The sequence below is a fragment of the Candidatus Paceibacterota bacterium genome (assembly GCA_035652395.1).
Lineage (GTDB): Bacteria > Patescibacteriota > Minisyncoccia > Phycocordibacterales > CAJBRS01 > JADGRH01.
Map to the genome: position 1 here is coordinate 1 of DASRDX010000012.1, position 112,665 is coordinate 112,665.

Sequence of the window (112,665 nt, forward strand, 5' to 3'; positions counted from 1 at the left end):
AGCAGAGTTTCCAAACCCCACCACAATTGGATTGAGGCTGTTGACGTTAGTGGAGAAGTTGTTCTGGATGTTTGTAACATTGTTTTGGATATTAGTGATCTGTCCTTGGAGATTCTGGACATCCGCCTGTGAGGGTGAACCCTGAAGGGTGATGTTGCCTCCTCCACCAGAGTAGCTGATGTAGTTGTTGATGACTGGGGTGGATGAGGAGTATGGAAGGGAGTAGATTTCAGCTTGGAGAGTGTTGTTTAGAACAGAGAGTCTTCGATTTAATTCTTCTTCAGTTACTCCTTGGATGATGGTTTGGTTGAGGGTGATGGGATGGTTTGTCGGAGGAGGACTAACAGAAACAGTGTTAGTGGTAATTTCAGTGACAGTGTTATTTTTTGGCGCAGGAGGAGGAGTAATAATTTGGACTTTCGCTGCTGGAGCCTCTTCTTTATTAAAAAGATTTAAAAATGATTTAAAAAAGCTGGCGATTGAATCTAATACATTCGCTCCAAGTGAGGAGTAGCTCTTGCCTACCTCGTTTGGCAAACTGGCATAGACTCCAGCCACCTCTTTGATTGGTTCAGTGAAAGCGGAGTTAGTATTTAGAGCAAGACGACCGTTTTTAAGGTCTAGAGAATTATTCGCTTCTCTCTTTAGTGGGATGGGGATGGTTTCTTCTTTGGCCAGAGCTTTAGTGGAGTCAAAGAAAGAGCGGAGTATTAGAAAAGTGGCTAGAGCGAGAAGAGTGGTTTTAGTGAAAAGATGCTTCATTTAATCCCCTGAAGGTGGTTAAGGTTATTCTAACAAAAGATTAAGAGGAAAGGAAAGGGTGGGTAGAGTGTGGGAGATGCAAAAAGGAGGGGCAGCTTCGCGGCCCATCCTTTTTGCATAAAGCCTAAGCAGAAAGAGTGATGTATAATCTAAAATAATGGAAAAATATCTGCTTTTCGAGGTAGTTGGAGACCCTAGCAAGGATTTGGCGGGGACGGCCGTGGTGTCAAATCTTGCCCTAAAATATCCGGATCGAAAAATTATCGTTACCACTCTCTTCCCCGAAGTTTGGTTGCATCATCCGAGTGTATTCCGGGTATATAAATTAGGTAATACTCAATATTTTTTTGACGATTACATCGAAAAAAAGGACACTTTAATTTTCCGGCTTGATCCATTTTTAACCGAAAACTTTATTTATCGCCGAAAACATATTATTGAGATCTGGTCAGACCTCTGCAATGTTCCTTACGAAATTAAAATCCCTCAAATTTACTTCACTGCTCGCGAACGGGAGGCTACAGAAAAAATGACTAAGCGACCAAAGCCTTTATTTTTCTTTGAAACTAGAGCCTTGCTTAATACTCCACCTTTTGATATTTGGAAAGCTGTACCAAAAATTAATTCCCTTCCCTTCTCGACCATCATGGCAGTGGTGACTGCGATGCAAAAAGAAGGGTTTCATCCGATACACATTAAGCGTCTAGATGAGCCGGAGCTAAGCGGTATTGAGTGGATTAATCTCCCAATTCGTCAACTACTTTGCGCCGTAAAGCTTGGTGCGGAAAATCTTTTCCTTAATTCCTTTATGATGCAGGCCGCCGCCGCAGATATGGCGGCGGCTACTATAATTTCTGATCCGGCCGACTGGCGAGTCTGGGGTTATGAAAATTTAGACCATCTCTCTACTTCCTCGTCTGCCGATATTATTCAAAATCTTATCCCGTGAAAACACTCTCAGAAAAACCGAAAATTATTTTTAATATCGCTGGCGGCTTTGGTAAGAATATTGCCGCTTCAGCGGTAGTGCGACTGCTTTCGGAAAAATATCCCCATCATTCCATGATCGTCACTTCTCCATACAAAGATGCCTGGGCTAATAACCCATACGTTGAGAAGGTGGTGGATTTGGAAAAAACTCCGGAGTTTTTTGAAACCTATCTAAAATCCGGTGAGAATATCCTTTTCCTGCAAGATCCTTATAACACTGAAGATTTTGTATACAAAAGAAAACACTTGATCGAAATTTGGTGTGATATCTGCGGCATAAAATATGATGGCAGTATGCCTCAACTTTTCTTTACGGAAAAAGAACGTGAAAAAGTAAAAGCGGCATTGCCTCAAGACAAGCCACTCTTTATTATTCAAACTAGCGGAGGCTATATAAACCAGTCTTATCCTATTTCGTGGGCTAGAGATTTGCCTCTCGGTACGGCACAGGAGATCGTCAACCGGATGAGAAATGAAGGCTACGAGGTTATTCATATTCGGCGCGAAAATCAATATGGTTTGGAGGGAGCAATTCGACCGCCACTTGATAGTCTGCGAGAATTTCTGTGTGCTCTCCAATTCACAGATAGGCGTCTTTTGATTGACTCTGCCCCCGAGCATGCGGCCGCCGCTTTAGCTCTTTCTTCTACTGTAGTTTGGATCGTCAACTCGCCGAACGTTTTTGGTTATAAAATGCATCACAATATTTTGCCGCAGATCGAAGAAAAATTCCGCCACAATCCCGACGCTTATCTGGATAGATACAATATCTGGGGTACTCTGCACGAGCATCCCTATGATACGGATCAGATTTTTAATGTGGAAGAGATTATAAAAACTCTTTTAGAATAGTCAGTATTTGGATAAATCTTGATAGATGTTTTTCATCTTCTCGGCCGCCGATTTCCAAGAATAGCGGCGGCATATTTCAAGGCCTTTTTCGATTCGGATTCTTTTATCTTCAGCCGGTAGTGAGAGAAGGTTGAGTAGAGCTCGTTCAATTGATCCTTTAGTGGTGCCGCAATTAATAGCGATTTCCTCAGAGAGGAAATCGCTCATCCCATCCACAAAAGAAGAAAGTAAAATTGATTTTGAAGCGAGAGCTTCCAGCGCCACTATTCCAAATGGCTCATGAATGGAGGGCATGATAACTGCATCGGCCGCGCACATGGCATTAATCTTGTCTTGCCCGTAAAGTGGCCCTATGTAATGAACGTTTGATTCGTTTTTAACTTTCTCTAGCATGCGCTGAAAGACTTGGGCTTCGCCTCCATTATCCGCTCCGATAAATATAAGATCAATACCATCTGGAATTCTGGCTTCGCATAGCGCCATTACCCCCTTCATCAAAGCTAGCCGACCAATATATATGAGTTTGATTCTGCCGGTTCCCGGAAGTTTAAAAGGAGCAAGCGACTGCCACTCAGAAAGTTCAATACCATTCGGAACTACTTCTGACTTCTGCTCAAAGTTTTCCGCACCTTTAAATCTGTTTCTGTATCCTTCAGATACGTGAATAATCTTTTTGGCTTTGCGAAGTCCGTAGAGTTCAATTTCGCAGTGAGTTTTGTGGAGCCAGGCGCCGTCAACCGTTTGAGAATTATGAGAATATGTGATGCCAGATTTTTCTAAGAGGTTAATGGAAAGATTCATTGTTACCACAAGTGGCACTTTGAAGAAATCGGCAGTATAAGCACCGGCAAGATAGGTGGACCAATCGTAAGCATGGACAATATCGGGTTTTGGCTTTTCTATTCCAGCAGCGAAATAAGCAATTTGGCCGGCAATGGTTGTGATAGAGCCATGTTGAATAGCCGGCATGGGGTTATAAACGCTGGTGTAGTTCGGCCAGCCGTTATCCTCCGGCTGGCCGATAATATCAAAATCAAAATCTTTCTCCAGATTTTCCATCATGTGCTTCAGTTGCACCCCAAGACCACCAACTGGATTTTTAATCTTGTCTGGAACGATGATTTGAATACGCTTTTTCATTTTTCTTTTTTTCTATTGAAGAATCGTTAATAACTTCATCATAAACCGATTTCATCTTTCTAGCTGCATTCTCCCAGCTATATTCACGACAGATTTCTAATCCTTTCTCAATTCGTCGATTTTTTTCAACTTCACTCATTTCTACCAATTTCTTTAAACCTTTTTCAATTGATTCTTTAGTGGTGCCGCAATTAATAGCCACATGATCAGTCAGAAAATCGCTCATGCCGTCCACAAACGATGACAGAAGAATGGATCTAGATGCCAGGGCCTCCAGAGCCACAATACCAAAAGGTTCGTGGCGTGACGGCATGATTACTGCATCGGCAGAGCCCAGAGCATCAATTTTTTCTTGATCAAAGAGTGGTCCTATGTAATGAACATTTTTCTCATTCTCCGTCTTTTTTATTATCTCTTGAAAAGTGTCAAACTCACCTCCGGTTTCCGGACTAATAAAGATTAAATCAATCTCTTCAGGAATTTTGGCCTGGCATAGGGGAATTACTCCTTTCATAATGGCGGGTCTTCCGAGAAAGACTACTTTTAGCTTAGCGTGGCCGGGCAATTTTTTTGGCTTAAATTTCTGCCATGCCATAAGGTCTATACCATTCGGTACTACCACCGTCTTCTTATCGAATTCGGCAATATGTTTGAATCTTTTCCTGTAACCGTTAGAAACATGAACTATTTTTTTAGCTTTGCGCAAGCCAAGTAATTCTATTTCACAATGTGTCCTATGGAGCCAATACCCGTCCCAAGCCCCAAAATCTTTGGCAAAGATAACCCCGATAGTTTCAAGCATAATAACTGATAAATTCATCGAAACAACTAGAGGTACATTAAAATGCTCGGCAGTATAAACACCCGCTAGGTAGGTCGACCAGTCCTGAGCATGAACTAAATCAGGTTTTGGTAGTTTTTCCGCCACGGCAAAATAAGCAATTTGGCTCGCTAAAGTTGTGAGAGCACTATGGGGGATTTTTGGTAGGGGGTTTTTTACTCCGATATAATTAGCGGGCGGATCATCTTCCGGATAGCCAATTAGATCAAAATGGAAATCTTTTTCTAAAGCTTCGGTTAAATGTGAGACTTGGATACCCATTCCACCCACCGGTTTCTTTATCCTGTCAGGCGCTATCATTAGAATTCTCTTCTTGCTCATCAGTAAATAATAACAAAAAGCCGCTCTCCGACATACTGGACATAATGTCTGTTGGTTGGCGGCTTCTCTTATCTACCAGAAGCTAATCTTCTCGGGAGAAATTGATTACTAATTAGGGGCGGCTTCAGTACTAGAACTACTATCTACTGGAGCTGGAGGCGAGGGCTCAATTATATTTCCGGTAGATGTGCCTGATATAGGAGAAGGAGGTGAAACTTCAGGAGTCGAAGAAGCGCTCGCACTATCATTATTAGTCGAACTCGCGCTTCCACCACCATCCGGCACTACCACTGTATTGTTATTTGAATCCACTGTAATGATGTTGCCTGAAGTCAGGGATATAGAAGTAGCATCTTCACACTTTCCTGGAGTAATCTTTGTAGTGCCGGCATTCACATCAAGAACAATTAAACAACCCTCCTTGCCTTGCTGGTCATAGACCGTAATGCCGGTCGGATGAGTTGGTGAGCCGACAGTAAGATGCTCCACAAACACGTTCTTCAAATAAGCAATGCCATCTACTATCTCAGCGCCAAAGGACTGGAGGGCGCTGATAATAGAGTCGCCTACGGCGACTCCCCCTCCAAGCTTAGTCAGTGATTCAATAGAAGAGACTCTAATCTCCAGATTCTTCATAGCTTCTGTAGTGGAAGCGTTTTGATTGTCCAGTTTCTTTGAGAGAGCTTGGATGCCGACCAGAGCAACACCAGCTGGGTCAATGGAAGAGATACTCTTGTCAGAGCCACCAAGGTGGAACTTCTCATAGAAGTCCTGGGCTACCGGACCGATGTGGGTGGTATCTGCATTCTCAACCTTGTAATTCCACTGTTGAATGTTTAGTTGATTGATTTTAGAGAGAATATCGTCAGAGTTTAAGTCAGTGAAGTTCTCCTTGAGGTTCCTATCTGAGGCGTTAGTCCAGGTGCCTCCAGCGGTAAGTTTAGCACCGGACGAGTCGATAATGGCGTCAGTAGTTGAAGCGCTGCCTCGAATAGCAAGGTTTCCTGTGCAGGAGATGAGGACGGAAGCTGATTGGATTGGACCGAGCCGGGTACTGAAATTGTCACAATTAGTTAAAACTGAACCAAAAGCGGAGGCTTGAAGACCAAAAACCGAATTAAAATATCCGCCAACCGAAGAGCAATCACCACATGCTTTGCTTTCATTGCCAAAGGCTGAACTCCTCACACCCATGCTACATGAATGATTCCCAAAGACAGCGCTGTAATTTCCGGCGGCGGTACTACTTTTACCAAATGCCGCCCCATAACAACCACTTGCAGTATTATTATATCCAAAAGCAGAACTAGCTCGACCACAAGCGAAATTTCCATTACCAATAGCGGAAGCGTAATTGTTAAGACAGGCGGCGTTGCCTAAACCTATTGCAGTCCCATAATTTCCACTAACTGTATTATGTGTGCCTACAGCCACACTATTGGCGCCACCGGCGCTATTGTAACCTCCAAAAACATATGAATTACCGGTAGAAGTATTACAAAATCCAAAAGCAGCACTATAGGCTCCACTGGCGGTATTACAAAATCCAAATGCGGATCCCTTTGGACCACTGGTGGTGTTTTGATAGCCGAAAGCCTGACCTGTTGGGCCGGAAACCGTATTTGAAGTTCCAAAGGCTTCACTATAGAGACCGCTGAGAGTATTACCATCTCCAAATCCCATAGAGCCGCAACAAACATTATTATAAAGACCAAAAGCCTGACTATAATTATCATTGACGGTATTAAGATATCCAGATGCTGTAACAGATCTTCCGTTAAGAGTATTTTTTGCCCCTATTGCGAGCATATAGGTACTAAAGCTCGAGTTGGTCGCAACATTACAATAACCTACAGCGGTGCTATTAACACTATCCACAGAATTATGATAACCGAGAGTGCTAACGGCAAATCCCGAGGAAAGATTCCCATTCCCCACCTCAATCGGATCTAGATTATTGACGCTTGCGCCAACTGGCGTGCCATTGACGCAGAAGCCACCGGCGCCACTGGTCACAAAATTTACTCCGTCGGGACTGATTTGAAGTTTGTTAGAATTGTCGGGTCCGATCTCTACAGAATGATTTATGGAATTAATTATGTGTGAACCAAAGGCGGAACTATAGCAACTACTAACCGTATTGTTAAAACCTACAGCCGTGCTGTCATAATTATAAGCACTTACTGAATTAAGAAAGCCAAAGGCCGAACTTCCACTTGCACATTCCTGGATAACATTGGCGGTACCAAAAGCTTGACTAACATCCCCGCAGGCAACATTACAAGCCCCAAATGCAGAGCTACTGTATCCCCCTGCCACATTACGGTAGCCAAAGGCTGATGATCCGCAACTATTATAGGAGCCGCTATTAGAGTTAACAATATTGTGGTATCCAATGGCGGAAGAAAAAATAGAATTAGAATCGACCGTGTTGATCTTTCCCACTTCAATCGGGTCAAGATTATTTACACTTCCGCCACCACCCAGTAAAGATGTGCAGCTTCCGCCGCAGACATAATAAAGACCGCCGTGAGAATCAATCTGAATTTTATATCCAGCAATGCCGACTTCAACTACATTACTATCATTAGTCTGTACATTTAAACCAAAAACCGCTGAATCATAGCCAGCTACATTATTATAGTTTCCAAACGCCGCTGAAGCATATGCACCCGGATTAATGCAATTTCTATAACCCGAAGCTGTACTTCTCGCATCACAGACATAATTGTATCCTCCTATAGCAATCGAGTGAGCGCAGCGAGCAATATTTCCATATCCAATAGCTGTACTGAAATAAACAGAAGAAGCAGTATTGCAAAATCCCAGAGCTGTTGCTTGACAAGTAAAATAGCCAGAACCACTTCGCGTACAGGCGAGGTTGCAATATCCTACCGCAATCGGATTTAGGTTATTAACGCTGCTGCCTCCGCCACTTAACAGATTGGTACAGTTACCGCAGGCATTATAGATTAGGCCATATCCTCCGATTTGTAGTTTGTATCCTCCAATTCCAATTTCAGTAACGCAATTATCGGAGGTATAGAGACAGGAACCAAACGCCGCACTACAGCGGCCAAACACTGCGTTGTTATTACCAACGGCTATACCAAAACAGGAGCTGGCATAATTATCATTCCCAAGGGCGACCGTCCCCATATACCCGCCAATATTGTGATGCCCCAAAATTGTTGAACAATCAGCCAGAGCTAGGTTTAAATATCCGAGGGCGGTGGAATAATTACCGCTTACAGTATTGCTTTCCCCTATCGCAGTAGAATGATAACCTCCGATATTGTGATATCCGATCGCTGTGGCATTGAGGTCAGTGGCTTGATTTAGATAACCTAAAGCAGTGGCATAGTTGCCAGTAACAGTGTTTAAACCACCTATAGCACTACTGCTATAACCTCCCGCCACATTGCAAAAACCAAAGGCAGCAGCTTTTATAACGGGGGTATGGGCAGCGGGGTGAGCAACGTGTAACTGAACATAGCCACCAATTTCAGTGCCGAAATAGTCACCTAATGAACCATGATAGTTTACAACAGTGTTTACACCGTTATAAGTAGCAGAATCAACCGTAATAATGCCATCTGTTTGATAAGAATTATTGAAATTATAGAAAGAATAAGTCGTCGAAGTAGCCACTATATTCGCATTATCATGAAAAATGCAGGCGCAGGAAGATCCTGGGGATAGATAGATTGGGGCGTTATGAATGCCATCGGTAATGCGTGCCTGGTTGCTGTAAGAATTAAACCGATGATCAAGACAAAATGCTGTGTAGCCACCCACATCTCCTATAACTGAAGTAACTTGACGCTGAACCGTTGATTCATTATTACCATAATTCAATTGGCCTCTACAAAACTCATCGCTCAGAGCAAAATCTGCAGTCTGATCCCCAGAAATATAAAAAGTGTTCGAAGAAGTTGAATTGGTGAAAGTAAAACATTCAAGACTGGAGAAACCTGGGAAAATAGCCGTACCTCCAACAATATTTTTATAACCGGAAGCAGAGTTACCTATACCTGTAACGCTATTTTTGTAGCCAAAAGCATTTGCATAATTTCCACTTGCTGAATTTGCGTATCCGACTTGGATTGGATTGAGATTATTTATGTCATTTCCAAACGAGGAATTTATCGTTGATTGAATCTCATAGCGCGACGGAATTTCTAAATTACCTAAAGGCCCAGCGTAGCCAATTGTGCCGTTGGAAACCCCGGCTGTTGGAGGAAGATTTTTTAAAGTGTAGATCTCAGCTTCAAGTTTGTCATTCAATGCTTGAAGTTTTTGATTAAGAAGCGTTTCGCTTACTCCATTGTTGATGATGGTCGTATTTGAATTATTGGTAGAAGAATTTTTTGGCGGCGGAAGAGAGGAAGAAATATTATCGATAATAGTGGTGTTGTTGGTCTTCTTCGGCGGCGTGGCTCCTGTGGGAGTGACTTTAATTGTTGTGGAAGTGGGGGTCGGGAATTTAAAGAGAGCAAGGAATGAATTAAAAAAGGAGGAGATTGAGTCAAGGACAGAAGCTCCGAGAGAGGAGTAGCTATTAACTATTGCACCTGGAATAGAAGTATAGGCAGCCGCTACCTGCTTTGCTGACGAGATAAGAATATTATTTGTATTAAAAGCCAGCCGACCATTTTTTAGATCCAGGGAAGAATTGGAGCTTCGTTTGAGCGGAGTTGGCACAGAATCCTCTTTGGCAAAAACAACCTCTCCGGATAGAGCGGTTTTAACGGATATGGCGAGAACTAGAAGATAGAGAGTCGGCCTAAAAAAAAGACGTTTCATTAACAAAAACTTAGATTGTATCCCTCGGAGATAATTTTAGCATGGAGAAGGGGGCAGTCAAGGGAAAGCAAATCTTTAAATCAGGCCCAAGAATGGCCGTTTTTAGCTAGCCCTCAAATATCTAAGTATAATAGCAGGTCTAGAGATCGGATCTCTCAATTACTTAGTAAATTCTTTCCAGAAATTGAGTTTATCTAGACCGGAGGCGAAACTACCCAAAACCTTTGGCCATTGAGGTTCAATTGGTTCTACCTTACTGCGAATATCGTGAAGTCCTTTAAAGCCGTGTACTGAATCATCTTCCCAGGTAACCTGCTTTACATCATTAAAGTTATGTTCAAATGGTTTCTCTTCCAGAAACTGGTAGATCTTATCCATCGCCTTTTGAGGCTCGCGAGTCAGCTCTTCAAACTCCACAAAATGCATCCGGTCAAGATAACCGCGACCAACAGCATCGCGAATCCGACTGTAAGCAAGGCCTACCGGCTGATCTACCTGCATCCAGACGTCGGTGCGCCCTTCAACTGTTTGAAATTTAAAATAGTTGGCACTCTCCTGCCCTACTTGAGTGGTCTTAGCGTTAGCTCGCCAAAGTTTTTCAAAGCTTGCTAAAACATCGCGAATGTCACGAACTGGCACTAGAATTTTAGCTCGGCGACCCAGAACCGCTTCAGCCATCTCAATCAGCGAAAGCCAGCCTCGACATTTATCAAAGACGACAGGTTTTTCTACATCATCATAATAACTTTCGAGAATGCCGCGCAAAACCCTTAGGAGCGCGGCATCATTCGGGGCCGCCTTAAACTCCACCAGATTGTGCCACTGATTACGCACGCCGAACATCACATCCATGATGCCGCTAGTACCGGTGGTATGAAAACGTGGGTTCTGTGCCAGAATGTTCGCTAGCAAAGTTGAGCCTGATCGTGGCAATCCTGAAATGAAATGATAGGTTCGCTTCATTGGCGCAATTATAGCAGAGTCTTATTGGAGAACATGGACTGGAACTTCTTCGGGGTGGACGGGATTAGTGCCAGAAATTGCGGGTAAAGATTTGTCTACCACTTGTCTATAGATTAAAAGGAGAGAAATGAATGTCAGAGGAACAGTAACAAATAAACCAACTCCTAAACAGATAGCCCCTAAGATATTAATACCTGCTGAAGTAAGAAAGAAAAGAAAAAGTTCGGTAGTTAAGTGTCTGGTATTTTGCCAACTTCCCTTAATGGCCTGAACCGGACCCATATTTTCATCTACAATCAGAAAAAGGACAAAACATAATCTGATGCCGACAATTAAAGCGATTATAATAAAAATGGCCGCCAGAATTAATCCGACGGCTAAATTAATACCGGCTATTTTTACTAAAGCGAAAATCAAACCAAATCCGACAATAGCGATTGCTCCGAGGATAATTCCACAAAGAATACCTCCGCCGATGAAACGCCAAAAATAATTGGTGTAGGATAGTAATTCCTTAATTTTCGGTTTCTCCCCATCTATTAGGCGGAGGCCGAGTTTAATGAAACCGATATGGACTAAGACACTTAAAATGGAGACAGCGATGGCACAGAAAGCAAAAAGTAAGGCGGTGGAAGTATCAGAGGTGTGGCTACCGTTGTTTAAATAATTGGAAATAATGGAGAGACCAAGACCGATCAAACAAGCCCGCAACATTAGACCAAAATTATCCATGGTCATTTTCCAACCTTTGCTAAAAATTTCTCCTATTTTAAAGGGGTGCATAAATGATAAAAGTGGCTACCTCTTGCGATTTTGCCATTTTTCAAGGGTTACTAATAATGGGCTGCCTAAGAAAATAGAAGAATAGGTACCAGCGATGATTCCAACCAGCATTACCAAGGCGAAATTGCGAGTGGCTTCGGCTCCCAAAAAATAAAGCACGATTAAAGAGAGAACGACAGTCAATGAAGTATTAATGGAGCGAGTGAAAGTCTGACTGACGCTCATGCCAACAATTTCTTCAAATGATTTTCGCGGGCCACCTTCGCCGTTGTGTTTAAGATTTTCACGGGTTCGGTCAAAAACTACAATTGTATCGTGAACGGAGAATCCAAGAATAACTAAAATAGCGGTGACGAAGAGGGTGTCCACCTCAAAGCCGGCGAAATGACCCAGAATACTGAAGAATCCCGTCGGCACAATAACGTCGTGAACTAAGGCGACAACGGCCACCAAGCCGTATTTCCATGAGGAGACGGGCTCCGAAACCTTCCGAAAAGCGAAAGTAATAAAAAGGACGATAGCAATAATGACCAGAATAATTGAAAGAATTGCCTTGCCTCGAAGTTCATCGCCGAGGATTGGACCAATAGTATTGAATTGTTTGACACTCATGTTGGCCTGATTATTGAGAGACATGGTTGAGACAACAGTTTGTCGCTCGGCTTCGGAAAGAGTGCGCGTACGCAAAATATAACCGTCATTGCCTACCGGACGTATGGAATACTGACCGAGATTAAGCTGGTTAAGTACAGTTTGGATAGAAGGCATGTCCGGTCGAGCGCTCGTGTATGAGACTTCTAAAAGAGATCCGCCGGTAAAATCAATACCGAAATTCAGACTCCAAAATAATAGAGATAAGATTGAAAGGCCGACTAAAGCACCGGAGATCCAATAAAATATTTTTCTGTATTTGATGACGAACATGTTTTTAGTGTTAAAAGTTAAAGGTTGTTAGAGGGCGGCAAATTTTTCGATTTCCCAAAAGACCGATGAAAAAGGAAATCGGAAAGTTTGCCGCCTTCTTTCGGTCCTATGGCGATTAAGAAAGTTCTGGAAACTGTAATAGCGGTGAACATACTAACAATAACACCAATGAAGAAAACTAGAGCAAAGCCTTTCACTAAAGCGGAGGTGGCAAAATAATAAAGAATCAGGCCGGTAATAATGCTGGAGAGATTACTATCTCGAATGGAAAGCCAAGCTCGTTTAAAACCTTCTCTAATTCCCTCTTCCAAACTCAAGCCACGGCGAAATTCTTCTTTCATTCGTTCAAAGATCAAAATGTTAGCATCCACCGCCATACCAATTGAGAGAATGAAGCCGGCCAAACCTGCTGAAGTCAGCACTACTGGAATTAATTTAAAAATCGTGAGCATGATCAAGGTGTACATACCGAGAGAAACGACGGCCAAAAGTCCTGGCAACCGATACCAAAGAATTAGAAAGAGCGCCACAATGATAAAGCCCCAGATACCGGCATTGATGCTTTTGGCCAGAGCATCGGCGCCCAAAGAGGCGCCGATGCTCTCTGTCCCGATCAAAGAAATTGGAACCGGCAGGGCCCCGTAATTAAGATTGCGCACCAAGTCCTGAGCTTGCTGGCGAGTGAAGTTGCCGGAGATTTGAGCTTGCCCCGTTAAGATCGGTTCATTAACAACTGGAGTAGAAATTGGCTGATTATCCAAAAAGATGCCAACAATGTTTCCGACATTGGCCTTGGTAATATCGGCGAATAATTGCTTTCCTTCCGAATTAAAAGTCAGTCCGACCAGCGGCTGATTGGTCTGGGGATTAAATTCCAGAGTGGCTTTCTGCAAATATTGTCCGGTTAATTTAGTATCTTCGAATTGAGAATTGACAGTAGAGGTACTGGATAAATCCAAATTCGAAGGAGTGCTTGAGCCCGTACCTTTATAAATCTTGAATTGCAAAGTTGGAGTCTGGCCGATTAATTGAATGGCCTGATTAATATCGGTGACGCCTGGCAATTCAACAATTAACTTCTCTACTTTCTGGCCATTGATGGTCGCTTCTTCGGTCTGAACGAGCGGTTCGGAGACGCCAAAGATATTAATACGTCGTTCAATAACAGTTCTGAGCGTGCTCATAGCTCCCCGAATGTCTCCATCCTGGACTTTTGAAACATCTGCCTGATATTCCAAATGTGTTCCGCCGTTTAGGTCTAACCCTAGCTTAAACGGATAACTGGAGCCTGGCTGCTGGGTAAAATAAATAAAAAGCCCGAGTAAAGCTCCGGCAATTAAAAGTGTCACCGCCGCAATCCGAATTCGTATCATAGGCCTAATTATATGGATTTTTCAGAATTTTACCAGTTAAAATAAAAACACCATGATCTTGCGATATGGTGTCAAAGTTTCAGATGTTGAGAGCTTTCAAACGCTGGTTCTCTAAACCGTCACTTTCGGCATGCTTGATGGCCAGAAACTTGTGCCCTTCAGCTATAGCGCGATGAACGCGGGTGAGAATCTTATTATCCGTCATTCGAGTTCTGTTCAAGATCTTTTCCAAATTGTATAAAGATGATCTCACAAAAGGAAGATCGGATGCAATTATCATGGCTCGAATTTGTTGACTTAAAAGTAGAAGTCGGGCGCCAGCTTTATTTTTCCCTTTGGCTCTTTTTAAACCTTCGTCGAGAAGTGCGCTGGCCTTATTGGCATCATCTGGATTTCCAGGTTCTACCACTATATCCATCAGGCCAACGGCAGCCACTTCAAAATCGCTGGCTTGCCAATCATCTTTTGGCAGCATAATGGCACTAATCAGGGATTGTTCGCCATCAACTTTGGCCTGCTCCAACAAATTCTGCCATTTGCTCCTTAAGATCTTGTTGTCTGTCATCTTTAGGGCCGCCTTGGCAGTGTTGATGATGTCATGACAAGTACTGACAAGCTGTAAATGAGCCTCCTTGTGTTTGCCCTTTCTGATGAGCTCGTCACGTTCTTTCAACGAGCTTATGAAAAGTCGCTGTTTTTGAATGGGTGTCGTGCCCCTCCACGCTAAATCGTGTGTATTCATGTTTCTAAATATAGCTTAAAGGTAAAAATCAGTTCGTCAACCTTTTAGTTGACACCCCAACAACTTCTGATAAGGTTTTGACAGAACAATAAAAAGAAAGGAGTTTTCTGAAAAAACTGATCTTTGTCGTTGCGTGCGACTTGAGTAAGAGAAATAATCACGTCGTAGTGGGTTTAGAAACCCAAACTGCATGCAATCTAGCCATCTCTCTTCAAAATCGCTTCGGGGATACAGCCGTGATTCTGGCTTCAGCGGGAAACGCAGGCAAAAAATGGGATAATCGACTTATGTCTCTGGTGATAAAGGACTATCTTAAATCCAAAATTCCTCACCGTCCCGTAATTGCCTTGGCTGCTGATGCATTTAATACCGACGGTGAAATTCGGGCTTTGCGAGATTATCTTTGCACCCATCGAGAATTCCGAGAAATCGTTGTGGCCGTAAAATGGTGGCATGCCCCTCGGGTTTGGCTTTTGATGAAATACCGCTTCTGGGAAGCTGGTATAAAAGTCAAAATACATATTCCTTGGTGCCGTTCTTTTGCAAAACCGACTGCCTGGTTCAAGGAATGGTTTGGGGCAATTCCTCTCACCCTTTGCCGCTTGCTGAGCGAACTTAATCGCAAGCCTTTGCAAATTAACTAGGTTTCGTTCCTTTTGGTAACCCAAAAGGAATTTTTATTTTACATACTTCGCGTACCTACCTTCCAATTTGGTGAAAGCTTCCAGTGATTCAAATTCATATTGATAGCCATACATTTTAGTAATCTTGGACCCGTCAACGGCGATCGGATATGAATATGATTTCCAGCTACCGCGAGCGGTCGGAATTTTGCCGCGAGACAAGTGCCAGGCCCAAAAGTAAGCCAGCCGAATCATTTGAGGAGTAACTGAAAGAGTTTTCTTTCCAACCGCTCGGGCCATATCTTTAGCTCGCACTACTTCCCCCGGCGGGCAGATATTGAAAATTTCATATTGGCCGGAAACATCTTCAAAAGTCAGTTTCTTGACAATATCATTGACATCATCTTCGTGGATAAATTGACGCACCCACTCGCGGGTAGCCGGCACCACTGCTACCAATCTGGAAATAATCCTATATGAAGCTGGTTTTTCGTCTTTTAGCTGGCCGGATAGGGCTGACTGTAAGCCAAAACGTACTCGCATAAAACGGCCTCGCGGGCCGGTGATAGCGGCGGGTCGCAATATAAAGACTTGGGGTAGGGAGACGCCGGTGCTTTTTTTTGCCTCTTCATATTTTTCTTTTAAATGCTCTTCCGTGATTCGTTTTTCCTCGGCGTAAGAATAATCAGTTTTTCTGAATGGATCAGTCTCTTTGAATCGGTAATCAATTTTATTAGTTTTAAAAGCACCATAGGAAGCGACCGTGGAAAAATGGATTAATTTTTTAACCGACGGAGTACCGAAAGCAAAATCAAAAACTTTGTCCGAGGCACCCACGTTCCACTGCCATTGAGTTTTCCGGTCGCCGTACATTTCTCTGATATTCCAAGCGGTATGGATGACAATGTCCGGATTTTTCGCTCTCACTTTTTCCTGCCAATTATCGTTGATTAAATTGGTATGAATGTAAGTTATTTTCGGTTTATCTTTCAGAAATTCCGGAAAAGGCTCCTTGTCTAGGAGGATTAATTCCCTGACATCATCCCGCTCGCTGAATTGATCGGCCAGCATGGCACCCACGTAGCCGGCGGCGCCGGTGATGAAAATAGTCAGATTTTTCATGGAAAAAGTATAGCATGAGGACTGCGCGAAGCGCAGGCCTCTAAAGACCCGATCTTGAAACCAAAGTTTTCAGAGTTTGTAAAATAATTTTAATGTCCAAAATAATGGACCGGTTTTTGACGTAATAAAGATCATAAACTAATCTGATCTTTGTTTCTTCCAAAGATTGCGGCGGCAGATCCTGTTTAATCTGAGCCCAGCCAGATAATCCCGGTTTGATAATACTTCGAATAGTGTAATAAGGAATTTCTTTGGCAAGCTTCAGGCCAAGATCATAAATATCCGGCCTCGGACCGATAAGTGAAATATCGCCAATCAAGACATTCCAAAGTTGAGGTAATTCGTCAATTCTAGTTTTGCGCAAAAACTTTCCAACCCTCGTTACCCGATCATCTTTTTCTACTACCCACATACCGCGGTCACTTGATTTCATGCTGCGAAACTTCAGAAGATTAATTTTCCGGCCCCCCTGCCCGATCCTCTCCTGCACAATAAAGACTGGCCCGCCATCCTCAATCTTAATAGCCACGTAAACAAATGGATAAAAAATTAAGGAAATAAGGCCGAAAATTAGAGAAAGAACGATGTCAAAAAGGCGTTTCAGGGTGTCATATATTAATTTGGAAGAAGTAGAGATATTTTCCAGAAACCAATTGTACTGAAGGAGCGAGTAAGGTACTCGGTCAAAAATATCCTCATAAATCTTGTATTTATCGATAAACCGTATATTGGAAAAAATCAGATTATATAGCCGAGGCAAAAGCGGCTCAATCTTCTTATTACGCAGATCAATAACTACCACTGAGATATTATCTGTATAAATTCTATCCAGAATATCAACCTGAAAATCAATTATCTCGGTTCGGTCGAGATTAATGAATGAGACAAAATAAAGATTGTAACGGTTATTGTTGTTAATCTCTTCTATTAATTCATCCACTTCCGGACCACTACCGATAAGAAGGGCTGGCTCACGATTCTTGAAACCAAGGGTGGAAGCAATCTTGATTCGCCACAGTAAAATCAGACAGAAGGAAATGATGAGATAAATAAAAAGAGTGGTCTTCGGAGTGACTCCGAAGTAAGGAATGAAATAAAAGAACAAAACGGCTACCAAGCTATTAGTGACTTGAGCATTTAAAATGATGTTCGGCAGTTTGCTCTTCAATAAAACCGTGTGCTTTTCATAAAGACCGGAAATGAAAAAGATTACCACCCAAACGAAAAATAGGATGGCGAATGGGAGAAGCAGGTTGAAAAATAATTCCGAGGAAGGAACGGTTAAATAACGCACCGCGAGCGTTAGCCAGAGAGAAATTAAAAAAGCCACGACATCCCCGAGAAAAAGCAGGATTGGCTCATTACGCTGGAAACCGGTCATTGCCGATATGATACAATTTAAATTTCAGCTAAACAACTATGACTGAAATCGGTAAGAAAAAGGTTTTGCTGGTCATCACTAAATCTAATTGGGGCGGTGCCCAGCGCTATGTTTTTGACGTAGCCACTAATTTAAATAAGGAAAAATTTGAAGTGACCGTCGCCTTGGGAGGCGACGGTCCTTTAAAACAGAAATTGGAGCTTGGAGGAATTCGGGTAATTTCTATTCCGCATCTTGGCCGAGATGTTAAAATCACCAATGATTTAAAAGTCTTCTCTACTCTTCGAAAACTGTTTCGGCAAGAAAAGCCGGACATTCTGCACCTGAACAGCTCAAAAATTGGAGCAATGGGATCATTGGTGGGGCGACTGACTGGCATTTCAAAAATTATTTTTACCGCACACGGTTGGGCATTCAATGAAGATCGCAAAGCGCTGTCAAAAGTCTCTATTAGACTGATAGCTTGGTTTACTATTGCTCTTAGTCACCAAACTATTGCTGTTTCAAATAGTGTTGCCGAACGGATTAAAAAATGGCCGGGGGTTGGTTCCAAAATGACAGTGATTTCAAACGGTATTAATTTAGATTTGAAAACCGAAAATGAGGCTCGGCAGATTCTTTTCGGCGACCAAATTCCTCAAAAAACCCTTATTTTAGGCACTATTGGAGAACTTCATCCGGTCAAAGGACATCGATATTTAATAGAGGCCTTAGCCGACCTGAATGACTTTGATTATATTTGCACCATTATCGGCGAAGGCGAAGAGAGAAAGAGTTTAGAGGAGTTAATTAGAGTTAAACGACTTGAAAATAAAGTCTATTTATTCGGACATATCGATCAGGCAGGCAGTCTTTTAAAGTCTTTTGATATATTTTTGTTACCTTCATTGTCAGAGGCATTGGGATATGCGGTGCTGGAGGCCGGCGCAGCCGGCCTCCCCGTTATTGCCTCCCGCGTCGGCGGCATTCCGGAAATTATCGCAAATCTTAAAAGTGGTCTTCTGGTTACCCCGCGGCGGCCAAACGAAATTAAAAACGCCCTAATTTACTTAATTGATCATCCGGAAGAAATGAAATCCTTCGGTAAGAATCTAAAACAAACCGTGGAAGAAAAATTCAGTTTAAAGCAGATGATTTCAGAGACAGAAAAGTTATATTCCTAAAAACTCATTTTTGACCACGTCTCGGTGAGCAGCCCGAGCATAGCGGCGCATGCCCATTAGGATTCCGAGTCCGATGAACTCGGTTAAAAGATGTGAGCCACCATAACTCATGAAGGGCAGCGTGACACCGGTAACCGGCAGCAAGCCCATGTTCATGCCCATATTTACAATGATATGACTCATGAAAAAAATGGATAATCCGATACCGAAAAGTACTTCAAAGTTGCTGGCCCCCCGAGTGGCATCTCGCAAGATTCGCCAGATAACAATACCGAAAAGCAAAAATAGAATCAGAACGCCGATGAAGCCCCACTCTTCGGCATAAGCGGCAAAAATAAAGTCAGTTTGATACTCCGGCAGAAAGTTCAATCTGGATTGGGTGCCGTAGCCAATGCCCTTCCCCAAAAGCCGGCCGGAACCGACGGTAATAGTTGATTGATAAGCATTGTAGCCGGAGCCGGATAGATTGGTAACCGGATGAATAAAATTTAGAATTCGATCTTTTTGGTATGGTTTAAATACATAATGCCAGAGCCCAAACGAAGCCACTGCTCCGATTAGAAAAACGGCTAAGAGGTGTTTCTTAGAAATACCGGAGACTAAGACCATGCCAAACCAAATTAAGAAAATAATAATGGCCGAACCAAAGTCCGGTTGAATCAGAATTAAGGCGAAAATAATAAAAGCGTAGAGTCCCGAAACTAAAATATGCCGGATATTGGCAATCTCTACATGGCGTCGGGAAAAATATTTGGCCAAGACCATGATTAAGATCAGCTTGACGGGATCTGCCGGCTGAAAGGAAAAACCACCGAAATTAAACCAGCTCTTCGCTCCCTTCGAAACATGGCCAACACTAAATAATAAAATCAAAAGAAAGCACGAGAATAAAAATAAACCGACAATCACGCCGGTTCTTTTTAAAAATCTAAAGTCGATAAAGCTGCAGATAAAAAAGATTGCCACCGATATCAGGATCCAAATCAATTGTTTCAGAAAGAGTTGGTTCTCGCCGGTAAAAGAGTTCATGGTAATCAGTCCGGCAGCTAAAATGGGCAGGAGCGACAAAAGGAGAACCCAGTCTATCCGTAAGTTATTTTTACCCATTATTTATTTGGAATGTAATCTGCTAGAGGAATATTAGGCACAACATCGATCCTGGAAACCGGAGCGCTAAATGGGGCGGTCCAAGTAAAAACAAGTGGAGCGCTCTGGCTTCTTCCCAAGGAATCTACTACGGTTCGTGATGCCGCTAACAAACTATTATTGGCGTCATAGATAAGAGCGATGACCTCAATATTTTTCAGATCATAAGGGGTAGGATTTTGAAGAGAGGCTTCAAGATGAGGAGCGGTATCGGTGGCCGTTAAATTTTCGTTTAAAACCTTCAAAATAGGGACGCTACTCGAGGCTTTTCGCCAGACTGGATAATTTTCAAATTGAAAAGCTACTTTGGCCGGGATTCGGTTGCCGGTATCGAGGGGGCCGACGAAAATTGGAAAAATCATATTGGGCGGCACAAAAGTTGCTCCATATTTTTCGGCAATTAAGGCATCGTGAGAATCGTAGATTTTAAAACTGTACGGAACGTTTTGAGCCAAGAGAGTGGCGTTTGGGTTTTCGATATTAGCCACGGCGCTAAAACTGCCTGGAGCAATCTGAAAAATGCGAGCGTAAAGAACGATTGGAATTAGGCTGTCGGCCTGACAGATCTTCTGGCAGACTCCCCCGCAATCTATACCGGCCTCGTTTTGGTTCTGCTTACCGTCAAAACAGCTCGGTTTTTTGTCCAGGAAAATTTTATAAACCGGATAAGCGGCCAAGACAATGGCAATCAGAATGATTGAAGAAATGTATTTAACTTGTTGGCGAGCGCCCCAGGCTGACATGAGAATATTGTATCAGAAAAACGGCCGCTTCCTTTGGGAGCGGCCGTTTTGTAAAAAATAAAAAGTCCAGTTTTGTGTTTTGGCGGCTAGCTACTCTCGCCCCAGAGGACTACCATCGCTGCTAGAAGGCTTAACTTCTGTGTTCGGAATGAGCTGAAACGCGAATGCTTGGAGCGTTTCAGAGCCGGAGGCGCGACCGGCGCCGAGGCGGGGTCGCACAAAAATTCAGCAGAATTTTATGTGTGACCAGGTGTGACTTTAATAGAAATAAAAATTCAGTTATAAGTTTTGGCGGCTAGCTACTCTCGCCCCAGAGGACTACCATCGCTGCTAGAAGGCTTAACTTCTGTGTTCGGAATGAGAACAGGTGTTGCCCTTCCGCCGAACCACCAAAACTTATAACTGAATTTCAAATAAGCAAAATGACTTTCAAATTTCCTAATGGGATCGATGCATTAGTACTCCTCGGCTTAACACATTACTGCGCTTACACCTAGAGCCTATCAACCAGATAATCTATCTGGGATCTCAAATGATTCCTAATCTTGAAGTTGGCTTCACTCTTAGATGCTTTCAGAGTTTATCCATGCCCGACTTAGCTACTCTGCGGTGCCCTTGGCAGGACAGCAGACACACCAGAGGTCAGTTCACTCCGGTCCTCTCGTACTAGGAGCAAATCTTCTCAAGAATCAACGCCTGCAGTAGATAGGAGACCAACCTGTCTCACGCATGTTATCAACACATTACTGTGTGCATGGACTATAGCTTCATCTTTTCAATTTATTGAATTCAGATGGTTGACGTGTAGTCTCTACGGGTGGTTTGTGAGCTCTATAGAGGCTCACAATCTTCCCTAGGTGTCATCCTCCGAATAATTCGTAAGGACTTCACCGATATTAGTCAACTTCAATCTCGCCTACTTTCGCAGGCGGACCGCCGTGATTCAGATCAACAGAAAGTGCGCGGGGACTCGCACTCATATTTCTCGACGGATTCAGACGGCACAAGAGTCAAAAATATTGACTTCTGTACGGTCTGAACCCAGCTCGCGTAACTTTTTAATTGGCGAACAGCCAAACCCTTGGGACCTTCTCCAGCCCCAGGATAAGTTGAGCCGACATCGAGGTGCCGAACTGTGCCGTCGCTCTGGACGCTTAGGCACAACCAGCCTGTTATCCCCGGAGTAGCTTTTGTCAGATAATCTTCCGCAGCATCTAATGCCTACGGTCGGTTCACTTAGTTCTGCTTTCGCATCTGCTCGACACTTACGTCTTGCAGTTAAGCCAGCTTATGCCTATACACTATCGGCACGGTTTCCATTCGCGCCTAGCTGACCTTGATAAACTCCTCCGTTACTTTTTAGGAGGATAGCGCCCCACTAAAACTACCCACCAGATACTGTTTCCCGCCGTTTTTGCCGTCGGGGTTAGAAAATACATTTTGACAGAATGGTATTTCACTGACGAGTAGATTTCATCCGAGAATGAAACCGTCAAACCTCTCCCATCTATGCTACGCAGTAAAAACGTATCCTCAATATCAAGTTGTAGTAAAGCTTCCGGGGTCTTTTCGTCTAGCTGCAGGTAAGCGGCATCTTCACCGCTACTGTATTTTCACCGAGCGAGTCTCCGAGACAGTTCCCCAGTCATTACACCATTCGTGCGCGTCTGAACTTACCAGACAAGGAATTTCGCTCTTCTGTTCCTTAAAGAAGGACTATGTCTTCATCCAAATATTATTTGGAGTGTGGCGTATAGTCTCTTACTGCCACATGACTCTCTTTGTGTTACCACAAAGCAAGGTAGCGTTTTTTAATTTGTGTAATGATTTAATTATTTATCAAAAACTCCGTCCTTAACAGTCCCAGTCCTTCTCGATTCATTAAAAATAAATCGAGAACCTTAGGACCGTTATAGTTACGGCCGACATTCACCAGGGCTTATATCAGTCAGCTCACATCGCGCTGCGCGCGATGTGATTTTTATTTCACACGCAGTGTGATATGAACCGCCAATATTTGACCTTCTGGCATCGGTCAGGTGTCACCCCCTATACATCCTCTTGCGAGTTCGCAGGGAGCTGTGTTTTTGGTAAACAGTTGCCAGGGATACTTTAGCTGCGGGCCAGCTTGCGCTGGCCAAGTCTTATTCCGAAGTTACGACTGCTTTTTTGCCGAGTTCCTTGGAGACCTCTCACTCGTTCGCCTTGCTCTTCTCGAGCCAACTACCTGTGTCGGTTTACGGTACGGTCTCTCTACTCTTAATCTTAGAAGTTTTTCTTGGAATGCTGCTTTGCAGAATTATCTCTACCGAAGTAGAGCATCTTCTCTCGGCTTGGAATGGTGACTGGCGGATTTGCCTACCAGTCTTCCTTACCGCAATAACCCAAATCCAATAATGGGCTCTGCATACTAACATCCGTCACTCCATCGAAAAGTAAAGAGGTCATGGAATATTAACCATGTATCCATCGGGTGCGGCTTTCGCCATTCCCTTAGGACCGACTAACCCTTGGATGACAATCATTGCCAAGGAAACCTTAGTTTTTCGGCGTGCGGGTTTCTCACCCGCATTGTGGTTACTTGTGCCAACATTCTTACTTCGCATCGCTCCACCATGAGTCACCTCTTTGGCTTCAACGCTGATGCGAACACTCTCCTACCGCTCCACCTTTCCGAAGAAAGATGAAGCCCTCAGTTTCGGTACTACACTTAGCCCCGTTCATCTGCGGCGCGAAATCTCTGGATGAGTGAGCTGTTACGCTATCTTTAAAGGATGGCTGCTTCTAAGCCAACCTCCTCATTGTCAGAGAAATTTCACCACCTTAAGTGCACTTAGTGTAAATTTAGGGACCTTAAATTGAGATCTACGGCTGTTTCCGTTTTGACCAGTGGAGCTTAGCCCCCACGGTCTAACTGCTAGGCTTATGACTCTTAGTATTCGGAGTTTGATAGGACTCGCGAGCTTTCGCCCTGTCGAGTCCTTCCAGTGCTCTACCCCTAAGAGGAACACCTAACGCTAGCCCAAAAGCTATTTCGGAGAGAACCAGCTATTACCAAGTTCGATTAGCTTTTCACTTCTTACCACCCGTCATCCGAATGCGTTGAACGACAAACCGGTTCGGGCCTCCTGTCGCCTTTCGGCGACATTCACCCTGCAGATGGCAAGCTCACTTGGCTTCGGGTCTGATGCAGGCGATTAAATCGCGCTGTTCACACTTGGTTTCCCTATGACTCCACGCTTTTGGCGCTTAGTCGAACCGCATGCATCAACTCGTTGGCTCATTCTTCAATAGGCACGCCGTCGAGGACTTGCGCCCTCTTCGACTCCTTGTAAACATATGGTTTCAGGTCTATTTCACAACCCTCACCGGGTTTCTTTTCACCTTTCCCTCGCGGTACTAGTTCACTATCGATCACAAAATGTATTTAGCTTTGCCGGTTAGTTCCGGCGGATTCCCCCGAGCCATTCGTGTCTCGAGGTACTCAAGAATAGCAATAAGAGATGTTTCGTTTTCACGTACAGGGCTATTACCTCCTGGGGCTTTGCTTTCCAGCAAATTCCGTTAACAAAACATTTTGTAACTCTTTCAGTAATAAATACTAAATTGCTACCTTACAACCCCCAATCACCCAACGGAGTGCACTATTAAAAGTGCCTTCCGTTGGAAGATTAGGTTTGAGCTTAATTCCTTTTCGCTCGCCGCTACTTAGGAAATGTTGCACTTGCGTGCATTGTTTTCTTTTCCTCCAGGTACTGAAATGTTTTACTTCCCTGGGTATGCATTCCACTAGTTGTGGAATTTCTGCCGAAGCAGAAAGGTTTCCCTATTCGGAGATCTCCGGGTCAAAGGTTGCTAGGCACCTCACCGAAGCATATCGGAGCTACGCACCGTCCTTCATCGCCATTTTGTGTCAAGGCATCCACCATATGCTCTTAAATTCCCATTAGGAAATTTAAAAATCATTACTTATTAAACAACCACTGCTTAATAAGTTATTTGCTTGTTTATTTTTTAGTTGGTTGGATTTCGCAAAGCGAAATCCAACTTACCTGCCCTTATCAGATTCTTGAGAAATCCAATAAGGTTTGTTCAATCAACTTCTCTCCGAAATTAATTGAACTATTATCTCCGTTACTTAAAAGACCCTCTGTTAAAAGGAGTAACGTGATAATCATTTAATTTTCAAAGTGTCTGTCGGCCAGAAGGTCTCAATTTGAGACGAAAAAAACCGCTTTTCTAGCGGCTTGTTAAGACCACGCATCAAAAGACGCCTAGTCTAGCCGCTTATGAAGTTAGGGTTTTTAAACATAATCTGTATAGAGGCATTATATACTCTTGAAGAAGGTTGTCAAATAAGGCTATATTGAGCCTTTTTAATAAAAGAGCGGCCCGCTTCGCGGGCCGCTCTTTTATATACTCCTAGTGAAACAAAACGGTTATTCTAAATGGTCTGGCCGACCTTAAATAGAATCAGCCGGAGATCCGAGGACCTTTAAAATAACTGTTTTGTGGAACCTCTTATGCTCCCATGCCGTTATTTCGATCCGAAATCTCATTTCTAACTTTATCAATGTATCGAGCTGCCGCATCCTGACCTCCGAGGCCGAAAGCCAAACCGAAAGCCAAAGACAGAGCCACCACTACTCCCATAAAGAGAGTCTGGATTAAGGAAACTGCGATACCAAGCTGCACCAAAGCGGTCAGAATGGCAAAGATCCAGATAGCCCACTTGGCAATGCTGCCAAGAAGATTGGCGTGACTAAGACGAGCTGCTTTAGCGGAAGCGGAAACAATTCTCTGAACTGCCTGTGCGATGACAACGGCCACCAAAAGAATTAAGACGGCCACGATCACTTGCGGCAAGTAATTCAACACCACGTTCTTCAGGAAGTCAGTCACTTGAGTCAAGCCTAGAACCTCAAATGAAGCCAAGAGGAAGACAACAATGATGAACCATTTAATCAATCCTCCGACAAAAGCACCTGAATTAAGAAGAATGCCCCCTCGATTCAGAGTATTTTCTACTCCGGCACTTCGAAGAGCGTTATCAATTTTCATCGCTCGGAAAGCTTCTCGGACTAACTTATCAATGAAGACTCCGATCAACCAGCCGATGACAAAAATGACAATGGCGATAATAATGTTCGGGATGAAGCTAACGATGCCGTACCAAAGATTGGTAAAGGACGCCACTAAAACGTCACCCCAGGTATTTGTAACCATATTTTTAATAATTAATCATAAATTTAGATAGAAGGGGTCGACCGCCCTTCCCTAGCGTTCTACTTATAATTATACCCCTTTAATTCTATGGCAAAAAGCCCTGAATTCGAATGTCGGACAATGAAATGTACTTATTAGGAGAGATTCCCAAACTTATCCAGAAGTACCTTGTGAGGATAGTCCAGAATGTCCCGCAGCAATTTATCCCCAAAATTAAGACGATATTGGAATTCCGAAGTCTCCAAAGCCACGTATTTCATCTCTTTGCCGATTTCAGCCTCCAATTTTTTCATAATATTTTCCAGAGCCCGGCCTTTGATCCGGTCTGCCACAACTAAAAGATCGGCTCGGCTGTCCCAATCCTGAATAAAGACTCCGGCGACAACTACTACTTTCAAGCGGCCAATTTTAGAAAACTTTTTTAAAACGGAGTCCGGATCAATCGAATCGGTATGGATTAAGAGATTTTGGAGAGGAGCCAAATGAGGAAATTCCGGATTAAGATACCAGCCTTTGATGCGTCGTTTTTTTACTTTGAGAGACTTCCGCTTAATCAAAGAAGATTTCTCTAGGCTGTTAATTTCCCTTTTGACTATAGGCAGTCTTAATTTAGTTCTAATGGCAGCCTCTTTGGTTTCAAAAATATTGTTGGGGTTAAACAAAAAGAGCCGCATCAATTTCACCCGAGCTTCGGTGCCGAAGAGGTTGGAGAGAATATCCATATCTTTATGATACTGAAAACTCCCCAGAACACAAAGGTGTTTTGCACAAATTAAAAACCTCGACTAGCGAGGTTGGTGATACGGGTCATGAGAAATTCGATGTTTTAATTCCCAAACCCGCAGAGCAGCTAAAAGAAGAGCCTTGGTGCGTGTTAGGCTGCCTGCGGCGGCCAAGTGGGGCGTTTCAGCAGCAGTTTTGGATTCTGAAGAACATTTCATTTTTCTTGACTTTCGGATTCGTACTTTAGCCGGCTCGCTTTCAGGAAATTTAGATTTCATTCTAATAGAATGTATTAGCAAATTAGAAAGAGATTTGCAAACCGATAATCTTAAAAAGAAAAGGCGCCGTGCGGCGCCTTTTGCTTTTTCTGATTACTTTGAAAAAACTTACTTCAATTCTACCTTTCCTCCGGCTTCCTCAATTTTCTTCTTTACTTCTTCCGCTTCTTCCTTTTTCATTCCCTCCTTAAGAAGGGCTGGGGCGGCATCTACCAAATCTTTCGCTTCTTTGAGACCTAGAGTAAGCACTTCTTTCACCACCTTAATAACAGCGATTTTATTAGCTCCGCCATCGGCCAGATGAACGTTGAAGGTGCTCTTCTCTTCCGCTGGAGCGGCGCCCGCAGCGGGGCCGGCCACAGCTACTGCTTGAGCCGAGACTCCGAATTTCTTCTCCAAGAATTTTACTAATTCATGAAGTTCCAATACAGTCATCTTCTCGACGCTTTCTACTAAAGATTTAAACTGAGCAGGAGTTTCTACTTTCTCTTCGGTAGCAACTGCTGCATTTTTATTTTCGTCTGCCATAGTTTTATGATTGTTTTTTATCGGCGATTGCATTCAAGGATACGACTAATCCGGCAATCGGTGAGTTAATAATATTTACGAACTGAGCATAGAGAGTTTGAAGCGGCGGAATGGAAGCAATGGAAAGCATTTCTTCTTTGCCTTTGTATTTCCCTTCAAAGATGCCGCCAAGAATAGAGAGTTTCTGATCAAATTTCTTCTGAAATTCATAAATTTCTCGAGCCGGCGACAGTAAGTCGTCGCCGAAGGCAAGTCCTAATTCCCCTTCTAACAATGGCATTTCCCCTTCAAATTTCTCTCCTTCCAAAGCCTTCTTAGTCAGCGTTTTCTTGGCCACCATATAATTGACTCCTTTACTTCGGAGTTCTCGGCGCACGGCCGTTGAGTCAGCCACGCCAAGACCGTGAAAGTTTACAAAGACTACTGACTTGGCGGTTTTGACCGCATCAGTCACCTTCTTTAAAATCTCCTGCTTTTTATTTTTTGAGATAGGCATTTTATTTCAGCTTATAGCTATTCTCGACCTTAAGGCTCCAACAAAAAATCCGCGAAGGCGCGGAATTGAGAAGCAAAAACCTGCGGTTTTTGCCTTTACCTCGAGAGGGCTTATCTGGTTTTCTCTCCATCGCCTCTTGTCTTTGGCCTTGTAAAAATTAGTATAGTCAAAAAAGAAAATGTGTCAATTATTATTATTTTCCCATTCTTTCATTCTCTTTCTCTTTCTCTTTCTCTTTCTCTAAGATTTCATATTTATTACCAGCCACATTAGCGCAAAGTTGAATAAAGGAGGCGACTCCAGAAAGAGCCAAGAGTAAAAGAACGATATAAGTAACCGGAGATAAGTAATACAAAAATAGCGCAATCATAGTCGTCCACCAACCAGTACACCAGACACACTCAATGGTCTCGGCAATAGCGCGGCGAATTCCGGGCTTGACACGAGTCTTGACAACCATCTTCTCCCCGCCTTCCACTGCCTCAACGATAGTCTTGTCGTATTGAAAGAGTTCCCGCTTCCAGCGCAAAATCTTGTCATAAGTTGCACCTCGAATCATCCGGAAACTCGCGAGCGCCACGAGCACTGCTCCCGAAAAAGTAATAGTTCGGGGCAGGCTGCCGTTTACTTTAATTAAAATCCAACCAAGAATAATGGCCACGATCAAAAAGGCGCCGCCGGGGATGAGCATGTTATAGAAAATCTGCCTATCCTCTCCTTGAGATACTTTATTTTCCATACCTTAATTATAGCTCAAATAAATGAATAAATTCAGCTATTTAGACGCCGGATTTTGAAGAATCTTTCGGTTTTGCCAATAGGCTGCCGTCAGCATTATTAGCACAAATAAGAATAATGATATCCCCAGATAAACCAATCCCGGATCAAAGCAGATGGCCCAGCAGCCGGTTTGTTGGTGGTAGGCGTAATATAGGAAGCCGGCTAAGGGAAGATAAATTAGAGTTCCGATTAAAATTTTTGCCCGAAAAACCCTAGAGAATCTTGCCGTTAAAGTCATGGCTGTTAAGAAACCGCACAAACCGAGCAAGAAACAGACTTTTTGGATTAAGAGAATGGTTTTGGAGGGAAGTTCGTTAGAGTAAAACAAATTGTCGTAAAGGAAGCCGGTAGCAAGAATAATAACAATCAAGCCGAGAGTTACTGAAATCCAATAATTACTTCTTTTGGCTAACTGATGAAAAGATTCGTTCATGAATTTGAATTCAGGCTATCCAAAAGCTGATTGAGCAAATCGATTAAGGCTTGCGCGTCAGCTTTGGAAATTTTTTGATGTTTGCCATGTTTACTCATTTTTGCTTCAAGCGTGGCATTAAACGCCTTAATTTTCTTAGTAGCATTTTTAATTTTACCTTTATTAATTAATTTTAGTAAGTCATCGATTTTGTTTAAAATTTTACTGCGAAGGTTTTCCGAAATATCCAAACTTAAAACAAGTTTTCTAATTAATGTTAAGTAATAAGCGGGATCAATTTCGGTAGAGGCTGTGCTGCTCGCATCTATTATCCCGTCACCGTCCTCATCAATCAGTAGGACTGGAGGAGATGATGGAGAGGAAGTCGAGGAAATTACCAATTCGGCGCTAGTCATCGGCGTCACCGGAAGATCAGCGAAAAGATTGTCTATAATTTGGGTGTCGCCGTCGAACTTTCGTTCCTCTAGAGTAAAACTACCTACATCTAAACCGCTTAACTTGAAACGATAATCTCCGTCCGGCAGATCAAGATATTTCCCTTCCCCATTTTCCTGATAAGAGCTGTTTGGAATATTTTCCTCCGTAAATTGAAGATCGGTAGAAGGGCTGCTAGAGCTAGTAAGTCCGGTGTGATTACCGAATGCGTCATAGGCGTCAATAGAAACTGGAGAATGAACACTTATTTCCAGATTGGAGCTGTTATTAGACGTTGGTTTGTTAAGAGAAATATAGCTCGGCAAAGAGGATGTTCCCTTAATCAGGTTGGCAATTAATTCCTCCACCGGTTTGGTTTCCAGAAGAAAGGCGTGACTGGCATTTTGTTTATTATTGGAGTTGTAATCTCTGACATTCATATAAAGCTTGGTGCCTGTCTCACTAACGCTGTCACTAACCACCGTTCCATCGCCATCCATAGTTTTTATTAACTGATGATCCAACTCGTAACTACAAGGAATAATCGCCAGAAGACAATGCTCTTTACCTAAGTATTCCAGACCATTGGTAGTATTGATGCCCCAACCGGCAACCTCTACCACCTGAAGACCTGTCGGAGGAGTCCAGTTATCAAGCTGGCTATGAACGGTTTTGGCACTTGATAAAAGACCGGGGTTCAAAACGTTTGGATCTGAAATATCAAATTCAGATGGTTTACTTCGACCGTCTTTTGCCAGAAGAAAACTGGAGAGGTTCGAGAGATTATTAATATTGTTGCCGTAAATTTTCCGAAAGTTATTTATTTTATTTACTGAGGCGTCAAACTGAACGACCGGGGTATTAGTTTTGTTAAAATATTTCTGATTTGGAAGAAGGTTGTAGGCCGCGGGCATATTCTCTCCCAAACTTCGAGCAGTGGATTTGCTTAGACCAATCGGTAAATTTTGTTCATCACCATGAAGCAATCCTCCGATGACTTGCGGAGTGCCAAGCTCCGGCGAAGCGACCATCACTAAACGATCTACCAAACCGGCTTTATTTTTCTTTTTCAGAAAATCAATTAAGGCTTTGGCTAGAAGACCGCCATTACTGTGAGCGACAATCGTTACTTGGTGGCTCTTGGAAGAGGAAGCTAGCCGATCAATTTCATCCGGAAGCGATATGTATTGATTATTGGCTAACTTAATTCCATTTACGATCAGATCATTGTAGTCGCGTCGCCAATCATACGGAACAGCTTCCCAAGCGTTTATAGTTCCCCCTGTCACCAGAGTATTCATAAAATCCGAGAATTTTTGATAAACATCTTTGTCAAATATTCCGAAGCCGACATTAGTTTTGTTGATAATATCCCGCGTATAAATACTTTGGTCGAGTGCCTCACCGTGACTATCCATTTTTAATTTGTCGGCGTCGGCGTTTCTATTCGGCTCCCAAAGCTGGTTTTCGGTCAAGAGTCCCCGATTATAAAGACGGCTGGCCTCCAGCCCCGGCAAGAAGAGAACATTTGAACCGCTGGTGATTGAAGCAGTAGAAGTAGCAGCGCCGGCAAACGGATCAGTGGAAAGCCATGGACTATAGAGAACATTATCCGAAACTTGGTTGCCTGAGCCCGAGGGATTGGAACTCTGGTTGAAAGGTCCGCTTTGATCTCCCCACCAGATATTTTGGGCGAGCAAGCTCGGACTACCAGTATAAATTAGACCGTTGTTGTTCTCTTGAATGCTGCTAGTGGAAACAACCAGAGAGGGATCGGCGAAGGAAAGGCCAGTCCCATTATTAATTATCTGACTATTGGTGAGATTGACTTGGCCGTTTAGGAATTCTTCAATGCCATTATTCTTAAAATGACTGATCGTGGAAGAAGAGATGTTTATTTTGCTGTCATTGTATATCATCAGGCCATCAGCTAAGCCCTTATCAACTAAACTATTTGTGAGATTAGCCTCAGAGGATTCATTTCGATAGATAAGGAGAGCCGAGAGGCCATTTAAATTGGAAAGCTTTGAATTACTTATAGAAAGTCCGCCATTATCGTAAGCAGTAATACTTCCCTGATAGGAAGTAGGGTTTATATTCTGAATAGTCGAACTAGAGATGGTAGCTTTCGAGTCATTAAAGACAAGAAAAGCCGATATGCCATTTATATTATTGATACTTGAGCTACCCAAAGTCAGGGCGCTGGAATTGTAGACAGAGAAACCGCCAGATGAGTTCTCCAGACTGGAATTATTAAAAGAAAGAGTGCTGCTCCCATATGAGGTAAAGGCTGCTCCGGAGATATTTTGAAATTGACTATTGTTTACGGATAATTGACTGCCGTTTAAAGTTAGGACGCCTGAGCTTGTAGCAAACTGAACATTTTGAAAATCTCCAAAGGAATGCAGAAGGAAAAATCCGGAATTAGAATATCTCACCATAATATTCCGTAAGGAAAAAGTGATTGGGCTTTCAATAAAAGAAATACCACCCCAATCTCCGGCGCTTGGATTGCCGGTTCCGGTGCGCCCTCCGACAGAATTGTCATTTATTGAAGTGAAATAAATTTTATTGGCGGAAGAACCAACAGCATCCAAACCGCCGGCAATAGTGAGACTCGCTCCCTGTCCGAATTTGACTATTGCTCCTGGCTCTATTACCAGCGTAGAACTAGCTGTTACGTAAAGAGGGCTGTTAACAAGGTAAGGACTTTCGGCCTTAGTCCAAGTAGTATTGACGTCGAGCGTACTACTTGAAACAACAGTGGAAGCCGACAAAGAAAACGGGAATAAAATTGCGGTTAATAAAACTAAAACTATCTTTTTAAATTGTTTTTTCATGCGGTCATTATTGCGAATGACCCGTGAAAAGATTTTAAATGATAGTTAAAATCTTCATGAAATATGAAGAAGGAGATGAAAAAGGGCGGCCGTCAATTGACGGCCGCCCTTTTTATTATTGATTGCTCTCTACGGTGCAACAGAGCTGACTTTCGGGAGAGACTGGCTGATAGCGACCAATGACTATAAACAGAGTGAAGCTAAAAAGCAGAATGATTAGGAAGATGGTAATGAATTTAAATGCGGTCTTATCAAACATAGCTTACTTTAATTCTAGCAAATAAAACAAAAAGCCGCCCTTTCGGGCGGCTTTTTGTGTCTATCAGCTCTTGATAAATCAAGTTCTGATCACAAGTAGACTAGGTTCGAGTGACTGGGTCTGTATGCCAGTTGTCAAAGCCCCAAGTCTGCTGGATGTTCTGGAATGCACCATTAACATCTTGAACAGTTGAAGAAGCTCGAGTGACATAGTAGACGTTCGTTCCAGCTGCGGTCTGAGTATCGTTTACCGTTAAGGTAATGTTATACGTCTGACCTTGAGCAAGAATGTTGTTTGTCGGTGTAGGTGAGATCACTACGCTCTTGTTTACAAGAGTCGTACTTGATGCATGTCTAGCAACGACATCGAAGTCACTTCCGTTAGCGGCGTAGGCGAAAGCCTGACCTGGGTAAGGAGTAGCAGTGAAGTGGAAGTTGACCTGAACAGCGGTGGTGTTACCACTGGTGTTGTTGGTCTTGGTGTAATCAGCTGATACGAACTGGAGGTTTGGTGTAGCTCCGAATTCGTACTGATTATTTCCTCTTACAACAGAGTTTGAAGTCTGCTGATTTCCATTGCTATTCTTGTAGGTCACTGAAGTTACCGTGGCGCTAGCAATAGTTCCTGAAGCGGATGTGGCTGGGAAGTCAGCTTTGATGCTGTAGACATTTCCACCATTAGTTGTACCGCTGTTGAACTGATCTAGGTTGTTGAAGGTAACTGTTGAAGAACCGCTAAGAACTGGTTGATACTGCAATCGGGTAGCTCCCTGGAAGAGAGTAACGCCGGTTGGAGGAGTACCGGTTCCGTTTGTCATGATGTTAGCCGTTACCTGGGTCAACTGAGTTGTACCCTGAGTGGTATTGGTGTTGAAGGCCAAGAGGGTCACAGGATTGTTCTGTGTACCAACTTTAGCATCAACGTAGTTAGTCAATGACAATGGGTTTGACTGATCAACACCGACAATCAAGGTTGAATTTCCTGGTTTGCTGAAGATTTGAACGACAGTCATTCCAGAAATATCAACGTAGTTTGAAGTGTTATTTACTCCTGTGTAGTAAAGCAATGAGGTAGCGCCATAACCACGGATGGTGATGGTTCGATTGGTATCGATGCTGCCTGCAGTGCTAAAGCTTACGGTCAAGAGCTTGGTTGTGTTAGCAGGTACCATGAAATTGATACCGCTAAGTCGCAAGTAGTAGTCAGTTGAAGAAGTACCGGTGACAAAATCAGCAGAGCTTACGTTTCGGTTGAGAAGAACGGTTGATCCATCCCAAATCTTAACGTTGTTGATGAAGTTGCCTGGGTTTTCTGTCTGACCGCTAGCATTGTCGTTCACATCGAGGTCAATTCGATCTACTCGAACTGAACCAAGCTGTGCTCGAAGCTGAAGTCCGTAGACTGGAACATCAACGTTCTGTTGAATGTTGCTGTTACCACCTGGAGGACCCTGAGTAACGGTTAATGTTCCGTCACTTGAGGTAGTTGTAGTACCTCCGACTGGAGTACAGGTGTATCCTGCTGGGCAGGTTACGCCAGTATTGTTTGGAGTACAGGTCATTCCTGCTGGGCAAGAAGTTGTACCGCCAGTGCTTGAACCCGTGAAGAGTTCAGGATGAGCAGCAATGTAAGCTCGAGTGATAGGACCGAAGTATCCAGCGGCTGGTGAAATATTCACGCTAGCCTGGAAAGCGGCCACAGCAGCTCGAGTAAGGGTGCCGAAGTATCCGAAAGCAACGCCAGCTGGCATTACTAGGAAACCGTGAGCAACCAACATTTGCTGAAGAGCGACAACGTCAGCTCCTCGACTACCTACTGTCAGGTTTGAACTGAAAGTGTAGGGAGCCGCAACTGTAGTTGTAGTGCTAGTAGTGGTAGTAGTCATGGTGTCGGCGCTCGCAATGGAGACAAACATCATGGCTAGAGCCAAGACTGCAACAACAACTTTCTTTGTGTTTGTTGACATAATAATTTGTTAATTGATAACTCTCTCCGGTTAATTAATACTAATGTTTTTAATTTGGAGAAAATTATCGTTACTAAACTTAACTTAATAACCGTTCTGCATAAATTTTCGACATGCAGAATTTGTATCCATTAAACGTGAACGTTCATCGCTCAATGAATACTAAACTAATCCTTTTGCTTCATTGATCGACACAAAGCAAATGGGAAGAGTTTCGAAATGAAGACCGAATTTCTTTCAGATCAATCGTGGGAGAACAAGGTCGTTCAGAAGTGTATTTTTACTACTTATTTAATTTTCAAAGTGCCAAGTCGATCTGTATGGGCAAATTCAAGTACGGAAAACCCCTAGATAGGAACGTTTCCCTAGCTCTAGGTAGATAAAGTATATGATTTTAAGCCCTTTATTGCAAACCAGAGTTTGTGGATAACCGCTTAAAATGACGTAACCTCTGCCTAAATATTACATTAAAATGAGGGATTTGGCAATTTAAAGACTTTTTAAGGATACGCGAGCTATAAAAAGTTTCTACCTGGTTTAAACAGACAAAGCCTAAATCTAAATTAAAGAATATTTACTCCAGCGTCGTTCCCCAACTTTTTTCAGTAGACCTTTCTCTACCATCTGACTAAGTTCGCGTTGAATAGTCTTCTCGCTGCAATTAGCAAAGGATTGGCTGATGTCCTTGATACTGAGATTGTTCTGTTTTCGCAACATCCCTAGAATCACAGCTTGTCTGTCAATAGTTTTGTCAATAGAAGGTTTTGTTAGAGAACTTTTGTCTTTTATCGGGGTCGAACGAAATTGTCCTTTAGCTTTTGTGCTTTTCATATGTTGAGCTTTGTCCTTTAGTTCGGCTTCCGACTTCAGATTGGAATCTAAATTCCAAGCAGCCGGTAATTGCTCGGTCTTAAACATCTCTTCGTCCAAGACAAAATTGCTAGGAACTTTTAAAGATTCTTCCCTACCCTCCACTAAAGAAATGAGGTTTTCAAACTCTTTTCTCAAAATCTTTCTATTGGTTTCAGAAATTAAACCTGACAAATTAGCCAGATCAAGAAAGCTAAGAATTTCCAGACTTGATTGAAATAAATTGTCTACGATACCTTTTCGGTCGCCGGAGTGTGCAATCGGCAACGCTAAACTGTCCTCTAGAATATGAGTAGCTTTCTCCCGGACATTCCACTTAAGCGGTTCTTGATCAGGAAAATGTTCACTTACCATATAGAGAGCGGCTGAGAGGCTCTTACATTTTTTATACAAAAAGACAAAATAGGCGTTGTTGTTGAAAAAGGCCAGTTTTTCAACGTTTAGGCTAAGTTCTTTAGGCTGATCATTTTGTTTGTCCTTTTGCGGTTCCATGTCCTTTTGAATGTCTTTTGAGTTAAAATGTCTTTTAGAATGGAAAAAATAATTGTCCTATTATATATAGGACAAGAGTTTTGTAAATAGTCTCCTTTTGGATTTGTCGATTAAGCAATTACGCTTCCGCTGGAGGTCAAAACGGGAACGCTCCAGCACAATTACTTAATCGACAAAGGCAATAGCTATTTCAAAACTGACTTGTCGGAGGAGAGGAGAGAAATCGTGATATTATAAGAGCATAAATTTACTTTTGTAGAGCTTCAATGGCTAAAAAGAAAAATAAGGAGAAGAAAGACAGTAACCTTAATATTTTGAAAAATCTGAAGAAAGAAACTGCTCACGGAGTTTGGGCTGTAGTTTTTATCGTCTTAGCCATTTTTTTTCTGCTTTCTTCTTTGGGCATTGGCGGTATTGCCGGAGTAAAGATTTGGGAATTATTCTCTTATCTTTTGGGGACAGTTGGCTATTTCTTAATTCCGTTAGTTCTCTGTCTTCTTGGCATTACTTTCTTCAGATCGGTTATGGAGAGATTTGCCCTAACTAGAATTATCGGCAGTCTTTTATTGTTTGTCTCCAGTCTAGGCCTTCTGAATTTAATCAAAGAAAACAGTGGCGGCGTGGTGGGCGGTTTAATCTCTACCCCTCTAATCAATCTGTTTGATACGTATGTCAGTTTTATCTTTTTGATAGCTCTCTTTCTTATTTCCCTATTCATTATTTTTGATACGACTTTAAGACGAGAGCATTTTTCTTTTTTGAATTTTCGCCAGAGATTAGGAAAAGATAAAGAAGAGGAGAAGGACCTAGTAATCAAGGCTTCCGATCTTTTTGCCGCAAGCGATGAGGATGAGAAAGAGGAGGAAGAAGAGAAGCCGGCTAAAGGAAAAAGTTTTTTTGGAAAGAAAGAGGTCAAGAATGACAATAAAGAAAATGAGCAGAAGATTGTGGGAATGACGAAGACGGAAGTGCCGAAAGATTTTGAGTTTTCGACAAAATCTTTCGGCACTTCCGGCAAGAAATTCGTCCCTCCTCCCCTCTCTATTCTAGAAACTGATCGCGGTAAACCTGGCGTGGGCGACATCAAAGCCAACGCCAACATCATCAAGCGCACTCTCCAAAACTTCGGCATTGATGTGGAGATGGATGAGATCTCAATTGGTCCTTCTATTACTCGATACGCTCTGAAACCGGCTGAGGGAGTAAAACTTTCAAGAATTATTGGTCTACAAAACAATCTAGCTCTGGCCCTGGCCGCACATCCCATCCGCATCGAAGCTCCCATCCCCGGCAAATCACTGGTCGGAATTGAAATTCCAAACAGCGTTAAAACAACAGTTGGTTTAGGCTCCCTTCTGGCGAACGAGGAGTTCCAAAATTCTGACAAACCTCTGCTAGTCTCTCTTGGCAAAGGTATTTCCGGCAAATCCTATTTTGATAATGTGGCCAAGATGCCGCACTGTTTGATTGCTGGAGCTACCGGCTCCGGAAAATCGGTGACTATTCACGCCCTTATCGCTTCTCTGCTTTTTCGAAATTCCCCGGAAAACCTTCGCTTTATCATGATTGATCCAAAAAGAGTGGAGTTAACTCTCTATAATGGGATTCCTCACCTTCTTACTCCAGTAATTACAGACGCCAAGAAAGCTATTCTTTCCTTAAAATGGGCCGCCAAAGAAATGGACCGACGCTACGACATCTTAGAAAAGGAGTCGGTTCGTGACATCCAGTCCTATCACAAAAATATTAAAGGCGGTGAAACAATGCCCTACATCGTCATTATTATTGATGAGCTCGCCGATATCATGACTACTTACCCGCGAGAACTCGAATCGGCCATTGTCCGACTGGCCCAGATGAGTCGCGCCGTTGGTATTCATTTGATGCTTTCTACTCAGCGCCCTTCCGTAAACGTCATCACCGGTTTAATTAAAGCGAACATTCCGGCTCGTATTGCTCTCCAAGTGGCTTCCCAGATTGACTCGCGAACCATTCTTGATGGACCCGGCGCCGAGAAATTATTAGGCGCCGGCGATATGCTCTACCTCTCCGGCGAGATGTCCATGCCACAGCGAATTCAATCGGCTTATATCACTGAAGGCGAAGTGAAGAAACTGGTGAAATATTTGAAAGATAATTATAAGGATGAGTTGCCGTCAGAAATTAATCTCTCTGGCGATAAAGCTGGTGAAAGCGCCACTAAAGATCCAGTCTTCGATTCCGGATTTGCCAATGATGAGCCCGGAGATGATGACGACCTCTATGAGGAGGCGCGAGAAATCGTGGTTCATGCCGGCAAAGCCTCCACTTCCTATCTTCAGCGAAAGCTCCGAATCGGTTACGCGCGAGCCGCTCGTTTAATAGACATGCTTGAGGAACGCGGAGTCATCAGTGCCGGCGAAGGTGCCAAACCTCGCCAAGTAATTGGCTACGCCGATAATCCAACCACTGAAGAATAGTCGCGAATTCGATGCAACGTGACGCCAAACATCTCTTTCGGACTAGTGTAGTTGTTTTACTTTTCATTATCATTCTTTCCTACGCTTTTTTTCAGGCCAGAAAGATCCTTGAGGGACCGGAAATTATCATCAATAATCCGAAAAACGGTCAGACTGTTACAGACTCTTTCCTTTCTATTGATGGAGTAGCTAAAAATATTAATGCCATCAGCCTTGACGATCGGCCCATCTTCATTGACGAGGCCGGCAACTTTCACGAAAAATTGCTCCTCTATCCGGGCTATAATATAATGAAATTTGAAGCCAGAGATAAATTCGGCAAGGATAAGATCGTGATGTTGGAAGTGAATTATCGAGCGCCAGCAGCCGAGTTGGTGCCTACAAGTGCCTCCACAACTCTCCCTACCTCATCGAGCTCTGCAACAACTACTGTAGCCACTTCGTCTAAAATTTAAGGGGTAAGCCTCTCAATTTAGAAAAATTTGAGGAAAAATTTATGATTTTTATTTAATAATGACAAAATAACTAAAACCTATGGCACTTAAGAAAAAGGACAAGGAACCGAAGGAGGAAAAGACGGTGGGCGGAGTTAATATTGAAGATACATTGCGACAGATTCGGACCAAATTCGGTGAGGAAGCCATTATGAAGCTCGGAGAAAAACCGAGAGTGGATGTAAATGCCATTCCAACCGGGTCAATTGGTTTGGACGCCGCCTTAGGAGTCGGCGGCTTACCGCGCGGCCGTATTATTGAAATTTTCGGACCAGAGTCTTCGGGTAAGACTACCCTTTCTCTTCACGTTGTCGCAGAAGCTCAAAAACGCGGGGGTATTTGTGCTTTCGTAGATGCCGAACACGCCATGGATCCGGAGTATGCTAAGCGGCTGGGAGTGAAAATTGATGAACTTTTAATTTCCCAGCCGGACACAGGAGAGCAAGCACTTGAAATCGTGGAAAGCTTGGTACGCTCGGGCAAAATGGATGTCATTGTCATTGACTCGGTGGCCGCTCTTACTCCCAAGGACGAAATTGAAGGAGACATGGGTGCACATCATGTTGGAAAACAAGCGAGACTGATGTCGCAAGCTCTGCGAAAACTCACTAGCATCGTGGCCAAAAGTAAAACTATCGTCATCTTCATTAATCAGATTCGAATGCAGATCGGCGTGATGTTTGGCAATCCCGAAACTACTCCGGGCGGTAAAGCTTTGAAATTTTACACTTCAGTTCGTTTAGATATTCGTCGTATTGCCCAGATTAAAAAAGGAGATGAAGTGATGGGCGGGCGAGTGCGGGTGAAAGTGGTAAAGAATAAAGTGGCGGCCCCGTTTAAACAGACTGAATTTGACTTAATGTACAACGAGGGCATCTCCCGCGAGGGCGAAATCATTGCTCTCGGCGAGAAAATGAATTTGATTGATAAAAGCGGCAGTTCTTACGCTTACGGGCAGGTAAAACTTGGCCGCGGCTATGACGCCACCCGCCAATTCCTAAAAGAAAATAAAAAAGTGACAGAGGAAATTCTGAAAGAGATTAGGAAGAAATTGAAGGAGGAAGTTTAGTTCTTAGATGGCCGCCTTTAGGCGGCCATCTTTCTGTTCTTAATTACAAAAAATATTATTACTCCGAAAATAGCTAAAGCGGAGAAAATTAATCCCCCATAATGAATATACTGACCGAAAAGCTGATAACTCTCACCGTAGTAATAACCGATAAAAACCAACGCACCCGTTTTTAAAAGACTAACCGCCGTATTAATGCTAAAAAATTTCCAAAGCGGCATTCTGGTTACACCGGCCCCAATCATGGTCGGCCATCCGACTCCGTGACTAAGTTTGCCGATAGCGATAGTCTTGCCACCATGTTTTTCAAAATGGGAATCTATTTTTCCCAATCGCTCGGGAGTAAGGCCCAGCCATTTCAATTTTCGGACAAGACGACTCTCTCTTCCCCACCGACCAATGGAATAGTAAATAAAATCTCCCAAAAGATCGGCCGCCATGGCTAAAATGACAATCGGCCAAACGGCTAAATAGTGGGAGGGCAAGCTGGCTAGATAACTGGCAATAATGGTAGAAACCGGACCTTCCACAATAAAAACTGGAAATAAAATCAGGTATTTATATTTCACCACCAGAGCAATAAATTCGACCAGAGTAATATGCATCTTGTAATTATATATCCGATAGACAAATTTTAAGACCTCTGCTAAGCTAAAAATATCCGCGAAAGCGGATTTTATATTCTCATTATTTAATACTTAACTACGCACTATTGTTATGGCCATGCTCGAATACAACGAAATTACTGAGCGAAAATACATCATCTTGGATGATGAACCATGGGAAGTGCTTACTTCTCATGTCTTTCGCAAGCAGCAAAGAAAACCGGTCAACGCCACAAAGCTAAAGAATATGTTAACTGGACGAGTTACGGAGCATTCATTCCATGTTTCTGATAAAGCGGAAGAAGCGGATATTTCCAGCCGTAAAATTAAATATCTTTATACGAATAAAGGCGAATACTGGTTCTGCGAAGAGAAAGATCCTTCCAAGCGATTCAAACTGGAAGAAGAAATGCTCGGACCGCAAGTCAGATTTTTGAAACCAAACTCAATCGTAGATGCGCTTATCTTTACCGACGAAGACAACGAAGATGACGGGGGCAAGATTATCGGAGTAAAAGTGCCGATTACGGTAGATCTAAAAGTAACCGAAGCCTTTGATGCAGTTAAGGGAGACACCGCCACAGGCGGCAGCAAAACCGTCACTTTAGAGACCGGCGCCACTATTAACGTTCCATTGTTTGTAAAACAAGGAGACATTATCCGCATCAATACAGAGAATGCGGAATATCGAGAAAGAGTAAGTTAGGTCTTCTCTTCTCTTCTCTCAAGTCATCTTGCCACGAATGGCATTAGGCCCATAAAGCGAGCGCGTTTAATGGCGTTAGCTAATTTTCGTTGGTTTTTGGCGCTAATACCACTTCTTCGTCGAGAAAGAATGCGGCCATGCGGATTGATGAACTTTTTTAAAAGTTCCGTATCTTTGTAATCAAAGTAATTTATATTTTGGGCGTTAAAATTTTTATCTTGCATACTTTTACAACTTTATGAAGTTTATAACTAAAACGGTATATCCTCTGGATTAATTTCCTCTTCAGGATAATCGATGGTATCCATATTATCGGTTTTGGCGGGGGCCTGACTCTCATCGCCGCCCGCTGATTTTCCGGAATAAGGAGTTGTGGCACCGCCGCTTCTTGGTCCGAATTGTACTCGTTCAGCAATTATTTCCGTTCGATAATTCTTTTTGCCATCTGCTCCTTCCCATGAGCGAGTCTGCATCCGGCCTTCCACCATAGCAGAGCTGCCCTTCTTTAGATATTGAGCGGTGGTTTCAGCCTGTCGTCCGAAAACGACGATATTGTGATAATCTGTACTTTCCTGACGAGCTCCGTCCTTTTTCCAGACGCGATTGGTAGCCAGCGAGAAAGTTGTTACCTGCATACCGGAAGGCAGCGATTTCAATTCTGGATCGCGGGTGAGGTTTCCGTAGACGATGGCTTTGTTTAAATACATATTAAATCACTAATTCTTCAATGGTTTTATCTAGTTCCGCTTCGGAAATTGGTTTTTCGGCTTTTTCTTTCTCTTCCTTGTTTCGACGAGCTACTCGATTCGGATCGCTACGCAGATATGAAGGTCGAGGGGTGTAAAGAATATTTTCTCGAATAGTTTTTAGAATAATGAAGCGCAAAATGGAGTCAATATTTTCAACCGCCTTCTTAAGCTCGATGGCGACGGCAGAATCGGCTTCAAATTTAATCCAGCTGAAGTAAGCCCGATCATGAGTTTGTTTAACCGCTTTTACCGTTTTAGAAATTGAATACGCTAAGGGCCGCATCTTTGGAAAATCTTCGGAAAGAGGTTTACCTCCCTTCTCTTCGATCAAGGATTTTATTTTGCTGAATTCAGCGCCGACATTTTCAGCAGCTACGGTTGGCACAAGTAGAAAGCCGAGCTCGTAAATCCGAGCTTCGCCTTCGTCCTGATCCGATTCCTCAATTATTTGAGGTTCTTTAATTTGGGTATCTTCGGCCATTAGTCTAGAGAGATTATCATAGGGCATAATCTATTGCAAACTGGCCCTTTATGGGGATTTTAAGAAAAATTTAGCCTAATTTGAAGAGCTGATATGCGTTCTGAATTAGCTGTTTTTTGACCATTTCTGGGTCTTCTCCGCGAATCTCCGCCAGACTCTTGACCACCTCCTTGACATAAAGCGGCTCGTTGCGTTTGCCGCGATATGGCATCGGCGTCACAAACGGGCAATCGGTCTCCGACATAATCATATCAAGAGGCGCTTTCTTGATGACTTCATCATAATCGCGGGCAAAAGTAATAACTCCAGTAAAAGAAAGCCTGAAGCCTAAATCTAAAAACGATTTGGCAATTTCCCAGTCGCCGGCGAAAAAATGTAGGTCGGCGGCAACTTTCGCGTGCGACTTTAAAATCTCGTAAGCGTCTTTGTAAGCCTTTTCGCCTCGAATATGAAGCATTAACGGTTTCCCTACTTCATTGGCCAGCTCAATTTGTTTAATAAAAATTTCTTTTTGTCTTTCAATTGATTCCGGAGCGGAACGAAAATAATCCAGCCCGCACTCGCCGACCGCTACCACTTTTTCATTTTTCAAAAGTGTTCGGAATTCCGAATCGTGGAAATCTTCTTCGTTGTCCGTCGGATGCTGGCCGACAATGGCATAGACTCCACTTTCATATTGATTCGCCAATTCTGAAGCGGTCTTGGATGATTCAATATCCGTTCCGACGTTTATTATCCAGACATTTTCATCCAAGGCACGTTTGATGGTTTCCTTGCGATCACTTTCATAATCCGGAAAATTTAAATGAGCGTGAATGTCTATATATTCGGGCATATCGGTCAGTTTACCTGACAAATTCTTTCTTGTCTGCTAAAGTCAGCATCAGATGAATCGTGAACTTTTTGTAAGTACGGCCTTGAAATACGAAGGCTACCCTTGTTTATCAGCCGCAAAAAATCCAGGAAAAGGTTATGGTCCGGCAGGGTTTCATTGTTCTGGTTACATTATCTTCTTATTGAGAGAACTGGGGTTCCCCCTCCTCCCAAGCATTTTGACTGCCAGGCAACTTTTCGATCTTGTGGGAATTTTAGTACATGAAGAATGTGCCGAGAGAGGAGATTTAATCTTCTTCAGTCGTCATGGAAGATGGCCAACTCATGTCGGAATTCTCTTAGATGAAACCAGTTACCTCAGCTCCCCTGGAATAACGGACTCAGTAGTCTGCATCAGAGAAATTCCTCATTGCAGATTCAATAAAAAGCCGGGCATAATTTACGCCCAAAGTCCCATCGGATATAAACGTCTGTTTGCAGTGAGCCCTTCAGCGAAATGAAGGGTTTTTATTTAATCCTTCCTTATAAAGAGAGGTTTTTCGGGAGATTTGTTTATTTTAATCAATTCAATAATTTTTTCGGCGGTTTCGGGGAGGGTAGGATGCAACATCTTTGCCGCTTGATATAAGCCGGTTAGGAGTAGTTTTATATCAGTCAGCGCTTTTTCCTTATCGGTTTTAATAAGCTTAAACGGCTCTTTCTTTTGAATAAATTCATCCAAAAATGATATTTCCGTCCAGATAACATTCATTGCCTTATTTAATTCAAAATTATTCAGATAGTTAAAATACTCTTTTGGAATGACGGCGTTAGAAGCATCTGCGTAAGGTTCTGATAAATAAGTCTCGGCCATTTTCATAATACGAGAGACGAGATTGCCGAGGCCATTGGCTAAATTGGCGTTATAAGCGGTTTTGAATTTCTCCAAGCTAAAATCACTGTCTTCAAAAGGATTTACTTCGCGCAAGTAATAATAACGAAGAGCGTCAACCCCGTATTCTTTTACCAGACTGACGGGGTTAATAACGTTGCCCAAGCTTTTGGAGATTTTCTGTCCTTCAATATTGATAAAACCGTGAATGAAGATCTGCTTGGACGACGGCAGACCGGCCGACATTAACATCGCCTGCCACATGGCCGCCTGCATACGGATTTGGTCTTTGCCGGCGATTTGGAGGCCGGGCCAAAAATCGGAAAAATCCCCTTCGATTTTTGGCCAGCCAAGGGTTGAGATGTAGTTAATTAGGGCGTCAAACCAGACATACATTACGTGTGCCGAATCGTCCGGCACTGGAATACCCCACGGCATTTTGGAAGCCAGTCGGGAAATACTGAAGTCTTCCAATCCCCTTTCCACAAAGCGTTTGATTTCGTTGAAGCGAAAATCCGGCACGACAAAAGCCGGATTTTCACGGTAAAGCTTTAAGAGCGGCTCTTGATACTTGGAAAAGCGAAAAAAATAATTTTCCTCTTCGATAATTTCGATTTTCAGATTCGGGTGAAGCAGGCAATGACCATTTTCATCCAGTTCTGAATCGGTTTTTTCCAATTCACAGCCAACGCAATATTTGATCTTGTAAAACTTTTTATAGATGTCGCCCGCCTTATTGCAGCGGCGCCAAAACTCCTGCGCGGCGCTTTCGTGATGCGGATCTGTAGTCCGAATGAAATGAAGATCAGGGTACAAATTTAGAAGCGGTTGAAGTTCTCTAAACTTGGCGGCATATCGATCAACATATTTTTGCGGATCTTCTTTATTCTCCCGCGCCTTATCATATATTTTCTGGCCGTGTTCATCGGTGCCGGTGGTGAAAAAAACTTTATCCCCAATCAAATCATGGTAACGAGCCAAAACGTCGGCCTGCACAAACTCCAAAGCCGTGCCGATATGAGGTTCCGCGTTCACGTATGGTAGCGTGGTGGTAATGTAGAAATTTTTCATGAGAACTTACTCCGTTACTTAAGAGACTCCTCTTTCAATTTCGGATGTCTCTTGTGCTCAAGGTCATCCAAAAATTCCATTAGGGTCACGGAAATTGGAATAGAGAGAATAATGCCAAAAAATCCCGCGAGCTCCCCTCCGGCAATCAAGGCAATGATGACCAGAAGAGGCGGGATGCCAACAATTTTCCGCACTACTAACGGATAAATGAGATGAGCTTCAAACTGCTGGACAATGATATAAAGGCCGACGATCAAGAAGGCTAGGGTCCAGCCGCCCTGCAAATATCCTAAAAGAAAGGCCGGGATGCCCGCCATGGTCATGCCCACCACCGGAATGAGCTCAAAGACACCGGCCAAAATAGCCAACGTCAGCGGATGTTGAATGCCGAAAATGTTCAAACCGAGGAAAATCAAAATGGCCACAATCAAACCGAGAAGAAGCTGCCCCTGCATCCAACGGCCAATTTTAGTGCGAGCGCGCCGCCAAAGATTGATGACATATTTCTCGTGTGAAGGTGGGGTGACGATCCCGAGGAAATCGGCCACGCCGTCTTCTCTAACTGCCAGATAAAACGAGAGCACCACGATCAGAATGAAGCTGACCACTCCGCCGAAAATGCCGGAAATGGTGCTAAAGAACCCTGAAGAAAGGCCGGCGAAAGAAGAAGTGATGGTGTTAATGATACTGTCAATGGAAATACTTTGCGGAAGACCGGGTAAGGCCGAAGTAAAGTTGGCGAAGGCGTCGTTGTGGAAAGGATTGATTAGATCAATAGTTTTGACATATTGCGGCAAGTTGGTAAGAAGGCTGGCGGTTTCTGAAAGTAAAGGCGGAATAACAAAATAAAAAATGGAAATGAAAACTAAAATAATCAAAGCGTAAACTGTCAGAGTAGCCAAGGCTCGAGGAAATTTTCTTTTGACCAACCAGCTGGTACCGGGTTCGATAGCTGAGGCAATAGTGACGGCAACCAGAAGAATTAAAACTAATCCGCGTAAAAGAAAAAGAACCCAAGCCAGTACCAGAAAAAGGATGGTCTTAATGATAGTGCCGGAAGTAATATTGATAGTGATATTCGGAGTTTCTTTCATAAATAAATCATATCAGGATTTAGCCTCTTGGGGAAAGGCGTTCTCGATCGCTTTTGTCGGAATGAGGCCGGCGCCGTTTTAGCGGGCGCCGGTCACTTTTAACAAAGGCAGAAATTGTCTGGAATTTTTAACCGGGCCGGCCATTACTAAATTCATGCCGCTGTTCTGAAAAATTTCCTGCGCTACTTTCTGAATATCTTTGGCCGTTACTTTTTTAACAATATTGGCCCAATTTTTCGGGGTGATGATTTTTTCTTTGTAAATTTCCTGAAATCCAAAGTAATCGGCCAAATCATCTGACGATTCAAGACCGAGGAACATTCGCCCAATTCTGTAATCTTTGGCCTTTTTTAATTCAATCTCATCAAGTGGGTCAATTCTAATTTTTTTAATTTCTTCCAAGATTGCAGCTACCGCTTCCCTTTCCCGACCCTTGGCTACTCCGCAGGAGATAACGAAAGTGCCATGATCAATGGAAAAACGATTGCCGGCTGAAATGTAATAGCAGAGGCCTAAGTCCTCCCGCATTTTTTGAAAAAGACGCGAGCTCATTCCCCCACCCAAAACAGATCCGAGTATCAGGGCTTTTGACCATCTTTTATCAAATCGATTAAAGCTTCTAAAAGCCAGACGGATGTGAGTTTGATCACCTTTTGTATGATGTACTTTCAGTTGAGGGCGGCGCTGAGAAACAGTAGTTTTCTTTTTTCCTTTTTTAAGACCCTTAGAAATGGCCGAAAAAGCCTCTTCTACCGTGGGCAGAATTTTATTATCAACTCGGCCGGCTATCACCAAAACGGTGGCTTTGGAGACATAGTGATCCTTTCGGTATGAAATCAAGTCCTGGCGACTGAATTTTCGAACATTTTCCCGAGTGCCGGCTATTTCAAAACCGGCCGGCTGATCCGGATAAAGTAATTCGTAGAGAAGCCGCTCCGTCTTGTGCTGTGGCATTTCCTCATACATATTAATTTCTTCAACTACTACTCCTTTCTCTTTCTCAATCTCTTTTTCGGGGAAAGTGGAATTTAAATAAACATCCGAAACTATTTCCACTAATTTGGATAAATGACTCTGATGAGCTTTGGCGTAGTAGCCAGTGTATTCGCTGCCGGTAAAAGCGTTGCTCTCGGCCCCGATGCTATCAAGTTCATGAGAAATAATCTTAGCGGTCGGGCGCTTGAGAGTACCTTTGAAACACATATGCTCCAGAAAATGAGAAATACCATTATTCTTTTTATTTTCGTATTCCGAGCCAGCCTCCACCAAAACCATCACTGTCACGTTTTCAGTGTCTTTCATCGGCACTGTAATCACTCGCATACCATTTTTGAGAACTTTTCGATGGAATTTCATAGGAAATTAGAATACGGGAATAAAGAGAAAAAGTCTAGAAAGAAAAACCGCCCTTCTAATAATATAGATTTGGGCGGTTTTCAAAATGTTTGAATCATGAAAACATGAAATCTTAAATAAGAATGTCTATTCAAAATATTTAGACAATCTTATGAGGTTGCAAAGAACTAACTACTTTACCGCGACGATGCGCTGTTCGGGATAAGCTGCAACTTTCTCTTCCCGTGACATCAGCCGCATTGGTAATGGCTGGAATTCCAGCAGACTGCTTCGATAATGACCCAGATGAATCACAACGTACAGAATGCATAGTTTTGGGATAACTAGCTTCCTGTCGAGGACATATTCTCTTCCGTTCCATCTCGAACCAATCATGATACAGGCAGTTCGGGTTTCTTCGTCGTGACCAAGATGCTGAAAGCGAACCTGATGACGAAGGAATCCGGCAAACAAGGCATAGCTCGTCAGAATTTGACTTTCCTTCTGATGATCCAGAAACTTTATCCAGTGCCAAGGCTGATCATAAAAGCTGTTAGGCTTCTGAAACCTTGGATCGTAGTACAGACTTCGACCGCAATTGTAGAATGCGATGATGTTGTCATACTTTCCTGAATGTTGGTCTGCCCAGTTTCTACGGACACGACAGTTTCGGATTAATGGACCAACCACTCCGTTAGGACACGGTCGGATTACCTGGTCTGCTCTTTTTAGCGGACTTTTCATTACCTCTCCTTTGTTGATGTTTTTGAAGTGGAGTTATTCCACCCCCCTATAGTGAATTATATCACAAATCTTTGAAAATAGCAAGTAGTCCATTAATCTCTAAGCGTCTCTGTTCCCCGCTATCGCGATCGCGTAAGGTGACGGTATCGTCTTCCAAAGTTTGAAAATCGATAGTAATACAAAATGGTGTGCCGATTTCATCTTGGCGGCGGTAACGTTTGCCGATGTTGCCGTTGTCGTCGAAGGCAGCATCGGCAATTTCTTTCTTCAGCATTTGATAAACTTCCTGAGCTTTTTTTACCAACTCCGGCTTGTTTTTGAGAAGTGGAAAGACGGCTGCTTTAATCGGAGCGATAGCGGGTGAAAAGCGCAAAAAAGCGCGTTTTTCGCCGCCCAATTCATCTTCCGTGTAAGCATTCGTTAAGATAGCCAGCACTAGTCGATCTACTCCAAATGACGGCTCAATACAGTGTGGAATAAATTTTTCTTTAGTTTCCTCATCTAAATAAGAGAAATCAGTCTTACTGGCTTCGGCATGAGCTTTTAAATCAAAATCAGTCCGGTAAGCAAGGCCGCATAATTCTTTGCGACCAAACGGATATTCAAATTCAAAATCGATAGTGCGTTTGGAATAATGAGCTCTTTCTTCTTCAGGAACCTCCAATTCACTTACTCCACTTTTTAAACCAATTTTCGAAAGCCAGTCGATGATTTCATCTTTAAGATCTTCAAAAGATTTTTTCCACTCCCCTTCTTTCACAAAGTATTCGATTTCCATCTGTTCAAATTCTCGAGTCCGGAAAAGAAAATCACGGGGAGCAATCTCGTTTCGAAAAGCTCGACCGATTTGAGCCAGCCCAAATGGCAGCTTTGGATGATAAGCGTCAATAATATTCTTGAAATTAACGAACATTCCTTGAGCCGTTTCCGGTCTCAAATAGGAAACGGCCGTCGCCTCTTCCGAGGCGCCGACCTGCGTCTTAAACATCATGTTAAATTGCTTGGCTTCGCCAAGAGTTCCACCACATTCTGGACAGATTGAGGCGTTTTCGATTTGATCGGCCCGAAAACGCCTCTTGCATTTTCGACATTCAACCAACGGATCGGAGAACCCGCTGACATGACCGCTGGCTTCCCAGACTTTCTGATTCATAAGAATAGCGGTTTCAATGCCAAAAATATCTTCGCGATTCTCCACAAAAGTTTTCCACCAATCTTTTTTGATGTTGTTTTTGAGGGCCAGCCCGAGTGGACCGTAATCGTAAGTACCGGCCAAGCCTCCATAAATTTCAGAGCCGGGGAAAACAAAACCACGTCGTTTAGAAAACGAGACGATTTTTTCCATCAGATTCTCGGAATTTTCCTTCTTCATTATCTAAAGTATACAATGAATTAAAGGGGCGCGCTGCAGGCGCGCCCCTTTCTCTTTTTGCCCCATTTATTTCACCACCTGATCATCTCCCGAATGAAAGGCCGGATCGGTGCTTAAGCGAGTAGTCAATTCTTTATTAGTATTTGTCAAAATCGTATTGGTAAAGTCATCGGTACCTTTAACCGTCGCTTCATTGATTAAGTTGGGAGAGCTGCCAAACTGGCTGACGCTCGGCAAAAGCGAAATCTGGAAAGAAAGGCGTCGTGGCGAATTCACAAAACCGGTGCCGGCATCCAGATTTCCAACTTTCCAAGTAATTTGTTTGTTAACAGGATTAAATGTGACGTCTTCATTAGTAGGGCTAATCTTCCCGAGCCAGCTAACATAACTTGGCAATGTAGCTGTGACTGTCACGTTATCCGCTCGATTAAAAGAATTAGTCAAAGCCCAGTTAATAGTATAGGTAGTCGGTACTTCGGCTTTTGGCGGAAGTGGGCCGCTGTTCTGGAACGGTCCAACTGAATAGACAGCTGAAGATGTCAGCAGTAAATTAGAAGCTACTTTCAGAGTGGTTGAGCCGCTAGTGTTAATGGATTGCGGAACATTTGATTCCGAAAGACGTTGGCCAGTGACACTCTCATTAAATGTAATAATTGGATTACGGAAGGAGCTCATGGTTTGATAATTAGTTGGAACAGTTTGAAAAGTGAAGTAGACTCCTCCTTTAGCTCCCGGGCCAATATTGGCCAAATCCGGAGTGTTGGTCTGATCCCAAGTCAGAGTATTGTCGGCCGATCGATAAAAACCTCCGCCCGCATCCACAGATGTTTTGTCCAGAATTGGTCCGTTTAATTTAACCGAGATGGACGCATTGGTAATGGAAGTATTCAGATTATTTTTCCAATTAATGGCTCCGTGAACAAGTTGCCCGCTTTGAATAACGTGAATGGTGGCCGGATCGCCATCAAAAGTCAGTGGCGTTTGGAAAAATGGCTTGCTAATCGCTACCGTCTGAGAGGTGTTAATAAAAATGGTGCTGATGTTACTTTGACTCGAGCTTGAGGCAGTACCGGTGTAGAAATGGAAGACTCTTTGATCGCCGTCTTCGCCGGTAATTCGTCCCGTAATAGTAATATCGCGACTTGCCCCTTTTGAAAGAGTGCCGAGATTCCAGACATTTTTCAGAAAGGTAGGAGTCGGAGTAGCATTCTCAAAGCTAAAACCAAATGGATAATCTACTTTCAAAATTAAGTTATTTAAATCTATACCGGAATTTGAAACAAGATGAGCATTAAGAGTCAGCTCTTCGTTTGAATTAATTTCTTTCAGAGAATCAATGGTTAAGGTGACGGGCGCAGAAGCGATTAAAATACTGTAATCACTTTCTTTGGAATAGACAGCATTCGAACCGGCGATGCGGTAAGTTAGAGTCACTTTAATAGTTTGATGACTGTTTTCTTCACCGTAAAGAACAGATTTGGCCGTCTCCCTAAGAGACTGGCCGGGATTAATAGTTTCAATTGAAAGTTGGTCGGATTTTAAGGGAGTATTAAAGTCGGCGGCACTTTTTGTTCCGTCTGGATAATCAAAGGTGAGGTCAGCCAATTGCAGCGGAATATTATTCTTGTTTGTAATTTCCACATCAATAGAAAGAGCTTGGCCGGCAGCCACAGAAACAGGCGCGATAATGGCCATATTAATATTATTGGAAGAGACGACGTTCGAGCCACGGAAATAAACGTAGGCGGCCACGGCGATGGAAGCGACAAAGAAAATAACGGCAAAGATTAAAAGACCGCGAAAGAAAAAACTGTATTGATTAGTGTCGGATTCGGCCCCGAGAAGAATCGGCTCTTGATCAATTGGCGGCTTTTCCCAATCTTTTTTCACCTCAAACTCCCCTGGATGAAGCTTGCGGCGCTTAACTTCCGATGGAGGCGGATGGCTCTTTGAATAAAGGCTTTTGCGCAGTTCATTTATTTTATCCTGCTCTTCCGGCGTTGGCATGCGTAAATTATAACACGCTTGAAATTCAGCAATTAAAGTTGAGATTCTCGCAGTGAAAGATTAATAGTGGAGATAGCCTCTTTACTGACAATCCCCATTTGCTCAAGCAATTCCTGATGCCAGATTTCGGTCTGGAGGAATGGTTCGAAGGTAGAATTCTGGCCGAGATAACCGAGGGAATTCAAAATGCGGAGGACTAGAATAGCTTCGAAGTTGGAGAGCAGTTCGTTAGAGAGAAAGCGGCCACGCTCTTTGCCAGCAAAGAGCGTGGCCGCTCTCAAAATCTGAAAAAGTTCTTCATTTTTCTCTTCGCCGGCTAGTAATCGGCGAAGCAGACTAAAGACGCGAGCAAAAACATTAAACTGCTCGCGCCCCAACTCTTCATACAAATTATTGAGTTTCGAAGCGCTGGTAATCCGCCAAACATCCTTCCCTCGCACCAGTGACAAATGACTTAACGAATAATCCTGCAAAGAATATCGCAATTTTGATTCAATCAGGCGCACGCCCTGCGCCGTGGCGTCAATCTTTCCAAGATCTCGAGTCAAAATATTGAAGTAGCGATTAGCTTCCCCGCTATTTGAACTCCCCAAAATAAATCCGTCTGTTTGATAGATGTGATGGGACATTATTTTGATATCTCCAATAATTTCTCTAAAACAATTGGTAGTTCATTAAAACCATCTTCCCCATTTATGTGTCCGGCGTTTTTAATAATAATTATTTCTGGATTCAATCGTTCCTTAAATAGTTGAGTATTTTCTTCAAATGGCACCACCGGATCATTATCCGAAAAGATTGTGACTATTCTAGAAGAGCGTTTTTTTATCATTGCAAAATCAATTGGTGTCTTGAACCACGGTTCAGCTATCTCGTCTTCCCCTTCTAGGTTCATCAATGTAAACCATGGGGCTACTAATATAGTGCCCCCCATAGCGTTTCCGGGTCTAGCCAAATAACGAAGAGCGGTTTGCGTACCAATGCTATGGCCAATTAAATAGGTGTTTTTATCAGTTTTACCGATGATCTTTTCAAGCTGAGAAACCCACTTATCAATTTGAGGGGTTTCTGTCTCTGGCATATCCGGAACCTGTACTTCAAAACCTCGAACTTCTAATTCTTTTTTCAGCCACGGAAACCAATCAGATTTCGAATCAGCTCCCCAGCCATGGATAATAATTACTCTTTTCATTTCATGATTTTCAATCTTACGGCCATATCTTCAATTTGAATTTCTTTTCCCTCGCCATCTTCAAACTTAATCTCCTTTAAACCGGTGGCGTGGGAAATTTCGGTCTGGAATTTTTTAATTAGAGCCTCGCCAGCTGGGCTTGCTGAAATTACAAGCCCAGCCTTTTCTCCTACCTGTAGTCCTTCTTCTTTTCTCAAATCTTGAATGGCTCTCATAAGTTCACGTACCTGTCCTTCTTCTTTTAATTCAGAGGTAATGTTGGTATCCAGATGAACTTCACTGTCAAGATGTTTGTCAATATGCACCTCTTTGATGTTCAATTCATCTTTAATTAATTCCAAAAAATCTTCACCTAAACCTTTAAATTTAATTACCAACCGTTGAAGAGGCTGTCGGACTTTAATATTCCCTTTAGCTCGCGCTTCCAAGCCAAAGGAGACAATTCTTCTAGTTTCTTCCATATCTTGAAGCAGATTTTTAGAGCTTGAAGCTGAAGGATTAGGCCAATTTTCCAAATGTACACTTTCTTTGCCATCTTCGCCTTTCACTTTTTGATAAATATCTTCGGCTAGAAATGGCATAAATGGCGCCACTAATTTTGAAAATTGCAGCAGAACGAAATGAATGGTGGAGAGAGCCGCCTGTTTGTCATCTTCGTCTTCACTCTTGAATCGTTCGCGGGAGCGCCGTAAATACCATGTTGAAAGATCGTCAATGAAATTGGCAATCGGTCGAGCGGCTTTGTCCAATTCGTATTTATCCAGATTCCTTGTGATTTCATTATTTAACTCATTTAGTCGAGCAATAATCCATTGGTCTAGAATATTTTCAGATTTCGAATTTTGGACTTCGAATTTTCCGTTTTTATACAATTCGTAGAAACTGACAACATTAAGCAGTCGATTTAATACTTTTTTAGTCACTTCATCCAGCCCTTTTTCGGAAAAGGCCACTTCTTCAGCCCGCACTGCCGGAGAAGAAATCAGGAAATAACGCAAGGCATCTGCGCTGAATTTGTCGATGGTAGGCTCAAGATCTGGATAATTTTGCAGGCTTTTGGACATCTTGCGGCCATCTTCAGCTAAAATTAAGCCGTTTACTACCACATTTTTATAAGGCGACTGATCGAACAATTCATAATTCAAAACTAGAAGCGCGTAAAACCAGCCGCGGGTCTGATCCAGCCCTTCGGCGATAAAATTAGCTGGGAATATGGTCGGTTTTGCTTTACCAAAAAAGCTTTTTTTAACAGACGCAGGATCATAGGGAAAATGGAGTTTGCCGTATGGCATCGATCCCGACTCATACCAAACGTCAAAAACTTCCGGCACTCGCCTGAATTCGTCACCGCAATCACATTTCCAAGTCACCTCATCGATAAATGGTCGATGAAAGTCCAGCTGATATTTTTCATTATGTGGGATTTCAGCAAAATCAAAATTCCTAATTTCGGCGTTTGTGAGCATCCATTTATTTTCAAACTGTTTCCGCCAACTTGTTATGTCTTGATTAAAAACCCCATCTGCCCCCATCATCATTAATTCTATCGGTAAATTGTGGGAAATGATAAAAATATTTTTCCCTTTGTATTTTTTATCAATCTCATAGAGAAATTCCATGACTCTGTTTTTTACATCTGACCAATTTTCTCCACTTTTGGGTTTTTTGATAAATCGATCTTCCCGAGAAGCAAACTGCTCATGATATTCTTTCCAGCTTTTACCCTCATACTCACCCGCATCTAATTCCCTAAGGCGTTTATCAACAATAATTTTATCTTCTGGGAGATTAAGTACTTTATTGACAATGTCCTTTGTCTCCGTTGTTCGGAAAAAATCTGAGACAGCCAATAGATCCACTTTTTGATGTTTTAAGGTTTTAGCGGCATTTTCTACTTGTTCTTTCCCTAACTTGGTTAAATGATCCTCGTTGGAATAAACAGAACTAACTAAGTTTTTAGTGTTGGCCTCAGACTGCCCGTGCCGCATCAAAAAATAATTATTTCGTCGCGTTTTGGCTTGGATATCGGCGAGAGATCCCAAAACTTCCCGCTTTTCACATTTTTCGCATTTCCAGACCGGAATTGGGGCACCCCAATAACGGGAACGGGAAATAGCCCAGTCACGGGCTCCTTCGAGCCAGTTACCAAAGCGATTTTCGCCAATATTTTTAGGCACCCAGTTTATTTTCTGGTTTTCGGCGACTAACTTGTCTTTAAAGTCCGTTACCCGAACAAACCATGAGGAAGTGGCGTAATTTAATAGCGGCGTCTCACAGCGCCAGCAGTGCGGATATGAGTGAACAATCTTCTCTTTGGCATAGAGAAGGTTGTGATGAGCCAGATATTTAATAATTTCTATATCAGCTTTTTGGTGATCATCTTTTGGTTTAGCTAATTCATTAGCAAAATCTTCTACTTCTGCCTTAAATCGGCCGTTCGAATCAATGTGCTGGATAAACGGAAGTCCTTCTTTTTTGGCCAATTGAAAATCCTCATCACCAAAAGCCGGAGCCATATGCACAATGCCTGTTCCTTCTTCGGTAGTAACAAAGTCGGCGGCATAAATTTTCCAGCCGCGTTTTTCGGCATTCGCATTCCCCTGAACATCTTTTAACGGAACATTTTGATAATAATCAAAAAGAGGTTTGTAAGGCTGACCGATTAATTCGTTAGAGCTGACATTTTTTTCGATATCGTAAGGTTTATCTTTAAAAACGCCGGCCAGTCGATCTTTGGCCACAATATAAGAAATTCCTTCACTTTCCACCTGGACATATTCAATTTTTGGATTGATGGCGAGAGCTACATTTCCGGGCAAGGTCCACGGTGTAGTGGTCCAGGCCAAGACAAAAACATCCGGTTTATTAATCAATTCGAACTTAGCGTAGACGGAAATGTCCGTGATATCTTTATAACCCTGATTGACTTCAAAGTTTGAAAGTGGAGTGCCGCAGCGCGGACAGTATTGCATCACCAGAAAGCTCTGGTAAATGCGTCCTTTTTTGTCGAGCTCTTTGAAAGACCACCAAACACTTTCGGTGTAAGTCGGATCCATCGTTCGATAATCATTTTCCATGTCTACCCAACGAGCGATGCGTGGGATGATCTTCTTCCATTCGTCGGCATAACGCAAGACACTCTTTTTGGCGGCCGCATTGAATTTTTCAATACCGTACTGCTCAATGTCACGTTTGTTGTTCAGTCCCAATTCTTTCTCAATCAGATTTTCAATTGGCAAGCCGTGACAATCCCAGCCCCATTTTCGCTCCACGTGATATCCTTGCATAGTTTTGTAACGCGGAATGACATCTTTTATAGTGTTGGGCAAAACATGGCCGAAGTGAGGCAAGCCGGTGGCAAAAGGAGGACCGTCATAAAAAACAAAATTGCCTTTCGGCGACTCTTTGGAAAGGCTTTTCTCAAAAATCTGATTTTCCTGCCAGAATTTTAGGGTTTCCTCTTCTTTTTTGGCAATTTCGCTCTTATTTAAAGCCATGTATTAAGAATACTACATCTTCTCGGGAACTTGAATGCCTAAAAGATATAAACCATTTTTCATGACTGTTGAGACGGATTGAGTTAAGGCTAATCTGTAACTGGAATTTTTGTCTTCTTTATCAATGATTTTTGAGTGGGCGTAGAAATTATTAAATTCTCCAGCTAATTCAATTAAGTAAGTGGCGAGGTGATGGGGTTCCATTTCATCCAAAGCACGTTGGACAATTTCTGGGAAGCGATAGAGGTAACGTTCGAGAGAGGTGGATGGCGGAGGCGTTTCAGTAGTCGCCTCCGCCATCATTCCCTCTTCCTTGGCCTTTCGCAAAACTGATTCAGCGCGGGTGTGAGTGTACTGAAGATACGGTCCCGAATCCCCTTCAAATGATAGAGAATTTTCAATATCAAAAATGATATCCTTGCCAATCTTTTGTTTAAGAATTGAGTATTTAATGGCGCCGACGGCAATAATGGAAGCCAATTTAGTTTGTTCCTCTTCATTAAAGCCGCGATCTTTCATCTTTTCTTTGGCTCGGTTTTCAATCTCAGACAAAAGCGCTTCGGCAGCGATGACTTCGCCGGTGCGGGATGACATCTTGCCGGTCGGCAATTTTAGCAGACCGTGAGAAATATGTTTGGTCTTTTCGGCTAATTTTGGATTGGTGAATTCTAAGGCTTTTAGCAGAACTTTAAAATAATCATTGACTTCATTGGCAGTCACTACGATAGAAAGATCGTACGGGAAAACTTCGTGCTTCATTTCAGCCAAAGCAAGCTCTTTGGCTTCATAGGTTGGCAGGCCCTGACTGTTAATAAAGACGCGGGTGTGAAGTCCGGATTTTTCTTCCTTCAGGACCACAGCCCCTTCACTTTCTTCAAAGACGCCTTTCTTTAGAAATTTCGTCACTATCTCTTTGCCGCGTGGCGCCGCTACGCTCTCAAAAAAATATTGATCAAATTGCGTACCGAGCTTTTTATAGATTTCTTCAAAATACTCTAGACTCCACTCGCGACCTTGATCATAAAACTGGTTAATCTCTTCATCAGAGCGATCATAGATTTTCTGGTTGATTGAATTGATCTCCTTTTCATTTTCCGGAGAGTCTTTAGCATGACTGGCACCGAGAGCATAGGCTTGGCCAAGGTATTTGATGCGGGAAGAGAGGGCGGCCGTTTCCGCAGGAAACGGCTCTTTCATAAATCGAATGCCCCAAATAGCCAGCGCGACATGGCGCCCCGCATCCCCTTGATAACAAACTCTTTTAATATTCGCCGAGGCGAAAGAAATGATTCGCGAGAGGGATTCTCCGACGGCATTACTCATCAAGTGACCGATATGAAATTGTTTAAAGGGATTCGGGTCGGTGTACTCAACTAAAATCAGCCGATCTTTAAGAGTTTGATTCTGGCCGAAATTTTGGCCGCTTTTTGCCGCGGCCAAAATTTCGGCTACCCTCTCTCTAAAAAACTTGCCTGACAAATAAAAATTAATAAAACCCGCTCCCGCCACTTCGACCCTTTCAACATCAATATCTTTTTTCTCATTTAATTTTTGGGTAATCTCCACCGCCAGCGAAAGCGGCTCCTTCTTTAACTTCTTTCCCAGCACTAAAGCCACATTGGAAGAATAATCTCCATGATCAAGGTTGGTTGGATGCTCCAAAACAAATTCCGGAACTTCTAAATTCAGTTCCTTTAAAGCCACCTCTATGAGTTCTTTTAATTTCGGCACACTCATGAGTTTATTATATGCTAAATCAAAATAAAATCCGCCAATCATTTGATTGACGGCCGGATATTATACTTATCAATGAGATGCCGAGTAATTTCATCTGCAATGTAAGAAGGGTGCTGACAGCCATCAAGTATTTTCCAACGTTCTGGCTCAGCTAAAATCTGCTCTTCATAATTCTTAATCACTTTCGAGTTTTCAAGAATCCGATCATTGTCATACGGTCCCATAAGCAAGCTTCGCAGGTACCCCTGCGCTTCTTGTAGACCGTCCTCTTCGCTAATCCGAGGATAAAAAAGCTGATCGGGTAGAAGAGCATTACCATACCGCTGGTAAAGAAGATTGATCCTTTCAGAAAAATCTTCTTGGTTTATCTCCGATTGATAGTGAGCTTTAGTCGCTTCCACGTAGGCATGCCAGCTAATAACTGACTTTCCTTGAGCAATAATTTGCCTAACTTTTTCCGCTTGAACCAGACAATAACTTAAGCAGATCTCAAGTAATTGATTGGAGGAAAATCCCAGCGGTGGAAATAAGACGCTAAAAAGTTGAGGTTTGGTTCTTTCTCCAATGCCGGCGCGTGGTCGTCCATAAAAATTCAGAACCCCTCGAAACCTTGATTGCAAGAGACGATAGGCTGTTTCTTTGTTAAATCGTGACACTCCGGCGAAAGCAAAGTGATAACCTCTTTTACGAGGTTCGCGTTTAAAGAGCTTCATTCATTTTTAAGATAGCACAAGAAAAATTTTTGCCTAGAGGATTATTTCTGGCGCAAGATTGAGTCAATCTTTCGGGCAATCTTGCGCATATCTTCTTCCTTCTTGCCGCGAGTAGTTTCCGCGGCCGTACCCAAGCGTATACCCGATGGATCAACGGCGCTGCGCGATTCACCCGGAATTGTATTTTTGTTGACGATAATGCCAGCTTTCTCTAGTCGATCACTGGCTTCCTTGCCGGAAAGTCCTGTGCCCCCCATCCAAGTGTCCATCAAAATCAGATGGCTGTCAGTACCTCCGGAAATAATCCGCCAGCCGAGTTTGGCCAATTCACCCGCCATGGCAGCTGTGTTCTTAATCACTTGCTTGGCGTAGTTTCTAAATTCCTTAGTATCAGCTTCTCCAAGAGCCACCGCCACGGCGGCAATCTGATTGAGGTGCGGACCGCCTTGCATACCGGGGAAGATGGCTTTGTCAATCTTTTTGTCAAATCCCCTCTCGTCTTTTCGCACAAAGATCATGGCCGCTCGCGGGCCGCGCAGGGTTTTATGAACCGTAGTGGTAACAACATCGGCGTAATCAAAGGGCGAAGGATAAGCGCGACCGGCCACCAGTCCGGCAAAGTGAGACATGTCCACCATTAAAATGGCCCCAACTTTATCGGCAATTTTTCTAAATTTTTTAAAATCAACAATGCGAGGATAAGCGGTAAAACCGGCCACAATAATGTCCGGCCTTTCCAGTTCAGCAATTTTTTGGAGAGCTTTGAAATCCAGAGTTTCAGTTTTTTCATTTACTCCGAATGGCACCTGCTGCCAGAAACTGCCGGTAATGGAAACTTTGTGTCCGTGCGTGAGGTGCCCACCCGCCGTCAGACTCATACCCATAATTTTGCCTCCTGGCGGCACCAGGGCTAGATAAACGGCCACATTGGCGGGAGAACCGGAGAGAGGTTGGACATTCACGTGCCATTTCTTTGGATTTAATTTGAATAATTTCAGAGCCCGAGCTTTTGCCAAGTCTTCTATTTGGTCAGTCACCTCGTTACCCCCATAGTAACGTTTAGCCGGATAACCTTCAGCATATTTATTAGTCAGCTCCGATCCGAGAGCCGTGAGTACATCCGCCGACACAATATTCTCGGAAGCAATAAGATTAATAACTTTTTTCTGGCGCGAAATTTCTTCTTTAATTAATTTAGCAATTTGTTTATCTTTCATGATTCATTGAAATTAAAGTGGAATAAAGGGAAACGGTTTTTTAGGAAGCTAAATCATAAAAACATCTTATCATAAATAAAATACGCCCAGAGATTATACGGGTGAGGTTAGTTTTGTAAAGATTTTGACTTTTTGAAAGGCGATAAGATAGACTGAGGATATGAAGCCATACGATCAGCGGACGGCTGATAATCAATACCAAATTCTTCTTCGAAAAATCCTCGAAGAAGGAGAAAAAATGACGAGTCAACAAGGCATCGATGCTATCACTTTAATGGCTCCCGGCTCGATGCGTTTTAAAATGGAAAACGGGTTCCCAATGATCACTGAACGAAACATGAATCCGAAAACTTCGGAGTTTCTGCCGGTAACAGTCTGGCAGCAAGCTATCGGGGAAATTTGTGCATTTATAAATGGCGCTCGGACACTGGAGCAGCTTGAGAGTTTTGGTTGTTATTGGTGGAAAGCTTGGGGGACGCCGGAAAAATGCGCCAAACGCGGATTGGCACCAGGAGATCTAGGGCCAGGTTCTTATGGCGCCGCCTTTCATGACTTCCCCACCATTGAGGGTCCTACATTCAATCAATTTAAACATATTGTTGAACAAATAATTGAAGAACCTCACCTTCGTACTCATTTTGTCAGTCCGTGGATTCCACAATATATAGGCCGCGGCAAAGGCAAACAACAAAAAGTAGTGGTAGCGCCCTGCCATGGTTGGGTTCATCTAAAAGTAATCAACAATAAATTAACTTTGCACATGTTCCAGCGATCGGGAGATGTTCCAGTGGGAGTACCGTCAAACATGATCCAATATGGAGCCTTATTAATGATGCTGGCTCACGTTACCAATACTATTCCTTATGAATATATCCATACTATTTCCGATGCCCATATTTATGTTGATCAAGTCGAAGCTGTAAAAACTATGCTGGAGAGAGAACCTCGACCATTACCGACCATGACCCTAAACGCTGAAAAGAAAGATCTTTTTGCCTTTCGGTATGAAGATTTCTCTCTATCAGATTATAATCCTCATCCGGGAATCAAAAAAATTCCTGTCGCAATCTAAAATGACTGGAGAGGATCAAAATTTCGTTGAGTTATCAAACGCTCGCCGCGAAGACCAAAAAAAGGTGTTGGAGCAAATTATTGCAGATGGAGTTTGTCCTTTCTGTAGAGAAAATTTAGTAAAATATCATAAAAATCCGATACTTAAGGAAGGTAAATATTGGCTGTTAACTGAAAATCAATGGCCATACATTTATACCAAACATCATTACATCGCTATTTATAAAACTCACCAAGAAAGTATTATTGATATCGATTCAGAAGCAGGTTCTGAGTTAATTAAGCTTTTTCAAGAATTGGTGCGTCAGGAAAATATTCCGGGTGGAGCGGTTGCCATTCGATTTGGTTCAAATTCTAAATTTGGTAATTATGGCAGCAGTGTTCGTCACATACATGCCCATCTTATAGAACCTGATTTAGAAAATCCGGAAAAGATAGCGATTAAATTTAAGATTGGTGATCCTAAGGGAAGAAAGAAATAAATTGACTTTAGACTTCAATGTGTTAAAAAGGCCTTAGTAAAAAGGAGGACAAAATAGAACCTAAAAATTTAATAACGGTACCGGGTCTTCAGGAGGAAGAGATTGGCAGTTTGCTCAATGTACGGACATTCCCCCAATACATATCGATGGTTGAAGGAATTCTGGCCAAGCGGTGCATGTTCTGTCAGATTGACCCGACCAAAAACACCGTGATTTATGAAAACAGGTCGTGGAGAATGTGGTTAAATCCGTTTCCGCAAAAGCACCACGCCTTTCATATAGTGGCAGCTTACCGACTGCACACTAATGATCTCGCGGCTTTAAACGATGACGATTGGAGAAGATTGGGTAAGGCTTTTTCTTGGGTCCAGGAAAAATACAAATTCCCCGGCGGGGCATTAGCTATCCGGTTCGGTAATCCAAGATTCAACGCCGGTAGCATTCGTCATCTTCACTTCAACATTCAAGTGCCTGACGGAAGTGGTCGAGTTCAAATAACCTTGGCCAAGGAGCCGGAGGAAATTCTGGCGAAAAACCAGATACTGAGAGTCTTCGAAAAAATGCGGCAAGGAACTTCATTCGAAAATCTTTCGCTAGCCGAGCAGAGTTTAGTTAGGGATCGCATGCAATAGCGATCCTTTTTATTTAGTCAACTCGGATAATCTCAATACCTTTATCTTTAAAAATCATCTCGCTGTCGAGAACGCCGTATCCGCTTCGATAAAAGACTCGTTTGATTCCCGCGCAGGCCACCACTTTAGCGCAAGGAGGACATGGGAAAGTAGTAACGTATATATCAGTTCCCTCCGTAGAAGTTCCTTCTCGTGCCAAATCGGCGATTATCTTGGCTTCAGAATGAATAAAAATAGATAGCTCAAGGTGAACGCCCTTATGAAAATTATTCCGCGGGTCCCCCTCGTACATCGGAGAGTGTTCCCCTCGCACCGCCTCATTATGGGTCTGGTGTAAAATTTTTTTATCCTTAACAAGAATGGATCCAACTCGACGCCAAATATCTGTACTCTTTTCTGCTTCTTGCTCGGCCAGCTTCATAATCTCTCTATCAAATTCTGCAGTTGATATTCTGTCCGGCCTTAATTCAGTTTCCTGAACTGTCTTATGTTTATCCCATCTTAAAAAGAGTGGGCTGTAAATTATTTCCTTTTTAGACAAATACTTATCGGCCAGAGATTTCATTACTTCTTCATTGGGCAAAATAATTCGAATCTTTTCATCCTTAAGCTTTTCCAAAGCTGGTTCGTCTAATATTTGCACTTGGTCAAACAAACTCCAGCTTTCTAAGGCTTTCTTGACTTCATCGGGATTGAGCTGTCGGATATCTTTAGCTAAATGAGGGAAATCAGCAATTAGATCCTTCCCTAAAATAAAAATTTCTTTTGCTTCAGGATGACTTGCGAAAAGCTTCCTATAGCCTTCGTGGAGAACGGGTATATAAGCAATGATAACAGTTTTCATTAATCCTGATTTTTAAGATTATTTAAGACTTCTTCAATAGTGTCCATTATTTTTGGTGTTAGTGCCATGCCCAAGCTCTTGGCCGTACTGATTTGTAATTTTCTGATTTTGGCACTAGTTGAAGTGGTGGCCATCGGGTCTAATATCACCACTTCTTTGCACCACTTTTTTAATTTTTTTATCTGCGCCCTGTTGTAAGTTGTCTTAGTCGCAATCAGAGTGTCCGGCCTAATCATTTTAATTAATTGCCATTTTGGCGCTTTAAGAGGTTTTAAAACCACCACATCTACTGGACGAAGGTGCGCCACCATTTCAAGTCTTTCTTCTTCCGGAACGACCGGGCGCTCAGGCCCTTTTCTATTGCGAACTTTTTCATCACTATCCACGCCTACTATTAAAATATCCCCGTGTTTTTTGGCAGTCTCAAAATATCGGGCGTGACCGATATGAACCATGTCATAGGTACCTTGAGTCAAAACAATTTTCAGCCCTAAACCTCGGCAGTGTTCAACTAATTGAGCTAGGCGTTTGTAGTCAGATATATACCGTTCACGGAAATTTGATCCAGAACTGAAGATGCCTCGATTTATAGAAATATTCTCGGAAGACATACGAAAAAATTATTTAATAGTAAAAACTTTATCAGTTCCGTAATATTCTGGCCAGTGGCTATTGTAAAAAGCAAACATTCGCTCAATTCGCTCTTGGGATAATTCCCCTACTCCAAAATCGGCCATTAAGACCAGAAGGTTAGATTTGGCGGCAGCGGCCTCTTCCTCATTTTCAATTACCTTCTCAAATTCGGCCAAATAACCATAACCGGCATTTTTGTCGATAGTTATATTCGTATCTTCCAATTGATACTCTTCCCTCTCGCGCGACCATTTAGCTTGATATTGGAGACCGGCAGCTAGCAAGACCTTGTCTAAGTCCTCCAAACTCATATTCGTTTCTGATTCAAACTCCATTCGAGAGACGCCATTGTCGCTAGTATGATCGTCAAGCGAAGCCTTGATTACCAATAACACTTTTCCATTTGATTCGCGGGTGCGGATGGAGAAATTTTTACCGCGGGTAATGATTTCAGAAAAAATTTCTTTTTTATCATTGGGTAGATACGAAAGAATATCGCTGTGAAATTTTGAAAGGTCAGTGTAGGTGAAGTAGTGATTTAACTGTTTGTCGTGAATTTCTGATTTTAGTTTACCGCCCTTAGCCACAATTTTCTGGCGAAGCGTGTCGGCATTTTCTTTACTACCAAGCAGGCTTTTGATCTCGATTTCATAACTTTTCGACATAGTGAATAAAGTATAACAATCCTCCCTAATTGAACAACTTTCAAGAAATGGGCAAGCGTTTTATAATTCGAAGATGATTAAATGTTTCATTATTGCCGCTCAAAGCGCTGACGGTTTCATCGCTTTGGATCCGGCCCATCCCTCAAGCTCCCTTAACTGGACTAGCAAGGAGGACAAGAAACACTTTGTTGAGCTAACTAAGCGAGCCGGTGTGGTGGTGGTTGGTCATACCACTTTTAAGACTTTCCAGAAACCTTTAAAAGACAGATTAAATATTGTTTATTCTCGAGAGCCCCTTCAAATAGAAGGAGTGGAGGTCATGAACGATGAGCCGCGTCTCCTTTTGGAGAAACTGGAAAAGCAAGGCAAAACCGAAGTGGCAATCTGTGGCGGCAGCCAGATCTACACCATGTTTATGAAAGCCAGCGTGGTGGATAAAATTTATCTGACGGTTGAACCCGTAGTCTTCGGACAAGGCCTTTCCCTTTTCAAAGAGCCTATCGAAGCCAAGTTGCGTCTAGAAAATCTGGAAAAAACTGAAAGTGGTACTTTGTTCCTAGAATATAGCGTGGTTAAAAGTGAGACATGAGTCTCACTTATTTTATTTAAATAAAAAGTGAGGTTTGAGACCTCACCTAAACGCTTGAGATTTGGTTACTATTTTCCTGATCTCTTCAATTGCTCTGTGAACATCTGGACATTGAATGACGGTAAATCGAGGCCATTGCCGTCGATGATACCAACCCTTCAGAGCTTCAAAAAGCTCCTCTTTAAAAACGATGGCTAAGAGTTGGGACCCGTAATTATGCAGAGAATGACCCAGAGCGAAGGAAATTTGCATTAGACTTTCTCTGCACTTGTCAGAGATGAAAAAAACGGAAAGAGTGGCTGTTCTAGTCAGCTGCGCTACGTGCTGTACGTGATTTTCTCTTTCTTGTGTATCTGGCACCTGATGAAGAGAGGTCAAATCTAAATATTCTAATTTATACTCCTCTTCCCTCAGAACCTGCCTTAAGTAGGTCAGATCATCAGGTAAAAGAACGTTCCAGCCGTGACAGATGACTATGGTAGGTTTTGGACGATAGGAGGAAACCCTGTTTTGACGGAGAAAAGTGGACTGATTCATTTCTGACTGAAACTTTAGCTAAAATGGCCAAAAAGTAAAGACCTGACCGATAAATAAAAGACATCCTTGTGGGATGTCAGAAATCGAGTCTGTATTGGTTATCAGCCTCTCGCCAGAGAAAATAAATGGTTCGTCCATCCTCTCTTTCGATATGACCGTCCTTTTTGAAGAGCTCCCTCGGTATCACACACTGGAATATATGCCGATTATAAACTGCCCAAATACCGGGCCATTTTTCCGATTCAACGGGTATCCGACGTTCCACTTGAAGGCAATCAGATAATTGATACTTTGAAGGATCGTGAAAACCAAGTTCCTGTTGCAAAGCCCGTTGTGCTGATTTAATTTTTTCTTCTCCTCTTAACATCGTTTCGCCAATACCATTGAAATTGGAACGTCTTAAAATAGTACCGTTGTCGCAAACCTGCCGGTCTTCGTAGATTTCCAGCAAGCGACCTCGATAACGATGCAGAACGATGACCACAGCCGCGTGGACATGAATGATTAGCTGATCACCACAGTGGTTTTGGAAATATAATTTCTCCCGTTCATGATATTGGAAAAACGCTTCCAGACTGCGAGACGCTCCCTGTCCCCAGGTTTGCCATGGGACCTTATACTTATTCAGGAGCCGAAAAATTTCTGAACGAGATTTAATCTTCTCGGAAACAGCTGTTAATGCCATTGGTATCCTTTCTGGATACCTTATAGCTTAGTCTGAAAGATTTTACAAGGTTACTTTACTTAACCTCCACGCCCATAGATCTCGCGCTTCCCTCGATAATCTTGGAAGCTGCTTCAATATTGTTGGCGTTAAGATCTACCATCTTCTTCTCGGCAATTTCCCGAATTTTGGCTTTAGAGATGGTGCCCGCCTTCTTGGTTAAATTGGTGCCTGAACCTTTTTCCGCTCCGATTGCCTTTAAAATCAAACTAGTAGCCGGTTCCGTTTTATAAATCATCTTGTAGCTCCGATCTTCGTAAACTTCCACTACGGTTGGCACAACCTCTCCTCGCCGGTCTTTAGTTTCCTCATTAAAACGCTTGACGAATTCGCCGATATTAATGCCGGCGCCTCCGAGAGTCGGGCCGAGTTGCTGCCCTGGTACGGCTGCTCCGCCCGGAATCTGCATTTTTAGAATTTTGGTGATTTTTTTAGCCATAGACTGATAAGTTATCTTAAATTTTCTTGACTTGCAAGAAGTCTAACTCTACAGGTGTTTCCCGTCCGAACATTGAAACTAACACCTTTACTTTGCCTCGTTCCTCATCTACTTCACTAACTTTACCTTCCAGTTCCTTAAATGGGCCATCAGCAATAATGACGGCATCTCCCGGATCAAGGTTAATAGTGTGTTTAATAGTGTCAGCATTCATGCGCTTGAAAAGTCCTTCCACCTCACTTTTTTCCAGAGGTACGGGATAAACGCCAGAGCCGACGAAGCCGGTTACTCGAGGAGTGTTTCGCACCACATACCAAGAATCATCAGTGACAATCATATCTACTAAAATGTAGCCAGGATAAATTTTTTCTTCCTCCTCTACCCGCTTGCCGCCTTTGATTTTGATTTTCTTTTCAGTTGGAACAAGAACGTTGAAAATTTTATCTTCCATACCAAGCGACTCAATGCGCTGTTTGAGATTTCGCATCACCGCATTTTCATAGCCGGCGTAAGTATGGATGGCGTACCAGTTACGCTCCCCTTCTAATTGCTGTTTACTCATGTTATTTCAAAATAACTTTCTGGATCAAATAAGAAAATAAAGAATCGAACAAACCTAAATAAGCGGCAACTACGAGCGAGATGACGATGACAAGCAGGGTGTAATTAATAGCCTGCCGGCGGCTTGGCCAGCTGACATGCTTCATTTCAATTCGTGTTTCTTTTAGATAATTGCCTAATCCCATGACGATTTGTAGCCTTAAATATACTCGCTAAGGCTCGTTATTTTTACTAAAAAACCCCGCACGGGGTTATAAATTAATCATACTCCGAGCTCTTTAATTGTCAAATAAAAAGACCGGGTTTTGCCGACGGCAAAACCCGGTCTTCCCTTTTCCCTCTATCGAATCTCGTACGTAATCGTTACGTCCGAAGTAATTTTATTTTGGCCAACTGGAATTTCGGGAGCGACCGGAGCAGAGCCTGCGGCCTGACTAAGGGCCATGTCTTTAGCGTACGGAATCGGTCCGGGATTATTGCCGTTCTCTTGGAAACTGACAATTCTGTCAAGATCTATGTCAAGGTCTTTGGCTAACTGCTTAGCTTTAGCTTTAGCGTCGTCAATGGCCAGTTTGCGGGCAGCTTCCTGAAGAGAGGTTGGATTATCAATGCTAAGAGATAGACCGCTGATATTTGAGACGCCGGCACTGCCAACTCCCTGCAAAATTGTTCCAGATTTGGATGGATCTCGAAGCTTCACCGTGATGGTTTCACTTACCTCATAACCGTTAATGGTCGGGGTACCTCCACCGCAATTATAAGCACCGGTTGGACAGATGATGGCGGATCGATCGGCATAAGTTGGATTGACGCTGTAATCGATGGTTTGAATATCTTTTTGATCTACTCCGTTCTTTTTTAGAAAATCAATGGCGGCATTGGCTTTGACGGCCATTTTGTTTTGGGCGTCTGTAACGGTTGTCTCTCTATCACTGGCGGTAAAACTAAAGGTAGCGACAGTTGAAGTGGCAAAGACTTCCCCATGACCGCTGACGGCTATTGTCGGCAAATTGGCGATATTTTCCCCTTTATAATGACCTTCGTGATGGAAAGCAAAAACAATCAGAGCAATTATGACAATAAAAATGAGAGCGCCCCAGAAGCGACGTCGCATGCCGTAACGTTGATAATTTTGACTATCATTGGAATTTTGATCTCCGTTCATAAAAATTAAATTAGATGCTAATAATTCAGTATAACATTTTAACGATTTCTTTTAATTCGTTTATTACCCTTTTCAATTTTACGCATGTTCGTTTCTACCAGATTTTGAAAAAGGGCCGCTACCGTCATTGGCCCGACGCCGCCGGGTACCGGCGAGATAGCTTTTACTATTTTAGAAACATTTTTGAAATCCACATCTCCTACCATTTTCGGAGCGCTAATTTCTTCCTGAAGCTTGGTGATTTTTTTATTCTTTTTAGATGAAGGGCGGCCGGCAATTAAGTTAATACCAACGTCGACAATCACTTGACCCTTTTTGACATGCCGAGAACCGATTAAATTCGGTACGCCGGCCGCCACCACGAGAAGATCCGCTTGGCGAGTTTGAGCAGCCAGATCTTTAGTCTGCCGATGGGCGGTAGTGATAGTGGCTCCTTCTTTTAATAAGAGGGCGGCGGTCGGTCGGCCGACTAAAGCGGAGCGGCCGACCACCACCGCTCTCTTTCCCCGAATGGGGATACGATAATATTTAATTAAATTAAGAATGCCGCGCGGTGTAGCGCCGATTAATCCATCGTCTTCTCCGGTCCAGAGTTTTTTAACATTTTTTGAATGCAAGCCGTCCACATCTTTCTCCGGCAAAATGGTTTCAATAATTTCACTCTTGTTAAGGTGGCGCGGGATCGGCAATTGAATAATTATGCCGTCTATTCGCCGATCCTTATTTAATTTCTCGATTACCTTGATTAATTTTGATTGGGCAATTGTGGCCGAAAATTTTAAATGAGTAACTTTTGCTCCTATTTTTTCTCCGAAAAGTTTTTTCTGCCGAATGTAAGCGCTTGATTGAGCCAGATTTCCAATCTGAACAATAGCCAAAGTTGGTTTTTGGTCTAATTTAGCGATTTTTCTTTTTAAGTCGGCGGCAAATTTATCGCGAACGACTCTGCCATCTAGTATTTTAGCCATTTTGTTGCGGTTTCGGAGAATTAAGACTTTCCGTTTTTGATTCTATCCTTTTAGCTTGAACCGGGTAGATAAGAGCCTCAGCCATTTTTACCAGAATCGGCCAGACATAGGAGCTTCCTCTTAGAAGCAGGATACAAAAAGTAACACAAAAGACTCCCAGAGCGTAACCGCCAATAATATCGCTTAACCAGTGCACGCTTAAGTAAATACGGCTTGCTCCCACCAACAACATTAACAAAAGACAGACAATTAGGAAATAAATTTTCTCTGTATTTGATTTTAGATTGCGCCTCCAGCAATGGAACAACAGCAGGCTGAAAATAGCGATTAGGGTGGCGTGGCCGCTCGGAAAGCTGAAACTATTCTCTTGGAGAATGGTACTAATTGGTCGTGGCCGGCCGATCAAAATTTTCAAAGAATATTCGCCAATGACTCCCAGATTTAAAGCGAAGAAGGACAATAAAGCGTAATACCATTCTCTCTTGTGAACGAGGTAACCGATAAATAAACAGGAAAATAGGAAAACATTTAACGGAGTTAGAAGATTGGTAATAAAAAGCATCGTCTCAGCCGCTATGGGGTTCCAAATGGTAGCAACAAGATGATTAACTAGTCTGTCAGCATGATAAAACCAGCCACGCTCCAGAACACTATCGAGTGTTTCAGCAAAAATGTAAATGGAAAAAATATTGATGATGAGGGTGTAGACATGATATTTGCGAAAAGCGTGATGATGACGATTTATCAACCGATAAGTGTAAAAAATTATTACCGCCAAGACTATGGCTATCAGCATAATGTAATTAATGTAGCGAGCGGCGATAGCATAACCCTGACCGACAACAAAACCAATCAAGAGATGGGATAAGTCCCAGATTAAGATAGCGACTAAATCGTAAATTAAGAATTTTCTAAAAGAAATGTTGGAAACGCCGCCAAGAAAGGGGGTAATGGAGCGAGTAATGTAGCTGAATCTGCCAAAAATTATGGCCTTTCCAGTATGTGTTTGTAATAGTCTTTCCGTTTGCGCCAGATGAGCCTCTTTCAGAAAAAAGTAGTGACCAAACTGTCTCAAAAAACGATGCCCATAAGCGTGCCCCAGTCCATAGGCTACTAAATCACCGACTAAGGCCCCGACAAAAGCGATGATAGCGGCAACCCAGAAGTTTAAAACCAAAATTTTCGCCAAAAAACCGCCTAAAATAAGGGAAATTCCACCAGGGGAAATATAACCAATAAGCGGTAAGCTCTCCAGAAAAACACTGCTGAAAATGATTAAATACCCCCAATGACTAAAAAAAGGTACTAGAATTTCAAAAAGATTAAGATGGTGAAGATGATGCCCGAGCATTTTTTCATTTTATCACTTCTTTTCAGATGGATTGAGAGAGTCGGGTTCGGTTTTCGGATCAATCCGGCCATAATCATTCCAAATTACCAGCTTCCAACCAAGATTTTCGTGCGGATCAAGCTGACGCTTGCGAAAAAAACCTCTGAATTCCGGCTCGTAGGTGCAGAGAGTGATGCCAGCATTATTTAGTGGGTTAAGGAAAGTAAACTTAGCAAAATCGTTAGCGGTAAACTTCTCCCCTTTCTCAATGTAGCCAGCTACACATCGCAAGAATATATGATGAGTGATGCAAAGAATCTGCTTTTCCGGTCGCGCCTCTAAAAAGCGCAATAATTTGTTGGTCCGATCCTTCAAATCGCTGAAATTTTCCTCGTCAGAATAGCGCAGGTCATTTGTATGAAAGCTTCGATCAATACGATCAAGGATGGTGGCCACTTCTGGATCCTCGGACGAGCGCCCGATAATTTCGTGAGGATTTCGACGTTCACTTAAAATCTCAATAACCTCCACTTTTTTGTCAATTTTTGAAGCAATGATTCTGGCAGTTTCCTCTGCTCGTTCGTACGGACTGGAAAAGATTATATCAACAGGAATTTTCGTAAAACGCTCGCCGACAAAAGCCGCCTGCTCTCGGCCAAGAGCGCTTAAGGGTCCCTGCCGTCCTTGGCGAAAATTTTTGGCATTTAAAGGAGTCTCGCCGTGACGGACGAAATAAACTTGTTTCTTATCTCTCATCTTACTATTATAACTCGGCCAACTTGTGTTAACGTTAATATATTCATGAACTTTCTGAGCCTCTATTTCCTGCCGTTTTTGTTAGCTTATAAATATTTTGCTCTTTTTTTTATTGTTTTCGTGGCCGCTTTTATTTTTCCGCTGCCTTCTACGTGGAGTTTGATCATTTCGGGCGGATTGGCCGCACATCAGTACATGAATATTTATGTGGTGATAGGAATTGGCCTTTTGGGCAACATCTTAGGCGATAATCTCGGCTATTTTCTGGGGAGGCTCTATGGTCGGCGTTTTTTATATCAGATTGGATTAGGCTGGATTTTCAGAAAGAAATGGTTTCAAGATCTTCAGCAGGATTTTAAAAATCATGTTCGCAAGTCAATTTTCATCAGCCGCTTTATTACCGAAATCGGGCCGGCCGTAAATCTCCTTTCGGGCCTACGCAAGATTGAATATAGAAAATTTTTGTTTTATGAAGTGCTGGGCGAGACTTCTGACGTTCTTCTCTATGTTTTGGGGGGATATCTTTTTGGCAGAGTCTGGATTTATATTTACCCTTATTTTGGCGAGTTTTTAATAGCAGTCGTTTTAATCTGGGTCTTCTTTTTAATCTACCGTCGGAGAAAGAAAACTAGATTAAGTTAAATGTCACAAACCTTTAGTCCGCGTTTGGCTAAATATTTTTGGTGGTATTCTTCAGCGCGATAAAAAGTAGTGGCAGGAGCTATTTCAGTGACGATAGGGTCTTTGAATTTGCCGGATTTTTCCAGTTCATTTTTGTATTTTTCGGCGATCTCTTTCTGCTCCGGCGTATGATAGAAAATAGCGGAACGGTATTGAGTGCCGACATCCGGACCTTGACGATTTAAAGTGGTCGGATTGTGATTTTCAAAAAAGATTTTTAGAAGTTCTTCGTAGTCCACTTCTTTGGGATCGTATAGGATTTCTACCACTTCGGCATGACCGGTTTTATCAGTGCATACCTGCTCGTAGGTGGGATTTTGGAGCTGGCCGCCGGCGTAGCCGGCGGCCGTTTCTTTTACCCCCTTAATATTGCGAAAGATTTCTTCCACCTGCCAGAAGCAGCCGGCGCCGAAAGTGGCTTTTTGGAGATTGGAATTACTCATGTTGTTATTGTACTCAAGATTGGAAAAATAAATAGCCGCAGTTTTGAAATTTCAGCAAAACTGCGGCCCTCTCTACTTTCCTAAGAGAAATTTCCTAATGGCTAGAAGAAGCAGTCCAAAAAAGACCAAGAGATAGAGAAAAATGCAACCGAAACAAAAGGCCAAAAGAACTATTTTCATTGGCCGAGCTTAGCAAAAGAGCCTTAAATAAAAGTTAAATGGAAATTAAACGAGAGCTAAAAACGACCGCTCACTTACGTGAGCGGTCGACGCCTACCCAGCCGTGACCCATCCAGGTCCAATTATTGCTCGGCGAAGTATCTTTTTTTGGATATGGGCTCTTGAGATAAGCGTGAGCAGGCGAACTGAAAAGTACTATCCCCGCAACCGCGATTAGAATTCTTTTCATAGGTAGAGGTGATCTACCTATAATTGTACGCTTCCTGGTCTGGGAAACTATTTACTTATGCACACCTATCTTAATTAGTCTTACTATAGACTACTGAATTACTTGTACCACCACTATTTGTTACTGAGACATTGTAATTTCCAGCCGGAATGACGTGATTTGAGATTGAACAAGAAGGAGAGGTGTGCTGACAGGAATAATCATCACTGTAAGGGATGTTGAAGGTTAAAGTGGCCGCGTCATACGAGTTAATATTATTCAAGCTATAGACTTCGTAATTACCGAAGTTAATTTTGTTGCCGTAATTGTCAAAGCCGGAACCGTACAAAGTAACTTGAGTGCCATTTGGACCAGCGGATGGTGAGATGTAGCTAACATAGGGCTGAACATGATTGCCTCCCCCAGAATAGCTGCTGACATAGACTGTGGTAGAGGTTTTGGCGGTTTGACCGGAAGAATTTCTAACGGTAAAGCTAACGTTGTAAGTGCCGGAGACGTTGTATGAATGAGTGAAGCTTGAAGATTGCTGACCGGCGGCCTGGGCGGCGGCGCTGTTTTGAGAAGCCCCGCAAGAGGCGTAACTCGTGCATTGAGCGCTAGTATCTCCCCAATCAACGGAATATGTCAGCGTTCCGTTTTGAGGATCACGAGCATTAACTGTCCAAGTACCTGTCTGACCAATGGTTAGAGTGGTTGGGCCACTTAATCCGTTAATGACTGGCGCAGCGCCGGTAGTTGAAGAAGCGGAAGTGACTAAGAAGTTAACGGCATTACTTGTGCCATTAGCATTCACCACTGAAACCGCATATGTGCCGGGAGTAATCTGAACAGCGATAGCCGGACAAGCCATGCCCGGAGCACAGTAGTAACCTGCCCATTGTGGAACGGTAAAAGTTAGAATTTTTTGATTGGGACAGGAGGAGCCTTGCATGCAAGGTACGGCAATTTCCGAATAAGTTGGATTACCTACCGAATAATTTCCGAACTTAATAGTGTTTCCTGTTGAAGAAAAATTTCCATAAATTTGCACTTGAGTTCCGACCGAACCTGCTGAAGGGTTGATAGAGGTGATTGAAGGAGATCCTGAGTTAGTTCCGGAAGTGACATTAAACGTCATTGTATTGCTCGTACCGTTTGAGTTAACTACCTTAACCATTAATGGCCCTGGTAGAACGTGAATGCCCGGAGAAAGTTGTAACCCGTCAGGAATAGTAAAGGTTAGAGAAGTGTTGCTTACAGCACTCACTTGGAGAGCTGGTAGGTTATCCAAATAAATTGTAGTGATTCCATAACCACTGAAACAATTTCCAGTATTGGCGCTGTTCATTAGTATTGCGCAGGAAGGAAATACGGAGGAAGAATTAAGAGGGCAAGTATAACCACCGCAACCCATGCTGCCAGCAAGAAAGCCTGATCCAGTCAAGGTAACTTGAGTACCAATTGGGCCGCTTGATGGAGTAATAGAAGAAATAGAGACGCCGCTAGAAACATTGCCGCAAGTTAATGATTGGATTTTAGCTCGGGTAAATGGACCCACAAATCCTACAGGAGAAATGCCATTAGCTCTCTGGAAATTCTGCACGGCGGCAAAAGTCAGCGGTCCGTAAGAGGCGCGACCACTAAAGGAACCGTAACCGGCTGAAACTAGAAAATTCTGTAGAACGGTAACTTGTCCGCCGGTATTAAAATCAGTGGATCCTGGACCCATGTTATAGGTTAGGTTAACGCAGGACGAGACCGTACTAACGGTGTTGGCTGACTGACCAAAACTTGCGATTGGTAAAACTGCCACTACGGCAAGGCTCAAAATAAGCCCAAATTTGATTAGATTTTTCATAATTATAGAGACGAAATTAGTGATTAAACCTGTCGCCTCAATTATAGCTCTAAAACCTTAAATAAAAAGCGGCTCATTGCTGAGCTGCTCTTTGGGCGTGCTTACGGATTTCCCTTAGCCATTCTCTCCGCCACCAAAAATATTTCCATAGTCTGCGAATAAATGAGCCAGTATACGAAGCCAGTTGATATTTTTGTTCCATTTCCTCAATCAATCTCATCACCTCTTCTTGCCTTTCCTTGTCAGACATTCTCGGAGGTGGGTCAGCCGCTAGAACAGCGAGGCGTGTAATATGGGGAAAAAGAGAATCTGTTTGACGCTTGAGAGCGCTTTTCTCCTCCTCCAGACGTCTGATGGTTTGTGCAGGAGTTTCTTCCGTCTTTTTCATCTGCCCCTCACCCTAACAAACTCTAGTTTATTTTCAAAGTGGCGCCTTCCCGAATCACATTCTTCTCTTTGAGGATCAGGAGTATGTGGAGAGTATAGGAGAAAAGTTAGCTTATATAAATAATTTTTCAACAGCCATAATGTCATAGCCCTTATGAACTTCATCTTCTGGTGCAACTCCAATTGAAATCATAAATTTATTTAGATCTTTTCTAACCAGTTCCTCATCATCATTAGTTTTCCTTTCAATCTCAATGAATGAACCAAGCTTATCTACATTATCAATGCATATCTCAAACTCCTCAAAATGTGTGGTGCGGCGATTTTTAATGACGCGGTTAGAAAGTTGATATCCCATTAAAAACAATGCTTGCTCCATTTCCTTGGCATTTTTTATTTCAGTTTCATGTTCGGCTTTGGTCAAGACCGCCAAGGATAGAGGTTTCTTTACAGTAAAAATAAATCTCCCATCACTTTTCTCTCTAATTCGGACAAAGTGATCATTTTTCAAGTACTCTTCCACATTCCCAATAATCTTAGTGTAGACCGAATCAACTTGACGAATAGGTTCTGACAAAACACATCCTAATTTTACCAGACTTTTTATAACTTCGTCGGGATTTTTAAGATATGCCTTGACTTCAATTTCTTTCATATTTAAGAGTATATCAATTCAAATAGAAAATGTGGGGCGGCTTCCCGAACCTTATTCTGCTATTTGAAGATCGGGAGTATGTGGAAAGTATAAGGGAAAAACTTAGCTATATCCATCAGTTAACGTCTAAGCTTTGATAATGAGCGGATTGAAGTCGGTGTTCGTATCATAGTAATCCTCATTCTCAGCTTTCTTTAGCTTCCCTACCACAAGATAAGTTAATGGAGTTAATATCACCTCTACAAGAGTTTTCAGAAACCAAGCAGATAAGACCGAACTCCATAATAAGTTGTTTGGAATAACAGCATAGAGGGCAATTGTATAAAAAAGAAAAGTATTGGCTCCTTCTCCAACAATGGTTGAGCCAATTGTTCTGGCCCAGAGATATTTTCCTTTAGTCCAGATCTTCATCGTGGCCAACACATAGTCATTCAGAATGCCGCCAACCCAAACGGCAATCCAACCACCCAATAGAATTCTTGGAACTGAACCCAACACTCTTGCATATGCTGCATTAGCATCAAAACCAGCGGCCGGAGGAAGCCAAACAACAATTTGATAAATAAGTCCTGCGATGACAGAGGCGAACAGAACTTTCCAAACGACATTTCTGGCTCTGGCATATCCATACACCTCTGTTAGAACATCTGCAAAAATATATGTAATTGGAAAATAAAGAGCGGTTGCAGAAACAGTAAAAATCCCTATCTCAACAATTTTCCCTGCCGTAATATCGGAGACTAGCTGAAAAGTAACATAGAGAATCGTAATCCAGGTTAGGTATTTGTAGTTTTTCATCTTTTTAAAATTGTAAGAAAATGTTTATGACTTCTTTTGGCTAATTGATCTATATTTTTATATTCTGAATTATTCTCACTTAAGTATGAGAACACTATCTCATTTCCTTTCTCTTTATATTTTTTAATTAAACCCATTACTTGTTTGTATTCCAAAGCCATAGAACTTACTTGCCAAATCTTATTAAGCTGTTTTAACACTGGTTCACAATCTCCCATTATTATAACCTTATTGGACCAACACATTGGCAAACAATGCTCTAACGCTCTAATAATTCCTAAATAGAAACATTTATTAGGCCCAGAATGTCTTAAGTAATGCACCCCAGCGGCCACTGGTTTTCCCCTACTATCATTACTCCACCAAGCTGCCCAAGCAGCTATTGATTCTCCTCTTTTGTCGTGTTTGGAAGTAGGTTTAGTAGAAGAATCTACCAATATATATAAATCCATATTAAATAAAGTTGGGCGGCTAGAGAGAATCGGTCACACATAAAAATGCTTCTCATTTTTTGCGCGACCCCGCCTCACTTGGAGCGGTCACAAAGCGACATCGCTCCTTCGCTCCGGCTTTCGATTCTCACTATTATCGCCCCAGCATAAAACCCGAATCCATTTCGGATTTTATGCTGGGGCGGCTAGAGAGAATCGAACTCTCGACTTCGGATCCACAGACCGAGGTTTTACCATTAAACTATAGCCGCCATGTATGAGCGAAGCGCCGAAGGCGCTTCGCTCTCTGTTATAACAGATTCAAATTCGGATTCAAAATATCTTTCAGTTCGCTCCAAGGAATGGTGACTTCCTGCTCTCCGGCGGCGTAAGCCGCCACCTGATATTCCGTGAAGATAATTTCTAGTCCGTTATCAGTTACTAAAAAGGCATTGAAGTTTTCCTGCTTTGGGGCGGCGCCCTCTTCAATGGCGGCTGGCTCCGCATCAGTCCCGAGATTTTTTTTCAGGGTTTTAATGGAATATTCTGAAATGGCTTCTAGATATTGAGCGCCCGGTTTAAAAAGATTAGCTAAGCTCAATACATCAGCGGTGACTAAATTGTAATTTAGGGTCAAGACATTTGAACCAGGGTGAGCGGCGCCGGCGCTGTAAAACTCCTCGTTGAAGCGCAGCGGCAAGATTTTATTTAAACGATGATTGTTTAAAACATTAAAATCAATTTGCAAAGTGCTGGTACCATATTCTCCTGCAGAGCTTCCCGGGCCGGCGCTAGTGTCAAAATCGGCGCGATAAGAAACTAATTCTTGATTAACGATTTCTCGAACACTTCGATTAATCTTGTCGGCTAGAATGCTGTCACTGAACGCAAAGACGGGGTAACTGGCTTTCAGAGAATAGAACTTTTGACTGTTACTTTCAGTAATAGTCTTGGTGGTGTAAGTAATAGACGAAGTGGCGGCAGTACTTGAAGCGGTGCCGGTATTTTCCGGAGCGATCGTTTTAGCCGGCATTAGAAAATAAAAGAGGGCCGCAATTATTACTAAAACTAGAACACCAACTAAAAAATGGAGGCGTTGAGGAGTCATGGGGAAATTATAGCAAATTGTGCACGGGAGAGGACTCGAACCTCCATGCCCTTGCGGGCGCTACCACCTCAAGGTAGTACGTCTACCAGTTTCGCCACCCGTGCATGCGAGCATTATGGCAAAGTTTGCCCCTTTTTCAACTGAAAGCGCCCGGCCTTTGGCCGGGCGCTTTTTCTATTTTTAAGATTTTGTCTCTTGGTTTTCAGTATTTTCAGCTACTTCTTTCTCTTCAGTTGGTGCTTCCACGGTTGGAGTTTCTACCACTTCTTGTCGGCTACTTTGATCTAATCGGGACCGTCTCATCTGGCGGCTAATTTCCTTGGCCGCTTTTTCCCGAACGTAATAAAGTTTTGCCCGCCGCACCTTGGCTCGATTAACCACTTCAATCTTATCAATCAAAGGTGAATAAAGAGGAAAGATTTTCTCCACTCCATAGCCTCCAGCGACTCTTCGTACGGTAAAAGTGGCGCCGTTTTCGTTGCCATGTTTGCGTGCTAAAACCAGACCTTCAAAAACCTGCAAGCGAGTCTTGCCCTTTTCCTGAATTTTCTGGGAAACTCGAACGGTGTCTCCCGCCCGAAAGTCAATCCTCTGTCGGTCAGCAGTATTTAAAGTAGACAAAGTGATGGGTTTTTTAGTCGCCGTAGCCATAATTAGGAAGCTAATCTATCACGATTTAAGTCATTAAATCAAGCGCTCGTTCAAAATCGGGTGGAAAAGGCGCTTCTGCTTTAATAACCTCTCCGGTTTCAGTCTTAAATTCAATTGAACGGGCGTGCAGGGCTAGCCGTTCAAAACCTAAAAGCGACTCTCTTTTCGGGGCATAGAGCTTGTCACAGACTACCGGATGATTGATAGCCTTCAGGTGAACGCGGATTTGATGGGTCCGGCCCGTTTCGGGCCGGACCTCCAAAAAACTGACCCCACCTTTCACATCTTTTTCTTTCAAGACTTGGTAATTAGTTATCGCCTCGCGCGCCTGTCCCCTTGCCCATCGCTGGGCCGACCACAATCGGAAATCCTTTCGACTGCGAGCAATCGGTCGGTCGATCGTTCCATCTTTTTCTTTCATTAGACCGTAAACAAAGGCATTGTAAATTTTAGAGACAGCCCGAGTCTGAAATAAATTTTTTAAATAAAAAAATGTCTCCTGATTTCGAGCTACTATTAAAACGCCCGAAGTTTCCCGATCAAGCCGATGAACAATCCCCGGTCGATAAATTATTTCGCCGATTGGAGTTCTCCATGGCTCCCCTACTTCCTTTATTTCCGGGTATTTTTCCAAAAGCCATTCCGCCACCGAACCTTCTTTGGTTTTCCCGTCAGAATGAACTACCAAACCTGATGGTTTGTTGAGAATTATCAGATTTTTATCTTCATAAATAAGGGGAATTTCCATTAAGGCATAGCGAAGCCACGAAAAATAAACTGGCTTTTTGATTTATTTTCCTTTTCAGTAATTAGATCCTCCTTAACAAAATGTCTAGGAATTCGCATTACTACTGCTCGGATATCGTTTTTTTCTAGTCTACCATCTACATGTCTGCATAAATATTGTCTTTTCATAGCATCTCGCAAATCAGTGGTATCCTCGGTAAAATCTACAGACAATACTTCCAGATGATCAGTTTTAAAACCTACAAGCGTCTTCCCAAAACCCACCATTAGCCTCACTGGACCCGGCGCTTGTCCTTCGCTAAAGGCCAACTGAATTCCTTCTGGTTCAGGAACAACAGCGTTGGCATAGTGTGAATCGCCCTTATCCATCCCCACTTCAAATGATTGTCCTGTCTCCAGAGCTGTAACCACTCTGCTAATGCTTTCAATCCGCGCTAAACAATTTTCCTGTTCCATTATGCTATAGAGACTATTCATATCATCTGTTAATTTGATATCTAATGTCTCTTCTAGTTTCTCTAAAAAAATTGGTAGATTTTCGCGAATATATTCTTCATCTTCTGAACTCTCTAATCGGCGCGCTAAATCAAGCGTCTCTCTTACTTCGGAGTTATTTGGAGGTTGTTCCATACCTAAATGTTATACTAAATTCATGTACAAAACCAAGCCCTATCACCCTTGCGATATGCCGGCCTCTGAAGAATTAAACGTCCTGGTTCTGAACGCCTCGCTCAAACATACAAAGGAAGAGACCTCCAATACGGAGGAGCTTTCTGAGCTGGTGCTGAAATATATGAGCCAGCACGGGTCAAAAATCAAAAGTGAAATTATTCGTCTGGCTGACAAAAATATTCCGGTTGGCCTTAAGTATAAAGAGGGCGAGAATGATGATTGGCCCGATATCGTCAAAAAATTAAAAGAGGCTGATGTAGTAATCTTTGCCACTCCCATTTGGTGGGGCAGTCGCTCGAGTTTGATGCAGAGAATTATCGAAAGAATGGACGCTCTTGATGAAGACTATATTGCTTCCGGCCGCAGCGCTCTTTTAAATAAGGTGGCCGGAATTACTATCACCGGCAGCGAAGACGGCGCTCAAGCCACTCTTGGCAGCATTATGGAAGTTCTAACCTTCATGAATTTCACTTTGCCGCCTGAATGCTGCGCTTACTGGGTGGGTGAAGTCGGTCAGCCGCCGGCGGAAGATCGAGCCAAAAGGCTGAAAAATAAAGCAACTGATCATATGGCTAAAAATCTTGCCCGCAATTTAGTTTATTACGCTAATCTCCTTAAACTTCATCCACTAGAAATTAAAAAGTAGTGGGCGATGAGGGTAAACATTTCTCATTGCCATATATTTGAATTTAGAAGCTCGTTGCCACAGAATTACTTAAGTTTACCAACATGGCGCCGAAATTTAAAATTACTGGAAAATCCAGATAATTTTAAATTTTGTGGGCGATGAGGGACTCGAACCCCCGACCTTTTCGGTGTAAACGAATTGCTCTACCAACTGAGCTAATCGCCCAAGTATGCTTTCACTTTAATATCAAAGACTTTTTAAATCAACCTTGTGTGCGCCCCCGCGAGGAATCGAACCTCGATTGACGGCTTAGAAGTCCGCAGTTCTATCCATTGAACTACGGGGGCGTGTTCATAAAATAGCGCGCGCTTTAACTTATAGCAAGCTAGAGTGCCGGGTCCGCAGCGCTTGGTGAGGCTTGTCGCAGGTCTTCAAAATGTTTTTCCCGAGCGTCGTAAGTGCTGATGGTCTGCTTCAGTTTACTAATGGTGGATTGGTCGGCGCCGGCGGTTTGAGCCGGCGACGCTTCAAAGATGTTGCCTCGATTGATTTGCCAGAAAAGATAGCCGCTCCAGATCAAGATTAAAATGCTCAAAACAACAAAGATGATGATCGTCTTCTGCCAGTCTCCATAGGGATCGGCTCCGATACGCGGACCGCGCTTTCCGCCTGATCCGCGAAACTTCAATAATTTTTTAAAAATGGCTCCTAGATCTTGCTTCATATTATTTTATTTTCACCACATTAAAATCATACTCCGCCTCCCAAACACTGGCGCGCCTTAGCACCGTTTTCGGCGTTGAGCTAGAACTTGAAGCACTTAAATCAATATTGCTGGTAGGAACGGCAGCCGTGGTTGTATCCCCGGTTGAATGGAGATTGACTTGATTAATCCGAATGTTAAACGGCAAAGTCTCTAGCATGGCCAAAAAATAAAAAGTGTTTTGCCAGCTACCGCTGCTATGAAAAGTCAGGTGGAGCAATTCATAATTGGCTGAAGAGGGATTCATTTCCATTGTACTAACTGATTCAGTCTTGCCATCAAGATGAGCGAAGGCAGCCAGTCGTTCAATGGTATTGATAAAATCTACGGCTCCATCACTTTGGACAAAATAGGAATTAATTTTGCTTTCGTCTCCAGAAGCATTGGAAAAAGTGGAACGGAGCGAGTCTAGATTTTGATCTTCTGCCTGAAGAGAGGCTACGTCATTGGCCAAAGCCGAACTTTGCTGCACGTATTTTTTCAAGTTATTGAAGAAATAGTAGTAAGCGGCGGCCATTAAAAGAACTAGAAGTGTCGCTCCTAAAACCAATTCTAAAGTATTGGAAATTTTGACAGATTTTTTCATGATTTTAGTGTCAGGGTCATGGTGAAATCAATATCCCGATCAGCGGCGAAGGCGGATATTGGCAATTCCACTTTGGTGAAATCTTTAATGGTCTGCAAACTGTGATAAAACTGGGTTAAATCATCACGCTTATTGGCGTTTCCTTTAATAAGAATGGTTGACCCTTCGGCGCCGTAGTTTACAAAAAATTGGTTGACCGTGATTCCGCTCGTTTTCTTGTCAGTTATTTCCTTAATGTAAAAGGATGAATTACCGGTTTTATTATCAATTTTTAGAGCACTGAGGTTTCCCTTTAAGGAAGTTAAGAACTTGGCCAAATTTGGATCAGTCTTAGTCGCAATATCGGTTTTAATGCCCGCACTTTGGTCGTTGAGGTCCGCTACTTTCCGATACGAGAGTAAATATGAGGGCAAAAGGAAAGCGCTAGCTATTACTTCGATGGCGAAAATAAAACACAAAATAACGAAAAGTAATCGATAAAAATATTCGCGTTTCAATAATTTCTTTTCTTCTTCCGGTAATAAATGAAACATTTTATTAAGATATGGGCTTTGTGGGTAAAGCCAAGCCGATGGCTGCTCCAAAATTTAGAGCATCCGCCGCTTCAACTGGCGGAATATACTGATCAAAACTAAAAGCATTACTCCAGACATTGGCAATTTCAACTTCCATCCGAACAGTTTCAGCTAAATATTCCTTAAAACCGATTATTGAAGCTTCTCGACCGAGAAGATAAACTTTTTGGATTTTCTGGCGTTCCAGAACTTGGCCTCTTTCCGTATGAGTATGCCAATAGCTGAAAATTCTCTCAATCTCGTCCTTCAAAACCGAAGCAACGTTAACTAAAGCAAAAAAGACGTCGGTATTTTCTTCAGTCTTAATAAAGCCTTTTTGCTTTTTTATTTTCTCCGCCTCCGATACATCAACTTTGAATTGCTTGGCGATGGCTTGCGTAAAGTTGTCGCTTCCTACTGCCAGACTGGAATTAAATTGCACCCGCTCGTTACTAACCACCGAGAATCCTGTTTTTGTATCATCAATATTGATAACTAAATAAGTGCCTGCATCGCCGTTTTTAATCACCGCTCGGGCAATAGCTTGGGCTTCGATGGAAAACGATAGCGGCATCAGATCGGCTTTTTTCAGTAACTCCACGTATTGGTTAATTGTCTCACGAGGTAAAACTGAAACGATGGCTTCCCTTTTTGACTCACTTTCCGGTGCCCCTTCCGATAGTTTGGGTTCGAGCAAATGATAATCAAAGATGGCTTCTTCTAAAGAAAGAGGTACATTTTCCTCGAGATGAAATTCAATAAAGGTTCGAATTTCCTTATCCGTGGTGTTCGGAATTTCGGTCGTAAATACATAGGATTTTTCATCCGGTAGAGCCGTTTTCACAAATTTCAGTTTATTTTCCTTTTTTAACTGGCGCAAAATTTCTACCAGTTGCTTGTTTTCTGCAAGCGGTGCTTCGGCATTGAAATAATCCAGCTGCTTTTGGCTGAATGAGCCAACTTCCAAAGTTTTCTTGCCCTTTTTAAATTCAATCAACCTAAGAGTGTGCGGGCTAAGGTGCAGCCCGGCGTATGGCATCTGGAGAAAGACTGGAGGAGGAAAATATTCAAAAAACTTTTTGGCCATTACTAAATATTATATCACCGCTTAACTAAACTTCGCTTGGAGAAATTAATTTCCGGCCGTTCCGGTAGGAATGTTGGGATTTTGCGGCACGATTAAAGAAAATGGCATGCCTTCTTTACCTCCCATGGCAAAGAGCATGCCGTTGCTTTCGTGGCCTCGAATAGTGCGAGGCTCAAGATTGGTAACGAAAAGGCATTTAGTACCAATAAGAGCGGCGGGGTCGGGATAATATTCGGCGATGCCGGAGACGATTTGGCGAGGCGGAGCCTCGCCAAAATCCACTGATAGCTTAAGAAGCTTATCAGTGTCAGGAATGCGGTCGGCCGTGAGGATCCGGCCGACCCTGATTTCCACCTTTTTGAACTCTTCATAAGAAATCATAATTGTTCTATTATAATGGAATGATGGAAAGATTCGAACAGCCAACCGAAGAATCGCCCGAGATTAAAGTGCTGGCGCCTGAAGACAGGGAGATGTGGGATTACTATCAAAGGATGAAACTCACCAGATTGGAAGACAGGACTCCGGAAGAAAACATTAAACTTGGAGCGGCACTTGAGCGCTTAAAAGACCTTAACCTTCTGGAAGAAAGTGAAAGTGCTTAATTAGCGCGCACGTCTAGCCAAAAAACTTTTTAAAATAAGAGCGGCGGCCGAAGAATCTAATAGAGGCGTCGCGCCTTGCAGGCGCGACGCCTCTTGGCTTGTCATAAATTCCGGCTCCAAATAAACTGGCAAATTTAATTCTTTCTCCAGAACTCCCTTAAACATTTTAATATCCGCCATAATTTTATTTTCCTCACCGGCAAAATTACGCGACTCCCCCATCACCACAGCTGCCACGCCTTCGGCGTGACACAATGCCTTAATCCTCTCCAAAAGGAGTTTGTTATTAGTTATCACCCCTTTCGGAAAAGCCATCGTCTGATCATCATTAGAAATGGCCAGTCCCACGTTCTTCTGTCCGTAGTCAATTCCCAGAAGTTTAGACATATCTTTAAGTATAAATAAAAATCGACAACTTATTTAGCTGCCGATTGTAATCGTGCTGCTACATCATAGGTGTCCTTTAAAGATGGAGACCCGGTCGGGTATTTTTTGGCCTTTTCTTTCCCTTTATCAATCCTCTCTAATGCCTCGACAATATAGTCGTGAGGAAGAGTAGGTTGTTGACGAGCTAAAGCAGCTCCGTTTACAAATTCCACCATTCGAGAAGCGTCCATTCTGTCTTTAATCTATTAAAAGAATCTGAAAAGTCAATTAGATTTAGTCAAAAGCCACCTTGTATAGATTGCTCCTTTTCCTGTATAATTAGACTTTAATGAGTCTCGAAAATAGCGGTCGATTGATTCGCCGATTCAAGAAGAAGATGTTTCTCGAAACCCCGGAAGGGGTTATTTTTTTGTTTGAATTATTAAAAAGAGTGGCGGCCGAAGGCCGCCGCTCCCTTAACCAACAATTAACCATGATCAACAATTACAAAGGAGTAGAAAATGTAGAGTTATATGACGAAGTTCTTACCAAGCTTCGGTCGTTCTTTAAAAACCGGGGTTTTGTGGAAGTAAATACACAGGACCGCTTGAGCATTTTGGCGGCCTGCGAAGACCCGAGCACGGTAGCTACCTACAATTATGCCGGCAAGCTGTGGCCGCTTCCCCAGACCGGGCAGATGTGGCTAGAATACGAATTATTGAAACGCCCGGAGCTCCCGGGCGTTTTTTGTGTCGGCACAAGTTATCGCGCCGAAAAAAATCCGATACCGGGCCGCCACAAAATAATCTTCCCGATGTTTGAGTTCGAAGCCAAAGGCACCATAGAAGATCTGAAGAACCTGGAAGCCGAAGCCCTTGAGCATCTGGGCTTCGGCTCTTCCGAAAATTTCATCCACAAAACCTATGATGAAATGAAAGAATATTATGGCAAAGAACTGACCTATAAAGAAGAAAATAAAATGATGGAAGATTTCGGACCGGTGGTCTTTCTGGAAAATTTTCCCATCTCCACTTCCCCTTTTTGGAACATGAAAAAGAATGGAGAGTACGCCCACAAAATCGACGTCATCCTCTACGGCAACGAAACTATCGGTAGTGCCGAGCGCAGCACTGATAAAGAAGAAATGCGAGAGCAATTTGAAACCATCAGTGGTGGAAGATACGCCGCCAAGCTCTACGAACTTTTCGGCCAAGAGCGAGTCCAAAAAGAACTAAATGAATTCCTATCGCTCGACTTCTTCCCGCGCTTCGGCGCCGGCATCGGCATGAGCCGTCTCATGGACGCGTATCAGAAATAAAAAGCGTCGCCTTGTGACGACGCTGTTTCTAATGTTAGATTTCCTTAGGTATCAATGAGACCGATAGCTCTTCGATCTCTACCACTCGGGCGAGATTGAGCGCCTGATTATAAAGCTCTTCCCGACGCCTAGCCCACCTCTTAATAGCTTCTCCCAACTTTTCCCATATTTGCTGCGGTTCTTCCTCAGTTGCTCCGATGATTGTTGGCAGATTAGCCTGCTGGATTTCAATGATTTCTGCTTTTTCCCGACCGCGCTCTTTATATCCTGGTAAACCAATGAAATGTATGGTCGCGAGCACCCATAAACCAGAGCGAGTTAGTCCCCATACCACTTTGCTACCATTAGGAACGCTTGGTCCACTTGGATAGGAACGATAACCACTATTTGGTACCGTTTTTACCGCCTGCAATGGCTGAAGATGGAAAATTCCTTGCGTCTCGAGCGAGAAATTTTCATTTCCAACCGTGGTGGGCCCATCAAAACTAATCTCGTGGCAGAATCCGCTTTCTGATTTCATGCATTCCAACTTACCCAGAGTGGGTAAGGTAAATTTGTCGAGATGGGACTTAATGAGTTTGCGACGCGCTTCGATGAGCTCAACCCATTCTTCTCTAGTGGGTTGATTTGGTCGAACTAACTTTTCTAATACTTCAGTATTGATTGAGGGCATACCCTAATCCTTTCTTTTGGTTGTTTTTGTGATTTTCAAGAGGCTTACCTCCTGTCTAAAAATGATTCTCTCTGACTTAGATTTTTTGTCAAGCAAGTTAATTTCCTTGAGAACGAAATTTATTAACGAAAAAGCCTACGTTCGTTTGTCTCGCGTACTCGCTCGGTATCCGCTCCGCCGTTCGAATCCCTCTCTGAGTCAGACGGCCTTGCTGCAGAATGATGCAGGTCACTCTTTGCAAGTCGTTGCGGAGAGGGTGGGATTCGAACCCACGGTACCCGTTAGGGCACTCCAGTTTTCAAGACTGGTGCGTTCAACCACTCTGCCACCTCTCCGTGGAAAAACAGTTACACTATACTGAATTTTTGGGTGTTTTCAAAAGAAAGAGGCGGGCGCGAAGCGCCCGCCTCTTTCTTTATGAAATGCTTTTAACTAAACCTGCGGATTACTATTCGGATTTCCGACCGGCCCACTTTTTACTTTGTCGTTTGAGAAAACGTACAAGTAAAGAATATCCAGAATACCGGCTGTATTAACGATTAATAACGCTACAAACCAAACTTTCTCGCCGCGGCGAGCTGACTTCCACAGAGCCATACCTTTCCAAATCAGACTCCAGATTATTAGAAGAACGAATAATATAGGAGCCAGAACCGGAAAAGGGCTGTGGCTAAACATAAATGGTGACATCATAATGATTTAATTATAACTCCAAATCGAAATTTCAAGTACTAGGTGCAAGTAAGCCCAATTCGCGCTAAAATTAAGCTTAATGGATCCATTGAGTCCCTTAACTTGGCAGGCCCTTGAGTATCATCATGAACCGAAATCAGTTGATTGGTTTTGGGCTGTCGGCATTATTGCTCTCTGTATTGCGGTCACGTCCGTTATCTACGGCGACATTCTTTTTGCCATTCTAGTTCTAATTGGGGCCGGCTCTCTGGCCATTTATGCCGTGCGTGAGCCGGAACTGGTCCAATTTGAATTAAATGAAAAGGGCGTGAGAATTGATCGCAAGCTCTATCCTTATGCCACTTTGGAATCATTTTGGGTGGAAGAGCACCGAAACGTTCACCCTCGACCAAAACTTCTAATCAAATCACAGAAAATCACCATGCCTTTAATTGTCATTCCGATTGAAGAGATTCATCCCGATGACATCCGCAATTTTATTTTAAATTATCTTCCGGAAGAGGAACACTATGAACCCCTCTCACAGAAGCTGATGGAGTATTTGGGATTTTAATCTTTTTAGGGGAAATACATTGTAGTGTGGCTTAATTCCTTGGATCCAACAGCTGTTGACTTTTTATTATTTTATATCATTGTATATCCAATGTTCTTTAATAACGGTCAGTCATAGCTTCACATTCTGTGAGGAAATGATCAGCTGAAGAGAACGACAACGGAAAGGAAAAGTATGAGTAAGACGATATCAATCGCTCAGTCTCATAATCTTGTTTCGATACTTGCGAACAACACGGACTGGAAACAAGTCGACAGTAAAGTTGCTCAAGACATCATTGACAACCCTCGAGGAGCCGGAAATCAATTCACCCGCTTTCTTCGAAACGGTGCAAAGATCGACTTTGAGGAACCGAAAATCATACCAATCGATCGGTTCGAGCCACTTAATCCCGATAATCCAAACTGGTCGGGTGATGGTTGGAGCATCGATGAGCAAGATGAAAGGTCTCTTGCGCTCACCGAAATCGACCTCAATAAAGTGAGGCTCGTGACAACTCTGAAAGCCGGGGAAATCACAATCACTGGCGAAGAAAGGTTAGCCCGGCTGAAAAAAGCTAACTATGTCAATCTTGACGCTCAGACATTGTTCGCTTTTTTACAACACACTGAGCTTCTTCCTCCTCAGTGGAAAAGGCAGTCGTACCGAAGATGTTTTGGTAAAATTCCGCAAGGATACATCTTCTTCCATGGCACTATTCTTCGCGACCGACGAGGACGAAGACATGTTCCGTATGTAAATTGGGATGGAAAAGAAAGCTGGGTCTACATACGCGCTATGGATACCGGATTCCAGCTGACATCAGTTCACCCTTCAGCGGTTCTGGTAGTCTAATTCCCAAAACACCTGTTGGCACTTTCTGCCAGCAGGTTTTTTATTTTCATTAAATGAAAAAATAAGAAGTTACCAAATCATTTTCAGTTCAATTCCTCAAAGACAAAGCTTCGCTTCCCCTCGCTAGGAATCGAACCTAGATTTTGAGATCCGCAATCTCATGTCCTATCCATTGAACGACGAGGAGTCTTCATAATTTACTCTAAATAGATTTAACTGTCCAAATAAAAAGGTCTGGTTATAAAACCAAACCTAACTTGACTCAAAAAATGCTTCGTCGAGCTTGATCATGGAGAGCAGCCAGACCGGCTATTAAGGTGAGCTGCTGACCAGCATGGTCAACATTGTGACAAGCCCATTCATAGCCGTGGCCTTTTCGAAGCCAGCCGTCAGCCGGATGAAGACCGCAGCCATCTCCCGGACAGCTTATATTTAGCCAGCCATCGGCAGATTCTACTGTAGCCCGAAAACGGTAATCATCAACATAAGCATCAGTCATCATCTCCACATAAGCTTTGTACATCGCCTTCTCCACTTCAGGCAAATGCAACCCAGCTCGAGAACCGAGCCAAGAGCAAAGCGAAGAGCTGTACTCCCCACCCAAGGAACCTCCATGAGCTTCGTGACGAGTGATGGTAAAGACTGTTAGAAGCTGGGGCTTCGAAGAAGAAGTCTGCCAAGTGGGATATTGTAACTCGCTAAGGAGAACTGTTAGACTGGCGGAGGTGTTATCTGCTTCGTCCCAGACGATATCGGTCTTCTTGCCGGTCTTAGCACAGTCAATGCAATCCATCCCATGCTCATTTTCTTTTTTGCCTTTACATTTTGGACAAATCTCATCCGTAACAATGTGAATCTTGGGGAGTTTGATAGCAAAATCAACAAAATCTTGCCTTTCATCACGCCGAATAAGAGAGCCGCCGAAACCGAAATTTCCATTGAAATCTCCTTCAAATTTCTTAAGCTTCAATTCTTTCCGAAGCCTTGAAATTAGAGCCGAATTGGTAAATTTGCTTTTGATAGCTTCTATGGTCTCCCGATGAAGAGAAAGAGTAATTGAGAGATCTTTCTCTTTCCAGCCAAGCTCATACCAGCAGGGAATGTTCTCGTGTCGAATTAATTTTATATCAGACATTTTGCCTTTCTTTTGTTCTAATCTTTTTTTAGCACATAAGCCGCCTTTTGCAAGCGAATTGACTTTTCGGTCTTTAATGCTAATTTCACCTTAGAACTTTAACAAGAAAGGTCTTATGAAAACTATTGCGGTAATTGGAGCGCGTCCTCCGGAAATTAATCTAACGTGGAATAACGCTCTCATCATTTTTGCTTCCCTCTGCCTTTTGGCTTATGGGTTGCGTCGAACGGTTCCAAGTTTCATGTCTGTGGAAGTAATTCTTAAGAAAAACTGGGCGTTGCTTCTGATGCTGGGAATTTACGCGGTGGTAATGGCTTTTGACTACCGATCAGGAGGAACTCTTACTTCATTGAAGGCGACCGTAAGATATGGTGCGGCTTTTGCCCCCCTAATGTTCCTTCTTTGTTTGGTGATGGGAATCGGATCTGTGGTGATCGTCTGGCATCAGGAAGCTATCGTCAGCTGGATGGTTCGGCATCATTTTATCGGATCGGTTGGAGCTTCTCTTTCCACCCCTACATCAAACGCCATGATTCCGGCCATCGAAAGCTGCTGGAAGATTGAGGGTTTGAGACCTTCGTGTCTGTTTTTCATGCAGGCTTCAGCCCTAATGAGCATTCCGCTCTTCATGCTTCGAGCTACGGGGTTTCGGCCCGAATCGGAGCTCCCGATTCGAATGTGGTTAACCGGAGTGATACTCTCGGTGGTAGCTTGGATCTTCAAAAACCAAATCTACGCTGCTGTTGAATTGATGGTCCCCTGGTTTCAGCTCGCAGGGGGAATCTGGGATCATTTCTGGCAGAGTTTTTGCACTCGCTGTGGATTTAAGTAAAAGTCAAAGGCCGGAACGCTTCCGCGTTCCGGCCTCTTTTATTTTAAGAAATTTTTTTAATCAATTTTGAGAGGCGAGATTTCTTTCTTGAGGCGTTGTTCTTTTTGATAACGCCTTTCTTGGTAGCTTTATCAATGGCTTTGTAGGCGCGGCTTAGGGCGGCGCGAGCTTCCTTGATATTTTTTTGGCCGACTAACTTTTTAATTTCCTTAACGGCGTTGTTTAGGCTTGTCTTGCGGCGCAAATTAAAAACTCGTTTCCGGTGGGAAACGCGCAGGGCTTTTTTAGCTGAACGGGTAATCGGCATTTAATTTATTAGTTTTTAGATACTAGCAGATACTATAAATGTAGGCAAACTTCCTCTATACTATAAATATGATTGCCCGTCTCGAAGGTACCGTTTCTTATAAAGATCCACGATTTCTCATTTTGAGCGTGGGAGGAGTTGGTTATAAAGTTTTCGTCGCGCCAGAAGTGGTGGGTGGGGCCGCCGAAGGCGGCCCCCTCTCCCTCTGGACTTACTTGGCAGTCCGGGAAAACGCCCTTGATCTTTATGGTTTTGCCGACCAAGAATCATTGAAATTCTTCGAAATGCTTCTCGACGTCCCGGGTATTGGCCCGAAATCCGCTATGTCGGTGCTTAGTGTGGCGGGCATTGCCACTTTAACTTCAGCCATCCAAAGCGGCGATCATGCCTACCTAACGAAACTTTCGGGTATTGGTAAGCGTACGGCTGAGAAAATCGTCATGGAATTGCGAGATAAGATTGGAGCCGGCGGTGCAGATGAGGGCGGCAGCACCGAGAGCCGTGAAATATCGGATGCGCTTGATGCTTTGAAATCGCTGGGATATCGAGAGCGCGAAGCACGGGAAGCTCTTAAAAAAGTCTCTAAAGAAATTACAGGCACTAGTCAAAAAGTAAAAGAGGCTCTCAAAATTCTCGGCCAATAACTATGCCAGAGTTACCCGAAGTTCAGACGACCGTAAACGGTCTGAATAAAAATGTTATAGGACTTTCGATTAAAGATGTCTGGACGGATTATCGGAGTGTTTCGCATGTCGGCAAAGACAATATTAAAGACAAAATTTTTTTCGCCAATTTCCGGAGAAAAATTCTGGGGAAGAAAATTCTCGGCGCTTCGCGCCGAGCCAAAAACGTTCTGATTCACCTATCGGGCGATCTCACCGTGTTGATTCACATGAAGATGACTGGTCACATCATGTACGGTCAGTATGTTTTTAACAAAAATCTTAAAAAAGATCCGTGGCAAGCTGCCGAAAAAGACGGGCCGCTTGCCGATCCCTACAATCGCCATCTCCATCTAGTCTTCTCTCTCTCTAGTAAGAAACAGTTGGTTTTATCGGACATGAGAAAATTCGCCAAGGTAACTTTAATTGAGAGTAAAAATCCAGAAGAGTCGCCGCACCTTGCCAATCTCGGTCCGGAACCCTTGCCCAAGGAGTTTACTTACGCTGTCTTTAAAAAGCAGATTATGCGCCGGCCTAACGGGCGAATTAAAAACGTTCTGATGGATCAAGAACTCATCGCCGGAATCGGTAATATTTATTCAGACGAAGCGCTCTTTCGAGCCCATATTCACCCTGAAAGTCACCCAGCGAAAATTCCGGAAAAAAATTTAAAACTCCTCTATCCGGCTATTAAAGGGGTTTTGAAAAAAGGTTTGGATTTTGGTGGAGATTCCACTTCCGATTATCGAAATATCAAGGGTGAGCGCGGTAAATTTCAGGCTGAACATCATGTCTATCGCCGGGCCGGTAAACCATGTCCGAAAAAAGGCTGCAAAGGAAAGATTGTTCGCAAGGTGGTTGGCGGCCGAAGTGCTCACTTCTGTCCGGTACATCAAAAATTATTTAAATAGACTAAATATTCAAAAGCTGGAAGAGAGCGATTCCCGCCGCTACAGAAACATTCAGTGATTCTTTCTCGCCACGCATAGGAATCTGACAAATGATATCGCAGAGTTTTAAGGTGGATTCGGGAAGGCCTTGGGTTTCTTCGCCGAGAAGTAAGGCGAAGGATTTGGTTGGCCGCACTTCTTTGAAGTGAAGTGCGGCCGCTGATTGCTCAAGGGCGATAATCTCTACTCCAGCGCCCTTCAAGTTATGAATAGCCGCTTCGGCCGACGGAACTTGTTCCCACTCCACTAAATTTTCCGCTCCAAGAGCCACTTTGGCAAAATCACGACGCATCCGGCCGAAGCGATCAGTCGGCGCCGGAGTGACGCCCGCAAGAAATATGCGGGCCACCCCGGCGCCCTCCGCTGTCCGAAAAATTGAAGCCACGTTCTGAACGCTTCTGATGTTGTCTAAAATTAGATATACTTTAGGCATGTTCCATATTCTAAATCCTTTTCCCGATTTACTCACCTATAGTCTTTTGGCCCCGGTGATTTTACGCTTAACTCTTGGTTATTTCTTTTTTCGAGTAGCCATCTCCCGATTCCAGACCATCTCTGAAAGTGGCACTGTCTTAGCTGCTCCGATTGGCTGGAAAATTTTGGCGGTAGCGGAAATTATCATAGCTCTCTGCTTTATCGCCGGCTTCGGCGTTCAAATTGTCTCTCTCATTTCGATCGTTCTTCTTATTATCGGTTTAATATTCTATCAATCAACTTATTTTCTTCGGCATTATTCCAGAGAAGTGCTTTTCCTCCTTCTTTTAATTTCTCTTTCCCTTCTTCTTTCCGGCGCCGGCGCTTGGGCAATCGATTTGCCACTTTAATCTAAATAAAATCGACATCATTAATTAATGAAGTCGAGTCTGGTTTTTGTCCGTTCGCGCCACTTTGCCAGCACTTGAAGAGGAAGCGAGCTTTGCATATGCTCCTAAAAAGGTTGCCTTAACAAAAATCTTTCGGCCATGATTTTCCACAAATAATCCCCGAAAAACATGCCTTATCTTAAAGTCACTGATGGCACCATCCTTTGTTTTAATTTCCACGTGTCCTTGCTTAATAGCCCGACCCGTAGAGTAAAACAAGACTGAACCAATTGGAGCATGCTCCGGATCAGTAACCGGAAGCTTGCTGAATCCGTGTTTTTCGGTCAGTACCTTTATTCCCTCTTTGGCATACTGCGTATCGGGATACGAATTCACCAATTGTGAGGCGAGTAGTGCTATTTTCACGTATCGCCAACACTTAGGGTCCTTTGGATTATATTCCTTAGGTAGACCCTTTTCGGCACATATGGGCGCCAGAGCGTGACGTGGGTCAAGATTGGAATCAACCTTCAATTGGCTAATAACTCTTTGCTTTATCGCTTGGGCCCTCTCGAGTTTGGCTTGATACAAACGTTCGGCTATTACCAAGCTCGTTGGCTCAGTTGCCTGAATAGTCCCCGTTCCAATGCTTAGAACGGTCAAAGCTGTGTAAAAGAATAATGTTTTCATCTAACTCGGAAATTACTCCGTAGATTTGAGAAGTCAAGGGGTTAGGCGGATAATTTTTGTCTCATCCCAAAAATTATCCGCCGCTCCGTTACCTCAGAGACGAAATGAAACGGCCGAGAATCGGAGTTGAATAATCCAGGTCCCCGCAGAAGGATTAGGTTACCCGGAGTGGTTTCCAGAAATCTCGGATTATTTCCTTCTCGATCGTCGCAAATGGCCAGTTTAGCCTGCCCGGTCAGAATGAAGATGCAAATCAGATTGATGGCCCGCTTACTATCCATGTGTGGGGTGATTCCGATGGAACCTTTCTCGTACAATTGCAAAGACATTTCATTGAAATCTAGTTCCCTCTCAAAAGGATACGTGATAAGTTCTTTAATTTTTCGGTTTAAAAGATCTTCGAAATCAGCTTTAAGCCGAAAGAACAAACTATCGGGTTTAAAATCATAAGTAGACGAGAGTTGTTCGTGCACCTTAGCTGGTCCGACAATTTCCGGCTGTTTATTGTATTTATAAGTCTCCGCTTCGGCCAGCAGATTTTTCCGATAGCTCTCGCTTAAAATCGGAATCGAGACACCACCAACTTTGTCCAGTTCTTCTAGTACTTTTTCTAAATCAAAATCCAGCAAATATTCCGTCATTTCCTGCGGATTTCTTTTTAGACGGAATGAAATGCCGGGTATTCCATTATCTCTAGCGTCCAATTTTTCCAGCGTCACTTCAGCCGAAATTATTTTCGGGCTCTGACAGATCTTTTGGGAAATACGGGCAGCTATTTTTTCAATCAAGATGTGCTGCTCCTCCGCAATAACCGATTGGGCAATCTGGCAGGCATGTTTGTAATCATAGGTGTCTGTTAAGTTGTCCGTCTTTACGGCATCTTCAACATCCAGATTCAAATTGATGTTTATTTTGAATCTTTGCTTATCGTGAGTTTCTCTGCCGGTTTTGCCGTGACGACCGGAGAAGATTAAATCTCTTATAAAGAGAGTTGCTATTTGAGGCATAGGATTTAACGCTTAATCTAATAATCAATTAGATTGTAGTCGTTAAATCATGGTGGGTTTATTATAACAAGATTTATTGATTTTAGGTATACTTTAATTAGATATGAGCACCTCTAAAATCTCTGGTTCGAAACTGGCTAAAACGCTTCAGGAAATCTTCGGAGACAAGTGTACCGAAGTGACTTGTCCTCCGAGAAGTTGTAAGGATCTTCAAGTTTTTCTTCGAAAGATATCGGGGGCCAAGAAAAGAGCGGCAAAGAGTACTCAGCGTTTTGGTTCTCCCGTTCTTTGAATTATGAACATCAGTAAACGAGCCGATCCCAGATTCTGGCGCCGATGGCAAAAAGCCGGAGGGATTGGAACAATGCCTAAACAAGTGCCTAAACACAAGTTTGACTTCCGGTCGGCAGTTCGAAGTTTTAATGAATTTATGTACGGCACCCCAAATCCAGTGCATGTTTTCGGAGTTGGATATATTGATCCAAATAGTCGATACGGTAAACAGTTCCTTGATCCTTAACCGAAAGCAGAAATGTGAGTAGGTTTTTTATTTAGGTGATGGATTGACAGAGCGGTAAATTAAAGTAGAACTAGAGGAGATATGAACTTTAAAGATTTTGCTCAAGGGATTCCCGATCCCGTGGAGGCGGAGTTATTGTTCTTTTCTCTTCCTCAGACCTCCCACTTGGATCAAAAGTCACTTCTTTTGACTCAAGACGTGTCTAAAATTCCCCAAGAAGAAGTTTATTTTAGGACATGGGCATCCTTACTTTTTCTGCTTCCTCTCGCCGGAGGCCGAATGGATTACAAAAGTAATTCTCCTCGGACTACAGCGGAGAAGGAGTGGGGGAAAAGTTGGAGATTTAAGATTGGTCTACCGGAATCTGAGTCCAGAATGCGGGCTGAGTTTCACAAAGGCAACATCGCTTTCTTGTATCAAAAGGGAGGGATTCAAAAAGGAACCTGGGTGGAAATATATAAGGAAGTGCTGAAATTGCCGCAACGTGATCATATATCTGTCGGCTTTTTCTTTTTTAACCAACCGAAAGCAGAAATGTGAGTAGGTTTTTTATTTGAAATTTAGAGGTCGTCACGGATAATTTCCTCGCCGGCCGGGCGGAAAGAATGGTCATCACGACTATGGATGATGTCGTCACAGATAATTTTGCTGCAGCAAAATTTCCGCGACCCCGCCTCGCCCGTTTTTGCTGTTGCAAAAACATGGCTCCGGCTCGGACACATATCGTAAAATCTAAAGCAGTTTAGATTTTCCTCTCGTGTCCGCCCGCTCGGGATCGAACCGAGGACCTTCTCCTTAAAAGGGAGCTGCTCTACCAGCTGAGCTACGGGCGGAAATTATCTAGTTGCGAATAAATCCGCACAGATTGAAAAAATATATCAAAATTCGGCTAAAAGTCTATTTAAATTTCCAGAATGAATTTTTCCAGAGCAAGATCAAAGTCGAAGAGACCGCGATGAGCATTGTGGTAAATTGAAACCATTTTAGCCGCGAGGGTTCCGAGTTCGGTCGCGCCATATTTGGAGGCGCGACCGACTTTTCCGGAAAGCATCATTTGCTTCAATTTCCACCAGAGAATGCCGTGGATTTCCTCTGGTGCGGCGTTCTTACGGGCTTCCTGATAAAGAATCCAGAGTTTGCGTTTATCTCGATATTCAAAAGGAAAGGTCAAACTAAAGACGCTAAATTTCTCCTTTTTGGATTCTTTGGCGGCTGAAAAAACTTCCGTTTTTTCAGCCTTTTTCTCTATTCTAGTGGCAGTGACTTTGTCTAACTTCCCTTCCAGCAAAATAAAAATGTGCGGGGATTCTTCCAAATCTTTCAAATTCTTTAAGACAAAATCTTTGGCTTCCTCATTCTCAAAAACTCGATCCAAAACAACGATGTTTCGATTTTCAAATAAACCAATTGATTTCACTAATTCATCAAAACTTGCCGTATCCCAGTTTTCCGCATTAAATCGAAAAATCGAAGCGTTAGGTTTTTTCTTCACCAGACTTTCCTGAAGTTCATCTCCTCTTTCCCGAGCTTTTTCAAAATCAGAGCCGTAAATCAAATAAAGCATAAGATTATTATAAACCGCTTAAAATAAAAACCGAAACAAAAGTTTCGGCGCTATTGTCTATTTACCCGACGATTAATTATATCGGGTAAATGCTCCTCAAGAGTTCGCTCGGAAACGCTGACGGCCGCCCTCCCATGCATTTGAAGATAGGCAGTTAGTCTGCTCGGAGAAAATCCGACGAAGATGAATGACGGTTTCAAATCAATCTCTCTTTTGTTCAAATCGTAGAGGAGATGAGGTAAGCCGTATTCAGGGCTGTCCGTATCGTTTGCCACTACCACCGCTTTCAAATTGGGAAAAGGGGTGGCGCCTTCGATTGGACGAATGAAATCGACTAGTGACTCCGGATGAGAATGGGGTCTTACTTTAAGAGTTGGTTTTTGACCTAGCCCAAGCTTTACTGCCGACAAAATCCTTTTATGATTCTCGGGGTTGGCCGCCACTACCACCACTTGAACGTTGTCATCCATATTCATATTCTGGAGCGACTATAACATAGGGTTAAAAAAATAAAAGCTCCCTCAGGAGCTGTGTATTAATTTGCAGGCAGTTTTTGCAAAAATTCGCAAAACAGATTTGGTAAGTCATATTCTGCCATCGTTTGAAATCTGCCTTCGTATTTGTTTTTCAGCTCCTCACTTTGAATCCGCCACTTGGTACCCCCAACCAAGAAAATGGTTGGCTTTGGCAGCTGCCGATAAAAAAGTGTGAGACTTTGAATTAAGCTGGCTACATCATAACCAGTGGTTGTCATATTTTCATGCATGATCACCACGGCAAAAGGTTGGTGCGTAGAGAGAACGTGGTCAATGTCTCCTTTTATGGAATTGTCGTCGAGAAGCCAAATATATCGGTAATCGAACCCAATTTTATTGAGTACCTCTTCCGCACTCCTAAGTAAAGCGTCATATCGAATAGCTGAGCGGTCAATAAAAAGAACATGGATTTTCATCTATCTCAGACCTTAGCACCTTTTTCCTTACTTTTCCATCTCTCCCCAATTGTTCCCCGCGGAGGCGTGGGCAACGATGGGTACTCCTTTAGTTTCCTTTGGTGAGATAATTCCTTCCATGATTTCCTTAATTTTTTTGGAAAGCTCGTCAACCAATTCATTTTTAATCTCGTAAATTAATTCGTCATGCACCTGAAGCAGTAAATAAACTTTTTCTTCCCATTTGGAGCTTTTAATGTGCTCGTCAATCTGGCGCATTGCTATCTTAATAAGGTCAGCTTGGGTGCCCTGAATTGGCGCATTGATCGCCATCCGCTCGGCTTCTGCTTTGATGTAAGGCAGTTTGGAATTGATGCCGGCAAAATAACGACGGCGGCCAAAAAGAGTCTCGGTGTATCCTAGCCGGGCCGCATCGGCCTTCACCTTATCCAAATACCAGGCTAGACCGGAATAATTTCTAAAGTATTCATTGTAAAATTTCTGGGCCTCGTCTCGGGTGCCCCCTAGATTGGCCTTGAGAGCATTCACTCCCATACCATATAAAATCCCGAAGTTGATAACTTTGGCTTGTCGACGCATTTCGGCATTCACCATCTCAAGGGGCACGTTAAAAACTTGGGCTGCTACGGCCGTGTGAACATCCTGATTGGTTTTAAAAATTTCGATTAATTTGGGATCACCGGAAAGAATGGCGGCAATACGCAATTCTATTTGAGAATAATCAAAGGCCACTAATTTGTAACCTTTGTCCGCAATAAAAGCTTTCCGAATGTTGCGCCCAAGCTCGGATTTAATTGGGATATTCTGGAGATTAGGATTGTTCGAAGACATGCGTCCAGTAGCGGCGCCTGTTTGAGAAAAAGTTGAATGAAGGCGATCGTCTTCGTCAGCCAAAACCGGAATAGTATCAATATAGGTGGAGAGTAATTTCTGGAGTTCGCGATGCTTTAATATCAAGCCGATGATCGGATGAAGCTCCTGCATTTTTAGAAGCTCTGATTCCCGAGTGGAGCGGGCTCCGCCGGCAGTCTTTTTAATATTTTTAGCTTTCAAAGCCAACTTGTCGTAGAGAACCGTGCCGAGCTGCTTTGGCGAATTAATATTGAATTCTTCACCGGCTTCCTTCCAAATTTTCTTCTCAAGTTTGGCCAGCTCCTGATGATAGCTTTTGCTTAAGTCATATAAATAAGTGCGATTGATTTTTATCCCGCGTTTCTCCATTCGTTCAATAATCGGAATGAGTGGCAACTCAATTTCTTCATAAACCTTTTCCAGTTTTCTTTTGCGGATTTCGCCGAGAATAATTTCGGCGGCTTTGGCGAAGGACTTGGTCTTAGCGAAATGAAGAACGTCATCAAGAGTCGGATTAGTGAGATTGGAATCGAGAACCCATAGAGCCAAAGTCACCCTTTTTAGTTCGGCCCGATCGATCGGTTCGTCAAAAGCTTCATTGAGACTTGATTGAGTTGGTGATGAAGAGGAAGGAGCATCTGTTGGATCATAAGTGGCTGATTGAGATTTTGTTTGGCCACCTTTCGGACCCCCACTTAAAACCTCCTTTAATCGAGCACTTAATGTTCTGAATTCCAGATCGCGGAAAAGGGTTTCGATTTTATCCAGATCGACTGATTCTGTCCAAGTTTTTGACGGCAACTTAAATTCAATTGGAGCGTCTCGTCGAATCGTGGCCAGCATCTTGCTAAAGAGGGCTTCCTCTTTTCCTTCCCTTAAAAGCTTGATAATGCGATCAGTTAAACCGGCTTTTTTAAATTTCTCATCGCCTTGTTCCAGTTCTTTATAAATATTTTCAACGGTGCCGAATTGCTGAATTAAAATGGTGGCGGTTTTTTCGCCAATGCCGGCAATTCCGATAATATTGTCCGACGGATCTCCGCGTAATCCTTTGTAGTCTGCTAGAAGTGCTGGCGGAAAGCCGAAGCGCTCTTCCACTTTTTTCTGGTCGTACATGACTGTATCCGTCAGTCCCTTGCGTAGAGTGAAAACTTGTACATCTTTCCCTCTTACTAGCTGCAAAGTGTCCATGTCGCCCGAAGCAATGACGACGCAAACTCCAGAAATATCTTTGACTTCCTCAACGATAGTGCCGATGACGTCGTCGGCTTCAAAACCGGCCTTATCATAAATAGGAATATTAAAAGCTTCAAAAATATCTCGCGAACGAGTCATTTGGGAAACCAGCTCCGGATCGGCTTTTTTACGCCCGGCTTTGTAAGCTTCATAAGCCTGGTGTCGATAGGTCGGTTCAGGCAAATCATAAGCCGCTATTAAATAATCCGGTTTCAAATCCTGGATGATACGAATGAGCATGGTGGAAATTCCATACAGTCCGCCAGTCGCTTCCCCTTTGCTGGAAGCAAAATCCGGCAGCGCGTGATAGGCCCGATGTAAGATGGCGTGCGCATCCAACAAAACCAGTCGCTGGTTTTCCATTTTCACTTTTTCCGTTTTCGGAGCTTTTGGCATTTAATACTTTATTTCTCGAGTATTTTCGTCAATAAACTTAAAATAAATCTTTTGATAATTTTTGGGCAAGGCGCTTTCCACGTTCTTCGACCATTCTATTAATACCAGATTTTTGGGGTCAGCTGCTATTTCCTCAAAATTCAACTTCATTAATTCTTCGCCGTTCTGGAGGCGGTAAGCATCAATATGAATTAATTTATTCCATGTTGGATCGCCCGCGAGTTCATAATTTTTTTCAATCACGAAAGTCGGACTAGTCATAGATTCTCTGATTCCTAAGAGCCGACCCAGTGCCTGAACGAACGTAGTTTTGCCGGCACCCAAATCGCCTATTAAACCGGCGATTTGGGCGCCTTCCTCTCCCTTCAGATCCCTCAAATAATCTAAAAACTTTTCCGCCACCACTCCAGTTTCATCCAAACTTCTACTGTCAATCTTCATCTTGAAATATTAGCACGACCCTTAATCTATCTAAATAAAAGAAAACGGCGAGTTCAAAAATGAACTCGCCGTACTGTCAGGATTCGAACCTGAAAGATTTAACCTCGGCGTGGATGGCTACCGGGCGGTCTTTGCATTGGAGCATGTGGCGCCGATGCATAGTGATTGCCGCTGTTGATCTGATTACCGATGGCAACGGTGATACCGTTGAGGATCCCCCCGAACACATTGCCCGAACCGTGCGAATTATATCCGCCGGGTCCCCCGCCGTAACCATAAGGTCTTGGCGGCGGGAACGAATTCGTGGCGTACGATTCGAATCGTCCAGAAGGTTGTTGCAGACTCGCGACATAAGCTTCCGCTTGCGCGTGCGTCATCTTCACTTCCCGGACATTGCCGTAGCAGTCATGGACGCGAACGATGACACAATCAACCGGAGCCTTTCGCAGATGAATCTCGGCGTGGCGCGGTTGTGGCGGTGCGGGTTGTTCCTCCACAAAGGCAATCATGTTCTTGTACGCTTTGCCGTTACGCATGCATCCATCGATATAGATGGGCTGCTTGGTGGCTGTATCGTAGTAGATCATGGCCGAAGCGCTGAGCGGAACAATTTCCGCCTTGTGAAGCATCTGGTTGTAGACCAGCCGCCCCGTCCATCCGAGCTCGGCTGCCGATTTGTATCCGAGCCCTTCCAGGCATTCAGGTCCGGTGTAAGGATGACGTCCTTTGAAAACGCTGAGCGGGGCATACCCTTGAGGGGTTCCGTAACGGCCACGGCTGACATCGGGTTTCGGCCGGTGAGAGTCGCGGGTCGTTGTGACGGTTGCGATCGTCATGTTTTCGCTTGAATCGTTTTGCTCGGCCGAAAGACGGTCGAGTTCGGCCTGAAGCTTGTCTTCGTTGTTTTGGGCCTTGAGGTTATTGACGCTGGCAAGAGCCAGCAGACTGACAAAGAGCAGAAGCTGTTTCATTTTTTCTTTCCGTGTTGAGGTTTACTGACGTGAAACTGACTTTTCTAGATTATATCACTCCTAGAGAAAAAGTCAAGGAGGGCGGCTGAGGTCGCCAGCCGCCCTCCTTCAGCCCCTCCGCCTTTAAAACCCCCCTAAAAAAGGCTATTATTTACCTAATAAATGGTTCAATTCAACGAAGAAAAACAGAAGGCTCGCCTGGCCGACCTGAAAAAGAGCGAAGAGGAAAAGCTGGCGGAAATCTTATCTGGAAAATACGGCCTTCAGTACATTGATCTTTCTCGCATCACCATTAACACAGATGCCCTGCGTCTTATTCCGGAAGAAGCCGCCCGTCGCAATAAAATGGCTGTTTTTGATGTGGTTAATAAAAATATTCGAGTGGCCATTCAGACCCCGAACAATCCTTCAACGACTGAAACTTTAAATGAACTAAAAGAAAAAGGTTACTTCCCGATCGTCTACATGGTTTCAACTGAAAGTTTGGAAAAAGCCTGGAGTCGTTACAAAGATCTTTCCTTCGCTCTTGAAACAAAGGCCGGCTCTCTGGATATTTCCAATCAGGAAATTGAAACTTTTCTGCATCAGGTAAACAGCATGCAGGATATTCAAAAATTAATTAATGAGGCTCTGACAATTAAGAAAACTTATCGTATCTCGCGCGTTTTAGTGATCATCATGGCCGGCGCGCTTTCCTTAAAAGCATCTGATGTTCATATCGAACCGGAAGAAGACCATACTCGCTTGCGCTATCGTCTGGATGGAGTCTTGGTAGACGTGCTGAATTTTGATAATGAAACTTATAATCTGCTCCTTTCGCGCATTAAACTCCTTTCCAACCTGAAATTAAATATTAAAGAAAATGCCCAAGACGGTCGTTTCAGTATTTTAGTTTCGGGAGACGAGATCGAAGTGCGTACTTCCGTTTTACCCGGAAATTATGGCGAGTCCATCGTGCTCCGTTTACTAAATCCAAAATCAATTACCGTGCCCCTTGAAGAACTGGGTATTGAACCGCGCCTTTTCAAAATTCTGGAGGCGGAAATTAACAAACCAAACGGCATGATTCTAACCACCGGTCCGACCGGTTCCGGAAAGACCACCACCCTCTATTCTTTTATGCGCCGTATTTACAATCCGGAAATTAAAATTCTGACTATTGAAGATCCCATCGAGTATCACTTGGCCGGCATTGTTCAGACGCAGGTAGAACCGAAGAAAGGCTACACCTTCGTTTCCGGATTAAGAGCGGCTCTTCGACAAGACCCTGATGTCATTATGGTTGGAGAAATTCGAGATGAAGAGACGGCCGAAATTGCCATTAATTCCTCTCTTACCGGTCACTTGGTATTCTCCACCCTTCACACCAACGACGCCGCCGGTACTTATCCTCGTCTAATTGATCTCGGAGTAAATCCAAAAGTGCTCTCGTCGGCTATTAATGTTTCTATCGCTCAGCGTCTGGTGCGAGTGCTATGCCCTGTTTGTAAAAAAGAAGTGGCAGTTCCCGCCAGTACGAAAACCACTTTGGAAAAAGTAATTGCTTCAATTTATTTGGAAGAATTTCGAGTGCCGGTAAAAACTATGTATGAGCCGGTGGGCTGTTCGGAATGTCATCATCAAGGCTTTAAAGGCAGAATCGGAATTTTCGAAGCCATTTTAACGGACGAAAAAATTGAACAAGTAGTCAAAGAAAACCCAAGCGAGCGAGAAATTAGAATCGCGGCGAGACCTCAAGGAATTTTAACTATGGAGCAGGACGGGGTGCTAAAAGTTTTGAAGGGCGTCACTTCTCTTTCCGAACTTGGCCGCGTGGTAAACATCGAACAGTATTTGAATCTGTAATCACCGCAATATTGACAATTCCTTTTATTTATGATAGGATATTGGAGAAAGTAATTTCTAAATCGACAATATAAATCTCTCAGCAATTAGCTCCGCAAGGAGCTACTGGTTCTTCTTAGAGGACACTCTGGTGCCTCTCTCCGAGAACAGCATCTAAGCAAGGAGAATAACCCAACCCTTCCAAAATGATGTTTTTGGAGAGGGGTTGCTGGTGTTATCCTTACAAGAAGTGCTTAACTTTTGATCACATTGAAAGCATTGCTGAGAGATTTATCTTGTCGATTTTCTATTTTCATCCTATTCAGCTAAAAAATAACTGCAAGCTTTTCAGTGGGGAAAAGTTGTGTTCTGGTAAAGTGAGCGGTTAAAAAAGTCATCGGTTTTTTGTGTTATGCTTTTGTCATGACAGAAAGTAAAGCGCCCGCTGGCGAAGAAAAAGTCTTTGTGGAAGATCAGGCCCTTGATCAGACTTTGCGGCCGACGAAATGGGCCGACTATGTTGGACAGGAGCCAATTAAACAAAATTTAAATATTCTTCTTTCAGCGGCTAAAGAAAGAAATCATCCACCTGAACACGTTTTATTCTACGGTCCGCCCGGTTTGGGCAAGACCACTCTAGCGCACCTTATTTCCAAAGAAATTGGCGCCCAAATGAAGATTACTTCCGGCCCGGCCATTGAACGGGTTGGCGATTTGGCTTCCATTCTGACCAATCTTTCAGCCGGCGACATTTTATTTATAGATGAAATTCATCGTCTTAATAAGGCGGTGGAGGAAATTCTTTATCCGGCCATGGAGTCGGGAGTTTTGGATATTATTATCGGCAAGGGTCCGTCCGCTCGCACCATTCAGCTGGATTTGCCCCAATTCACTTTGATCGCGGCTACTACTCGAATTGCCCTACTCTCTTCCCCGCTTCGCTCTCGTTTCTCCGGTGGAGTTTTCCGTCTGGAGTTTTATACCGAAAAAGAAATCGAGGAAATTGTTCGACGCTCGGCTAAAATCTTAAAGATTGATATTGATGAAGGAGCGATTAAAGAGATTGCCAAGCGCAGTCGCTTTACACCGCGAACCGCCAACTATCTCTTAAAACGCTGTCGCGATTATGCCCAAATCAAAAAGGTCACTCTTTCCAAAGAGATGGTGCTGGAGGCTCTGAAACTTCTCGGCATTGATGAAGTTGGGCTTTCCAATTCGGACCGACTGCTTCTCGAAACTATTATTAATAAATTCAGCGGCGGTCCGGTCGGTCTAAATACTTTGGCCGCCTCTCTCTCCGAGGAAGAGGCGACCATCGAAGAATTCAATGAGCCTTATCTCATTCAAATCGGTTTTTTGGAGAGAACGGCCCGCGGCCGCACAGCCACCCCTCGCGGCTACCAGCATTTAAAAGTTAAGATGCCTGATCACCTACAGGAGAAACTCTTGTAGTTCGTAAGGTTTATAAGGTTATAAAGTTCATAAAGTATTATGGAACCACAGCCGGGTTTTTATTATCACTACAAACATGATTCGACGAAAGGCGTTTTTGATTATGCCTATGAAGTTTTAAATATCGGCCACCATACCGAAATTGAAGATTGGAAAGCCGGAGAGATGGTGGTTTATCGTCCACTTTATGAAAGTGCCCAAGTTTATCAATCCGGTAAACACTGGGATGTTCGGCCGCGAGCTATGTTTTTAGAATCGGTGATTAAAAACGATAAGACGTTCCCGCGTTTTCAAAAAATTACGGACTCAAAAATAATTTCCAAACTTGAAAATCAAGTTAAAAAATTATATAAAAACTAAGCCTTTTACTTTTAACTTTTAACTGAAGTGTCCGGCCACAATAAATGGTCACAAATTAAACATCGAAAAGCTGCCACTGATGCCAAGAAAAGTCAGCTTTTTTCGAAGTTGGGGCGTTTAATTACAGTGGAATCCAAAAAGGCGGCCGGCAAGACCAGCTCGCCCAGTTTGGCGGTAGCGATTGAGAAAGCTCGCAAAGAAAATATGCCCAAAGACGTAATTGAGCGAGCGATTAAAAAAGGAACGGAAAGCAATACCGGTTCAATGGAAGCCATTACCTACGAAGCATATGGCCCGGGCGGATCAGCCATTATGATTGAAGTGCTCACTGACAATCGAAATAAATCAGCCCAAGAAATGAAATTTATTCTCTCTAAAAATGACTCTTCGCTTGCCGGCATTGGGGCCGCCAGCTGGGCTTTTGAAAGAAAAGATCGAGAATGGCTGCCAAAAACTACAGTTCAATTAGAGGATAGCGATTTGGAAAAACTAGAAAAGCTGGTGGATGAGCTTGAAAGTAATGAAGATGTTCAGGCCGTTTTCACTAATGTAGAATAATGATATGAAAATCTTGGCAGTTGATCCGGGGTATGAGCGATTGGGGGTAGCAATTATAAAGAAGAATCCCGGAGAAAAAGAGCGAGTTATTTATTCCAACTGTTTCAAAACTTCAGCCAAGCAACCCTTTGAAGAAAGGTTACTTTTAATTGGTCAGGAGATTAAAAGACTGATTAAGGAGTTTGAACCGGCGGCTTTGGCTATTGAAACTTTGTATTTCACCAATAATCAGAAGACTGCCATGCATGTCTCCGAGGTTCGGGGAGTAGTTACTTACGAAGCACTGTGTGCCAGCATGAAGTTATTTGAATACACCCCTCTTCAAATTAAAGTGGCGGTGACTGGCTACGGTGGCGGCGATAAAAAGCAGGTTATTTCCATGATCGAGAAGTTGGTGACTATCGATAAAAATATTGCTCACGACGACGAGTACGACGCCATTGCCGTCGGCTTGACTTACTTTGCCACAGCTCGTCTTTAGGAGTAAGGTAAGTAAGTCTCTTCTCAAGCGTCTTAGATTGTAAGGCATTATTTATCAGTTAATCAATTATTAACATGGCAACAATTGTAAACAACCCTCCTCCACAAAATAATGATGGGGGTAGCGGATTCGGTTCAGGTTTAATCATCGGTATTATTATCGTCGTTCTGATCATCTTCTTGATCTTCTGGTTCGGAGTAAAAGGAAATAACAGCGCTCCAGCTCCCGCTACAGACACCAATAATGGCAGCACGGTGGTAGTACCGATCCCAACGTATCAGTCCACTACTAATTCATCTTCAACAACCGTTATTAACAACGGCAGCTCGACAAGATAAGGACTTATAAAGAGGCCGCGCCCAAAGGGCGCGGCCTCTTTTATTTCCTTGCTTTTTCCTTAAAAGCGATTAATATCGATTTTGGATGAAAAAGGTCTTTATTGTGGAAGATTATAAAAACATTTTAAAAGGATGGGGTCTTATCTGGGAGGCCGATGGCTATGACTTAGAGGTAATACCCGCTTTTACTCTTGAAGAGGCTAATTCCCTTTTAGATCAGGGGATTGACTTCGATCTTGCAGTGATCGACGGCCATGTTGGCAAAAACCAACCTTACAACAGCGGAGGTTTGATTCGGCGAATTCGCGCTACGTACTCGGTTCCTATTCTTGCGACTTCCTCCGAGGTAAAAACGCGGGAACAAATGCAAAAAGATGGATGCAGCGAGGTGGTGGATAAAATGGTTAATATGGCGGTGGTGAACAAGGTGGTGGAAATCCTGGGATTAAAGCCGTCGCAACCGTTTCCTGTCTAGGGGGCGGTTTTTTATTGTGTACTTTTTGTAAAGATTTAAAAGGCCTATTTTAAAGGGTTTTTGAGCTATCCACAGGCCCTTGACAAAACCCTTGATTTTTAAGTTGAGCATGTTACAAATATGGCATTAGTAGCTAGATCATTGCTAAATGTATAGTGAAGATTTTCAAGCCGACGCAATGGATCAAGAAGAGGTAGTAGAAGACGACAACCTTGATCTGGAAAGCTCGGAATTTGAAGATGAAGAGAATGCTTATCTCGTCAACGACGAGGAGCTAGACGAAGGATTTCAGTTCCAAGGTTAAGAAAAATAATCCGCCCCGAATGCTGGATTTGGCGCAAGCCGAGTCCAGCATTCGGGGCGGATTTTGCGTTTATTAGATCTCCAGTTTAATAAATCTTTTCTTGCCGATTTTTAGAGAGAGCGGCTCTTCGATTTGAAAATTTCTATCGGTAATTTTGGCCCCGCCCACTACGGAGATCGCTCCCTCATTAATAAGACGAGTAAATTCAGTTTTTGATTTGATAATTTTTTGCTCAAGAAGAATTTCTCCCAGATTGGCGCCCTTTTTTATTTTAAAAGCTTCAATGTGATCCGGAATTTCGCCTTTTTGAAAGGCGGCCGAAAAAGCTAAGACCGCTTTTTCGGCCGCCTCTTCGCCATGATAAATTTTGACGATCTCCATGGCTAATTTTTCTTTCAAATCGCGAGGATTCGTTCCCTCTTTCAACATGTTTTTAATTTTTTCCACATCAGCCTCTGAAAAATCAGTGCATAATTCAAAACCGACAACAATCATCTCGTCCGTCCAGCTCATTACTTTGCCAAACATTTCATTCGGCCCATCATCAAGACGCACCATATTTCCCTCGCTCTTTCCCATCTTCTTGCCGGTTGAGTCCACTAAAAGTTTCATGGCGATAACAATTTTTTCCTGATTCTTAATCTGCTTCAGCAATTGTCGTCCGACAAGCATATTAAAAGTCTGATCATTTCCTCCGAGCTCGCCGTCAACTTCCAAAGCGACGCTGTCGTAACCTTGGAGAAGCGGGTACAAAAATTCATGAATAAAAATTGGCCGCTCATTTTTCATCCTTTCCTCAAACATGTCTCGTTTCAGCATCTGCTCTACTGTCATGTGGGCGGCCAAATCCAGCAATTGAATCATGCTCATTTTACTAAGCCAATCCGAGTTGTAGCGAATTTCGGCCGGATTTTCGCCCTCAAAATTCAGGAAAACAGCGGCTTGATTTTGATAATTTTTGGCGTTTTCGGTGATTTCTTTGGCGCTAAGTGGCTTTCTGATGATGTCCTTCCCTGTGGGATCTCCAATCATGGCGGTAAAATCTCCTACTACTAAAATAATTTTATGCCCAAGTTTTTGAAGTTCGGCCAATTTCCTTAAGTTAATAGCGTGCCCTAAATGCAAAGACGGACCGGTCGGATCAATTCCTAAATAAAATTTTTGTTTTTTGTGCTGGAGAATTTTTTGAGCCATCTCTTTATTGGGGAAAATATTTTCCACCCCGCGCTTCAAAATTTCGTCCAGATTGCTTTCTTTCATACTCATAAATGTAGCATAGGCCTCATTTTTTTGGTATTTTTCCCTCTTTCAATGTGCTACCATAGATTGGTAAATGCTACGACGTTTATTTAAGTCCCTCATTGATGAGGTTGATTACTTGGCCAATACTTTTGGCTGGATTCTGCGCCACCTTCAAAGCTGGCGCGGCGCTAAATTGGTGTTTCGCACCCTGCTTGCCTATTTTGTCACCTCCATGATTCTTTTCTGGCGTGGAGTAATCTGGTATTTCAGAGCTTTGCGCAATCCTCGGCGTCGCGGTCGTCTAATCAGAGAAACTATTGCCATTCTTATTGTCCTTTTTTTATTTTTTGTCGGCACCACCTTGCTTTGGGCAGCCAGTTTGCAAATTCCCGATCTTAATTCTTTTGACCATCGCCTGATCAGCCAATCAACTAAAATTTACGACCGCACTGGAAATGTCTTGCTTTATGATTTGGGTGGCGAGGTGCGCCGAACCGTCGTGCCCTTTGATCAAATTTCCCCGAACATTAAAAATGCCTCGCTGGCTATTGAAGACGCGGGGTTCTACCAGCATGGCGCCATAAAAACCTCCTCAATTATTCGAGCTTTGCTTTATGATCTTACTCATTTCACCACCACTCAAGGCGGATCTACCATTACTCAGCAGGTAATTAAAAATTCTCTTCTAAATAACAGTAAAAGTCCTACCAGAAAACTCAAGGAGTGGATTTTAGCAATTAAGCTGGAGGAGCAGGCCGACAAGGATACTATTCTTAATCTTTATTTAAATATCATTCCCTATGGAGGCAATATTTACGGAGTGGAAGAAGCTAGTGAGGCCTATTTCGGTGTTCATGCCATTGATTTAACTTTGGCCCAATCGGCTTATTTGGCCGCCATGGTTCAGGCTCCAAGTTATTACTCTCCTTATGGCGCCCATCGTGACGCGCTCGAGAATCGCAAAAATTTAGTTCTCAGTAAGATGAAAGAAAATGGATTTATTACCGAGGATCAATACAATCAAGCCCTGGCGGAAAAAATTGCTTTTGTTTCTCAACCTATTAACAGCATAAAAGCTCCGCACTTCTCGATGTATATTGTTCAGTATCTTGAAGATAAGTATGGTGAGGATGTGGTTCAGAACGACGGATTGAAAGTTACTACTACACTTGATTACACCGTCCAGCAAAAAGCTGAAGATATTGTCAAAACTTATGTCGACACTAATGGGAAAAAGTTTAAAGCTAGTAACGCAGCGTTAGTGGCGGCTGATCCAAAAACCGGTCAGATTTTAGCCATGGTCGGCTCGCGAGATTATTTCAGCAAAGAAATTGACGGCAATTTTAATGTGGCTACTGCCCATCGCCAGCCGGGATCTTCTTTTAAACCTTTCGTCTACGCCACCGCTTTTAATAAAGGTTACACTCCCGACACTATTCTTTTCGATGTGGATACAGAGTTCAATGCCAACTGTACGCCGGACCACATTCCAACTAATTCTGGAACTACCTGTTATGATCCGCAAAATTATGAAGGCGGATATCAAGGACCGATGACAATTAGAGCCGCTCTCGGTCAGTCGAGAAACATTCCGGGAGTGAAAGCTTTATATCTGGCGGGAATTCAGGCTTCTCTCGATACCGCCCACGCTATGGGTATTCAGAGCCTCAACGCCGGTCCAGCCATTTACGGACTGACCTTAGTACTTGGAGGCGGCGAAGTTTCTCCCCTGGACATGGCCGAAGCTTATGGAGTTTTCGCCAACAACGGAGCGAAAAATCCGGCCACTGGAATTCTAAGTGTGGTGGATCGTGACGGAAAGGTTTTGGAACAATACGCCACCGACACGCCGGAGCAGGTTATTCCGGAGCAAACCGCTGAAGAAATGAATGATATTTTATCGGATAATAATGCTCGCGCTCCGATTTTTGGTTCGCATTATTTTGGCAGCCAGCGCGTGGCCATGAAAACTGGTACGACAAATAATTCGCGTGACGCTTGGATTATCGGCTACACTCCTGATATTTCGGTTAGCGCTTGGATGGGAAACAATGACAACACACCGATGGCCCAACAAGCGGCTGCCACAATTGTGGCACCAATGTGGAAAAAGTTTATGGATGCTGTTTTGCCTCAATATTCGGCAGATGAATTTAAACCACCAGCCCCTATTGATGAATCAAATATGAAGCCGGTGTTGCGTGGAGTTTGGCAGGGTAATGTTGCTTACACGCTTGATAAAAGTACGGGATTACTGGCCACGCCAGATACTCCACCAGAGATGCGGCAGGACGTTTATGATAATAATGTTCATGAAATTCTTTATTACGTGAATAAGAATGATCCGCAAGGTCCGCCGCCTACGAATCCGGCGGCGGACCCCCAATTCGCCAACTGGGAGGCTGGCGTTTCCCGTTGGGCTGCCACCGCCGGTTACACTAGCAGCACAACCCCTTCTTCAACCGCCCCCACCGGCTTTGATAATGTTCACACTCAGGCGGCCGCTCCCAAAATTTCCATCACCAATCCGGGAAATGGGTCTACTTATCCAAAAGATCAAAGGATTACTATTTCTATCAGCAGCCAAGGCTCCTTCCCCCTTTCTAAAGTTGATTACTACATTAACGGCAGCTATATTGGCACGGCCGATAAAAGTCCGTTCTTTTTCTCCTTTGTGCCGGCAGATGTTCAAAATATTGCCGCCCACAACGAATTGAGAGCGGTGGCCTACGACAATGTTTTAAATAAAGGAGAGGCTGTAAGTAATTTCGATGTCAGTCCCTAGTGGAGATTTTCAAATTTAATTCCGGAAATCTCTTTTGATATTCGTTCTAGTATAGTTTGCCGCTTCAATAAAATTTCTGTTTTGGCCACGCCTCCTAATTTTATAAAAAGAGAATTACCCTGAATAATTACTTGTTCTTTAGAAAGAGTTGCCCCTGTTTCCTGTTGGATAATCTGGCTGATCTGTTCTTTTTTGGCGTCAGGACGCTCAAGATTTCTGAATTTAGAAAGAAAATCGGAAATGCTTTTCATTTTAGGGGTCGCGGCCGCCTTTGGCGGCCGCGCTCTTACTTATTCATCGGACTAACTAAATAGAGAAATGATCGATCGTTTACTCCCCGAATTAATAGGGGTTTATTTGGCCCGCTGAAAGTTAGCTGAACACTGTCGGCGTCAATAGACTGAAAGCAGTCATTAATGTATTTAT

General features: G+C 43.1%; 121 protein-coding genes, 7 tRNA genes and 2 rRNA genes (1 of these 130 only partly in view). 35 read left to right on the forward strand and 95 right to left on the reverse strand.

Features of this window, described 5'->3' with window-relative positions; genetic code table 11:
* Positions 1 to 762: hypothetical protein (locus VFA52_02730; GenBank protein HZS43109.1), on the reverse strand; the 762-nt coding region annotated here is incomplete at its 3' end.
* A gap of 157 nt (positions 763 to 919) precedes the next feature.
* Between VFA52_02730 and VFA52_02735 the strand changes: the two genes are divergently transcribed.
* Together VFA52_02735 and VFA52_02740 are read left to right on the forward strand one after the other, a co-directional pair.
* Positions 920 to 1,711, forward strand: a complete 792-nt coding sequence (locus tag VFA52_02735; protein ID HZS43110.1) for a hypothetical protein — start codon at positions 920 to 922, stop codon at positions 1,709 to 1,711.
* Positions 1,708 to 2,604 (forward strand): hypothetical protein, encoded by an 897-nt coding sequence (locus VFA52_02740; GenBank protein HZS43111.1) that lies wholly within the window; start codon positions 1,708 to 1,710, stop codon positions 2,602 to 2,604. Before VFA52_02735 ends, VFA52_02740 begins: the two co-directional genes overlap by 4 nt.
* On the opposite strand, the gene VFA52_02745 is transcribed toward VFA52_02740, so the two are convergent.
* From VFA52_02745 to VFA52_02780, 8 genes are all read right to left on the reverse strand, one after another.
* On the reverse strand, positions 2,605 to 3,744 hold the full coding sequence (locus VFA52_02745; protein ID HZS43112.1) for a glycosyltransferase family 4 protein: 1,140 nt from the start codon (positions 3,742 to 3,744) through the stop codon (positions 2,605 to 2,607). It abuts the gene before it with no gap.
* Positions 3,704 to 4,906, reverse strand: coding sequence for a glycosyltransferase family 4 protein (locus tag VFA52_02750; GenBank protein HZS43113.1), 1,203 nt, complete (start codon positions 4,904 to 4,906; stop codon positions 3,704 to 3,706). Before VFA52_02750 ends, VFA52_02745 begins: the two co-directional genes overlap by 41 nt.
* A gap of 108 nt (positions 4,907 to 5,014) precedes the next feature.
* Complete coding sequence (locus tag VFA52_02755; protein HZS43114.1) at positions 5,015 to 9,712, reverse strand: tail fiber domain-containing protein; 4,698 nt, start codon at positions 9,710 to 9,712, stop codon at positions 5,015 to 5,017.
* 159 nt (positions 9,713 to 9,871) lie between these two features.
* A complete protein-coding gene (locus tag VFA52_02760) occupies positions 9,872 to 10,675 on the reverse strand; it encodes a sulfotransferase (GenBank protein ID HZS43115.1) in 804 nt (267 codons plus the stop codon).
* A gap of 21 nt (positions 10,676 to 10,696) precedes the next feature.
* Positions 10,697 to 11,413 carry a glycerophosphoryl diester phosphodiesterase membrane domain-containing protein gene (locus tag VFA52_02765; GenBank protein HZS43116.1) on the reverse strand — a complete coding sequence of 239 codons (717 nt, stop codon included), beginning with the start codon at positions 11,411 to 11,413 and terminating at the stop codon, positions 10,697 to 10,699.
* 60 nt (positions 11,414 to 11,473) lie between these two features.
* Positions 11,474 to 12,382, reverse strand: a complete 909-nt coding sequence (secF, locus tag VFA52_02770; GenBank protein HZS43117.1) for a protein translocase subunit SecF — start codon at positions 12,380 to 12,382, stop codon at positions 11,474 to 11,476.
* Positions 12,383 to 12,399: 17 nt separating this feature from the next.
* Entirely contained in the window at positions 12,400 to 13,755 is a 1,356-nt protein-coding gene (gene secD, locus VFA52_02775; GenBank protein HZS43118.1) for a protein translocase subunit SecD, read from the reverse strand.
* Positions 13,756 to 13,834: 79 nt separating this feature from the next.
* Positions 13,835 to 14,497, reverse strand: coding sequence for a hypothetical protein (locus VFA52_02780; GenBank protein ID HZS43119.1), 663 nt, complete (start codon positions 14,495 to 14,497; stop codon positions 13,835 to 13,837).
* A gap of 167 nt (positions 14,498 to 14,664) precedes the next feature.
* On the opposite strand from VFA52_02780, the gene VFA52_02785 reads away from it, so the two are divergent.
* Complete coding sequence (locus tag VFA52_02785) at positions 14,665 to 15,141, forward strand: ElyC/SanA/YdcF family protein (protein ID HZS43120.1); 477 nt, start codon at positions 14,665 to 14,667, stop codon at positions 15,139 to 15,141.
* Positions 15,142 to 15,174: 33 nt separating this feature from the next.
* On the opposite strand, the gene VFA52_02790 is transcribed toward VFA52_02785, so the two are convergent.
* Complete coding sequence (locus VFA52_02790) at positions 15,175 to 16,242, reverse strand: NAD-dependent epimerase/dehydratase family protein (GenBank protein HZS43121.1); 1,068 nt, start codon at positions 16,240 to 16,242, stop codon at positions 15,175 to 15,177.
* A gap of 40 nt (positions 16,243 to 16,282) precedes the next feature.
* Entirely contained in the window at positions 16,283 to 17,623 is a 1,341-nt protein-coding gene (locus VFA52_02795) for an exopolysaccharide biosynthesis polyprenyl glycosylphosphotransferase (GenBank protein ID HZS43122.1), read from the reverse strand.
* Positions 17,624 to 17,661: 38 nt separating this feature from the next.
* Between VFA52_02795 and VFA52_02800 the strand changes: the two genes are divergently transcribed.
* The gene (locus VFA52_02800; GenBank protein ID HZS43123.1) at positions 17,662 to 18,786 is read left to right on the forward strand and encodes a glycosyltransferase family 4 protein; all 1,125 of its coding nucleotides are present in this window, start codon (positions 17,662 to 17,664) and stop codon (positions 18,784 to 18,786) included.
* Here VFA52_02800 and rodA read toward each other — a convergent pair.
* The 15 genes from rodA to VFA52_02875 all read right to left on the reverse strand — a co-directional run bounded on the left by rodA (position 18,775) and on the right by VFA52_02875 (position 35,980).
* Positions 18,775 to 19,893, reverse strand: a complete 1,119-nt coding sequence (gene rodA / locus VFA52_02805; protein HZS43124.1) for a rod shape-determining protein RodA — start codon at positions 19,891 to 19,893, stop codon at positions 18,775 to 18,777. The genes VFA52_02800 and rodA overlap by 12 nt on opposite strands.
* Positions 19,893 to 20,675, reverse strand: a complete 783-nt coding sequence (locus tag VFA52_02810; GenBank protein HZS43125.1) for a hypothetical protein — start codon at positions 20,673 to 20,675, stop codon at positions 19,893 to 19,895. Before VFA52_02810 ends, rodA begins: the two co-directional genes overlap by 1 nt.
* Positions 20,676 to 20,961: 286 nt before the next feature.
* Positions 20,962 to 21,069: ribosomal RNA gene (gene rrf, locus VFA52_02815) — 5S ribosomal RNA — on the reverse strand.
* Positions 21,070 to 21,110: 41 nt separating this feature from the next.
* Positions 21,111 to 24,626: ribosomal RNA gene (locus VFA52_02820) — 23S ribosomal RNA — on the reverse strand.
* A 570-nt stretch (positions 24,627 to 25,196) separates the two neighbouring features.
* On the reverse strand, positions 25,197 to 25,901 hold the full coding sequence (locus VFA52_02825; protein ID HZS43126.1) for a hypothetical protein: 705 nt from the start codon (positions 25,899 to 25,901) through the stop codon (positions 25,197 to 25,199).
* Between the two features lie 134 nt (positions 25,902 to 26,035).
* The gene (locus tag VFA52_02830) at positions 26,036 to 26,623 is read right to left on the reverse strand and encodes a hypothetical protein (GenBank protein HZS43127.1); all 588 of its coding nucleotides are present in this window, start codon (positions 26,621 to 26,623) and stop codon (positions 26,036 to 26,038) included.
* A 63-nt stretch (positions 26,624 to 26,686) separates the two neighbouring features.
* On the reverse strand, positions 26,687 to 26,902 hold the full coding sequence (locus tag VFA52_02835) for a hypothetical protein (protein ID HZS43128.1): 216 nt from the start codon (positions 26,900 to 26,902) through the stop codon (positions 26,687 to 26,689).
* 108 nt (positions 26,903 to 27,010) lie between these two features.
* A complete protein-coding gene (gene rplL, locus VFA52_02840) occupies positions 27,011 to 27,430 on the reverse strand; it encodes a 50S ribosomal protein L7/L12 (GenBank protein ID HZS43129.1) in 420 nt (139 codons plus the stop codon).
* A gap of 4 nt (positions 27,431 to 27,434) precedes the next feature.
* Positions 27,435 to 27,926, reverse strand: a complete 492-nt coding sequence (gene rplJ, locus VFA52_02845; GenBank protein ID HZS43130.1) for a 50S ribosomal protein L10 — start codon at positions 27,924 to 27,926, stop codon at positions 27,435 to 27,437.
* A gap of 193 nt (positions 27,927 to 28,119) precedes the next feature.
* Complete coding sequence (locus tag VFA52_02850) at positions 28,120 to 28,665, reverse strand: DUF1360 domain-containing protein (GenBank protein HZS43131.1); 546 nt, start codon at positions 28,663 to 28,665, stop codon at positions 28,120 to 28,122.
* Between the two features lie 36 nt (positions 28,666 to 28,701).
* Complete coding sequence (locus VFA52_02855; GenBank protein ID HZS43132.1) at positions 28,702 to 29,139, reverse strand: hypothetical protein; 438 nt, start codon at positions 29,137 to 29,139, stop codon at positions 28,702 to 28,704.
* Positions 29,136 to 32,393 (reverse strand): right-handed parallel beta-helix repeat-containing protein, encoded by a 3,258-nt coding sequence (locus tag VFA52_02860; GenBank protein ID HZS43133.1) that lies wholly within the window; start codon positions 32,391 to 32,393, stop codon positions 29,136 to 29,138. Before VFA52_02860 ends, VFA52_02855 begins: the two co-directional genes overlap by 4 nt.
* A 115-nt stretch (positions 32,394 to 32,508) precedes the next feature.
* Complete coding sequence (locus tag VFA52_02865; GenBank protein ID HZS43134.1) at positions 32,509 to 32,652, reverse strand: hypothetical protein; 144 nt, start codon at positions 32,650 to 32,652, stop codon at positions 32,509 to 32,511.
* A gap of 100 nt (positions 32,653 to 32,752) precedes the next feature.
* The gene (locus VFA52_02870; protein ID HZS43135.1) at positions 32,753 to 34,618 is read right to left on the reverse strand and encodes a peptidoglycan-binding protein; all 1,866 of its coding nucleotides are present in this window, start codon (positions 34,616 to 34,618) and stop codon (positions 32,753 to 32,755) included.
* Between the two features lie 558 nt (positions 34,619 to 35,176).
* Complete coding sequence (locus tag VFA52_02875; GenBank protein HZS43136.1) at positions 35,177 to 35,980, reverse strand: DeoR family transcriptional regulator; 804 nt, start codon at positions 35,978 to 35,980, stop codon at positions 35,177 to 35,179.
* Positions 35,981 to 36,246: 266 nt separating this feature from the next.
* On the opposite strand from VFA52_02875, the gene VFA52_02880 reads away from it, so the two are divergent.
* From VFA52_02880 to recA, 3 genes are all read left to right on the forward strand, one after another.
* Complete coding sequence (locus tag VFA52_02880) at positions 36,247 to 38,439, forward strand: DNA translocase FtsK 4TM domain-containing protein (GenBank protein HZS43137.1); 2,193 nt, start codon at positions 36,247 to 36,249, stop codon at positions 38,437 to 38,439.
* An 11-nt stretch (positions 38,440 to 38,450) separates the two neighbouring features.
* Positions 38,451 to 38,894, forward strand: coding sequence for a hypothetical protein (locus VFA52_02885; GenBank protein ID HZS43138.1), 444 nt, complete (start codon positions 38,451 to 38,453; stop codon positions 38,892 to 38,894).
* Between the two features lie 79 nt (positions 38,895 to 38,973).
* On the forward strand, positions 38,974 to 40,002 hold the full coding sequence (gene recA, locus VFA52_02890) for a recombinase RecA (GenBank protein HZS43139.1): 1,029 nt from the start codon (positions 38,974 to 38,976) through the stop codon (positions 40,000 to 40,002).
* Positions 40,003 to 40,019: 17 nt separating this feature from the next.
* Here recA and VFA52_02895 read toward each other — a convergent pair whose 3' ends face one another.
* Complete coding sequence (locus VFA52_02895) at positions 40,020 to 40,607, reverse strand: DedA family protein (GenBank protein ID HZS43140.1); 588 nt, start codon at positions 40,605 to 40,607, stop codon at positions 40,020 to 40,022.
* Positions 40,608 to 40,719: 112 nt separating this feature from the next.
* Here VFA52_02895 and VFA52_02900 point away from each other — a divergent pair, with 112 nt between their 5' ends.
* The gene (locus tag VFA52_02900) at positions 40,720 to 41,313 is read left to right on the forward strand and encodes a hypothetical protein (protein HZS43141.1); all 594 of its coding nucleotides are present in this window, start codon (positions 40,720 to 40,722) and stop codon (positions 41,311 to 41,313) included.
* A 23-nt stretch (positions 41,314 to 41,336) separates the two neighbouring features.
* On the opposite strand, the gene rpsR is transcribed toward VFA52_02900, so the two are convergent.
* The 4 genes from rpsR to VFA52_02920 form a co-directional block, all read right to left on the reverse strand.
* Positions 41,337 to 41,537, reverse strand: a complete 201-nt coding sequence (gene rpsR, locus VFA52_02905) for a 30S ribosomal protein S18 (GenBank protein HZS43142.1) — start codon at positions 41,535 to 41,537, stop codon at positions 41,337 to 41,339.
* A gap of 27 nt (positions 41,538 to 41,564) precedes the next feature.
* Complete coding sequence (locus VFA52_02910) at positions 41,565 to 42,020, reverse strand: single-stranded DNA-binding protein (protein HZS43143.1); 456 nt, start codon at positions 42,018 to 42,020, stop codon at positions 41,565 to 41,567.
* A gap of 1 nt (position 42,021) precedes the next feature.
* A complete protein-coding gene (gene rpsF, locus VFA52_02915; protein HZS43144.1) occupies positions 42,022 to 42,543 on the reverse strand; it encodes a 30S ribosomal protein S6 in 522 nt (173 codons plus the stop codon).
* Between the two features lie 70 nt (positions 42,544 to 42,613).
* On the reverse strand, positions 42,614 to 43,378 hold the full coding sequence (locus VFA52_02920; protein ID HZS43145.1) for a TatD family hydrolase: 765 nt from the start codon (positions 43,376 to 43,378) through the stop codon (positions 42,614 to 42,616).
* Between the two features lie 52 nt (positions 43,379 to 43,430).
* Here VFA52_02920 and VFA52_02925 point away from each other — a divergent pair, with 52 nt between their 5' ends.
* Entirely contained in the window at positions 43,431 to 43,877 is a 447-nt protein-coding gene (locus VFA52_02925; GenBank protein HZS43146.1) for an NlpC/P60 family protein, read from the forward strand.
* Positions 43,878 to 43,888: 11 nt separating this feature from the next.
* Here the strand turns inward: VFA52_02925 and metG are convergent, their stop codons facing one another.
* The 12 genes from metG to glyA form a co-directional block, all read right to left on the reverse strand.
* On the reverse strand, positions 43,889 to 45,319 hold the full coding sequence (gene metG, locus VFA52_02930) for a methionine--tRNA ligase (GenBank protein ID HZS43147.1): 1,431 nt from the start codon (positions 45,317 to 45,319) through the stop codon (positions 43,889 to 43,891).
* 14 nt (positions 45,320 to 45,333) lie between these two features.
* Positions 45,334 to 46,413 carry an AI-2E family transporter gene (locus tag VFA52_02935; protein HZS43148.1) on the reverse strand — a complete coding sequence of 360 codons (1,080 nt, stop codon included), beginning with the start codon at positions 46,411 to 46,413 and terminating at the stop codon, positions 45,334 to 45,336.
* Between the two features lie 78 nt (positions 46,414 to 46,491).
* Entirely contained in the window at positions 46,492 to 47,769 is a 1,278-nt protein-coding gene (locus VFA52_02940) for a pitrilysin family protein (protein HZS43149.1), read from the reverse strand.
* A 171-nt stretch (positions 47,770 to 47,940) separates the two neighbouring features.
* Positions 47,941 to 48,492: a hypothetical protein gene (locus VFA52_02945; protein ID HZS43150.1), complete on the reverse strand. Its 552-nt coding sequence runs from the start codon at positions 48,490 to 48,492 to the stop codon at positions 47,941 to 47,943.
* 61 nt (positions 48,493 to 48,553) lie between these two features.
* Positions 48,554 to 49,864 carry a glycine--tRNA ligase gene (locus VFA52_02950; GenBank protein HZS43151.1) on the reverse strand — a complete coding sequence of 437 codons (1,311 nt, stop codon included), beginning with the start codon at positions 49,862 to 49,864 and terminating at the stop codon, positions 48,554 to 48,556.
* Positions 49,865 to 49,930: 66 nt separating this feature from the next.
* Positions 49,931 to 51,871 (reverse strand): hypothetical protein, encoded by a 1,941-nt coding sequence (locus VFA52_02955; protein HZS43152.1) that lies wholly within the window; start codon positions 51,869 to 51,871, stop codon positions 49,931 to 49,933.
* Positions 51,872 to 51,903: 32 nt separating this feature from the next.
* Complete coding sequence (locus tag VFA52_02960) at positions 51,904 to 52,500, reverse strand: recombination protein O N-terminal domain-containing protein (GenBank protein HZS43153.1); 597 nt, start codon at positions 52,498 to 52,500, stop codon at positions 51,904 to 51,906.
* Complete coding sequence (locus tag VFA52_02965) at positions 52,500 to 53,063, reverse strand: alpha/beta fold hydrolase (protein ID HZS43154.1); 564 nt, start codon at positions 53,061 to 53,063, stop codon at positions 52,500 to 52,502. Before VFA52_02965 ends, VFA52_02960 begins: the two co-directional genes overlap by 1 nt.
* Positions 53,060 to 56,560, reverse strand: coding sequence for a class I tRNA ligase family protein (locus tag VFA52_02970; GenBank protein HZS43155.1), 3,501 nt, complete (start codon positions 56,558 to 56,560; stop codon positions 53,060 to 53,062). Before VFA52_02970 ends, VFA52_02965 begins: the two co-directional genes overlap by 4 nt.
* Positions 56,561 to 56,572: 12 nt before the next feature.
* A complete protein-coding gene (argS, locus tag VFA52_02975; protein ID HZS43156.1) occupies positions 56,573 to 58,297 on the reverse strand; it encodes an arginine--tRNA ligase in 1,725 nt (574 codons plus the stop codon).
* A 38-nt stretch (positions 58,298 to 58,335) separates the two neighbouring features.
* Positions 58,336 to 59,010, reverse strand: coding sequence for a hypothetical protein (locus VFA52_02980; protein HZS43157.1), 675 nt, complete (start codon positions 59,008 to 59,010; stop codon positions 58,336 to 58,338).
* Between the two features lie 41 nt (positions 59,011 to 59,051).
* A complete protein-coding gene (glyA, locus tag VFA52_02985; GenBank protein ID HZS43158.1) occupies positions 59,052 to 60,227 on the reverse strand; it encodes a serine hydroxymethyltransferase in 1,176 nt (391 codons plus the stop codon).
* Positions 60,228 to 60,387: 160 nt separating this feature from the next.
* On the opposite strand from glyA, the gene thyA reads away from it, so the two are divergent.
* The 3 genes from thyA to VFA52_03000 all read left to right on the forward strand — a co-directional run bounded on the left by thyA (position 60,388) and on the right by VFA52_03000 (position 62,412).
* Entirely contained in the window at positions 60,388 to 61,299 is a 912-nt protein-coding gene (gene thyA, locus VFA52_02990; GenBank protein HZS43159.1) for a thymidylate synthase, read from the forward strand.
* 1 nt (position 61,300) lies between these two features.
* On the forward strand, positions 61,301 to 61,780 hold the full coding sequence (locus VFA52_02995) for a hypothetical protein (GenBank protein HZS43160.1): 480 nt from the start codon (positions 61,301 to 61,303) through the stop codon (positions 61,778 to 61,780).
* Between the two features lie 146 nt (positions 61,781 to 61,926).
* Positions 61,927 to 62,412 carry a hypothetical protein gene (locus tag VFA52_03000; protein ID HZS43161.1) on the forward strand — a complete coding sequence of 162 codons (486 nt, stop codon included), beginning with the start codon at positions 61,927 to 61,929 and terminating at the stop codon, positions 62,410 to 62,412.
* Positions 62,413 to 62,425: 13 nt separating this feature from the next.
* On the opposite strand, the gene VFA52_03005 is transcribed toward VFA52_03000, so the two are convergent.
* From VFA52_03005 to VFA52_03015, 3 genes are read right to left on the reverse strand one after another with little or no spacing between them, the layout of a single operon-like run.
* Positions 62,426 to 63,256 carry a deaminase gene (locus VFA52_03005; GenBank protein HZS43162.1) on the reverse strand — a complete coding sequence of 277 codons (831 nt, stop codon included), beginning with the start codon at positions 63,254 to 63,256 and terminating at the stop codon, positions 62,426 to 62,428.
* Entirely contained in the window at positions 63,256 to 63,867 is a 612-nt protein-coding gene (locus VFA52_03010) for an adenylyltransferase/cytidyltransferase family protein (GenBank protein HZS43163.1), read from the reverse strand. Before VFA52_03010 ends, VFA52_03005 begins: the two co-directional genes overlap by 1 nt.
* A 9-nt stretch (positions 63,868 to 63,876) precedes the next feature.
* Entirely contained in the window at positions 63,877 to 64,554 is a 678-nt protein-coding gene (locus VFA52_03015; GenBank protein ID HZS43164.1) for a CYTH domain-containing protein, read from the reverse strand.
* A gap of 73 nt (positions 64,555 to 64,627) precedes the next feature.
* On the opposite strand from VFA52_03015, the gene VFA52_03020 reads away from it, so the two are divergent.
* Positions 64,628 to 65,143, forward strand: a complete 516-nt coding sequence (locus VFA52_03020) for a dihydrofolate reductase family protein (GenBank protein HZS43165.1) — start codon at positions 64,628 to 64,630, stop codon at positions 65,141 to 65,143.
* A gap of 42 nt (positions 65,144 to 65,185) precedes the next feature.
* Here the strand turns inward: VFA52_03020 and VFA52_03025 are convergent, their stop codons facing one another.
* The 9 genes from VFA52_03025 to VFA52_03065 form a co-directional block, all read right to left on the reverse strand.
* A complete protein-coding gene (locus VFA52_03025) occupies positions 65,186 to 65,680 on the reverse strand; it encodes a hypothetical protein (protein ID HZS43166.1) in 495 nt (164 codons plus the stop codon).
* A gap of 76 nt (positions 65,681 to 65,756) precedes the next feature.
* On the reverse strand, positions 65,757 to 66,365 hold the full coding sequence (locus tag VFA52_03030; GenBank protein HZS43167.1) for a hypothetical protein: 609 nt from the start codon (positions 66,363 to 66,365) through the stop codon (positions 65,757 to 65,759).
* Between the two features lie 55 nt (positions 66,366 to 66,420).
* Positions 66,421 to 66,843, reverse strand: coding sequence for a 50S ribosomal protein L11 (gene rplK, locus VFA52_03035; GenBank protein HZS43168.1), 423 nt, complete (start codon positions 66,841 to 66,843; stop codon positions 66,421 to 66,423).
* 16 nt (positions 66,844 to 66,859) lie between these two features.
* Positions 66,860 to 67,405 carry a transcription termination/antitermination protein NusG gene (gene nusG / locus VFA52_03040; GenBank protein ID HZS43169.1) on the reverse strand — a complete coding sequence of 182 codons (546 nt, stop codon included), beginning with the start codon at positions 67,403 to 67,405 and terminating at the stop codon, positions 66,860 to 66,862.
* 1 nt (position 67,406) lies between these two features.
* A complete protein-coding gene (gene secE, locus VFA52_03045; protein ID HZS43170.1) occupies positions 67,407 to 67,589 on the reverse strand; it encodes a preprotein translocase subunit SecE in 183 nt (60 codons plus the stop codon).
* A 155-nt stretch (positions 67,590 to 67,744) separates the two neighbouring features.
* A complete protein-coding gene (locus VFA52_03050) occupies positions 67,745 to 68,569 on the reverse strand; it encodes an SIMPL domain-containing protein (protein HZS43171.1) in 825 nt (274 codons plus the stop codon).
* A 38-nt stretch (positions 68,570 to 68,607) separates the two neighbouring features.
* Positions 68,608 to 69,537: a bifunctional 5,10-methylenetetrahydrofolate dehydrogenase/5,10-methenyltetrahydrofolate cyclohydrolase gene (locus VFA52_03055; protein ID HZS43172.1), complete on the reverse strand. Its 930-nt coding sequence runs from the start codon at positions 69,535 to 69,537 to the stop codon at positions 68,608 to 68,610.
* The gene (locus tag VFA52_03060; GenBank protein ID HZS43173.1) at positions 69,530 to 70,888 is read right to left on the reverse strand and encodes a bifunctional DedA family/phosphatase PAP2 family protein; all 1,359 of its coding nucleotides are present in this window, start codon (positions 70,886 to 70,888) and stop codon (positions 69,530 to 69,532) included. Before VFA52_03060 ends, VFA52_03055 begins: the two co-directional genes overlap by 8 nt.
* 12 nt (positions 70,889 to 70,900) lie before the next feature.
* Positions 70,901 to 71,623: a histidine phosphatase family protein gene (locus VFA52_03065; GenBank protein ID HZS43174.1), complete on the reverse strand. Its 723-nt coding sequence runs from the start codon at positions 71,621 to 71,623 to the stop codon at positions 70,901 to 70,903.
* Between the two features lie 45 nt (positions 71,624 to 71,668).
* Between VFA52_03065 and VFA52_03070 the strand changes: the two genes are divergently transcribed.
* Positions 71,669 to 72,265 (forward strand): DedA family protein, encoded by a 597-nt coding sequence (locus VFA52_03070; protein HZS43175.1) that lies wholly within the window; start codon positions 71,669 to 71,671, stop codon positions 72,263 to 72,265.
* Here VFA52_03070 and msrA read toward each other — a convergent pair.
* The 12 genes from msrA to VFA52_03130 all read right to left on the reverse strand — a co-directional run bounded on the left by msrA (position 72,262) and on the right by VFA52_03130 (position 80,400).
* On the reverse strand, positions 72,262 to 72,747 hold the full coding sequence (gene msrA, locus VFA52_03075) for a peptide-methionine (S)-S-oxide reductase MsrA (protein ID HZS43176.1): 486 nt from the start codon (positions 72,745 to 72,747) through the stop codon (positions 72,262 to 72,264). The genes VFA52_03070 and msrA overlap by 4 nt on opposite strands.
* A 479-nt stretch (positions 72,748 to 73,226) precedes the next feature.
* Positions 73,227 to 74,993: a peptidoglycan-binding protein gene (locus tag VFA52_03080; protein ID HZS43177.1), complete on the reverse strand. Its 1,767-nt coding sequence runs from the start codon at positions 74,991 to 74,993 to the stop codon at positions 73,227 to 73,229.
* A 73-nt stretch (positions 74,994 to 75,066) separates the two neighbouring features.
* Entirely contained in the window at positions 75,067 to 75,381 is a 315-nt protein-coding gene (locus tag VFA52_03085) for a hypothetical protein (protein HZS43178.1), read from the reverse strand.
* A gap of 111 nt (positions 75,382 to 75,492) precedes the next feature.
* Entirely contained in the window at positions 75,493 to 76,035 is a 543-nt protein-coding gene (gene cyaB, locus VFA52_03090; protein ID HZS43179.1) for a class IV adenylate cyclase, read from the reverse strand.
* Positions 76,036 to 76,161: 126 nt separating this feature from the next.
* Positions 76,162 to 76,833 (reverse strand): queuosine precursor transporter, encoded by a 672-nt coding sequence (locus VFA52_03095; GenBank protein HZS43180.1) that lies wholly within the window; start codon positions 76,831 to 76,833, stop codon positions 76,162 to 76,164.
* Complete coding sequence (locus VFA52_03100) at positions 76,830 to 77,285, reverse strand: reverse transcriptase-like protein (GenBank protein ID HZS43181.1); 456 nt, start codon at positions 77,283 to 77,285, stop codon at positions 76,830 to 76,832. Before VFA52_03100 ends, VFA52_03095 begins: the two co-directional genes overlap by 4 nt.
* Positions 77,286 to 77,462: 177 nt before the next feature.
* A tRNA-His gene (locus VFA52_03105) sits at positions 77,463 to 77,536 on the reverse strand.
* A 38-nt stretch (positions 77,537 to 77,574) separates the two neighbouring features.
* The gene (locus tag VFA52_03110) at positions 77,575 to 78,372 is read right to left on the reverse strand and encodes an RsiV family protein (protein ID HZS43182.1); all 798 of its coding nucleotides are present in this window, start codon (positions 78,370 to 78,372) and stop codon (positions 77,575 to 77,577) included.
* 20 nt (positions 78,373 to 78,392) lie between these two features.
* A tRNA-Leu gene (locus tag VFA52_03115) sits at positions 78,393 to 78,476 on the reverse strand.
* Between the two features lie 76 nt (positions 78,477 to 78,552).
* Complete coding sequence (gene rplS, locus VFA52_03120) at positions 78,553 to 79,023, reverse strand: 50S ribosomal protein L19 (GenBank protein HZS43183.1); 471 nt, start codon at positions 79,021 to 79,023, stop codon at positions 78,553 to 78,555.
* Positions 79,024 to 79,048: 25 nt separating this feature from the next.
* Positions 79,049 to 79,771 (reverse strand): RluA family pseudouridine synthase, encoded by a 723-nt coding sequence (locus VFA52_03125; GenBank protein HZS43184.1) that lies wholly within the window; start codon positions 79,769 to 79,771, stop codon positions 79,049 to 79,051.
* Positions 79,771 to 80,400, reverse strand: coding sequence for a hypothetical protein (locus VFA52_03130; GenBank protein ID HZS43185.1), 630 nt, complete (start codon positions 80,398 to 80,400; stop codon positions 79,771 to 79,773). Before VFA52_03130 ends, VFA52_03125 begins: the two co-directional genes overlap by 1 nt.
* A gap of 22 nt (positions 80,401 to 80,422) precedes the next feature.
* On the opposite strand from VFA52_03130, the gene VFA52_03135 reads away from it, so the two are divergent.
* Complete coding sequence (locus tag VFA52_03135) at positions 80,423 to 81,088, forward strand: NAD(P)H-dependent oxidoreductase (GenBank protein ID HZS43186.1); 666 nt, start codon at positions 80,423 to 80,425, stop codon at positions 81,086 to 81,088.
* Positions 81,089 to 81,222: 134 nt separating this feature from the next.
* Here the strand turns inward: VFA52_03135 and VFA52_03140 are convergent.
* From VFA52_03140 to VFA52_03170, 7 genes are all read right to left on the reverse strand, one after another.
* A tRNA-Val gene (locus VFA52_03140) sits at positions 81,223 to 81,295 on the reverse strand.
* A gap of 50 nt (positions 81,296 to 81,345) precedes the next feature.
* Positions 81,346 to 81,417, reverse strand: a tRNA-Arg gene (locus VFA52_03145).
* A 38-nt stretch (positions 81,418 to 81,455) separates the two neighbouring features.
* Positions 81,456 to 81,794 (reverse strand): hypothetical protein, encoded by a 339-nt coding sequence (locus VFA52_03150; GenBank protein HZS43187.1) that lies wholly within the window; start codon positions 81,792 to 81,794, stop codon positions 81,456 to 81,458.
* Position 81,795: 1 nt separating this feature from the next.
* Entirely contained in the window at positions 81,796 to 82,419 is a 624-nt protein-coding gene (locus VFA52_03155; GenBank protein ID HZS43188.1) for a hypothetical protein, read from the reverse strand.
* Positions 82,416 to 82,952: a hypothetical protein gene (locus VFA52_03160; protein ID HZS43189.1), complete on the reverse strand. Its 537-nt coding sequence runs from the start codon at positions 82,950 to 82,952 to the stop codon at positions 82,416 to 82,418. Before VFA52_03160 ends, VFA52_03155 begins: the two co-directional genes overlap by 4 nt.
* A gap of 4 nt (positions 82,953 to 82,956) precedes the next feature.
* Positions 82,957 to 84,060, reverse strand: coding sequence for a pilus assembly protein PilM (pilM, locus tag VFA52_03165; protein HZS43190.1), 1,104 nt, complete (start codon positions 84,058 to 84,060; stop codon positions 82,957 to 82,959).
* A 45-nt stretch (positions 84,061 to 84,105) separates the two neighbouring features.
* Positions 84,106 to 84,441 carry a hypothetical protein gene (locus tag VFA52_03170; protein HZS43191.1) on the reverse strand — a complete coding sequence of 112 codons (336 nt, stop codon included), beginning with the start codon at positions 84,439 to 84,441 and terminating at the stop codon, positions 84,106 to 84,108.
* A gap of 20 nt (positions 84,442 to 84,461) precedes the next feature.
* On the opposite strand from VFA52_03170, the gene VFA52_03175 reads away from it, so the two are divergent.
* Positions 84,462 to 84,665: a hypothetical protein gene (locus tag VFA52_03175; protein ID HZS43192.1), complete on the forward strand. Its 204-nt coding sequence runs from the start codon at positions 84,462 to 84,464 to the stop codon at positions 84,663 to 84,665.
* On the opposite strand, the gene VFA52_03180 is transcribed toward VFA52_03175, so the two are convergent.
* Together VFA52_03180 and VFA52_03185 are read right to left on the reverse strand one after the other, a co-directional pair.
* The gene (locus tag VFA52_03180; protein HZS43193.1) at positions 84,666 to 85,052 is read right to left on the reverse strand and encodes a RuvX/YqgF family protein; all 387 of its coding nucleotides are present in this window, start codon (positions 85,050 to 85,052) and stop codon (positions 84,666 to 84,668) included.
* Positions 85,053 to 85,081: 29 nt separating this feature from the next.
* The gene (locus tag VFA52_03185; protein HZS43194.1) at positions 85,082 to 85,282 is read right to left on the reverse strand and encodes a hypothetical protein; all 201 of its coding nucleotides are present in this window, start codon (positions 85,280 to 85,282) and stop codon (positions 85,082 to 85,084) included.
* A 98-nt stretch (positions 85,283 to 85,380) separates the two neighbouring features.
* On the opposite strand from VFA52_03185, the gene VFA52_03190 reads away from it, so the two are divergent.
* Positions 85,381 to 86,349, forward strand: a complete 969-nt coding sequence (locus tag VFA52_03190; GenBank protein HZS43195.1) for an amino acid--tRNA ligase-related protein — start codon at positions 85,381 to 85,383, stop codon at positions 86,347 to 86,349.
* A 34-nt stretch (positions 86,350 to 86,383) separates the two neighbouring features.
* Here VFA52_03190 and VFA52_03195 read toward each other — a convergent pair whose 3' ends face one another.
* The 3 genes from VFA52_03195 to VFA52_03205 form a co-directional block, all read right to left on the reverse strand.
* Positions 86,384 to 87,022 carry a hypothetical protein gene (locus tag VFA52_03195; protein ID HZS43196.1) on the reverse strand — a complete coding sequence of 213 codons (639 nt, stop codon included), beginning with the start codon at positions 87,020 to 87,022 and terminating at the stop codon, positions 86,384 to 86,386.
* A gap of 248 nt (positions 87,023 to 87,270) precedes the next feature.
* Positions 87,271 to 87,357 (reverse strand) — tRNA-Ser (locus tag VFA52_03200).
* A 97-nt stretch (positions 87,358 to 87,454) separates the two neighbouring features.
* Complete coding sequence (locus VFA52_03205; protein HZS43197.1) at positions 87,455 to 87,715, reverse strand: DUF5652 family protein; 261 nt, start codon at positions 87,713 to 87,715, stop codon at positions 87,455 to 87,457.
* 79 nt (positions 87,716 to 87,794) lie between these two features.
* Here VFA52_03205 and VFA52_03210 point away from each other — a divergent pair, with 79 nt between their 5' ends.
* Together VFA52_03210 and VFA52_03215 are read left to right on the forward strand one after the other, a co-directional pair.
* Positions 87,795 to 88,268, forward strand: a complete 474-nt coding sequence (locus VFA52_03210; protein ID HZS43198.1) for a hypothetical protein — start codon at positions 87,795 to 87,797, stop codon at positions 88,266 to 88,268.
* A 174-nt stretch (positions 88,269 to 88,442) separates the two neighbouring features.
* Positions 88,443 to 89,102, forward strand: a complete 660-nt coding sequence (locus VFA52_03215; protein HZS43199.1) for a hypothetical protein — start codon at positions 88,443 to 88,445, stop codon at positions 89,100 to 89,102.
* Positions 89,103 to 89,217: 115 nt separating this feature from the next.
* On the opposite strand, the gene VFA52_03220 is transcribed toward VFA52_03215, so the two are convergent.
* Both VFA52_03220 and VFA52_03225 read right to left on the reverse strand, forming a co-directional pair.
* A tRNA-Arg gene (locus VFA52_03220) sits at positions 89,218 to 89,289 on the reverse strand.
* Between the two features lie 75 nt (positions 89,290 to 89,364).
* Complete coding sequence (locus VFA52_03225) at positions 89,365 to 90,237, reverse strand: hypothetical protein (GenBank protein ID HZS43200.1); 873 nt, start codon at positions 90,235 to 90,237, stop codon at positions 89,365 to 89,367.
* Between the two features lie 115 nt (positions 90,238 to 90,352).
* Between VFA52_03225 and VFA52_03230 the strand changes: the two genes are divergently transcribed.
* Positions 90,353 to 91,069: a hypothetical protein gene (locus tag VFA52_03230; protein ID HZS43201.1), complete on the forward strand. Its 717-nt coding sequence runs from the start codon at positions 90,353 to 90,355 to the stop codon at positions 91,067 to 91,069.
* Between the two features lie 43 nt (positions 91,070 to 91,112).
* Here VFA52_03230 and rpsT read toward each other — a convergent pair whose 3' ends face one another.
* On the reverse strand, positions 91,113 to 91,376 hold the full coding sequence (gene rpsT, locus VFA52_03235; GenBank protein ID HZS43202.1) for a 30S ribosomal protein S20: 264 nt from the start codon (positions 91,374 to 91,376) through the stop codon (positions 91,113 to 91,115).
* Positions 91,377 to 91,444: 68 nt separating this feature from the next.
* On the opposite strand from rpsT, the gene ruvA reads away from it, so the two are divergent.
* Complete coding sequence (ruvA, locus tag VFA52_03240) at positions 91,445 to 92,020, forward strand: Holliday junction branch migration protein RuvA (GenBank protein ID HZS43203.1); 576 nt, start codon at positions 91,445 to 91,447, stop codon at positions 92,018 to 92,020.
* A gap of 2 nt (positions 92,021 to 92,022) precedes the next feature.
* Positions 92,023 to 92,949 carry a bifunctional DNA-formamidopyrimidine glycosylase/DNA-(apurinic or apyrimidinic site) lyase gene (gene mutM / locus VFA52_03245; GenBank protein ID HZS43204.1) on the forward strand — a complete coding sequence of 309 codons (927 nt, stop codon included), beginning with the start codon at positions 92,023 to 92,025 and terminating at the stop codon, positions 92,947 to 92,949.
* A gap of 1 nt (position 92,950) precedes the next feature.
* Here mutM and VFA52_03250 read toward each other — a convergent pair whose 3' ends face one another.
* The gene (locus VFA52_03250) at positions 92,951 to 93,421 is read right to left on the reverse strand and encodes a TrmH family RNA methyltransferase (GenBank protein HZS43205.1); all 471 of its coding nucleotides are present in this window, start codon (positions 93,419 to 93,421) and stop codon (positions 92,951 to 92,953) included.
* Between VFA52_03250 and VFA52_03255 the strand changes: the two genes are divergently transcribed.
* The gene (locus VFA52_03255) at positions 93,420 to 93,812 is read left to right on the forward strand and encodes a hypothetical protein (GenBank protein ID HZS43206.1); all 393 of its coding nucleotides are present in this window, start codon (positions 93,420 to 93,422) and stop codon (positions 93,810 to 93,812) included. The two genes, VFA52_03250 and VFA52_03255, sit on opposite strands and share 2 nt — an antisense overlap.
* Positions 93,813 to 93,836: 24 nt before the next feature.
* Here the strand turns inward: VFA52_03255 and VFA52_03260 are convergent, their stop codons facing one another.
* Complete coding sequence (locus tag VFA52_03260; protein HZS43207.1) at positions 93,837 to 94,481, reverse strand: hypothetical protein; 645 nt, start codon at positions 94,479 to 94,481, stop codon at positions 93,837 to 93,839.
* Positions 94,482 to 94,522: 41 nt separating this feature from the next.
* Positions 94,523 to 95,488 (reverse strand): dihydroneopterin aldolase, encoded by a 966-nt coding sequence (folB, locus tag VFA52_03265; protein HZS43208.1) that lies wholly within the window; start codon positions 95,486 to 95,488, stop codon positions 94,523 to 94,525.
* A gap of 103 nt (positions 95,489 to 95,591) precedes the next feature.
* On the opposite strand from folB, the gene VFA52_03270 reads away from it, so the two are divergent.
* The 3 genes from VFA52_03270 (at position 95,592) to VFA52_03280 (ending at position 96,548) form a co-directional block, all read left to right on the forward strand.
* Positions 95,592 to 95,780, forward strand: a complete 189-nt coding sequence (locus VFA52_03270; GenBank protein HZS43209.1) for a hypothetical protein — start codon at positions 95,592 to 95,594, stop codon at positions 95,778 to 95,780.
* 3 nt (positions 95,781 to 95,783) lie between these two features.
* On the forward strand, positions 95,784 to 96,008 hold the full coding sequence (locus VFA52_03275; GenBank protein ID HZS43210.1) for a hypothetical protein: 225 nt from the start codon (positions 95,784 to 95,786) through the stop codon (positions 96,006 to 96,008).
* A gap of 81 nt (positions 96,009 to 96,089) precedes the next feature.
* Entirely contained in the window at positions 96,090 to 96,548 is a 459-nt protein-coding gene (locus VFA52_03280) for a hypothetical protein (GenBank protein ID HZS43211.1), read from the forward strand.
* 220 nt (positions 96,549 to 96,768) lie between these two features.
* Here VFA52_03280 and VFA52_03285 read toward each other — a convergent pair.
* The 7 genes from VFA52_03285 to VFA52_03315 all read right to left on the reverse strand — a co-directional run bounded on the left by VFA52_03285 (position 96,769) and on the right by VFA52_03315 (position 102,420).
* A tRNA-Lys gene (locus VFA52_03285) sits at positions 96,769 to 96,841 on the reverse strand.
* Positions 96,842 to 96,909: 68 nt separating this feature from the next.
* Positions 96,910 to 97,572 carry a hypothetical protein gene (locus tag VFA52_03290; protein HZS43212.1) on the reverse strand — a complete coding sequence of 221 codons (663 nt, stop codon included), beginning with the start codon at positions 97,570 to 97,572 and terminating at the stop codon, positions 96,910 to 96,912.
* Positions 97,573 to 97,622: 50 nt separating this feature from the next.
* The gene (locus VFA52_03295; protein ID HZS43213.1) at positions 97,623 to 98,048 is read right to left on the reverse strand and encodes a hypothetical protein; all 426 of its coding nucleotides are present in this window, start codon (positions 98,046 to 98,048) and stop codon (positions 97,623 to 97,625) included.
* A gap of 59 nt (positions 98,049 to 98,107) precedes the next feature.
* Positions 98,108 to 98,524 carry a hypothetical protein gene (locus tag VFA52_03300; GenBank protein HZS43214.1) on the reverse strand — a complete coding sequence of 139 codons (417 nt, stop codon included), beginning with the start codon at positions 98,522 to 98,524 and terminating at the stop codon, positions 98,108 to 98,110.
* Between the two features lie 27 nt (positions 98,525 to 98,551).
* Positions 98,552 to 101,008 carry a DNA polymerase gene (locus tag VFA52_03305; protein ID HZS43215.1) on the reverse strand — a complete coding sequence of 819 codons (2,457 nt, stop codon included), beginning with the start codon at positions 101,006 to 101,008 and terminating at the stop codon, positions 98,552 to 98,554.
* The gene (gene tsaE / locus VFA52_03310; GenBank protein ID HZS43216.1) at positions 101,009 to 101,449 is read right to left on the reverse strand and encodes a tRNA (adenosine(37)-N6)-threonylcarbamoyltransferase complex ATPase subunit type 1 TsaE; all 441 of its coding nucleotides are present in this window, start codon (positions 101,447 to 101,449) and stop codon (positions 101,009 to 101,011) included.
* A 98-nt stretch (positions 101,450 to 101,547) separates the two neighbouring features.
* Positions 101,548 to 102,420: a hypothetical protein gene (locus VFA52_03315; protein ID HZS43217.1), complete on the reverse strand. Its 873-nt coding sequence runs from the start codon at positions 102,418 to 102,420 to the stop codon at positions 101,548 to 101,550.
* 162 nt (positions 102,421 to 102,582) lie between these two features.
* On the opposite strand from VFA52_03315, the gene VFA52_03320 reads away from it, so the two are divergent.
* The 8 genes from VFA52_03320 to VFA52_03355 all read left to right on the forward strand — a co-directional run bounded on the left by VFA52_03320 (position 102,583) and on the right by VFA52_03355 (position 108,212).
* A complete protein-coding gene (locus VFA52_03320) occupies positions 102,583 to 104,265 on the forward strand; it encodes a GspE/PulE family protein (protein ID HZS43218.1) in 1,683 nt (560 codons plus the stop codon).
* A 402-nt stretch (positions 104,266 to 104,667) separates the two neighbouring features.
* Positions 104,668 to 105,696, forward strand: a complete 1,029-nt coding sequence (gene ruvB, locus VFA52_03325; GenBank protein ID HZS43219.1) for a Holliday junction branch migration DNA helicase RuvB — start codon at positions 104,668 to 104,670, stop codon at positions 105,694 to 105,696.
* A gap of 39 nt (positions 105,697 to 105,735) precedes the next feature.
* Complete coding sequence (locus tag VFA52_03330) at positions 105,736 to 106,056, forward strand: DUF1653 domain-containing protein (GenBank protein ID HZS43220.1); 321 nt, start codon at positions 105,736 to 105,738, stop codon at positions 106,054 to 106,056.
* Positions 106,057 to 106,083: 27 nt separating this feature from the next.
* Positions 106,084 to 106,614: a YebC/PmpR family DNA-binding transcriptional regulator gene (locus VFA52_03335; protein HZS43221.1), complete on the forward strand. Its 531-nt coding sequence runs from the start codon at positions 106,084 to 106,086 to the stop codon at positions 106,612 to 106,614.
* A 4-nt stretch (positions 106,615 to 106,618) separates the two neighbouring features.
* Complete coding sequence (locus tag VFA52_03340) at positions 106,619 to 107,095, forward strand: crossover junction endodeoxyribonuclease RuvC (protein HZS43222.1); 477 nt, start codon at positions 106,619 to 106,621, stop codon at positions 107,093 to 107,095.
* Positions 107,096 to 107,169: 74 nt separating this feature from the next.
* The gene (locus VFA52_03345) at positions 107,170 to 107,433 is read left to right on the forward strand and encodes a hypothetical protein (GenBank protein HZS43223.1); all 264 of its coding nucleotides are present in this window, start codon (positions 107,170 to 107,172) and stop codon (positions 107,431 to 107,433) included.
* Between the two features lie 85 nt (positions 107,434 to 107,518).
* On the forward strand, positions 107,519 to 107,908 hold the full coding sequence (locus VFA52_03350) for a hypothetical protein (GenBank protein ID HZS43224.1): 390 nt from the start codon (positions 107,519 to 107,521) through the stop codon (positions 107,906 to 107,908).
* 148 nt (positions 107,909 to 108,056) lie between these two features.
* A complete protein-coding gene (locus VFA52_03355) occupies positions 108,057 to 108,212 on the forward strand; it encodes a hypothetical protein (GenBank protein HZS43225.1) in 156 nt (51 codons plus the stop codon).
* 72 nt (positions 108,213 to 108,284) lie between these two features.
* Here the strand turns inward: VFA52_03355 and tyrS are convergent, their stop codons facing one another.
* Positions 108,285 to 109,478: a tyrosine--tRNA ligase gene (tyrS, locus tag VFA52_03360; GenBank protein ID HZS43226.1), complete on the reverse strand. Its 1,194-nt coding sequence runs from the start codon at positions 109,476 to 109,478 to the stop codon at positions 108,285 to 108,287.
* Positions 109,479 to 109,545: 67 nt separating this feature from the next.
* On the opposite strand from tyrS, the gene VFA52_03365 reads away from it, so the two are divergent.
* Positions 109,546 to 112,239 (forward strand): penicillin-binding protein, encoded by a 2,694-nt coding sequence (locus VFA52_03365; protein HZS43227.1) that lies wholly within the window; start codon positions 109,546 to 109,548, stop codon positions 112,237 to 112,239.
* On the opposite strand, the gene VFA52_03370 is transcribed toward VFA52_03365, so the two are convergent.
* Complete coding sequence (locus VFA52_03370) at positions 112,236 to 112,490, reverse strand: hypothetical protein (GenBank protein ID HZS43228.1); 255 nt, start codon at positions 112,488 to 112,490, stop codon at positions 112,236 to 112,238. The genes VFA52_03365 and VFA52_03370 overlap by 4 nt on opposite strands.
* A gap of 35 nt (positions 112,491 to 112,525) precedes the next feature.
* Positions 112,526 to 112,665 carry the 3' portion of a DNA polymerase III subunit beta gene (gene dnaN, locus VFA52_03375; GenBank protein HZS43229.1) on the reverse strand. It continues 964 nt past the right edge of the window, so 140 of the gene's 1,104 nt are visible here — the last part of the coding sequence; its start codon lies beyond the right edge, outside the window; the stop codon is at positions 112,526 to 112,528.

Bases quoted from the DNA above. Each gene is read 5' to 3' on its own strand.
- msrA (HZS43176.1), bottom strand. From the start codon at position 72,747: ATGAGTAATTCCAATCTCCAAAAAGCCACTTTCGGCGCCGGCTGCTTC.
- VFA52_02940 (HZS43149.1), bottom strand. From the start codon at position 47,769: ATGAAATTCCATCGAAAAGTTCTCAAAAATGGTATGCGAGTGATTACA.
- VFA52_03350 (HZS43224.1), top strand. From the start codon at position 107,519: ATGAAAAAGGTCTTTATTGTGGAAGATTATAAAAACATTTTAAAAGGA.
- metG (HZS43147.1), bottom strand. From the start codon at position 45,319: ATGAAAAATTTCTACATTACCACCACGCTACCATACGTGAACGCGGAA.
- nusG (HZS43169.1), bottom strand. From the start codon at position 67,405: ATGAGTAAACAGCAATTAGAAGGGGAGCGTAACTGGTACGCCATCCAT.
- VFA52_03210 (HZS43198.1), top strand. From the start codon at position 87,795: ATGGATCCATTGAGTCCCTTAACTTGGCAGGCCCTTGAGTATCATCAT.
- VFA52_03015 (HZS43164.1), bottom strand. From the start codon at position 64,554: ATGTCGAAAAGTTATGAAATCGAGATCAAAAGCCTGCTTGGTAGTAAA.
- VFA52_03320 (HZS43218.1), top strand. From the start codon at position 102,583: ATGGTTCAATTCAACGAAGAAAAACAGAAGGCTCGCCTGGCCGACCTG.
- VFA52_02780 (HZS43119.1), bottom strand. From the start codon at position 14,497: ATGAATACACACGATTTAGCGTGGAGGGGCACGACACCCATTCAAAAA.
- VFA52_03170 (HZS43191.1), bottom strand. From the start codon at position 84,441: ATGATTTCTTATGAAGAGTTCAAAAAGGTGGAAATCAGGGTCGGCCGG.
- VFA52_02790 (HZS43121.1), bottom strand. From the start codon at position 16,242: ATGAAAAATCTGACTATTTTCATCACCGGCGCCGCCGGCTACGTGGGT.
- tyrS (HZS43226.1), bottom strand. From the start codon at position 109,478: ATGAGTATGAAAGAAAGCAATCTGGACGAAATTTTGAAGCGCGGGGTG.
- VFA52_03280 (HZS43211.1), top strand. From the start codon at position 96,090: ATGAACTTTAAAGATTTTGCTCAAGGGATTCCCGATCCCGTGGAGGCG.
- VFA52_02980 (HZS43157.1), bottom strand. From the start codon at position 59,010: ATGAAGCTCTTTAAACGCGAACCTCGTAAAAGAGGTTATCACTTTGCT.
- VFA52_03225 (HZS43200.1), bottom strand. From the start codon at position 90,237: ATGTCTGATATAAAATTAATTCGACACGAGAACATTCCCTGCTGGTAT.
- VFA52_03270 (HZS43209.1), top strand. From the start codon at position 95,592: ATGAGCACCTCTAAAATCTCTGGTTCGAAACTGGCTAAAACGCTTCAG.
- VFA52_03295 (HZS43213.1), bottom strand. From the start codon at position 98,048: ATGAATATGGATGACAACGTTCAAGTGGTGGTAGTGGCGGCCAACCCC.
- VFA52_03215 (HZS43199.1), top strand. From the start codon at position 88,443: ATGAGTAAGACGATATCAATCGCTCAGTCTCATAATCTTGTTTCGATA.
- VFA52_02860 (HZS43133.1), bottom strand. From the start codon at position 32,393: ATGAAAAAACAATTTAAAAAGATAGTTTTAGTTTTATTAACCGCAATT.
- VFA52_03255 (HZS43206.1), top strand. From the start codon at position 93,420: ATGTTCCATATTCTAAATCCTTTTCCCGATTTACTCACCTATAGTCTT.
- argS (HZS43156.1), bottom strand. From the start codon at position 58,297: ATGAGTGTGCCGAAATTAAAAGAACTCATAGAGGTGGCTTTAAAGGAA.
- VFA52_02875 (HZS43136.1), bottom strand. From the start codon at position 35,980: ATGGAACCGCAAAAGGACAAACAAAATGATCAGCCTAAAGAACTTAGC.
- VFA52_03070 (HZS43175.1), top strand. From the start codon at position 71,669: ATGAACTTTCTGAGCCTCTATTTCCTGCCGTTTTTGTTAGCTTATAAA.
- VFA52_03305 (HZS43215.1), bottom strand. From the start codon at position 101,008: ATGCCAAAAGCTCCGAAAACGGAAAAAGTGAAAATGGAAAACCAGCGA.
- VFA52_02825 (HZS43126.1), bottom strand. From the start codon at position 25,901: ATGGTTACAAATACCTGGGGTGACGTTTTAGTGGCGTCCTTTACCAAT.
- mutM (HZS43204.1), top strand. From the start codon at position 92,023: ATGCCAGAGTTACCCGAAGTTCAGACGACCGTAAACGGTCTGAATAAA.
- VFA52_03340 (HZS43222.1), top strand. From the start codon at position 106,619: ATGAAAATCTTGGCAGTTGATCCGGGGTATGAGCGATTGGGGGTAGCA.
- VFA52_02900 (HZS43141.1), top strand. From the start codon at position 40,720: ATGGCCATGCTCGAATACAACGAAATTACTGAGCGAAAATACATCATC.
- VFA52_03160 (HZS43189.1), bottom strand. From the start codon at position 82,952: ATGTTTCATTTATTACCGGAAGAAGAAAAGAAATTATTGAAACGCGAA.
- VFA52_02955 (HZS43152.1), bottom strand. From the start codon at position 51,871: ATGCCAACGCCGGAAGAGCAGGATAAAATAAATGAACTGCGCAAAAGC.
- VFA52_02960 (HZS43153.1), bottom strand. From the start codon at position 52,500: ATGTCCCATCACATCTATCAAACAGACGGATTTATTTTGGGGAGTTCA.
- ruvA (HZS43203.1), top strand. From the start codon at position 91,445: ATGATTGCCCGTCTCGAAGGTACCGTTTCTTATAAAGATCCACGATTT.
- VFA52_03010 (HZS43163.1), bottom strand. From the start codon at position 63,867: ATGTCTTCCGAGAATATTTCTATAAATCGAGGCATCTTCAGTTCTGGA.
- VFA52_02970 (HZS43155.1), bottom strand. From the start codon at position 56,560: ATGGCTTTAAATAAGAGCGAAATTGCCAAAAAAGAAGAGGAAACCCTA.
- folB (HZS43208.1), bottom strand. From the start codon at position 95,488: ATGCCTCAAATAGCAACTCTCTTTATAAGAGATTTAATCTTCTCCGGT.
- VFA52_03055 (HZS43172.1), bottom strand. From the start codon at position 69,537: ATGGCTAAAATACTAGATGGCAGAGTCGTTCGCGATAAATTTGCCGCC.
- rpsR (HZS43142.1), bottom strand. From the start codon at position 41,537: ATGCAAGATAAAAATTTTAACGCCCAAAATATAAATTACTTTGATTAC.
- VFA52_03135 (HZS43186.1), top strand. From the start codon at position 80,423: ATGTACAAAACCAAGCCCTATCACCCTTGCGATATGCCGGCCTCTGAA.
- VFA52_02760 (HZS43115.1), bottom strand. From the start codon at position 10,675: ATGAAGCGAACCTATCATTTCATTTCAGGATTGCCACGATCAGGCTCA.
- VFA52_02870 (HZS43135.1), bottom strand. From the start codon at position 34,618: ATGTCAACAAACACAAAGAAAGTTGTTGTTGCAGTCTTGGCTCTAGCC.
- VFA52_03205 (HZS43197.1), bottom strand. From the start codon at position 87,715: ATGATGTCACCATTTATGTTTAGCCACAGCCCTTTTCCGGTTCTGGCT.
- VFA52_02745 (HZS43112.1), bottom strand. From the start codon at position 3,744: ATGAAAAAGCGTATTCAAATCATCGTTCCAGACAAGATTAAAAATCCA.
- secD (HZS43118.1), bottom strand. From the start codon at position 13,755: ATGATACGAATTCGGATTGCGGCGGTGACACTTTTAATTGCCGGAGCT.
- VFA52_02885 (HZS43138.1), top strand. From the start codon at position 38,451: ATGCAACGTGACGCCAAACATCTCTTTCGGACTAGTGTAGTTGTTTTA.
- VFA52_03020 (HZS43165.1), top strand. From the start codon at position 64,628: ATGATTAAATGTTTCATTATTGCCGCTCAAAGCGCTGACGGTTTCATC.
- VFA52_03180 (HZS43193.1), bottom strand. From the start codon at position 85,052: ATGTCTAAACTTCTGGGAATTGACTACGGACAGAAGAACGTGGGACTG.
- VFA52_03345 (HZS43223.1), top strand. From the start codon at position 107,170: ATGGCAACAATTGTAAACAACCCTCCTCCACAAAATAATGATGGGGGT.
- secE (HZS43170.1), bottom strand. From the start codon at position 67,589: ATGGGATTAGGCAATTATCTAAAAGAAACACGAATTGAAATGAAGCAT.
- VFA52_03330 (HZS43220.1), top strand. From the start codon at position 105,736: ATGGAACCACAGCCGGGTTTTTATTATCACTACAAACATGATTCGACG.
- thyA (HZS43159.1), top strand. From the start codon at position 60,388: ATGAAGCCATACGATCAGCGGACGGCTGATAATCAATACCAAATTCTT.
- VFA52_02945 (HZS43150.1), bottom strand. From the start codon at position 48,492: ATGAAAAGTCCGCTAAAAAGAGCAGACCAGGTAATCCGACCGTGTCCT.
- VFA52_02835 (HZS43128.1), bottom strand. From the start codon at position 26,902: ATGAAATCTAAATTTCCTGAAAGCGAGCCGGCTAAAGTACGAATCCGA.
- VFA52_03125 (HZS43184.1), bottom strand. From the start codon at position 79,771: ATGGAAATTCCCCTTATTTATGAAGATAAAAATCTGATAATTCTCAAC.
- VFA52_03095 (HZS43180.1), bottom strand. From the start codon at position 76,833: ATGAAAAACTACAAATACCTAACCTGGATTACGATTCTCTATGTTACT.
- VFA52_02830 (HZS43127.1), bottom strand. From the start codon at position 26,623: ATGGATATTCTCTCCAACCTCTTCGGCACCGAAGCTCGGGTGAAATTG.
- pilM (HZS43190.1), bottom strand. From the start codon at position 84,060: ATGGCCAAAAAGTTTTTTGAATATTTTCCTCCTCCAGTCTTTCTCCAG.
- VFA52_02865 (HZS43134.1), bottom strand. From the start codon at position 32,652: ATGTTTGATAAGACCGCATTTAAATTCATTACCATCTTCCTAATCATT.
- VFA52_03050 (HZS43171.1), bottom strand. From the start codon at position 68,569: ATGAACGGAGATCAAAATTCCAATGATAGTCAAAATTATCAACGTTAC.
- VFA52_02855 (HZS43132.1), bottom strand. From the start codon at position 29,139: ATGAACGAATCTTTTCATCAGTTAGCCAAAAGAAGTAATTATTGGATT.
- VFA52_02755 (HZS43114.1), bottom strand. From the start codon at position 9,712: ATGAAACGTCTTTTTTTTAGGCCGACTCTCTATCTTCTAGTTCTCGCC.
- VFA52_02995 (HZS43160.1), top strand. From the start codon at position 61,301: ATGACTGGAGAGGATCAAAATTTCGTTGAGTTATCAAACGCTCGCCGC.
- VFA52_03370 (HZS43228.1), bottom strand. From the start codon at position 112,490: ATGAAAAGCATTTCCGATTTTCTTTCTAAATTCAGAAATCTTGAGCGT.
- VFA52_02765 (HZS43116.1), bottom strand. From the start codon at position 11,413: ATGACCATGGATAATTTTGGTCTAATGTTGCGGGCTTGTTTGATCGGT.
- rplK (HZS43168.1), bottom strand. From the start codon at position 66,843: ATGGCTAAAAAAATCACCAAAATTCTAAAAATGCAGATTCCGGGCGGA.
- VFA52_03000 (HZS43161.1), top strand. From the start codon at position 61,927: ATGGTTGAAGGAATTCTGGCCAAGCGGTGCATGTTCTGTCAGATTGAC.
- VFA52_02920 (HZS43145.1), bottom strand. From the start codon at position 43,378: ATGCCCGAATATATAGACATTCACGCTCATTTAAATTTTCCGGATTAT.
- VFA52_02965 (HZS43154.1), bottom strand. From the start codon at position 53,063: ATGAAAAGAGTAATTATTATCCATGGCTGGGGAGCTGATTCGAAATCT.
- VFA52_02810 (HZS43125.1), bottom strand. From the start codon at position 20,675: ATGTCAGCCTGGGGCGCTCGCCAACAAGTTAAATACATTTCTTCAATC.
- ruvB (HZS43219.1), top strand. From the start codon at position 104,668: ATGACAGAAAGTAAAGCGCCCGCTGGCGAAGAAAAAGTCTTTGTGGAA.
- VFA52_02880 (HZS43137.1), top strand. From the start codon at position 36,247: ATGGCTAAAAAGAAAAATAAGGAGAAGAAAGACAGTAACCTTAATATT.
- VFA52_02850 (HZS43131.1), bottom strand. From the start codon at position 28,665: ATGGAAAATAAAGTATCTCAAGGAGAGGATAGGCAGATTTTCTATAAC.
- VFA52_03315 (HZS43217.1), bottom strand. From the start codon at position 102,420: ATGAAACAGCTTCTGCTCTTTGTCAGTCTGCTGGCTCTTGCCAGCGTC.
- VFA52_02910 (HZS43143.1), bottom strand. From the start codon at position 42,020: ATGTATTTAAACAAAGCCATCGTCTACGGAAACCTCACCCGCGATCCA.
- VFA52_03260 (HZS43207.1), bottom strand. From the start codon at position 94,481: ATGAAAACATTATTCTTTTACACAGCTTTGACCGTTCTAAGCATTGGA.
- VFA52_02935 (HZS43148.1), bottom strand. From the start codon at position 46,413: ATGAAAGAAACTCCGAATATCACTATCAATATTACTTCCGGCACTATC.
- secF (HZS43117.1), bottom strand. From the start codon at position 12,382: ATGTTCGTCATCAAATACAGAAAAATATTTTATTGGATCTCCGGTGCT.
- tsaE (HZS43216.1), bottom strand. From the start codon at position 101,449: ATGAAGATTGACAGTAGAAGTTTGGATGAAACTGGAGTGGTGGCGGAA.
- VFA52_02925 (HZS43146.1), top strand. From the start codon at position 43,431: ATGAATCGTGAACTTTTTGTAAGTACGGCCTTGAAATACGAAGGCTAC.
- VFA52_03290 (HZS43212.1), bottom strand. From the start codon at position 97,572: ATGCTTTATTTGATTTACGGCTCTGATTTTGAAAAAGCTCGGGAAAGA.
- recA (HZS43139.1), top strand. From the start codon at position 38,974: ATGGCACTTAAGAAAAAGGACAAGGAACCGAAGGAGGAAAAGACGGTG.
- VFA52_02895 (HZS43140.1), bottom strand. From the start codon at position 40,607: ATGCATATTACTCTGGTCGAATTTATTGCTCTGGTGGTGAAATATAAA.
- VFA52_03195 (HZS43196.1), bottom strand. From the start codon at position 87,022: ATGCCCTCAATCAATACTGAAGTATTAGAAAAGTTAGTTCGACCAAAT.
- glyA (HZS43158.1), bottom strand. From the start codon at position 60,227: ATGAAAGATAAACAAATTGCTAAATTAATTAAAGAAGAAATTTCGCGC.
- VFA52_03275 (HZS43210.1), top strand. From the start codon at position 95,784: ATGAACATCAGTAAACGAGCCGATCCCAGATTCTGGCGCCGATGGCAA.
- VFA52_03080 (HZS43177.1), bottom strand. From the start codon at position 74,993: ATGAAAAATCTAATCAAATTTGGGCTTATTTTGAGCCTTGCCGTAGTG.
- VFA52_03150 (HZS43187.1), bottom strand. From the start codon at position 81,794: ATGAAGCAAGATCTAGGAGCCATTTTTAAAAAATTATTGAAGTTTCGC.
- rodA (HZS43124.1), bottom strand. From the start codon at position 19,893: ATGGGTAAAAATAACTTACGGATAGACTGGGTTCTCCTTTTGTCGCTC.
- VFA52_03065 (HZS43174.1), bottom strand. From the start codon at position 71,623: ATGAGAGATAAGAAACAAGTTTATTTCGTCCGTCACGGCGAGACTCCT.
- rpsT (HZS43202.1), bottom strand. From the start codon at position 91,376: ATGCCGATTACCCGTTCAGCTAAAAAAGCCCTGCGCGTTTCCCACCGG.
- VFA52_03300 (HZS43214.1), bottom strand. From the start codon at position 98,524: ATGAAAATCCATGTTCTTTTTATTGACCGCTCAGCTATTCGATATGAC.
- VFA52_03085 (HZS43178.1), bottom strand. From the start codon at position 75,381: ATGAAAAAGACGGAAGAAACTCCTGCACAAACCATCAGACGTCTGGAG.
- VFA52_03030 (HZS43167.1), bottom strand. From the start codon at position 66,365: ATGGCATTAACAGCTGTTTCCGAGAAGATTAAATCTCGTTCAGAAATT.
- rplJ (HZS43130.1), bottom strand. From the start codon at position 27,926: ATGCCTATCTCAAAAAATAAAAAGCAGGAGATTTTAAAGAAGGTGACT.
- VFA52_03060 (HZS43173.1), bottom strand. From the start codon at position 70,888: ATGCTCGGGCATCATCTTCACCATCTTAATCTTTTTGAAATTCTAGTA.
- cyaB (HZS43179.1), bottom strand. From the start codon at position 76,035: ATGAAAGAAATTGAAGTCAAGGCATATCTTAAAAATCCCGACGAAGTT.
- VFA52_03130 (HZS43185.1), bottom strand. From the start codon at position 80,400: ATGGAACAACCTCCAAATAACTCCGAAGTAAGAGAGACGCTTGATTTA.
- VFA52_03110 (HZS43182.1), bottom strand. From the start codon at position 78,372: ATGACTCCTCAACGCCTCCATTTTTTAGTTGGTGTTCTAGTTTTAGTA.
- VFA52_03355 (HZS43225.1), top strand. From the start codon at position 108,057: ATGTATAGTGAAGATTTTCAAGCCGACGCAATGGATCAAGAAGAGGTA.
- VFA52_02750 (HZS43113.1), bottom strand. From the start codon at position 4,906: ATGAGCAAGAAGAGAATTCTAATGATAGCGCCTGACAGGATAAAGAAA.
- VFA52_03190 (HZS43195.1), top strand. From the start codon at position 85,381: ATGAGTCTCGAAAATAGCGGTCGATTGATTCGCCGATTCAAGAAGAAG.
- VFA52_03175 (HZS43192.1), top strand. From the start codon at position 84,462: ATGATGGAAAGATTCGAACAGCCAACCGAAGAATCGCCCGAGATTAAA.
- VFA52_03100 (HZS43181.1), bottom strand. From the start codon at position 77,285: ATGGATTTATATATATTGGTAGATTCTTCTACTAAACCTACTTCCAAA.
- VFA52_02735 (HZS43110.1), top strand. From the start codon at position 920: ATGGAAAAATATCTGCTTTTCGAGGTAGTTGGAGACCCTAGCAAGGAT.
- VFA52_03005 (HZS43162.1), bottom strand. From the start codon at position 63,256: ATGAAAACTGTTATCATTGCTTATATACCCGTTCTCCACGAAGGCTAT.
- VFA52_02950 (HZS43151.1), bottom strand. From the start codon at position 49,864: ATGAAGAAGGAAAATTCCGAGAATCTGATGGAAAAAATCGTCTCGTTT.
- VFA52_03230 (HZS43201.1), top strand. From the start codon at position 90,353: ATGAAAACTATTGCGGTAATTGGAGCGCGTCCTCCGGAAATTAATCTA.
- rplS (HZS43183.1), bottom strand. From the start codon at position 79,023: ATGGCTACGGCGACTAAAAAACCCATCACTTTGTCTACTTTAAATACT.
- rplL (HZS43129.1), bottom strand. From the start codon at position 27,430: ATGGCAGACGAAAATAAAAATGCAGCAGTTGCTACCGAAGAGAAAGTA.
- VFA52_03155 (HZS43188.1), bottom strand. From the start codon at position 82,419: ATGAAAAAATCTGTCAAAATTTCCAATACTTTAGAATTGGTTTTAGGA.
- VFA52_02795 (HZS43122.1), bottom strand. From the start codon at position 17,623: ATGACCGGTTTCCAGCGTAATGAGCCAATCCTGCTTTTTCTCGGGGAT.
- rpsF (HZS43144.1), bottom strand. From the start codon at position 42,543: ATGGCCGAAGATACCCAAATTAAAGAACCTCAAATAATTGAGGAATCG.
- VFA52_03250 (HZS43205.1), bottom strand. From the start codon at position 93,421: ATGCCTAAAGTATATCTAATTTTAGACAACATCAGAAGCGTTCAGAAC.
- VFA52_03025 (HZS43166.1), bottom strand. From the start codon at position 65,680: ATGAATCAGTCCACTTTTCTCCGTCAAAACAGGGTTTCCTCCTATCGT.
- VFA52_02800 (HZS43123.1), top strand. From the start codon at position 17,662: ATGACTGAAATCGGTAAGAAAAAGGTTTTGCTGGTCATCACTAAATCT.
- VFA52_03185 (HZS43194.1), bottom strand. From the start codon at position 85,282: ATGGACGCTTCTCGAATGGTGGAATTTGTAAACGGAGCTGCTTTAGCT.
- VFA52_03365 (HZS43227.1), top strand. From the start codon at position 109,546: ATGCTACGACGTTTATTTAAGTCCCTCATTGATGAGGTTGATTACTTG.